Raw genomic sequence first — 115,343 nt, 5'->3', positions numbered from 1 at the left:
GGCGGTGATGGCCGACCTGGTAGTGAAGACCGTGTTCGCCACCCTGCCCGAACTTATCGACAGCCCGGAAGCAGGTTACCCACAGGCGCTGACGCCGCAGGAAAAGATCACCCAGCAGTTGCGCTTCATCTTCGTCGGGGCGCGGCATTGGCAGGGCTTGGGCAACCCTCAACCCTAGTTCTGCTAACATGGCGCCCTGCCCGACAGCGACGAGCGCCGACATGTCCGACCCCCGCCCCACCCTGCCCGAACTGGCCCGTTTCAACCAGCACTTCGCCGAACGCATCGTGCCAATGTGGCAAGGCCCAGGCTGGAACGCCGACATGGCCCTGCCCTACGAGGCGCTGGACGCCCAGCACCAACCCTTGCCGGTGCAGCGCTACCGGGCCATGGCCTGCGCACGCCAGCTGTATCTGTTCAGCAGCCGTATCGGGCAACCGGGCGCCGCCGAGCGCGCATCAGCCCTGTTCCGTTCGCTGCAAAAGCACTTCCACGATGCCGAGCACGGTGGCTGGTTCTACAGCATCGACGCCCAGGGCAAGCCGCTGGACCGGCGCAAAGACCTGTACACCCATGCCTTCATCGTGTTCGCCTGCGCGCACTACTGGGGCAAGGTGCGTGAAAGCCTGGTGGAATCCACCCTCAACGCCGCGCTCGACATCATCGACCAGCAGTTCGCCCGTGACGACGGCCTGTACGAAGCCAGCCTGGGCGAAGACTGGGCCGACCTGGGCAGCGGCCCACTGCAGAACCCGCAGATGCACTTGGCCGAGGCGTTTCTGCAGGTACTGGCAGTACGTGACGATGAACATGTCCGCCAGTCACTGCTGCAACTGTGCGAGGCGCTTGAGGCGCACTTCATCGAACCGGCCCACGGCCTGATGCTGGAAAAGCCACGCGGGGCTGTGGATAACTGGTTCGAACCGGGGCACCAGTTCGAATGGTTCTACTTGCTGCACACCTCGCCGCTGCTACGTGACACGCCGCTTTATGCGTCCATCGACCGGGCTTTCGGCTTTGCCGAACAGTTCGGAGTGAACGATGCGGCGGTGTTGGCGATGCTGAATGTGGACGGTCAGGTGCTTGATGCCACCCAGCGCATCTGGGCACAGGCGGAATACCTGCGAGCGCTTGTGTTGCGCGCGGGGGGCGAGGCAAAGCTGTCGGGGCAGTTGCAGGCGCTGCAAACGCGGTTCCTGCGGGAAGCGGGCTGGTATGAGTGCCGCGATGGTGAGGGGGCGGTGAGTCGGCATGATATGCCCTCTACTACGCCCTATCATTTGGCGACCTGCCTGGAAGGGTTGCAGCGCCTGAACTGACGCATTCGCGGGTAAACCCGCTCCCACAGTGATCGCGCCAGCTTTTAGGTTTTGTGCAAGACCGGTGCTCCCACAAGGATTGCACAGTACCTGTGGGAGCGGGTTTACCTGCGAAAAGGCCCTTGGATCAGCCCTTGGCCGACCGGTCGATCGAGAAGCCTGCCCAGTCCTGACTCACCGGCATCAGCTCCAGGCTGTTGATGTTGATGTGCGCCGGCTGGTTAAGGATCCAGAAGATGGTCTCGGCAATGTCCTGCGGCTGGATCGGCTCGGCACCTGCGTAGGTGGCGTCGTACTTGGCCTGGTCACCGCCGAAACGCACCAGCGAGAACTCGCTCTCGCACAGGCCCGGCTCGATGTTGCTCACGCGCACGCCGGTGCCGCGCAGGTCGCAGCGCAGGCTCAACGAGAACTGGCCGACGAAGGCCTTGGTGCCACCGTAGACGTTGCTGCCCGGGTACGGGTAGTTGCCCGCCACGGAACCTACGTTGAGGATCGAAGCGCCGCGGCCATGGGCGATCAGCCGTGGCAGCAGCAGCCGGGTGGTGTACATCAGGCCCTTGATGTTGGTATCGACCATGGTTTCCCAGTCGTCCAGGCTACAGTTCTGCGCCGCATCCACACCCAATGCAAGGCCGGCGTTGTTGACCAGGCCGCGAATCTTTTCGAACCCGGCCGGCAGATTGGCGATGGCCTGCTCCATGGCCTTGCGGTCACGTACGTCGAGCACCAGGCCATGCACTTCGGTCTTTGCCGACAGCTCGGCGCACAGGGCGTCCAGGCGCTCCTTGCGGCGGCCAGTGAGCACCAGCTTCCAGCCAGCCTCAGCGAAGCGGCGGGCGGTGGCCTCACCGAAACCGGAAGTGGCACCAGTGATGAATACGGTGGACGTCATGCTCTGTTCCTCAAGGTAGGTTCTCATGGCAGCTTTGCAGCATGCCCTCGCCAAGCGCCGGCAGCAAGCCGTTCAAGGCACTGATCATTTTTTGTTCATATTCGGCAAACCCTTGTGGCAGAGGGCTCGCCGACAGGTATGCGCATGTTATCCACAAGGCTTTCCCCACGGATTGGGGGCAACTTTTCCACCGTGCGGAACCCATTCAGCGCTCCGTGGTCGGTGGATATCTTTCAGGTGATGGCGCAAGGCTTTCAAGCATGCCGCCTGCAGCGGTCTGTCCAAGGTTTTTGCACAGAGTTATGCACAGGTTCGGCGCTAATTCCGGGGTGCTTTCAGGGCTGTGGGAAACCTTGGAAAATCATCCACAACGGGGATGTGATCAAAAAATGATCGCATTGCTGCAGAGCCTGGTATCAGTGGGCTGGAGCGAGATGCCACCATGTTTTCCACAGGCGGTTCCACATTATCCGTGGACAAGATCAACTTTGTGGAAACAAGGGTTTGTGAGGGAGTATTGGTGTGTGTCGAGAGCAAGACGCGGCAAGTTGTCCACATTGAGAATGGGGCTGCATTGCAGCCCCCGAATACAACTCAGTGCCCGCCAAGGTAGGCGTTACGCACCTCCTCGTTGACCAACAGCTCCTGCCCGGTCCCGGTCATGCGAATCTGCCCGTTGACCATCACATACGCCCGGTCCGACAGTTTCAGCGCATGGTTGGCGTTCTGCTCCACCAGGAAGATGGTCATCCCGGTCTTGGCCAGCTCTCGCAAGGTCGAGAAGATCTGCTTGACCACGATCGGCGCCAGCCCCAGCGAGGGCTCGTCCAGCAACAACAACTTCGGCCGGCTCATCAGCGCCCGGGCAATCGCCAACATCTGCTGCTCGCCACCGGACATGGTCATGGCCCGCTGGTTACGCCGCTCCTTCAAGCGTGGGAACAACTCGTACATGCGCTGCATGTCTTCGTCGGCATGTTTGTCGCCGATGGGGATGGTACCCATCATCAGGTTTTCCTCGACGGTCATGTCAGGGAACACCCGGCGCCCTTCCGGCGACTGGGCAATACCGTTGGAGGCGATGTAGTGCGACGACTTGCGGGTAATGTCGGTGCCGCGATAGACGATATGCCCAGACGCTGCCCGCGGCTGGCCGAAAATCGACATCAGCAGGGTCGACTTACCGGCACCGTTGGCACCAATCAGGCTGACCGTCTCACCTTCGTTGATGTACATCGAGACCTTTTTCAACGCCTGGATCGGCCCATAGAACACGTCCAGGTCCTTCAGCTCCAGAATGGGTGCACTCATACCAGTTCCTCTTCGTCTGCACCCAGGTAGGCGGCGATCACCGTCGGGTTGTGGCGGATGTCCTGCGGCGCGCCTTCGGCAATCACGTTGCCATGGTCCAGCACCACGATATGGTCGGAAATGCTCATGACCATGCCCATGTCATGCTCGATCAGCACCACGGTGATGTCGTGCTCGTCACGCAGTACGCGGATCATGCGGCTGAGGGCTTCGGTTTCCTGGGGGTTCAGGCCCGCCGCCGGTTCATCCAGGCAGATGATTTTCGGCCGTGTGCACATGGCTCGGGCAATTTCCAGGCGCCGCTGCTGGCCGTACGACAACTCGCCGGCCAGGCGGTTGGCGCAGTCGACCAGGTCGACCACTTCAAGCCAGTAGAACGCGTGGTCCAACGCATCGCTTTCGGCCTTGCGGTAGGCCTTGGTGTTGAGCACCCCGGCCAGCAGGTTGCGATTGACCCACATGTGCTGGGCCACCAGCAGGTTCTCCACCACCGACATTTCCTTGAACAGGCGAATGTTCTGGAAGGTGCGCGCCAGGCCCGCGCGGTTGACCAGGTGGGTGCCGCCGAACATCTTGTAGTACATGCGGTTGGCAAAGCGCGCAGGCGACACGAAATCGGCCGCCTGGAAGCGTTCGCCAAGCAGCTGGATGACGTTGGTGTGACTGCCGCGCACGTTCAGCTCGATACGCCCGCCACTGGCCTTGTAGAAGCCGGTCAGGCAGTTGAATACCGTGGTCTTGCCGGCGCCGTTGGGGCCGATCAAGGCAAAGATCTGATTGCGCCGGACCTTGAGGCTGACGTCGCTGAGCGCCTTGATGCCACCGAACTGCATCATCAGGTTGTCGACCGAGAGAATGATATCGTCGCTCATGGCGCCACTCCTTTACGCGGGGTCACACCGGTACGGCTGATGCGGATCAGCCCACGCGGTCGCCAGATCATCATCAGCACCATCAACACGCCGAACAGCAACACCCGGTACTCGGAGAAGCTGCGCAGCAGCTCCGGCGCCACTGTAAGCACGAACGCCGCGATGACCACGCCCACGGTCGACCCCATGCCACCCAGTACGACGATGGCCAAGATCAGCGCCGACTCGAAGAAGGTGAATGACGACGGGTTGACGAAGCCCTGGTAGGTGGCGAAGAACACCCCGGCCAAGCCGGCGGTGGAGGCACCCAAGGTAAACGCCGAAAGCTTGACCAGCACGTGGTTCAAGCCCATCGAACGGCAGGCGATTTCGTCTTCGCGCAGCGCTTCCCAGGCCCGGCCGACCGGCATGCGAGTCAGGCGGTGCTTGATGTACAGCACGGCCAGCACAACCAGGAACAGCACGGCGTAGATGAACACGAACTTGAGGTTGGCGTTGTACTCGAAGCCGAAGAACTCGTGGATCGGCACCCCGCCATCCTTGGCCCGGCGGCCGAACTCCAGGCCGAAGAAGGTTGGCGAAGGCGCCGGCATGCCGTTGGGGCCACCGGTGAACGACAGCCAGTTGTTCAGCACCAGGCGGATAATCTCGCCAAAGCCCAGGGTCACGATCGCCAGGTAGTCACCGTGCATTCGTAGCACCGGGAAACCAAGGATGCAGCCCGCCAGCGCCGCAGCGATGGCCGCCAGCGGCAGCACGCTCCAGAAGCCCAGGCCGAGGTACTGGTAACCCAGCGCCAGGCCGTAGGCACCGATGGCGTAGAACGCCACGTAGCCCAGGTCGAGCAGGCCGGCCAAGCCGACCACGATGTTCAGGCCAAGGCCCAGCAGCACGTAGATCAGGCCGAGGATGACCACGGTCAGCAGGTACTTGTTGGCGAAGATCGGGAAGACGATGGCAATCACGATCAGTGCAGGGATGATGTAGCGCAGGCGCGACTTGTAGTCCGGGGCATTCACATGCACGCCCGAGCCACCGCTGTCGAAGCTCTGGAGCATGCGCTGCCCAGGGGCGGTCTGCAGGAACAGGCTGAGCAGGAAGCGCCCGACCATCACACCACCGACCAGCCACGCCACGCGGCGCGGCTCGGCATTGAAGGTGTAGCCGTCGAGCACCACGCCAACGACCGGGCCAAACACGATGAGTGCCAGCAGGCCAGCGACGAGGGTCTCCAGCAGGCTGCGTTTAATGTCGAAACCCTTGGTTTCGCTAACAGAGGCAGTTTTGGCAACGGACATGTTCATCACACCTTAGCCACGAGCGGGCGACCCAGCAGGCCTTGTGGGCGGAAGATAAGGATCATCACCAGCAGCGAGAAGCTGAACACATCCTTGTAGTCGGAGTTGATCAAGCCAGAGAACAGCGACTCGGAAATACCCAGGATGATGCCGCCGAGCATGGCGCCAGGCAGTGAGCCGATACCCCCGAGCACCGCGGCGGTGAATGCCTTGATACCGATGATGAAGCCGGCGTAGAAGTCGAACGTGCCGTAGTTCATGGTGATCAGCACGCCGGCCAGGGCGGCCATCACGGCGCCGATGACGAACACGTAGGAGATTACCCGGTCGGTGTTGATGCCCAGGATCGAGGCCATCTTGCGGTCTTGCTGGGTGGCACGGCACATGCGGCCGAGCTTGGTGTACTTGATCACGTAGGTCAGCAGGCCCATGCCGACGAAGGCTGCCACCAGAATGAAGATCTTGGTATAGGTCAGTTGCACGAAGCCGGTGCCGACTTCGACACGCATGGCACCTTCCAGCAAGGTTGGCACGCCTTGCTGGCGGGCGCCCTGGCTGATCTGTGCGTAGTTTTGCAGGATCAGCGAAATGCCGATGGCACTGATCAGCGGCGCCAGGCGGGTGGAGTTACGCAGGGGTTTGTAGGCGATGCGCTCGATGGTGAAGCCATAGACGCCCGTGACGACGACGGTGAACAACAGCGTGCCCAACATCAGTAGCGGGAACGACTCGACGCCGAAGTAAGCCAGCAATGCCAGGCTGATTGCCGCGAGGTACGCGGAAATCATATACACCTCGCCGTGCGCGAAGTTGATCATGCCGATGATGCCATAGACCATTGTGTAGCCGATGGCGATCAGGCCATAGACCGACCCGAGGGTCAGGCCGTTGACCAGTTGCTGCAGGAAAATACCATCCATAACGCAATCTCACCTGATTGAGATTGCACGAGCGCCGACCACGGCGCGGGCCACCTGAGCGGGGCCCTCGCAGCGCAGAACTGTGCAGATCTACGAATAAAGACTGGTACCGCGGGGCTTGGGCCCGAGCATCAGCCCGGGCCGTGGGCCGTTTTTATTTTTGTTTTTCCAGCTGGTGGTATTTACCGTCTTTGTCCCACTGGTAGACCACATAGTCGGAGACGGTCAGGTCACCTTTGCTGTCCCACTTTTTCTCGCCCATGACGGTCTGCACCGGGTTGGCCTTGAGCCACTTGGCAGCGTCTTCGCCTTTGTTCGACTTGGCGCCATTGAACGCGGCGGCCAGGGCCTGCAGCGAGGCATAGGCGTACAGGGTGTAGCCTTCAGGTTCGGTACCGGCCTTACGGAACTCCTCCACCACCGCCTTGCTGTCTGGCAGCAGGCGCGGGTCGGCACCGAAGGTCATGTACACGCCATCGACGTACTGCGCACCGCCAGCGGTGGACACCAGTTCGTCGGTGACGATGCCGTCATCGGACATGAACTTGACGTCCTTCAGGCCCTGCTCGCGCAGCTGGCGTACCAGCGGGCCGGCTTCCGGGTGCAGACCACCGAAGTAGACAACGTCGGCGCCGGTGGAGCGGATCTTGGTCACCACGGCGCTGAAGTCTTTCTCGCCACGGGTCAGGCCTTCGTACAACACTGGCTTCACGCCGCGTTTTTCCAGCTGCGCCTTGGTCGCGTCCGCCAGGCCCTGGCCATAGGTGTCCTTGTCGTGCAGTACCGCGACTTTCTTGCCCTTGAGCACGTCGACGATGTAGTCGCCAGCGACGATACCCTGCTGGTCGTCACGGCCGCACATGCGGAACATGGCGCTCAGGCCGCGCTCGGTAACCTGTGGGTTGGTGGAGCCCGGAGTAATGGCGATGACACCCGCCTCGTCATACACCTCGGACGCCGGGATGGTGTTGGAGGAACAGAAGTGGCCGACCACGCCGATCACCTTGTCCTGATCCACCAGGCGGTTGGCCACGGCCACGGCCTGCTTCGGTTCACAGGCGTCATCGCCTTTGACCAGGACGATTTTCTCGCCGTTCACGCCACCGGCGGCGTTGATCTTGTCGGCCGCTGCCTGCGCACCTTTCATGTACTGCTCGCCAAACGCTGCGTTTGCCCCGGTCATGGGGCCCGCTACACCGATCTTGACGTCGGCCTGAACATACGAAGAAACACCCAGTGCCGTAGCTACGGCCAGAGCCAGGAAACCTTTCTTGTAAAACGTCTGCGACATGAGGTGGTGCTCCTAGAGTTTTTTTTGGTTGGCACTACAACTTCTCAGCCCTGTGCTCTGAGCAAGGGCCGTGCCATAGGTTTTGTCTTCCGGGAAAACACACTGTGCAGGGTGCCAGCAGGCGACCGGCGGCCTTTTCTTTATTGAGCGTGCAACCGTCTGCCGTGCGGCGGGCGCCACCACACGTACAGACAAGGAGCAACCGCCTGGTGCCATCATTGCAACCTCGGCAAGTGTTTACGTGCAACCGCCCTGTAACAGCGGACGTCACCGAAGTGCACACCGCTGGTGCGCGACTGCTACAGGCGGCACCGTTTGAAGGCTAGCCGGTGCACGGAAAAACACCTCTGTTTTGGCTGTTCTGGCTTCTTCGCGGGCCGGAACAGGCACAACAAGGCGCAAAAGGCTGGCACAATGTCGGCCATTCGCCGCTTCCGGAGCCCCCTTGATGAGCGAAAGCGCATTCGCCGAGCGCATCGTGCACAACCTGCTCGACACCGACTTCTACAAACTCACCATGATGCAGGGTGTGCTGCACAACTACCCGGACGCCGACGTCGAATGGGAATTCCGCTGCCGCAACGGCGAGGACTTGCGCCCTTACCTCGGCGAGATCCGCAACCAGCTGGAACGGCTCAACGACCTTACCCTGGACGATGGCCAACTGCCTTTCCTGGAACGCATCAGCTTCCTCAAGCCCGACTTCCTGCGCTTTCTGCGCCTGTTTCGCTTCAACTTGCGCTATGTGCGCGTCGGCATCGAGAACGACCAGCTGTTCCTGCGCCTGAAAGGCCCATGGCTGCATGTAATCCTGTTCGAAGTGCCGCTGCTGGCCATCATCAGCGAAGTGCGCAACCGCCAGCTGCACCCGCACATGCGCCTGGCCGAGGCGCGCGACCAGCTGTACCGCAAGTTCGACTGGCTGCGCGCGCATGCCAGCGACGAAGAACTGGCCGAACTGCAGGTAGCCGACTTCGGTACCCGTAGACGCTTCTCCAGCCGCGTGCAGGAAGAAGTGGTTCGCGTGTTGCGCGATGATTTTCCGGCCCGCTTCGTCGGCACCAGCAATGTCGACCTGGCATGGAAACTGGATATCAAGCCGCTAGGCACCATGGCCCATGAATGGATCATGGCCCACCAGCAGCTCGGCCCACGGCTGATCGACAGCCAGATTGCCGCGCTGGACTGCTGGGTGCGCGAGTACCGCGGCCTGCTCGGCATCGCACTGACCGACTGCATCACCATGGATGCCTTCCTCGGCGACTTCGATCTGTACTTCGCCAAGCTGTTCGACGGCCTGCGCCACGACTCGGGCGAGCCGGTGGCCTGGGCAGAAAAGGCCATCGCCCATTACCAGAAACTGGGTATCGACCCGATGACCAAGACCCTGGTGTTTTCCGATGGCCTCAACCTGACCCGCTCGCTGGAGATCTTCCGTGCCCTGCGCGGTCGCATCAACGTCAGTTTTGGCATCGGCACCAACCTGACCTGCGACATCCCGGGTGTGGCGCCAATGAGCATCGTGCTTAAAATGACCGACTGCAACGGCGCGCCGGTGGCCAAGATCTCGGACGAAGCCGCCAAGACCCAGTGCCGCGACGAGAACTTCGTCGCCTACATGCGCCACGTATTCAAAGTCCCCAGCAAGGAGTAACCCATGCAAGCGGTTCAGCAAGAGATTGCCCAGGCGCTGAAGGTACAGCCGCCGTTCGCCGACGCTGCAGCGCTTGAGGCCGAAGTTGCCCGGCGCGTGACGTTCATCAAGGGCTGCCTGGCCAACGCCCGGCTCAAGACCCTGGTGCTGGGCATCAGCGGTGGCGTCGACTCGCTGACTGCCGCCCTGCTCGCCCAGCGCGCCATCAACGAGTTGCGCGCCGAGACCGGCGACAAGGCCTACACCTTCATAGCCGTGCGCCTGCCGTACCAGGTGCAGCATGACGAGCATGACGCCCAGGCCTGCCTGGACGTGATCAAGGCCGATGAAGTGCACACCGTGGACATTGCCCCGGCGGTACGGGCTTTGGCGGCTGAAGTGGTGGAGTTGAAGAACGGCTCGCCGACGTTGGTGGACTTCGTGGTCGGCAACGTCAAGGCGCGTACGCGCATGGTCGCCCAATACACCATCGCTGGCGCCCGCGCAGGCCTGGTGATCGGTACCGACCACGCTGCCGAGGCGGTGATGGGCTTCTTCACCAAGTTTGGTGATGGTGCCTGCGACCTGGCGCCGCTGAGCGGGCTGGTGAAGAACCAGGTGCGAGCGATTGCACGCAGCTTCGGCGCACCGGAGTCACTGGTGGAGAAAGTGCCGACGGCGGACCTGGAAGACCTGGAGCCGGGCAAGCCGGACGAAGCGTCGCATGGCGTGACCTACCAGCAGATCGATGCCTTCCTGCATGGGCAGCCGGTTGACCAGGCAGCGTTCGACATCATCGTCGCCACCTACCGCAAGACCCAGCACAAGCGCGAACTGCCGTTCGCCCCATGAAAGCTTCGCGGGCACGCCCGCTCCCACAGATACACCACGCAAGCTGAACCTTGTGGTGTACCTGTGGGAGCGGGCGTGCCCGCGAATAGGCCCGAAAGCCCTGCAGCACTATCGTTACTTGACGATGACCTTGCCTTTCATCATCGAGATGTGGCCCGGGAAGGTGCAGAAGAAGCTGTAGTCACCACCGGCTTCCAGCTTGGAAGTGTCGAACTTCACTTCGGTTTCTTTTTCTGGCGCACCGATCATCGCGGTGTGGGCGATGATGTTGGCGTTATCTTCCTTCAGGTAGCCCTTTTCAATGCCCTGGCTCATGCCTTCGGTAGCAATGCCCTGCATGTCGGCAGTCTTGCTGATCACCAGGTTGTGGCCCATGACGTTCTTCGGCAGGTTGCCGGAGTGGGTCAGTTTGACGGTGAATTCCTTGCAGCTCTTGTCGACGGTGAATTCCTTGGTGGTATAGGACATTTGGTCCGTCGATTCGACAGTTACCGAGCACTCGGCGGCGAAGACAGAGGCGCTGGCGAGGGTCAGCAGGGATACCGCTACAGCTTTCGCAAACATCATGAATCTCCTTGGCAGGGTTTTATCAATTGCGAGACTGCCTGAACCCGTTCAGCCCCTTGCTGATATGGGTCAAGGGGGTGTCAAGTGGCCAGCCAGTAGAATTGTTCAATGGATTGTATACAACCAATCTAAGGGCACATCATGCCCTTTTATTGGACGATGGGACAACCTCTCATTTAGGAGCAATACCAAATGCCCATCTCCAACTTCCTGAATAGCCTGCTCGCTGCCTACGCCCATGGAGCCACCGGCGCCATCTGCGAATTCTCCCGGCCGGAGTGAAAGCGGCCTTGGAAGCGACGGACATGCACCGTACCCTGTGCACCTGAGTGACAGGAGATGAGCAATGCCCGTACGTTCCGTTTGTGTGTTCTGCGGCGCCAGCATCGGCGCCAACCCCGCCTACCGTGAAGCGGCCGTCGCGCTTGGCCAGGCCATTGCGCGTCGTGGGCTGACGCTGGTGTATGGCGGCGGCGCCGTTGGCCTGATGGGTGTGGTGGCTGACGCTGCCATGGCAGCAGGTGGCGAAGTGGTGGGAATCATCCCGCAGAGCCTGCTGGACGCTGAAGTCGGCCACAAGGGCCTGACTCGCCTGGAAGTGGTTGATGGCATGCACGCGCGCAAGGCCCGCATGGCCGAGCTGAGCGATGCCTTCATTGCCTTGCCGGGCGGGCTCGGTACGCTGGAGGAGTTGTTCGAAGTGTGGACCTGGGGGCAGCTGGGCTATCACGCCAAGCCGCTGGGGCTGCTCGATGTGAATGGCTTCTACGACAAGCTGGGCGGCTTCCTCGACCATATCGTCGAAGAAGGCTTTGTGCGGCCGCAGCACCGGGCGATGTTGCTGCTGGCGCAGCAGCCAGATGAGCTGCTAAATGACATGGACAGCTTCGTAGCGCCGGTGGCGCCGAAGTGGGTCGACAAGAAGCCTGATTGACCTCGAGATGTTGGGACCGCTTTGCGGTCCCAACATGGATCGATCAGCGCGGGATAACAGGCTGACGTGGCTTCTTGTTGCCCTTGCCACCCTTGGCCGCTTCCTTGCGCTCCTTGGCCGCCTTCTCGTTTCGGGCAAACGCTTCGGCCTTGGCCTTCTCACGCTTGTCCCAAGGCTTGCTGCCATCGCTGGCACGCGGCGGCAGACCGGTGTGCTGGGTCAGGATCTTCTGGTCCTTGCCCACCTTGTAGCTACCCGCCGGCGTCGAGTTCTTGCGGCGCGCGCTCTGGTAGGTATCGCTCTGCGGCTGGTGCAGCGGGATCAGTTGGTGCTTACCCGGCCCGATCAGGTCGGCGCGGCCCATGCGCTCCAGCGCTTCACGCAGCATTGGCCAGCCTTTCGGGTCGTGGTAGCGCAAGAACGCCTTGTGCAGGCGGCGTTGCTCGTCGCTCTTGACGATCTCCACCCCTTCGCTCTTGTAGGTCACCTTGCGCAGCGGGTTCTTGCCCGAGTGGTACATGGCCGTGGCCGACGCCATCGGTGACGGGTAGAACGCCTGCACCTGGTCGGCGCGGAAGCCGTTGCCCTTCAGCCACAGGGCCAGGTTCATCATGTCTTCGTCGGTGGTGCCTGGGTGGGCGGCGATGAAGTACGGGATCAGGTACTGCTCCTTGCCCGCTTCCTTCGAGAACTTCTCGAACATGCGCTTGAAGCGGTCGTAGGTGCCGATACCCGGCTTCATCATCTTGTCCAACGGGCCACGCTCGGTGTGCTCCGGGGCAATCTTCAGGTAACCACCAACGTGGTGGGTCACCAGCTCCTTGACGTACTCCGGTGATTCCACCGCCAGGTCGTAGCGCAGGCCGGAGGCGATCAGGATCTTCTTCACACCCGGCAAGGCACGGGCCTTGCGGTACAGCTCGATCAGCGAGCTGTGGTCGGTGTTGAGGTTTTCGCAGATGCCCGGGAACACGCACGACGGCTTGCGGCAGTGCTTCTCGATGTCGTGGCTCTTGCAGGCGATGCGGTACATGTTGGCAGTCGGGCCGCCAAGGTCGGAGACCACGCCGGTGAAGCCCGGCACCTTGTCGCGCATCTCTTCGATCTCGTTCAGGATCGATTCGTGCGAGCGGTTCTGGATGATGCGGCCTTCGTGCTCGGTGATCGAGCAGAAGGTGCAGCCACCAAAGCAGCCACGCATGATGTTCACCGAGAAACGGATCATTTCGTAGGCCGGGATGCGCTCCTTGCCATAGGCCGGGTGCGGCACACGGGCGTAAGGCATGCCGAACACGTAGTCCATTTCTTCGGTGCTCATGGGGATGGGTGGCGGGTTGAACCACACATCCACTTCGCCATGCTTCTGCACCAGTGCGCGGGCGTTGCCTGGGTTGGTCTCCAGGTGCAGCACGCGGTTGGCGTGGGCGTAGAGTACCGGGTCGTTACGCACCTTTTCGAACGACGGCAGGCGGATCACCGACTTTTCCCGGGTCACGCTCGGGCTGTCGAGAATCTGCACCACCTTGGCTTCGTTCGGGTCTTCCTGGTCGCCCTTGGCCTGCTCGATGGCGCAGGCCTGGGTGTCCTGGGTGTTCACGTACGGGTTGATGATCTTGTCGACGCGGCCCGGGCGGTCGATACGGGTGGAGTCGATTTCGTACCAGCCTTGTGGTGTATCACGGCGCACGAAGGCGGTGCCACGCACGTCGGTGATGGTCTCGATCTTCTCGCCGTTGGACAGGCGCTGGGCCACTTCGACCACCGCGCGCTCGGCGTTGCCGAACAGCAGGATATCGGCGCTGGCGTCGATCAGGATCGAATGGCGAACCTTGTCCTGCCAGTAGTCGTAGTGGGCAATGCGGCGCAGCGAAGCCTCGATGCCGCCGAGCACGATCGGCACATGCTTGTAGGCTTCCTTGCAGCGCTGGCTGTACACCAGGCTGGCGCGGTCCGGACGGCTGCCGGCCAGGCCACCTGGGGTGTAGGCGTCGTCGGAACGGATCTTCTTGTCTGCGGTGTAACGGTTGATCATCGAGTCCATGTTGCCGGCGGCCACGCCGAAGAACAGGTTCGGCTCGCCGAGCTTCATGAAGTCGTCTTTCGACTGCCAGTTCGGCTGGGCGATGATGCCCACGCGGAAGCCCTGGGCCTCCAGCAGACGGCCGATGATGGCCATGCCGAACGATGGGTGGTCGACGTAGGCATCACCGGTCACGATGATGATGTCGCAGGAATCCCAGCCGAGCAGATCCATCTCCTCCCTGCTCATCGGCAGGAAAGGTGCTGGCCCGAAGCATTCGGCCCAGTACTTGGGATAGTCGTAGAGTGGTTTGGCTGCTTGCATGTCAGTGACCGGTTCTGGTGTGCAGGGAAATCGCGGGCGCGGAATATAGCACAAATTTTGACCAAATCCGACTGGATTCGTGGGGATTGGTGAGCTGGGACGACAGTTGGGGGCGCGGGGTGTCGGCGATCACCGGCGCAGGCGGTGCCATCCTCCGCGCTGGATTCTTCGCGACTGAAGCCGCTCCCAGAGGTGTCCCTGCTAACCCAGTGAATTACGCGCTGCTACACGAAAACAGGCTTTATTCATCATCGAAGTTATACATACCCGGCGCCAAGTTATTGAAGCGGGTGTACTAACAGATAACCGGCTCTGATGTAATAGGAACTAGCAGGTGCGGGATATAGCACAAATTTTGACCTAATCCGACTGCAATGGCCGGCTGATCTCCCTCGAATGATCTGGCAATGTTGCCAGTTTCATCAACTTCCTGGCCCACCTAGCATTTAGGAAACACCCAACCCAGGAAGCAAGTGATGAAAATATTCTACGCGTCTCATCGCCCAACCCTATTGCTGGATGGCCGTGGATTCACCCGTATCTTCAATGCAGGGCCAGGCACCCTTACCACGCACCAGGAAAATCACAGCCGCTTGATCGGCAGTGAAATGTCCAATTCACCCTCTTGCACACTTGACCAAAACGGCCGCACCCAGCTGACCTTCAGTGCATACGGCGCTAGGGTCGACCACGGACAAATACCTGCCTTCAAAGGCGAGCTTGAGGATCTGGTCACCGGCCATTACCTGCTGGGAAATGGCTACCGCGCTTACAACCCTCATCTCATGCGTTTCAACAGTCCAGACAGCGACAGCCCATTCGCAAAAGGAGGGTTGAATACCTACTCATTTGCTCTTTGCGACCCGATCAACCGCCGTGATCCGACGGGGCACGCTTTCGAGTTCATTCGTAAGCTATTCGTCAACAAGACCTATCGCGGACCTATCGTGGCGGAGTTCGACGGAATTGTTGTTTTTACTGGGCAAGAACGACCGGACGGAAAATTACCCACCCTGTATATCAGCGCCCATGGCGCTCCAGGCGTGATAGGTGCTGACGGCACCAATACTTACGATGCAACACGCACTTTCAAGGCACTGACAAGCCGCAATATCCAGCTGCACAACAGGCAAATTCATGTACTTGCATGTGACACAGCTTTCCCCCACCCGCTTACCGGCAGCTCATATATCAGCGACCTAAGCGCCCTTACAAAGTTTCAAGTTTCTGGCTACGCGACCACAGTTGCAGTCGTGGAGCGCCGTCAAGGCAACGAATACATTGTAGAGAAACAAAGGGTGCTGCCGCACCATGGAATGACATCGACAAAGACCCGAGCGGGTAAAGGTAGAAAGCAGCAAGACGCCACTGACGACATTCAGGCTGAGATATCCAAGCGGATCAGGACTGCCTGAACATTGAGTCGCTCTAACGAGGCGAGCCTCTACCGACTCTTCTCATTCGTCGTCGTCGAAGTTGTACATGCCCGGTGCGAGGTTCTCGAAGCGGGTGTACTTGCCGATAAACGCCAGGCGCACAAAGCCAATAGGGCCGTTACGCTGTTTACCGATGATGATTTCCGCCACACCCTTGTGCTCGGTCTCGGGGTGGTACACCTCGTCGCGGTACACGAACATGATCACGTCGGCGTCCTGCTCGATTGCACCGGATTCACGCAAGTCGGAGTTCACCGGGCGTTTGTTCGGGCGCTGTTCCAGGGAGCGGTTCAGCTGCGACAGGGCGATGACCGGGCAGTTGAATTCCTTGGCCAGGGCCTTGAGCGAGCGGGAAATTTCGGAAATCTCGTTGGTGCGGTTATCACCGGAAGAGCCCGGGATCTGCATCAGCTGCAGGTAGTCGACCATGATCATGCCGATTTCACCGTGCTCACGCGCCAAGCGCCGCGTACGCGCACGCATTTCAGACGGGCTGATGCCGGCGGTATCGTCGATGAACAGCTTGCGGTCGTTGAGCAGGTTGACTGCCGAGGTCAGGCGTGGCCAGTCGTCGTCGTCCAGCTGGCCGGAACGAACCTTGGTCTGATCGATACGGCCAAGGGAGGAAAGCATACGCATGATCAGCGATTCACCTGGCATTTCGAGGGAGAACACCAGCACCGCCTTTTCGCTGCGTAGGACGGCGTTCTCAACCAGGTTCATGGCAAAGGTGGTTTTACCCATCGACGGACGGCCGGCGACGATGATCAAGTCGGCAGCCTGCAGGCCGCTGGTTTTTTCGTCCAGGTCGGTGTACCCGGTAGAGATACCGGTGATATCACTGTCGGAGTTGAACAGCGTATCGATACGGTCGATGGCCATGGTCAACAGCTCGTTGACGCCTACCGGGCCACCGGTTTTTGGCCGAGCCTCGGCAATCTGGAAGATTTGCCGCTCGGCATCGTCGAGAATCTCTGCAGCGTTGCGCCCCTGGGGGTTGAACGCGTTGTCGGCGATGTCGGTACTGATACTGATCAACTGGCGCAGCGTAGCCCGTTCGCGAATGATCGCGGCGTAGGCCTTGATGTTGGCCACCGACGGGGTGTTCTTGGCCAGCTCGGCCAGGTACGCCAGGCCTCCTACCTGCGAGGACAGGCCTTCCTTGTCCAACTGCTCGTGCAGGGTCACCACGTCGAATGGCTGGTTGGCATCGACCAACTTGTGCACGGCGCGGAAGATCAGCCGGTGGTCATGCCGGTAGAAGTCACCATCCGACACCTGGTCCAGCACCCGCTCCCAGGCATCGTTGTCCAGCATCAGGCCACCGAGCACGGCCTGTTCGGCCTCGATGGAATGCGGCGGTACCTTCAGGGCTGCGGTTTGCAGGTCTAGCTGTTCGGAGGTGGTGATCTCGTTCATGGCCACGAAAGAATTCTAGAGGATGAAAAAGACAAAGGGCACGGCCTGTAAAAAACAGGACCGTGCCCGATGTTAACCGCCTGACTCGCAAGGAGCCAGCCAGTTAGCGCAGCTTAGGCAGCTACGACGACCACACGTACGGTGGCTTCAACGTCGCTGTGCAGGTGCACGGCTACGTCGTATTCGCCAACCTGACGGATGGTGCCGTTCGGCAGACGAACTTCAGCTTTGGCCACTTCTACGCCGGAGGCGGTCAGGGCGTCAGCGATGTCGTGGGTGCCGATCGAACCGAACAGCTTGCCTTCGTCGCCAGCGGTGGCAGTGATGGTCACTTCCAGCTCGGCCAGTTGGGCAGCACGGCTTTCAGCCGACGATTTCTTGTCAGCAGCTGCTTTTTCCAGCTCGGCGCGACGTTCTTCGAACGCAGCCAGGTTGGCGGCGTTGGCAACGGTGGCCTTGCCGAATGGCAGCAGGAAGTTACGGCCGTAACCAGCCTTAACTTTTACTTTGTCGCCCAGGTTGCCCAGGTTAGCGACTTTTTCCAGCAGGATCAGTTCCATTTGGTAAAACCTCTTAACTTTTAACCTTCACCGTTCGCGGAGTCATTCCCCTTGGGGGACTTGCGACCGCGAAAATCAATCAGGCTGTCGACAATGGCCAAAACCATCAGCAAGGGGTAAATCAGCTGCATGATCAGCGGCAGCGTCACGTACATGCCCACCAGCCAGAAACCAGCCAGTCGGCCCTGTGCCACCAGCCCATGCATCAAAGCGATGCCGGCCAGCACCAGAACCAGGCTTGAGGCCGATGCCAGGATGATGAACTGCGGCCCGATGAACGGGGCCACCACCATCACTGCCACCAAGACCGCCATGGTCTGTTTCGGCAACTTCAGCGCGCGAAACTCGCGACCGAAGCCTCCAGGGTTGTACAACGCTGCCTGCCAGTAGCGCGCCAGCACCAAGGCCAGCACACTGAACAACTGCACCGTCACTGCTGTGGAAGCGACCAGCACAGGGCGGATCAGCTCACCGGAGAGCACCGGCTGCCCCTCGATTTTCGGCATGGCTTCGGCAAACGCCTTGGCCAGCACATCGAAGGTTTGCGCCAGCGCCAGATCGAGCACGAGGCTGAAAGCCACGGCGAACACGGCACTGACCAGCAACACACGGCTCCAGGGATGCTCGGCACGCAACAGGGCGGCCAAGGCCACAGCACCCGCAATCACCAAAAAGGTGATGGGATCGCCCATGACCCATACGGCCAGCCCGGCCAGCAGGCCGCCGGCGATGACCGTTGTAGCATCCTTGAACCCACGCCGCAGCAGCACAAGGCTGCAGGCAGCGGCACTCAACCAGAACAGCAGCGGCAGTACCGCGCTGATGACCACCACCAGGGTGGCCTGCACACGACCGCGCATGATGAAACTTGCTAACGCTCGCATGCTAATCCCTTACTGCTTGTCGACGACCCGGTCTCAGCGGCCGTGGCTGTCGGTGTAGGGCAGCAGGGCCAGGAAGCGGGCGCGCTTGATAGCGGTAGCCAGCTGACGCTGATAACGAGCTTTGGTACCGGTGATACGGCTTGGAACGATCTTGCCGGTTTCGGATACGTAAGCTTTCAGGGTGTTGAGATCTTTGAAGTCGATCTCTTTCACGTCTTCAGCAGTGAAGCGGCAGAATTTACGACGACGGAAGAAACGTGCCATTTAATAGGCTCCTCTAAAGGTCCGTGGATTACTCGTCAGCGTTATCGCTGGAGTCGCTGTCATTGCTGTCGTCGCCTTCGGCGGAGTCAGCATGCTCAGGACGCTCACGACGCTCACGGCGCTCGCTGCGGTTTTCTTCAGCCTTCAGCATCTCGGACTGGCCGGTAACGGCTTCGTCGCGACGGATGACCAGGTTACGGATAACGGCATCGTTGTAGCGGAAGTTGTCTTCCAGCTCGGCCAGGGCCTTGCCGGTGCACTCAACGTTCAGCATCACGTAGTGAGCCTTGTGAACATTGTTGATTGCGTAGGCCAGTTGACGACGGCCCCAGTCTTCCAGGCGGTGGATCTTGCCACCGTCTTCTTCGATCAGCTTGGTGTAACGCTCAACCATGCCGCCGACTTGCTCGCTCTGGTCCGGGTGAACCAGGAAGATGATTTCGTAATGACGCATGAATGCTCCTTACGGGTTAGTAGTCTGCCAGCGAATCTGGTCAGACAAGGAGTGAATGACACTGTATGTCTTGCACGGAGGGGAGGCACATAAGCGCCTGCCAGCTCGGCAAGGGGCGCAATTGTAGAGAAGGCGGGGCGCACAAGCAAGGCAATTGGTGAATATTTGAACAGCCTGAAACATATTCAGAATGTGCCCGCCCCCACAAGCAATCCGCATTGCCAAAGGCAACAGTGAACCTGTGGGAGCGGGCGCGCTCGCGAAGACGGTGGAACTGGCTGAAGATCAGCGCTTGGCTTGACGCTGACGCACCGCTTCGAACAGGCAAACCCCGGTCGCAACCGACACGTTCAGGCTGCTGACGCTGCCAGCCATCGGCAATTTCACCAGAAAATCGCAATGCTCGCGGGTGAGACGGCGCATGCCCTTGCCTTCTGCGCCCATGATCACCACCAGGGGGCCGGTCAGGTCCTGCTGGTAGATCTCCTGCTCGGCCTCGCCAGCGGTACCCACTACCCACAAGCCACGCTGCTGCAGCTTTTCCAGGGTACGCGCCAGGTTGGTCACGGCCACCAGCGGGATCACTTCCGCCGCACCGCATGCCACCTTGCGCACAACCGGCGTCAGCGTTGCAGATTTGTCCTTGGGCACGATCACTGCCGTGGCACCCGCCGCATCGGCCGTGCGCAGGCAAGCGCCAAGGTTGTGCGGATCGGTGACACCGTCCAGCACCAGGATCAGCGGCGGCGTTTCAGTGCGCTCGAGCAACTCCTCGAGCATCAACTCGCCCCATACCTGGCTCGGGCTCACCTCGGCGACCACGCCCTGATGCACGCCCTCTACCCAGGCATCCAACTCACGGCGCTCGGCCTGGCCGACCGGCACGCGGTTCTCCGCGGCCAGCGCCAGCAAGGTTTCGAGGCGTGGCTCGCTGCGCCCTTCCGACAGCCAGATCTGCTTGACCCGCTTTGGATGGTGCTGCAGCAATGCCTGCACGGCGTGCACGCCGTAGATCTTTTCCAGCTGACTCATGACTTGCTCTTGCTCTTGCGTGGCGCGCCGGACTTCGGCGGGCCTTTACGGTGCTTGGTCGGTTTGCCGGACGGCTTGCCACCTTTTTCCGACTTGCTGCCAGCACTGCTGCGCGCGTCGGTCATCAGGGCTTTTTTCATCTCGCGGCTTTTACGCACTTCAGCATTGCGCTGCACGGCATCCTTGGGGAAATACGCTTCGGACGCTTCGCTTTTGCGGCTGCGCGGCTTGGGCGTGGCTTTCGCTTCGGCAACCGGCGGCTGCTCGGCCTTTTCGGTAGCCTGTGCGGCGCCGCGCTGCTTGCGGCCGATCGGTGCGGCGAGGGTCTTGTCCGACACTTCGAAGTCGATCTTGCGCTCGTCCAGATCGACGCGCATGACCTTGACTTCGATGGTGTCGCCCAGGCGGAAGCTGCGCCCTGTGCGCTCGCCGGACAGGCGGTGATGCACCGGGTCGAAGTGGTAATAGTCGCCCGGCAGCGCACTGACGTGCACCAGGCCTTCCACATAGATATCGGTCAGCTCGACGAACAGGCCAAAACCGGTCACCGCAGTGATCACACCCGGGAACGTCTCGCCCACACGGTCCTTCATGAACTCGCACTTGAGCCAGTTGACCACGTCACGGGTGGCCTCGTCGGCCCGGCGCTCGGTCATCGAGCACTGTTCGCCGAGTTGCTCCAGGGTGTTTTCGTCGTACGGGTAGATACGCGCCTTGGGGATGCTCATGGCACCGGCACGCTTGACGTGCGGGGTATCTACCTTGGAACGGATGATGCTGCGGATGGCGCGGTGCACCAGCAGGTCCGGGTAACGGCGGATCGGCGAGGTAAAGTGGGTGTACGCCTCGTAGTTCAAGCCAAAGTGGCCGTTGTTCTCGGTGCTGTACACCGCCTGGCTCAGCGAGCGCAGCATGACGGTCTGAATCAGGTGGAAGTCCGGGCGCCCGGCGATGCTCGCCAGCAGAGCCTGGTAGTCCTTCGGCGACGGGTCCTTGCCCTTGTGCAGGCTCAGGCCCAGCTCACCCAGGAAGGCGCGCAGCTTTTCCAGGCGCTCCGGCGGCGGGCCGTCGTGCACGCGGTACAGGGCTGGCACGCCATGCTTCTGCAGGAACTCGGCGGTGGCCACGTTGGCCGCCAGCATGCATTCCTCGATCAGCTTGTGGGCATCATTGCGTACGGTCGGGCGAATTTCCGCGATCTTGCGCTGGTCACCGAAGATGATGCGGGTTTCCTGGGTTTCGAAGTCGATGGCACCACGCGTGTGACGCGCATCCACCAGCACCTTGTACAGGTTGTACAGGTTCTTCAGGTCCGGCACGACTTCCTTGTACTCTTCGCGCAGCGCTTTACCCTCACGGGTACGGGCGTGCTCGAGCATGCTGCTGACCTTGTTGTAGGTCAGGCGGGCGTGAGAGTGGATCACGCCTTCGTAGAACTGATAGTCGACCATCTGGCCGGCTTTGTTCATGGTCATTTCACAAACCATGGCCAACCGGTCGACATGCGGGTTCAGCGAGCACAGGCCGTTGGACAGCTCTTCGGGGAGCATCGGCACCACACGCTCGGGGAAGTACACCGAGTTGCCGCGCTGCTGGGCTTCGACATCCAGGGCCGAGCCCAGGCGCACGTAGCTGGAAACGTCGGCAATGGCCACGTACAGACGCCAGCCACCGGAGAACAGGCGCAGCTTGCCCAGGGGCTCGCAATAAACGGCATCGTCGAAGTCGCGGGCGTCTTCACCATCAATGGTGACGAACGGCAGATGGCGCAGGTCGACGCGCTTCTCTTTATCCTTCTCCTCGACTTCGGAGCGGAACTTGCGTGCTTCCTTGACCACATCAGCAGGCCAGACGTGCGGGATGTCGTAGCTGCGCAGGGCTACGTCGATTTCCATGCCTGGGGCCATGTAGTTGCCGATGACCTCGACCACATCGCCTTGCGGCTGGAAGCGCGGGGTTGGCCAGTGGGTGATCTTGATTTCGACGAACTGACCGATCTTGGCACCGCCGTTACGCCCGGCGGTCACCAGCACTTCCTGCTGGATCTTCGGGTTGTCCGGCGTCACGTAGCCAATGCCGCCTTCTTCGAAATAGCGACCGACCACGCTCTCATGGGCGCGGGAAATGACCTCGACGATCACCCCTTCACGGCGCCCACGGCGGTCTGTGCCGGAAACCCGCGCCAACGCGCGGTCGCCATCGAAGGCCAGACGCATCTGCGACGGGCCAAGGAACAGGTCATCACTGCCATCATCGGGGATGAGGAAACCAAAACCGTCGCGGTGGCCGGAGATACGGCCGCAGATCAGGTCCAGCTTGTCCACCGGGGCATAAGTGCCGCGCCGGGTATAGATAAGCTGGCCATCGCGCTCCATGGCACGCAGGCGGCGGCGCAGGGCTTCGATCTGGTCTTCCTCATACAGACCAAACTCTTTCGCCAGCTCCTCGCGGGCAGCGGGTTCGCCACGGTCGGCGAGGCGCTGCAGGATCAGCTCACGGCTGGGAATGGGGTTGTCGTATTTTTCCGCTTCGCGAGCGGCCTCGGGATCGAGGGATTGCCAATCGGCCATCAGAAGGGGTTCACCTTGGGGTATATAGATAGGAATTCTGGCATAGGCGTATTGAAACCGGAAATGTCTGCCTTGGACAGCCCCCGCTGCAGTGCATAGACAGCCGTAATAGGCCTGTGGAATCAACAAGTTGAATTTTTTGAATTTTTTTTTGATTGGGGGCTTTACAGCCTTGGGGAGCGTCCGTATAGTGCGCACCACAACGACGGACAACCCCGAAGTTGTAGTAGAGATGAACGGCGCTGTAAAGCATCTTGTAATCTCGAATGTGTGCCCAGGTGGCGGAATTGGTAGACGCGCTGGTTTCAGGTATCAGTGACCGCAAGGTCGTGGAAGTTCGAGTCTTCTCCTGGGCACCAAATATTTTCAAGTAACAGATGACCAAGGATCTGTTACTACTGTGTGAAAGCGAACGATAGTCGCCTTCTGCAGATGATGTAAAGCTTTGCCCAGGTGGCGGAATTGGTAGACGCGCTGGTTTCAGGTATCAGTGACCGCAAGGTCGTGGAAGTTCGAGTCTTCTCCTGGGCACCATACAAAAACCCACTAGCTTGCTAGTGGGTTTTTTCTTGCCTGCGTTTTGTGCATCCCTCCCCTTTCGGCCATTGGTGCAAACCCATTTCGACGGTTACACCATCGTCTGACCATGAATTTCTCGTCACCCGGCCACTTGAGAAACGATTTCGTTTACCATTGTTTCCAAATATGTAGCCGTAAGCGAGGAAGTACCCGCATGACGATCCGCCCGCAACCGCTGATGCGCACCTTGGCCGCCGCCGTGCTGAGCCTGGTCATCGGCGCTCCGGCCGCCATGGCAGACGCACCGGTCAGCCTGACCATGTACAACGGTCAGCACAAGGAAATCGGCGAAGCCATCGCCAAGGCCTACGAGGCCAAGACCGGTATTCATATCGACATCCGCAAGGGCAGCAGCAACCAGCTGGCCAGCCAGATCATCGAGGAAGGCGACCGTTCGCCGGCCGACATCATCTACACCGAAGAGTCCCCACCCCTGAACAACCTGGGCGAACTGGGCCTGCTGGCGAAGATCGACGACGCCACCGCGAACATGATGCCCAAGGAGTACGTTGGCGCCAACGGCACCTGGATGGGTATCACGGCCCGTACGCGCATCGTGGTGTACAACCCGAAGAAGGTCGACGAAAAAGACCTGCCAACCACGGTGATGGACTTCGCCAACCCTGAGTGGGAAGGCCGCGTCGGCTACGTGCCCACCAGTGGTGCGTTCCAGGAGCAGGCCGTGGCCATTCTGAAGATGCATGGCCGCGAAGCCACCGAAGAATGGCTGACCGGCCTGAAAGCTTTCGGCAAGACCTACACCAACAACATGGTCGCCCTCAAAGCCGTGGAAAAAGGCGAAGTGGCGGCGGTCCTGGTGAACAATTACTACTGGTACGCGCTTGAACGCGAGCGCGGCAAGCTGGACACCAAGCTCTACTACCTGGCCGACGGCGATGCCGGCAACCTGGTCACCATCTCTGGCGCGGCCGTGGTCAAGGCCAGCAAGCACCCGAAAGAAGCCCAGGCTCTGCTCAACTGGATGGCCAGCGAAGAGGGCCAACGCGTGATTACCCAGACTACCGCCGAGTACCCGCTGCACAAGGGCATGGTTTCGGACCGTGGCCTGAAGCCGTTCAACGAGCTGCGCCCGCCGAACATCTCGCCAGCCGACCTGGGTAATGCCGAAGAAGCCATCGAGCTCGAGCGCGAGGTCGGTCTGCTCTGATGACTGCCGCCCTGTCCGAACCGGCGCCGGTACGCTTCGTTCCGCGCCGCAAGCGCCCGTCCATCTGGGTGGTGCTGCCTGTGCTGTTCCTGGTGGCGATGAGCTTGCTGCCACTGGCTTACGTCGCCATCAAAGCCTGGGAAGCAGGCTGGCGCGAAGCCTTGCACCTGCTGTGGCGCCCCTTTGTCTGGGGGCTGATGCGCAACACCCTGATGCTGATGGTCGGGGTGACGCTGACCTGCATGGTGGTCGGCCTGGCGCTGGCCTGGTTGCTGGAGCGCAGCAACCTGGCCGGCCGTCGGCTGTGGGGCGTGGTGTTGTGCCTGCCGTTCGCCGTGCCATCGTTCGTCAGCAGCTTCACCTGGGTGTCGCTGAGCTCGGACTTCGAAGGCCTTGGTGGGGCGATCATGGTCATGGCCCTGTCCAAGTACCCGCTGGTGTTCCTGCCCGTTGCCGCGACCCTGCGCAACCTCGACACCTCGCTTGAGGAATCGGCGCGCACCCTGGGCTGCAGCCGCTGGGGCGTGTTCAGCAAGGTCACCCTGCCGCTGCTGTGGCCGTCGATGCTCGGTGGTGCGCTACTGATTGCCCTGCATATGCTGGTGGAGTTTGGCGCGCTGTCGATCCTAGGCCTGCAGACGTTCACCACGGCCATCTACCAGCAGTTCGAACTGGAGTTCAGCAATGCCAACGCGGCCATGCTGTCTGCTGTGCTGCTGGCGATGTGCCTGGTGATGCTTTGGTTGGAACTGCGCGTACGCGGCAAAGCCCGCCATGTGCGCATCGGCCAAGGCGTAGCGCGGCGCGCGCAACCCGTGCGGCTGCGGGGCTGGGCGGTGCTGGCGCAGCTGTTCTGCATTGGCCTGGCAGTGCTGGGCAGCGGTATTCCGCTGGCCATGCTCGGCTACTGGCTTAGCGTCGGTTCATCGGCAGCGTTCCCGGTGGCAGCCATTTCCAAGGCGCTGTTCACTTCGCTGTCGGTGTCACTTGGCGGTGCAGGTTTCTGTGTGTTGCTGGCCCTGCCGATCAGCTTCCTGGTGGTACGTTACAAAGGTCGCCTGGCGATCTGGGCCGAGCGCCTGCCGTACCTGTTGCACGCCCTCCCCGGCCTAGTGATTGCCCTGACCTTGGTGTTCTTCGCCCTGCACTACGTGCCGGCGCTGTACCAGACCACGGCATTGCTGCTGCTGGCTTATGCGCTGCTCTTCTTGCCATTGGCCCAGTCGCCAGTGCGCACCGCGCTGAACAAGGCCTCGCCGACGCTGGAGGAAGCCGCGCGCACGCTGGGTGCCAACAGCTTCGCGGCGTTCTGCCGGGTGACCTTGCCAATCATCTTCCCAGCCATGGCGGCAGCGTTTGCGCTGGTGTTCCTGGATGCCATGAAAGAGCTGACCGCTACCCTGCTACTGAGCCCGACCGGGATGACCACCCTGGCGACCGAGGTATGGGCACACACCGCCAACGTCGAATTCGCCGCAGCGGCGCCTTATGCGGCATTGCTGATCGTGGTGTCGGGGTTGCCGGTTTATCTGCTGACCACGCGGATGTACCTGAACAAGGCATGAGTCGCGTAGCCCTCATCGCCTGCAAGGCAGCGATGAGGGCACCCCAGCCATCACGCGATATTGCGCAGCATGCGCCGCACGATTGGCCCGTGAGCCATGCCGACAGGCAGCATGTAGTAGCGACCGAAACGATTGAAGCACTGCACCGAGGTGGTGACGCTAAGGCGCTGCCGACCTTGCTCTGCTTCATCCAGGTCCATGCTCACCATGACCGCCAAGTGCGTGTCACGTGAAGTCAGGACCAGTTGCTGGTCGCTGATCGCCTCGACGGTGAAGAAATCCAGAAGCCCACCCACTACCGGAGCCCGCTCGGGGTTAAGTGACGAGAAGCCGTGGATAGCAGCGACGTTGAACCGGCGCGAGATGAAGTCGCGCAGGCGGAAGGCTGCAGCCAACCAGCCCGGCACGTCCGAGGTCATGGCGTAATAGGCCTTGATGGCAGTCATTGGCGCAGTGACGTTTATGCCATCGCTATGAAGAAAATCCAGCTCCGCCGGAGCGGCGACCAGTTGGGCGGACATGAACAACTCCTTTTGTCACGTGTCGCCGCCATCATAGCAATGCCGCCCACGGAGTAACGGCCCTGTGTGCCGCTCCCACAACGCTCACCTTATGCCCTGAATTGTCCCAGGCTTGCCCGCAATTGCGCCGCCAAGTCATCCAGCACCTTGCTGCTGGCCGTGGTCTGCATCACCACCTCAGCCGAGCGCTCAGCCTGGGCATGGATGGTTTCCACCCGGCCACGCACCGCCTGCGCGCCATTCGCCTGCTGCTCAGCAGCGCGGGTAGCAAGGCCAATGGCCGCATGCACCTGCTCGACCGCCGCCTGCACCGACTGTTGCCGGCGTTCGTTGTCACGCAGCACCAGCAACCCTTCGCTGGCCTTGAGCCCGGCCTGGCTGATAGTCGCCACTGCTTCCTTGGCGCCCTTCTGCAACGCGGCAATATGCGCCTGGATATCCCCGGTGGAGCTTTGCGTCTTGCTCGCCAGCGCCCGCACTTCGTCGGCTACCACGGCAAAACCGCGCCCGGTTTCACCAGCTCGGGCCGCCTCGATGGCAGCATTCAAGGCCAACAGATTGGTCTGCTCGGCGATGCCATGGATCACTGTCAGCACCACTTCGATCTGCTCACTCTGCTTGGCCAGCCGCTCGATCACCTGGGAGCCGGTATTCACTTGCCCGGCCAGGTTCTCGATCAAGCCGGCGAGCTGGGTCGAGGTGCGACTGTTCTCGTCAGTGGCCTGGCGGATATCCACCACCTGCTGCAAGGCCGCCTGCATCGCATGGCTTTCGGCCTGAGCCTCATCGGCCATGCTCGACAGGTCACGCAGGCTAGCCGCCACTTCATCGCGCTGCAGCGCAGCAGCGGCATCGGCACCCGCATTGCGCTGGGCCATTGCACCAATTTCCACGCCGGTGCGCTGCGCCACTTCACCCGCCTCGCGCACGATCGGTTGCAGCTTGTCGACAAAGCGGTTCACCGCCGAGGCCATGTCGCCAATTTCATCGCGGCTGTCGAGCGGCACGCGCTTGGTCAGGTCACCTTCACCGGCCGCCAGATCGTCCAAGGCGCCAATTAACAAACGCAGCTTGCTCAACACTCGACGACCCAGCACTAAAGCCACCACCAACAGTACGCCCAGGCCAACCAGCACCAGGCCCAGACCGATGCGCCAGCGCAGCTCGGCGGCGGCTTCGCGCACGGTCTGCGCGGTATTGGCCTGCATTGCGGCCGCGCTGCCTTGGGCTTTCTCCAGGCGTTCGCGCAGGGTCTTGCCACTGTCGGCAGCAGCGCCGACCAGGCTGTCACCAACCAGCTGTTCACCACTGGCGATCAGTGCCGCAAAGCGTTGATCCAGGGCTTTGAGCTCCTGATCGATACCGGCCGTGGAAACCCCCATCACCACCTTGCCGATTTCTGCGCCATTGGGGTTGATCGAGGCTTCGACAAAGTACACCGCCGGGTCGCGCCGGGCGGCATCGATCACCTTGTCCAGCGCACGCTCGCCTTGGCCCTTTTCCATCAGCGCCTGATTGATCGGGTTTTGCCGGTTGAGGTAGCGGGTCAGGTGCTGGCCCTGGGCGTCGTCGTACACCACGAACAGCACGTTAGGGTTGCGCTGGGCGCGCCGGGCGAAGTCGGAGAGTACCGGCACATCGTTGTCCCAGATCGCCCTAGGCGCAACCGAAGCCAGTAGCTCGGCCATGTCGTTGGCGGAGTCCTTGAGGTTCTTTTCCAGGGTGTTGCGCAGTTGCTGCTGTTCGCTTTGCAGGCGTTCCGACAACCCTGCACTCAGGCGCTGACGGGTGCTGCTGGACAGGCCGTCGAGCCCCGTGCGCACATCTTGCCCAGCTTGCTCCAGGTCGCTGGCGAGCTGGCGGCTGTCATTGCCCAGGCGCTCGCCAAGGTCGGCCTCCAGAGCAGTGACTGTGCTTCGGGTAAGCGCAACGGCCACCAGCACCTGCACCAAAAGAGCGATACCAAGGGCAACAAACACAGGCCGCAAGAGGCGGCTTCGTAACAGTGAGAGGATGGCAGACACGGTGTAACCCTCGTGTTTTCTGGCGCCACTATTTTGATGGCATCTACAGAAACTTCTTACAGCAAGGGTTGTGCCGGAGGCAGCAGGGATAAACGCCAAGGTTCAGCAAGGCGGTTACCTGCCCCACAAATGAAAACGCCGCAGCCCCTTTCAGGGCCACGGCGTCAGATCAGCCTGGAGGGCAGATCAGGCGAACGGGTGACGCAGCACGATGGTCTCGTTGCGGTCCGGGCCGGTCGAAATGATGTCGATCGGTGCGCCGACCAGCTCTTCAATGCGCTTGATGTAGTCACGCGCAGCTTGCGGCAGCTCTTCCAGGGTTTTCACGCCCAGGGTCGACTCGCTCCAGCCTGGCATCTCTTCGTACACCGGCTCCAGGCCAATGTAGCTGTCGGCGTCGGAAGGCGCGTCGATGACAGCACCGTTCTCGTTCTTGTAGCCCACGCAGATGTTGATGGTTTCCAGGCCGTCCAGTACGTCCAGCTTGGTCAGGCAGATGCCCGAGATGCTGTTGACGTCGATGGCGCGACGCAGGATCACGGCATCGAACCAGCCGCAACGACGGGCACGGCCAGTGGTGGAACCGAACTCGTGGCCACGCTTGGCCAGGGTAGCGCCGGTCTCGTCGAACAGCTCGGTCGGGAACGGACCGGAACCTACGCGAGTGGTGTAGGCCTTGGTGATACCCAGGATGTAGTCCAGGTACATAGGACCAACGCCGGAACCGGTGGAGATACCGCCAGCAGTGGTGTTGGAGCTGGTGACGTACGGGTAGGTACCGTGGTCGATGTCCAGCAGCGAGCCCTGGGCGCCTTCGAACATGATGTCCTTGCCGGCGCGACGCAGGTTGTGCAGCTCGGCGGTGACATCGAGCATCATCGGCTTGAGCTGTTCGGCGTAGGCCATGCACTCATCCAGGGTTTGCTGGAAGTCGATGGCCGGCTCTTTGTAGTAGTTCACCAGCTGGAAGTTGTGGTAGTCCAGCAGTTCACCCAGCTTGGCAGCGAAACGCTCGCGGTGGAACAGGTCACCCACGCGCAGGCCGCGGCGCGCGACCTTGTCTTCGTAGGCTGGGCCGATGCCACGGCCGGTGGTGCCGATCTTGGCTTCGCCACGGGCTTTTTCACGGGCCTGGTCCAGGGCCACGTGGTACGACAGGATCAGCGGCGCAGCCGGGGAGATGCGCAGGCGCTCGCGCACCGGTACGCCCTTCTCTTCCAGCTTGGTGATTTCACGCATCAGTGCGTCCGGGGCAACGACCACGCCGTTGCCGATCAGGCACTGTACGCCTTCACGCAGGATGCCGGACGGAATCAGGTGCAGAACGGTCTTCTCACCGTTGATCACCAGGGTGTGGCCCGCGTTGTGGCCACCTTGGTAGCGCACTACGGCGGCAGCATGTTCGGTCAGCAGATCGACGATCTTGCCTTTGCCCTCATCACCCCACTGGGTGCCCAGGACGACGACATTCTTACCCATTACATTGGTCCTCATTCACGCAAACTTGGTTGCCGGCCTGTTGCCGACGCAGAAACTCACTGGGCCAGCAGCAGAACCTGCCAGCGCCCGTCTTGCTGAATCAATTGCCGATCACAATCCGCCTCGAGAGCAGCACTCAACGGCTGGCCAGGCAAAGCCTGGACCACACGCTGGCCCTCGTTGCGCAACTGGCAGACTTGCTGCCAGAGGGCCGCGTCGCCACTGTCCGGCATCCAGATGCCGCCCGTAGGCAATACGACCTCCGCTCGCCCCAGTGTGACCAGGGTCTTCAAATCCGTGGAGAAACCGGTGGCCGGGCGTGCCCGGCCAAAGTCGGCGCCGATGTCGTCGTAGCGCCCGCCCTGGGCGATCGATTGACCCTCGCCCGGCACGAACACGGCGAACACCACGCCAGTGTGATAGTTGTAACCGCGCAGTTCGCCGAGGTCGAAGTACAGCGGCAGGTCGGGGTAGCGCGACGCCAGGCGATCAGCGATCGCCAGCAGGTCGTCCAGCGCCGCCAGCACGCTGGCCGGGGCACGGCCCAGGCGCACGCGGGCGTCGGCCAGCACTTCACGGCCACCGCACAGCTCGACCAGTGCGCGCAGCATGTTGCCCAGATCCTTCGGCAGGTCAGCGGTCAGCGCCTGCACTTCATCGACGGCCTTGCGCTGCAGGGCGTCGAACAGCTGCTGCTCGACCGCGCCGGACAGGCCGGCAGCACGGGCCAGGCCGCGGTAGATACCGACGTGGCCCAGGTCCATGTGCACGTCCGGCACATCGGTCAGTTGCAGCGTGGCAAGCATCAGGCTGATGACTTCGACGTCGCTGGTCGGGCTGGCATCGCCATACAGTTCAGCGCCCAACTGTATCGGGCTGCGCGAGGTGGACAGTGCACGCGGCTGAGCGTGCAGCACGCTGCCGGCATAGCACAGGCGGCTCGGGCCTTCACGGCGCAGGGTATGGGCGTCGATACGCGCCACCTGCGGAGTGAAGTCGGCGCGGAAGCCCATCAGGCGGCCGGACTGCGGGTCCACTACCTTGAAGGTGCGCTGATCCAGGTCCTGGCCGGCGCCGGTGAGCAGCGACTCCAGGTACTCGATATGCGGGGTGACGACCAGTTCGTAGCCCCAACTCTGGAACAGGTCCAACACCTGGCGACGCGCGATCTCGATGCGCGCAGCCTCAGGTGGCAGTACTTCCTCGATGCCATCTGGCAGCAGCCAGCGGTCTACCGTTGCCATTACGCCATTTCCCCTCTGGTCCGGGCGGCTTGCCAGCAGGCGAGCCGTCAGTAAAGCCGGTATCGCGCACAGCAGCGGGCAGCACTGATCCCAGCGCAGCCACCGTACCCGACACCCTCGAATTGCCTTGCGACCTGACCAAACCGTCAACTGGCGCGGTGCCAATCAACCTTGCAGACGCAAAAAAGCCGGGAAATTTCCCGGCTGCCTCATCATACACCCCTTTTCATTCAGGATGCACCCCGCCTGGTGTTTTAGCTGCCAGGCGGGGCGCCGCTGCATGAAAATCAGGGCCTGAGCATCACGGCTTGCTCTTGTCCAGGTAACGGAAGAACTCGTTCTTCGGGTCCAGGACCAGCACGTCGCTCTTGCTCGAGAAGCTTTCGCGGTATGCCTGCAGGCTACGGTGGAACGCATAGAAATCAGCGTCCTGGCTGTAGGCCTTGGCATAGATGGCGGCCGCCTGGGCGTCACCATCACCGCGGGTTTCTTCTGCTTCGCGATAGGCCTCGGCCAGCAGCACACGGCGCTGACGGTCGGCATCGGCACGGATACCTTCAGCCAGCTCGTTACCTTTGGCACGGTGCTCGCGGGCTTCACGCTCACGCTCGGTGCTCATGCGATCGAACACGCTGCGGTTGACTTCCTTCGGCAGGTCGATGGCCTTGACGCGCACGTCGACCACCTCGATACCCAGCTCCTTGTTGGCCATGCGGTTCAGCGATGCAGTGATGTCAGCCATCAGTGCGTCACGTTCACCGGAAACCACCTCGTGCAAGGTACGTTTACCGAACTGGTCACGCAGGCCGCTTTCCAGACGACGCGACAGACGCTCGTCGGCGATCTGCTTCATACCGGACGTGGCAGTGTAGAAGCGCTCGGCATCCTTGACGCGCCACTTGGCGTAGGCGTCGACCATCACGGCTTTCTTCTCCAGGGTCAGGAACCGCTGGGTCGGGGCGTCGAGGGTCATGAGGCGGGCGTCGAACTTGCGCACCTGGTTCACGTACGGAATCTTCACGTGCAGGCCAGGCTGAACGTCCGCCTGGACCACCTTACCAAAACGCAGCAGTACCGCACGTTCGGTCTGGGACACGATGTAGAAGCTGTTCCAGGCCACGATGGCCAGGACCACGGCGGCGATCAGGGCGATCAGCGATCTATTGCTCATCAGCGGCTCTCCCTAGTACGCAGCGGCTGCTGTTGCTGTTGCATGTCCTGCGCCGCACGGGCGGCCGCATCGTTGACCGATGGCGACACAGTGCTGCTTGGCGTGGACGGGTTGCGGCTGCCTTCGACCATCTTGTCCAGTGGCAGGTAGAGCAGGTTGTTCTGCCCGTCCTTGGTCGCCACCATGACCTTGCTCGAATTGCTGTAGACCTCTTGCATGGTCTCCAGGTACAGACGCTGACGGGTCACGTCAGGTGCCTTGTGGTACTCGGCAACCAGCTTGGTGAATCGGTCGGCCTCACCCTTGGCGCGGGCGATGACTTCGTCGCGGTAACCGTTGGCGTCCTCGATGATGCGCTGGGCCTGACCACGGGCTTCCGGCACCACGCCATTGGCGTAGGATTCGGCCTGGTTGCGGGCACGCTGCTCGTCTTCGCGGGCACGGATCACGTCATCGAAGGCTTCCTGCACTTCACGCGGGGCTGCCGCGCTCTGTACGTTGACCTGGGTAACGGTGATACCGGTACGGTAGTTGTCGAGGAAGCGCTGCAGACGTTCGCGGATATCCACGGCCATCTGTTCACGGCCTTCGGTCAGCACCTGGTCCATCGAGGTGGAACCCACCACGTGGCGCAAGGCACTGTCGGTCGCGTGCTGCAGGCTCACCTCAGGCTGGTCGACGTTGAGCACGAAGTCCTGAAGGTTGCTGATCTTGTACTGGACGGTCAGCGGCACCTCGACGATGTTCTCGTCTTCGGTCAGCATCTGGCCCTGCTTGGTATAGGCACGCTCGCGCGTGACGTTTTCCATGTACTTGCGATCGATCGGCGGGAAGTAGATGTTCAGGCCGGGACCGACCGTCTCGTAGTACTTGCCGAAGCGCAGCACCACGGCCTGCTCCTGCTCGTCGACCACGTACACGGCGCTGTACAGCCAGATGGCCGCCAGTACCGCCAGGCCAATGCCCAGCAGGCCCAGGCCACCGCCCTTGCCGACATTGCGGTCACCGCCGCCACGTTTTTTGCTACCGCCGAACATGCCGTTGAGGCTGTCCTGCAGTTTGCGGAAGGCCTCGTCCAGATCCGGCGGACCTTTTTTGTCACCACCACCGCCACCGCCACCACGGCGGCCGCCCCAGGGATCCTGATTGTTCGAGTTGCCACCCGGCTCGTTCCAAGCCATAGCGCTCTCCATCTGATAAAGCAAAGACGCGCCCACGGCGCGCCGTCCAATGCTACAGAATGCCTGTCACTGCTGCCCGGCGACCTCGACGAGCATTTATTGCAAAGTGTGTTGCTCGACAAACACTTGCGGCTCCATGCCTTCGCGGCTGACCAGGCGATTCAGTTCGACCATGGGCAGTCGCACGCTCAGCAGGCTGCGCCCTTCTTCATCATGCTCTTCACTCTGCACGGCACCCAGGGCAAAGAATTGCGCGCGCAAGCGGGCAAAACGCTGCTCCAGGCACAGGGTACCGACAAACAGATCATCCCCCAGCAACTCGGCAACCGCCTGGCCAACCAGCTCCAGGCCACGACCATCGCGTGCCGATACCCAGACCCGTTCCGGCTTGCCATCGGCGTTGCGCTGGATCTGTGGCTCGACATCTTCGAGCAGGTCGAGTTTGTTATACACCTCGAGGATCGGCAAGCCTTCAGCGCCAATCTCGCCCAACACGGCCAGCACCTGCTCGATCTGCTCCATGCGCTCTGGCTCATGGGCGTCGATCACATGCAGCAACAGGTCGGAGTTGCTCGACTCTTCGAGCGTAGCCCGAAATGCCTCGACCAGCTTGTGCGGCAGATGGCGAATGAAGCCCACGGTGTCGGCCAGCACGATTGGCCCCAGGTCATTGAGCTCGAGCCGGCGCAGGGTCGGGTCGAGGGTGGCGAACAGCTGGTCCGCAGCGTACACCTCGGACTCGGTCAGGGCGTTGAACAGTGTGGACTTGCCGGCGTTGGTGTAACCCACCAGCGACACGGACGGAATATCCGCACGCTTGCGCCCACGCCGCGCCTGCTCGCGCTGGCTGCGCACTTTCTCCAGGCGTGACTTGATCTGGCGTATGCGCACCCGCAACAGTCGGCGGTCGGTTTCGAGCTGCGTTTCACCCGGGCCGCGCAGGCCGATACCACCTTTCTGTCGCTCAAGGTGAGTCCAGCCGCGCACCAGCCGCGTGCTCATGTGCTCCAGCTGGGCCAGTTCGACCTGCAGCTTGCCTTCATGGGTACGCGCCCGTTGGGCGAAGATATCGAGGATCAGCCCGGTACGGTCGAGCACACGACACTCGAACACACGTTCAAGGTTGCGCTCCTGACTGGGCGTGAGGGTGTGATTGAAAATCACCAGGTCTACCTGCTCGGCATGGACCAGGTCGTGCAATTCCTCGACCTTGCCACTGCCAATCAGGTATTTGGCGGAAGGCTGATGCCTTGTCACCGTGACCAGCGAGACGATGTCGGCACCGGCCGACAATGCCAACTCCTGAAACTCCTGCGGGTCTTCGCGCGCCTCAGGGTTCTGACCTTCCAAGTGAACGAGCAACGCTCGCTCACCACCACCGTGGCGCTCAAAGAACAATGCAGGCTCCTATCAGGCGTTGCCTGGCTCGCTGTCGCCGTGCTCGCCATCGGTCGGGCTTGGCAGGCGGACCGGACGGGCCGGAACCACGGTCGAAATGGCGTGCTTGTAGACCATCTGGCTGACGGTGTTCTTCAGCAGAACCACGAACTGGTCGAACGATTCGATCGAACCCTGCAGCTTGATACCGTTGACCAGGTAGATGGATACCGGGACCTTTTCTTTTCTCAAGGTGTTCAAGTAAGGGTCTTGTAGCGAATGCCCTTTTGACATATGCCGCACTCCTGTAAGGATAAATAATAGAAAATCAATAAAATCGATAAATTAGGCCGCCCCTTCGCAAGAATAGACGGCAATCAGCAGGGACTCAGCTCAATATGGAGATGGCCCCAAGGTATTTCAAGGTGCGGGACAGATTGTCGCAGGCCAGGCTGTCAAGCCAGTGCACTTCAGGCCAGCCACGCAACCAGGTGAACTGCCGTTTGGCCAGCTGCCGAGTAGCAATGATACCGCGTTCACGCATCTCATTCTCAGTCAGCTTGCCGTCCAGGTAATCCCAGACTTGCCGATAACCCACTGCCCGTATAGACGGCAGCCCGGCGTGCAAGTCACTTCTGGCTCGCAGCGATCGGACCTCCTCAACGAAGCCCTGTTCCAGCATCTGCGAAAATCGTAACGCAATTCGCTGATGCAAAATGTGACGATCTGTAGGAGCAATCGCCAAACTGGCGACAGTATAGGGCAAATGTCCGCCAGCGCCTGCGTCTGCGCCGCGACTTTCCGCGAATTGACGTTGACGATGGGCCGTCATGCTCTCGCCGCTCACCCGGTATACCTCCAGCGCCCGGATCAGCCGCTGCGGGTCGTTGGGGTGGATGCGCGCCGCCGACACCGGGTCGACCTCGGCCAGTTGACGGTGCAACTCGGCCAGCCCCAAGGCTTCGGCCTGGGCTTCCAGCTCGGCGCGCACTGCGGCATCGGCCGCCGGCATGTCGGCCAGGCCATCGATCAACGCCTTGTAATAGAGCATGGTGCCGCCGACCAGCAACGGGATCTTGCCGCGCGCAGTGATCTCGGCCATGGCCTCCAAGGCATCGGCACGGAACTGTGCGGCCGAATAGCTCTCGGCCGGGTCACGAATGTCGATCAGCCGGTGCGGGTGGGCGGCGAGGATTTCTTTCGAGGGTTTGGCCGAGCCGATGTCCATGCCCCGGTAGACCAGTGCCGAATCGACGCTGATCAGTTCACAGGGCAGCACTTTGGTCAGCTCGATGGCCAGGTCGGTCTTGCCGGCCGCCGTCGGGCCCATCAGGAATATTGCAGGGGGCTTGCTGCTCATTTCATCGACCGCGCAGGAAGAGTTTGTCCAGGTCGTCCAGGCCCATCTGGGTCCAGGTGGGACGGCCATGGTTGCACTGGCCGCTGCGCTCGGTGTTTTCCATGTCGCGCAGCAGGGCGTTCATCTCGGGAATTGCCAGGCGCCGGTTGGCGCGCACGGCGCCATGGCAGGCCATGGTACCGAGCAGTTCGTTGAGGTGCGCCTGAATACGGTCGCTGGTGCCGTATTCCATCAAGTCGGCCAGCACGTCCTGCACCAGGCGGTTGGCCTCGGCCTGCTTGAGCAAGGCCGGGATCTGGCGAACCGCCAAGGTCTCGGGGCCCAGGCGTTGCAATTCGAAGCCCAGGCGCTGGAACCACTGAGCATGCTCTTCGGCACAGTCGGCCTCACGCTGGCTCAGGGCCAGGGTTTCCGGCACCAGCAGCGGCTGGCCACTGAGGCCCTCGCTGGCCATGGCCACCTTGAGCCGCTCGTACATGATCCGCTCATGGGCGGCGTGCATGTCCACCAGCACCAGGCCGACGGCATTCTCGGCCAGGATGTAGATACCCTTGAGCTGCGCCAGCGCGTAGCCAAGCGGGGGAATGTCACCTTGGCTTTCGGGCAAGGCCGTCGCAGCTGCGGCACCGTTGTCCAACGGCTTGTAGAACTCGCGATACACCGCCTGCGCCTCGGCGGCCGGCAGCGGCTGCGAAGGACGCGGGGTGTACTGGTACTGGTAACCGGCGCCACTGCCGCCATTGGAAAATGACTGTTGCGGGGCTCGCGGCTGTTCGAGCACCGGCGAGGCCAGGCGCATTTCACCCTGGGGGCCGAACTCACCAGCCTGCTGGCCAGTGGGGCGAGCCAGCTCGGGCACGGCGGCAGGCGCGGCCAGTTGGTCTTCCGGGCGAACATCAGCCAGGGCTCGGTGCAAAGTGCCATACAGGAAATCGTGCACCGAGCGCCCTTCGCGGAAGCGCACTTCATGCTTGGTCGGGTGCACGTTCACATCGACGCCGTTGGGCTCCAGCTCCAGGAACAGCACGAACGTGGGGTGACGACCATTGAACAACACATCGCGGTAGGCCTGGCGCACGGCGTGGGCGACCAGCTTGTCGCGCACCGCGCGGCCGTTGACGAAGAAGTACTGCAAGTCGGCCTGGCTGCGCGAGAACGTCGGCAGGCCAACCCAGCCCCACAGGCGCAGGCCGTTGCGCTCGACGTCGATCGGCAGCGCCTGCTCCATGAAGCCAGGGCCGCAGATGGCACCCACCCGCCGTGCACGGGCGGTTTCGTCGTGAGCCTCGTGCAGGCTGAGGATGCTCTTGCCGTTGTGGCGCAGGTGGAAGCCGACATCGAAACGCGCCAGCGCCAGCCGGCGGATCACTTCCTGCAGGTGGTCGAATTCGGTTTTTTCGGCCTTGAGGAACTTGCGCCGGGCCGGGGTATTGAAGAACAGGTCGCGCACTTCCACCGAGGTCCCGACCGGGTGCGCCGCTGGCTGCACCCGTGGGGTCATGTCGCGGCCTTCGGTTTCCACCTGCCAGGCCTCGCTGGCACTGGCAGTACGGGAGGTCATGGTCAAACGCGCCACCGAGCTGATCGAGGCCAGCGCCTCGCCACGGAAGCCCAGGCTCATGACGCCTTCCAGGTCCTCAAGCTCACGAATCTTGCTGGTGGCGTGACGCGCCAGGGCCAGCGGCAGGTCATCGGCAGAAATACCGCTGCCATCGTCCCGTACCTTCAGCAGCTTGACGCCGCCCTGCTCCACTTCCACATCGATGCGCCGGGCACCGGAGTCCAGGCTGTTTTCCAGCAATTCCTTGGCGACAGAAGCCGGCCGCTCGACAACCTCGCCGGCGGCAATCTGGTTGGCCAGCCGCGGGCTAAGCAGCTGAATGCGCGAACCGCCGCTCATTATTGCGCCGCCAGGGTCGTGGCGGGTACATCAAGGCGTTGGCCGACCTTCAGCTCATCGGTCTTGAGGCTGTTGGTGCTGCGCAGGCTGGCCACGCTGACCTGGTAGCGTACAGCCAGCATCGCCAGGGTTTCGCCAGGCCGGACGGTGTGCTCACGCGGCCCAGCCGCAATCTTGCCGGTGTCGCGCAGCCAGGCGATATAAGTGCCTGGCGGCGGGTTCTGCTGGAAGTACTGGCGTACACCGGTGTGGATCGAGCGGGCCAGGGCTTGCTGGTGGCTCGCAGTGGCCAGCTTGGCGGCTTCGTTGTTGTTCGAAATGAACCCGGTTTCAACCAGGATCGACGGAATATCCGGCGACTTCAGCACCATGAAGCCGGCCTGTTCCACGCGCTGTTTGTGCAGCGAGGTGACACGCCCCATGTTGCCCAGCACTTTCTGCCCCACATTGAGGCTGGAGCTGAGCGTGGCGGTCATGGAGAGGTCGAGCAGCACCCCCGCGAGCATACGGTCCTTGTCGTCGAGGCTGACGTTACCCGCACCACCGATCAGGTCGGAGCGGTTTTCCGTGTCGGCCAGCCAGCGCGCAGTCTCGGAAGTGGCGCCGCGGTCGGACAGGGCAAATACCGAGGCGCCAAAGGCCGCACGCGACGGCGCGGCGTCGGCGTGGATCGAAATGAACAGGTCGGCGCCCTTCTTGCGGGCGATTTCCGTGCGTTTACGCAGTGGAATGAAGTAGTCGCCAGTGCGGGTCAGCTCCGCCCGGAAGCCGCGTTCGCTGTTGATCTGGCGCTGCAGTTCCTTGGCGATCTGCAGCACGATGTCTTTTTCATGCTGGCCACGCGAACCGGATGCACCGGGGTCTTCGCCACCGTGACCGGCATCGATGGCCACAACGATTTCACGCTTGCCGCTCGGCACCGGTGGCAGCTTGATGGCAGGCTGGGCCGGGCTTACCGGCACCGCAGGCGTGGTCGCAGGTGTTTGTACCGGGGTCGGGGTAGGAGGTGGCGCGCTGGCTGCAATGGCGTCGGCTTCCTGGTCGTACAGGTCGACCACCAGGCGATTGCCGTACTGGGCATTGGGCGCCAAGGTGAAGCTTTTTGGGGTAACCGACTTTTTCAGGTCGACCACCACGCGCAGGTCGGTCGGGGTACGTTGTGCCGAACGCACGCTGCTGATCGGCGTATTGGAGGTGGCCACGTTCAATGGCGCGGCCAGGGTCGCACCATTGATGTCGATAACCAGACGATCCGGTGCGCTCAAGGTGAAGACGCTGTGCTGCACGGGGCCAGACAGGTCGAAGACCAGCCGCGTGTTGTCTGGCGCGCGCCACAGGCGCATGCTCTTGACTTGTGTGACGGCCAGAGCGTCAACGGTCACCGTTGTCAGCAGCAGCCCAACGATGGCGACCAGTGCGCGTATGCGCATACCTACCCCACTTACTGTTTATAGTGTTCGGCCAGTGCCACGCACCAGGCCTCGCCGCGAGCCCCCTGCGGCGAAAGGATCAGCGAGCGTCCGCCCGCTTGGGGGCTTATGGTAATGGTCAGGTCAGGCTTTGGCAAAACGCCCGCACCCTTTTGTGGCCACTCGAACAGGCACAGCGGGTCGCCCTCGAAATAATCACGAATACCCATGAACTCAAGCTCCTCCGGGTCGACCAGGCGATACAGGTCGAAGTGAAAGGCTCGGACCTCGCCGATTTCGTAGGGTTCGACCACGGTAAAGGTCGGGCTTTTCACTGCACCAGTATGGCCCAGGCCACGGATCAGCCCCCGGGAAAGCGTAGTCTTGCCCGCCCCCAGGTCGCCTTCAAGAAAGATCACGCCGCGACCACCGGTCACCTCGGCCATTTTTGCACCGAAGTCGACCGTGGCCGCTTCATCGGCCAGAAACAGATTTAAGCCAGACACGCAGAATGCTCCTCCAACAACTCACGAATGACCGGCGCCAGATCACTGGCCGCCAGGCCTCTACCTTTTACCCCCAGACGCTCGCCCGCACAGGCGTGCAGCCATGTTCCCAAGCAACCCGCGCTCCAGGCGTCCAGGCCTTGGGCCAACAGTGCCGCCAGCACGCCGGTCAGCACGTCGCCCAGCCCGGCGCCAGCCATCGCCGGGTGGCCGCGCTCGCATAGCGCCAGTTGCCCGGCCGGTGCGGCCACCAGGGTGCCGGCACCTTTGAGTACGCAGACGCTGTTGTAACGGCGCGCCAACTTGCGCGCAGCCCCTGGGCGGTCGGCCTGCACGGCCTCGGTGGAAATGCCCAGCAGCCGCGCCGCCTCCCCCGGGTGAGGGGTGAGGATACTGCCACTGGGCAAGGCCAGCGGGGTGCGCGCCAGCAAATTCAGGGCATCGGCATCCCACACCTGCGGCCGCTCGGCGTTGGCCACCGCCGACAACAGGCTGCGGCCCCACGCCGCCTGCCCGAGGCCCGGACCGACCACCAGCACCGAGGCGCGCTCCAGCACGCCCATCAGCTGGTTGGCCGAACTGGCGCCAAGGCACATGACTTCGGGCAGGCGCGCCAGGCTGGCCGCTACATGCTCCGGCCGGGTTGCCACGCTGACCAGCCCGGCCCCGCAACGCAGGGCGGCTTCGGCACTGAGCAATACGGCGCCACCCGTGCCGAGGTCGCCACCGACCACCAGCACATGGCCAAAGTCACCTTTATGGGCAAGCGCGTGGCGTGCCGGCAGGTGCGCCACGGTCACGCTGCTGAGCAATTGAGGGGCATTGCTGGGGTGTTTGGTCTGCGGCATGGGGTCAAAGGCTCCAATGTCTGGCAGAATTATACGCACCTGAGCCCGTATTGCCTTGCCCATCCATGTCCGCCTCTACACCTGACCTCGCCCAACTGGCCCAATCGATCAAGATTTGGGGCCAGGAACTCGGTTTTGCCCATGTTGGCATCGCCGGGGTTGACCTTGGCGAACACGAACACCACCTGCAGCGCTGGCTCGACGCCGGCTACCAGGGCGAAATGGAATACCTGGGCGCCCACGGCAGCAAAAGGTCACACCCCGACCAGCTGATCCCCGGCACGGTACGCGTGGTCTCGCTGCGCATGGACTACCTGCCTGGCGACACACAAATGGCGCAGCGCCTGGCACAACCAGAAAAGGCCTACATTTCGCGCTATGCGCTGGGCCGGGACTACCACAAACTGGTGCGCAAGCGCGTGCAGTTCCTTGCCGATCGTATTCAGGAAGCCATCGGCCCGTTCGGGTACCGCGCCTTCGTCGACAGCGCCCCGGTGCTGGAAAAGGCCTTGGCCGAACAGGCCGGGCTGGGCTGGATCGGCAAGAACACGCTGTTGCTCAACCGCAAGGCCGGTAGCTATTTCTTCCTTGCCGAACTGTTTGTCGACCTGCCGTTGCCGGTGGACGAAGCCACCACCAGCGAGCACTGCGGGCGGTGCCAGGCCTGCCTGGACATCTGCCCGACCCAGGCGTTTGTCGGGCCCTATGTGCTGGATGCACGGCGCTGCATCTCGTACCTGACCATCGAGCTGAGGGGCGCGATCCCTGTCGAGCTGCGCGCGAAGATGGGCAACCGGGTGTTCGGTTGCGACGACTGCCAGATCGTCTGCCCCTGGAACCGCTTCGCCAAGCACAGCCAGGAGCAGGATTTCCAGCCACGGCACGGGCTGGAGAATGCCGAGTTGGCGGAAATGTTCCTGTGGGATGAACGCACCTTCCTGCGCAAGACCGAAGGTGGGCCGTTGCGGCGGGCGGGGTATGAACGGTTCTTGCGCAACCTGGCGGTGGGGTTGGGCAATGCGCCGTCCACGATTCCAGTGATAGAGGCACTGAAGGCGCGGCGTGAAGATGCATCTGAGCTGGTACGCGAGCACGTTGAATGGGCGCTGGCCCGACACGACATTCAGTAGCTGGGGCCGCGGCGCGGCCCAGAATTCACTGCTGGTCGTTGTAGTGGAACTTGGGCATTTCCCAGTGGAAGCGAATCGCCAACAGGCGCAGCAGGAAACCGCCAAACAAGGTCAGCAGCATCGCCTGCTCCGCCGGCACCTTGAAATACACGCAGCCCAGATAGAACCACGCCGCCGCGAACGACACGCTGGCATACAGTTCGCGACGGAACACCAGCGGGATGTCGTTGCAGAAGATATCCCGCAGGATGCCGCCAAACACCCCGGTGATCACCCCGCTGATGGACGCCACCAGCATGCCCTGCCCCATTTCCAGCGCCGTCATGCAGCCAATCAGGGTAAACGCCACCAGCCCCAGGGCATCGAGCACCAGAAACAGCGAGCGCAGGCGGCGCATCATCGGCGCAATGAAAATAGTCAGCAGCGCCGCAAAGCTGGTCAACACCAGGTACTCGGGGTGCTTCACCCAGGTCAGCGGGTAGTGCCCGAGCAGCACATCACGCACCGAGCCGCCCCCCAGGGCGGTGACGCAGGCAATCAGCACCACGCCGAACCAGTCCATGCCGCGACGCCCGGCAGACAGCGCGCCAGTCATGGCTTCGGCGGTGATGGCAACGAGATAGAGCATCAACAACATGGTGCGGGTCCGTGCAGGAAAGGCGCGCAGTCTAACCAGTTGCCCAAGGCACCAAAAGGGGGCGCAGACACAATATCTGCGCCGTTTCGGATCACAGCTTGATGAAGTGCTCGCGGTAGTGACGCAGTTCGGCGATCGACTCGCGAATATCGTCCAGCGCCAGGTGGGTATTGCCCTTCTTGAAGCTGTCACGCACATTCGGCGCCCAGCGCGCGGCCAGCTCCTTCAGAGTGGAAACATCCAGGTTGCGATAGTGGAAGTAGTTTTCCAGGTTGCGCATGTGACGGTAGAGGAAACGGCGGTCCTGGCAGATGCTGTTGCCGCAGATCGGCGACTTGCCTTTGGGTACCCACTGTTCAAGGAAGGCGATGGTCTGCGCCTCGGCTTCAGCCATGCTGACCTTGCTCTCGCGCACGCGCTGGGTCAGGCCCGAAGCGCCATGGGTGCGGGTGTTCCACTCATCCATACGCGCCAGCACGTCGTCACTGTGGTGGATGGCGATCACCGGCCCTTCGGCCAGGGTGTTCAGCTCGCTGTCGGTGACGATGGTTGCCATTTCGATGATGACGTCGCTGTCTGGATCCAGGCCGGTCATTTCCAGGTCGATCCAGATCAGGTTCTGTGGGTTTTGCATGCAGGGGCTCCTCGTATAGCCCGTCATAGTAGCCTAGTGGCCCAGGCACGCCCATTCACCGCTCAAAGGTTAGCGGAATAGTCCAGCGCCTGGCGTGCTAAACTGCCTGCCGTTTTCAATGCCCCACCCCGGGCCTTTCTCACGGTACCTTCATGGCCAAACGCCAGCTCAATCGCCGCCAGAACTGGCGGATCGAAAAAATCCAGGGCGAGCGCGCCGCTCGTGCAGCCAAACGCGAGCAGCATGCGCTGCAGGAACTGGAGGGAGGCGACCTGGGGCCGGAGCAACTGGGCCTGGTGATCGCGCACTTCGGCGTGCAGGTAGAAGTAGAAGCCCAGGATGGCGAAGGCGCAGGCCAGGTATTCCGCTGCCACCTGCGCGCCAACCTGCCGGCGCTGGTTACCGGCGACCGCGTCGTGTGGCGGGCGGGCAACCAGGGCATTGGTGTGATCGTGGCGCAGATGCCTCGCAGCACCGAGCTTTGCCGGCCGAACAACCACGGCCAGCTGAAACCGGTGGCGGCCAACGTCGACCTGATCGTGATTGTCTTTGCCCCGGCCCCGGAGCCACACCCGAACCTGATCGACCGCTACCTGGTAGCTGCCGAGCACGCCGGCCTGCGCCCGCTGCTGCTGCTGAACAAAGCCGACCTGATCAACGACGAGAACGGCCCCGGCCTGCATGCACTGCTGGAGGTCTACCGCGAACTGGGCTACCCGCTGCTGGAAGTATCGGCACACCAGGGTGACGGCATGCAGCGCCTGCAACAGCAACTCGACGGTCACATCAGCGTGTTCGTCGGCCAGTCGGGGGTGGGCAAGTCATCGCTGGTCAACAGCCTGCTGCCAGACGCTGGCACTCGCGTCGGCGACCTGTCGGAATGGTCGGGCCAAGGCACTCACACCACCACCACGGCGCGGCTGTACCACTTCCCGAACGGCGGCGACCTGATCGACTCGCCGGGTATTCGTGAGTTCGGCCTTGGCCACGTCAGCCGCGACGACGTGGAAGATGGCTTCATCGAGTTCCGTGACCTGTTCGGTACATGCCGTTTCCGCGACTGCAAGCATGACCGAGAACCGGGCTGTGCGTTGCTCAAGGCCCTGGACGAGGGGCGTATCAAGCCGCAGCGCATGAACAGCTACCGCTCGATCATCGCCAGCCTCACAGAAGACAGCTACTGACTGGGCGGCGGGCCAGAGCAATCTGTAGGATTTATTACCGAGCCGTGTAGGACGGCTCTGGTTTCGCCGTCATCTATTGCCCACACGTCCGCTTTCCCTGATGGTCATGGCTTCTATCAGGGAGGGTAACCGCCATGCCGGTTCTTATCAGCTACCGCCACGAAGTGCGGCTCGACGCCTTTATTCTCAACGAGCGCCTGCTGCTCGAAGGCATCCCCACCCAAGTGGTGCAGTTGGACTGCGACGGGCAAACCCATGACGACCTGTATGGCAGTTTCTGCCAGCAGATGAACGATGCCACCCACTGGATCGGAGTATTGCCGACCGATACCAACGACGCCTGGTGGACCGCCTGGCTGCTGGGGGCGGCAGCGATTACCTGCCGGCGAGTGAGTTTCTTCCGCAAAGGTTCAGGCGCACTGCCGGTTTGCCTGAGCAAATGGCCGGCCATGCGCGAACGTACGCATATCGACCTGTTCGTGCGGGCTTATCATGACGAACGCATGTTCGAGCGAGCCATGACACTGCCGCCGGGGCGCGGCTCTTGCACTGACAGGGATAATGCAGCCTTCTTTCATGCTGATCTCAAGGCCAAGATCAGGCGGGGGTTCTGACGGAGATGCAGCCGCAAACACCGGCTACGCCGGTGATCGCGAACCCCCTGGATGTTGAGCAAGACAGTTGTGCCCGCGAAATGCCGGGCTTACTGGTCCTTGGCCTCATCCATCTTCAACGTACCATCCTCGAAGATGTTCAGTTTCTGGCGCAGTTCGCGCGGCTGCATCGGTGCCTGTTCGGCCTCGCCACCCGTCCCCGATGCAGCTGGCGCGGCCGGTGCCGAAGCCCCTGGCGCAGCGTCATTGGCTGGCGGTGCGGCAGGCGGGGCGGCCGGTGCCTCCGGCGCTCCCTGCTCACCCTCGATGTTGCGCTGGGCCTTCTTGGTCAGCACGATGATGTCGATGCGGCGGTTGACCGGGTTGAACGGGTCCTTGCGGTCGAACAGCGACGACGAGGCGTAGCCCACCACCCGCGCCACCTGGCCGTCCGGGTAACCACCGGCCACCAGCGCACGACGTGCGGCGTTGGCGCGGTTGGCCGACAGCTCCCAGTTACCGAACTCGCCGGTGCCGGCATACGGCTTGGCATCGGTGTGGCCGCTGATGCTGATCTTGTTCGGCACCGCCTTGATGGTGTCGGCCATGGCCAGCAGGATGTCTTCGAAGTACGGCTGCAGGCGCGCACTGCCAATGTCGAACATTGGCCGGTTCTCGGCGTCCATGATCTGGATACGCAGGCCGTCCTGGGTGATCTCGAACAGAATCTGGTCCTTGAACTTCTGCAACTGCGGGTTCTCTTCCACCTTGTTCTGCAGTTCTTGCAGCAGCAGTTCCAGGCGCTCACGCTCCACCTGCTCGGCCATGGTCTCGACCTGGTCCTTGCTCAGTTGGGTGGTGGACTCTTGCGTCGGTTCGGCCTTCACTTCCGGGTTGATGGTCTTTTCCGGTGCCAGCTCAGGCGAGCCGCCCAGGTCGATGACGTAGGGCGTGCCGCTTTCCGAAAAGCCGATCGGGTCTTTGAAGTAGCCGGCAATAGCGATCTTCTGTTCTGGCGTGGCCGTGGACATCAGCCACAGCACCAGGAAGAACGCCATCATCGCCGTGGCGAAGTCGGCGAAGGCGATTTTCCAGGCGCCGCCGTGGTGGCCGCCGCCAAAGCGCTTGACGCGCTTGACGATAATGGGCTGGTTGTTTTCCATGACTCAGCGACCGCGAACCGCTTGTTCCAGTTCGGCGAAGCTTGGGCGGTGCTTGGGGTACAGCACCTTGCGCCCGAACTCGACCGCCAACGAAGGCGGCATGCCCGAGGCAGAGGCCACCAGCGAAGCCTTGATCGATTCGTACAGGTTCAGCTCTTCCTTGGCGTCGTGCTCCAGGCACTTGGCCAACGGGCCGAAGAAGCCGTAGGCCGCCAGAATACCGAAGAAGGTACCGACCAGCGCCGCACCCACGTGCATGCCGATGGCCGCCTGGTCACCTTCGCCCAGCGAGGCCATGGTCACCACGATACCCAGTACCGCCGCGACGATGCCGAAGCCCGGCATGCCGTCGGCGATGCCGGTCACCGCGTGCGACGGGTGCTCCAGCTCTTCTTTCATGCTCAGCAGTTCCATGTCGAACAGGCCCTCGAGCTCGTGCGGGGCCATGTTGCCGGTAGACATGATGCGCAGGTAGTCGCAGACGAACGCAGTCATGCGTTCATCGGCCAGTACCGTCGGGTACTTGGCGAAAATCGGGCTGGCGGCGGCGTCCTCGATGTCGGCCTCGATGGCCATCATGCCTTCGCGACGGCTCTTGTTGAGGATCTCGTACACCAGGCCCAACACCTCCAGATAGAAGGCATGACTGAAGCGCGAGCCGAACATTTTCATCGACTTCTTGATGACGTGCATGGTCATGTGGCCAGGGTTGGCCTGCAGGAACGCACCAAAGGCCGCACCGCCAATGATCAGTACTTCGAACGGCTGGATCAGCGCTGCGATTTTGCCGTGGGAGAGCACGTAGCCGCCGAGCACGCTCGCGAATACGACGATGATGCCGATAATTTTAGCCATAGGTTCAAAGCACTTGCTGTCGTGGTCAGGGGAAGAGACGGGAGCTTTAAAACTCTTCTTCTACTTATCGGCAGAACTGCGCCAGACTATAGCCACTCAATGCGAAAAGCCAGTTCGGACTGATGTCAAAATGCCAATTGAAACCAAGGTGCCCGCTCAGGCCCCGCGTACGTTAGAGGCCTGGGTAAAGCTGCTCGAGAGTGTTCGCATCCCCGTGCCGAAGCACAGCTACGACCGGGTCATGGCCGCCATAAACGATAGCCGCCGCTCGCTGCGCGATATCGCCGAACTGATGCAGGACAGCCCGGCACTGGTGCTGTCGGTGATGCGCGAAGCCAATCACCCCACCAATGCCAGCCTGGCCGAGCCCGCCGAAAGCCTGGAAGTCGCACTCAACCGTCTGGGCCTGGAGCGCAGCGAACAGCTGCTCAGACGCCTGCCAGCGTTGCCTGTGGAAGAAATCCCGCCGGTACTGTGCCAGTTCCAGATGATCAGCCAGCACGCCGCACAGCAGGCCAGCGGTCTGTTCGCCAGCCGCCTGGCACGGCTCTGGCAAGAAATTCACTGGGGCAGCCTGCTGTTCCTTTCGCCACTGTGGCCGCTGGCGCTGGCCTACCCCAAGTTGCTCGATACCTGGGAGTTGCGGGTAATCCACAAGGGGGAGGACGCAGCAGGGGTGGAGGAAGAACTGTTTGGCGTGCGCATCATGGCGCTGTGCCAGACCATGGCCGAGTACTGGCGCCTGCCACAATGGGTCACCCAGGGTTACCGCCTGCTGCTGGAAGAACGCGATCAACTGGCCCAGGTGCTGAACATCGCCCGCGACGAAGACCTGCTCAGCCAGCAGCACCGCCTGGACGCCGAGCCCGGCCTGCGGCGCTGGTTCAACCAGCCGGCCAATACCGTGTTGCTGGCCAACAACCTGGCCCTGGCAGCACAGGTCGGCTGGGACAACCCACACTTGCTGCGCTGGCAACTGCTGACTGCGTTGTACCTGCAGACCTCGCTGGAAGACGTGCAGCAGCAGGTGCACCAGCAGGCCGCTGCCAGCGCCCGCCGCCACGCCCGACATGCCTTGTTCCATCCGGCAGAAGCGTTGATCTGGCCGTGGCACCAACGCCGCCCGCACCCGGACATGCTGGCCCCGCCACCGCCCAGCAGCGACGACCTGGCACGCTGGCGCACACTGTGCCAGGACCTGCTGGCCCAACCCAGCCCGTTCACCAACACCGTGCACCTGGCCACCCAGGCCCGCGAGGCCCTGCTGGCCTGCGGCATGCAACGCATCATGCTGTTGAGCCTGGACAAGGCCAGTGACTACCTGCGCGTACAGCAGATTGCCGGCCTGCCCAAGGAAGCCGGGGCTTTGGCCCTGCAGGTGTCGCAGAACAAGCTGCTGCAAAAGCTGATGAGCCAGGCTGGGCAACTGCGCATAACCCCGGAAAACCACAGCCAGTTTTCGGCCCTGCTGCCCGCCCCGCTGCGTGCCTTGTTCCGCAGCGAGCATGTACTGCTGCGTTCATTGGCGGTGAACGACCAGGTGCTGATGCTGCTGGTGGCCGACCAGGGCTGTCGGCCCTTGGCCGATATCAGCGTGCAAGCTGTCGGCAAGACCGCGCAATGCATCGAGCGCGCCCTGTCGGTGTTTGCCAACCGCAAGGGCTGAGCCTTGCGCTACAATCGCCCCTCTTTCCACACTGGAGACCGTGGATGACTGACTTTTCCGGCCTGCCCCTGGTGATCGAAGCTGCAGACCTGCTGCCACGCCTGGATTCGCCGCAGCTGATCCTGGTCGACCTGAGCAGCGCCAACCGCTATGTCAGCGGGCATATCCCCGGCGCACGCTTTGTCGAAGGCAAGCGCACCCAGCTTGGCCAGCCACCCGCGCCCGGCCTGCTGCCGGCCCTGGGCGAACTGGAAAAACTGTTCAGCGAACTCGGCCATCGCGACGACGCCGTGTATGTGGTGTACGACGATGAAGGCGGCGGCTGGGCGGGGCGTTTCATCTGGCTGCTCGATGTGATCGGGCACAAGGGCTACCACTACCTCAATGGCGGTATCCAGGCCTGGCCGGCAGATACGCTGTCCACTGAAGTGCCCGCCAGCGGCAACACCCCGGTACGCCTGCGTATCGACAGCGCCCCCACGGCCACGCGCGAGTACCTGCAAAGCCGCCTGGGCGCCGATGACCTGGTCATCTGGGACGCGCGCGGCCCGCAGGAATTCAGTGGCGAGAAAGTGCTGGCAGCCAAGGGCGGCCACATCCCCGGTGCGATCAACTTCGAGTGGACCGCCGGCATGGACCTCAACGACCACCTGCGCATTCGCCAGGACATCGCCGACGTCCTGCTGGAGCTGGGCATCACACCGGACAAGGAAGTGATCACCCATTGCCAGACCCACCGCCGCTCCGGCTTCACTTATCTGGTGGCCAAGGCCCTCGGCTACCCACGCGTCAAGGCTTACGCCGGCTCGTGGAGCGAATGGGGCAACCACCCGGACACGCCTGTAGAAGTTTAAGGAACCTGCATGAAATCCCGTTTGTTCATCATCAGCCAGTACCTGCTGCCGCACCACCTGCTGTCGCGACTGGCCGGCTGCGTCGCCGAGTGCCGCGCACGCTGGTTCAAAAATGCCTTCACTGCCTGGTTCGCCAAGCGCTATCAGGTCAACATGAGCGAAGCGCTGGTCGAAGACCTGAGCGCGTACGAGCATTTCAACGCGTTCTTCACCCGCGCCCTGAAGCCAGGCGCCCGCCCGCTGGACGAAACCCCGGGCGCCATCCTGTGCCCGGCCGACGGTGCTGTCAGCCAGCTCGGCCCGATCGAGCACGGCCGCATCTTCCAGGCCAAAGGCCACGGTTTCAGCGCGCAAGAGCTGCTGGGCGGTGACCCGGCCATGGCCGCGCCGTTCATGGGCGGCGAGTTCGCCACCATTTACCTGTCGCCCAAGGACTACCACCGCGTGCACATGCCGCTGGCCGGCACCCTGCGTGAAATGGTCTATGTGCCGGGCCGCCTGTTCTCGGTCAACCAGACCACCGCAGAGAACGTTCCCGAGCTGTTCGCTCGCAACGAGCGTGTGGTCTGCCTGTTCGATACCGAACGTGGGCCAATGGCTGTGGTGCTGGTTGGCGCGATGATCGTTGCCTCGATCGAAACCGTATGGGCCGGGCTGGTCACGCCGCCAAAGCGTGAGCTGAAAACCTTCCGTTACGACGAAGCCAGCCGCGCGCCGATCCATCTGGAAAAGGGCGCCGAGCTGGGCCGCTTCAAGCTGGGCTCGACCGCCATCGTGCTGTTCGGGCCGGAGCAGGTGAGGTGGGCTGAAAGCCTGGGTGCTGGTTCTGCAGTGCGCATGGGGCAACTGCTGGCAGAGCCTGTACAGGCTTGACTGCGGTTTTTGCTTTGAAGTGGCTGGCGCGGTTTATTTAGCGCCTGTGAGATCGAGCGCCACCCGCGCGGCGCTCGATCTCACAGGCACTGAAGATACAACGACAAACTAGCCGCGCGCGTCGCGGTCGCGTAGGCCCAGCAGGTACAGCACGCCATCCAACCCCAGGGTAGAAATAGCCTGCTTGGCCGATTGGCGCACCAGCGGCTTGGCACGGAACGCGACACCCAGCCCAGCCAGCGACAGCATCGGCAGGTCGTTGGCACCATCCCCCACGGCAATGGTCTGCTCCAGCTGCAAGCCTTCTTCGTTGGCCAGCTTTTGCAACAGCTCGGCTTTGCGCTGGGCGTCGACGATCGGCTCTACCGCCACCCCGGTCACCTTGCCATCGACCACTTCCAGCTCGTTGGCGAACACATAGTCGATACCCAGGCGCGCCTGCACCTGGCGGGCGAAGTAGGTAAAGCCACCGGACAGGATCGCAGTCTTGTAACCCAGGCGCTTGAGCTCGGCGAACAGGTTTTCGGCACCCTCGGTCAGGCGCAGCGAGGCACCGATTTCGTCCAGCACCCCCACATCCAGGCCCTTGAGCAGCGCCATGCGCTCCTTGAAACTGGCGCGGAAATCCAGCTCCCCGCGCATGGCACGCTCGGTGATCGCCGCGACCTGCTCGCCCACACCGGCCGCCTTGGCCAGCTCGTCGATGACTTCAGCCTCAATCAGCGTGGAATCCATGTCGAACACCGCCAGGCGGCGGTTGCGGCGGAACAGGTCGTCTTTCTGGAAGGCGATGTCGATGCTCAGCGCTTCAGCCAAGGCAAAGAAATCGGCACGCAGGGCCTGGGCATCGCTCGGTACGCCGCGCACGGAAATCTCGACGGCTGCCTTGCCCTTGTCGGTTTCGGCATCCAGCGCCACACGGGCCGACAGGCGCTCGATGCGCTCGATGGTCAGGCCGTACTGGCTGATCACCGCACTCACCCGCTGCAACTGCTCGGGGGTGATCTTGCGGCTGAGCAGCGTAACGATGTGGCGCGCTTCGCCATGGCCATCGGCCCAGTGCTGGTAATCCGCCTCGGAAATAGGGGTGTAGCGGGCCTGCAGGTTCAGCTCGTGGGCCTTGGCCTGCACGCTTTGCAGCAGGGCAGTCGCCACTTCGTTGTCCGGGATATCGACCAGGATGCCAAACGACAAGGTGCCGTGCATGACCGCCAGGCCGATGTCGAGGATACTCACACCGCCCTGCAGCAGGACGCCGGTGATAGCCGCAGTGAGACCGGGACGGTCCTCACCGGTGATGTTGATCAGGACGATTTCGCGCACAACCTGGCTCCGACTTCGATGAAAAATGCGCATTCTACCGATTTTCCATGACCATCGGGCGCCAACGATACTTTGCCGACAAAACCCGGCTCGCTATACTCCCCCCACTTTCATGCCATTAAGAGCCGAGCTCAGTGAACCGGCCAACGCCAGTCAAACCAGATAACTTCTTCCTGATGATCTATCGTGCCCTGAGTCAACGTCGCGTGCCGCTGGCACTGCGCATCGCCTGCACCAACATCTTCCTGGTGGCGCTGGCGCTGGTGATCTACGCCTGCGTGATGGGCCTGCAGTTCAAGCAGGCCATGCATGAGCAGGCCGATGCCCTGGGGCAGAGCCTGACCACCCAGACTGCCACGTCGGCAACCGAGCTGCTGGTGTCGAACGACATCCTCAGCCTCAATGTGCTGCTCGGCAACCTGGTGAAAAACCCGCTGGTGGCCCATGCGGCGATCTACAGCGTGGACAACCGTATCCTCGCCGAAGCTGGCCAGCGCCCGCGCAACAGCCTGTTGGGCGAAGCCGAAGGCCTGTACCAGACCAAGATCACCTTCCAGGACGTGACAGCCGGGCAGTTGCGCATCAGCCTGGACATGAGCCAGTTCCAGCAGCCGATGTTGATCAGCCTGCAGAGCATGGGCATTCTGGCCGCGATTCTGCTGGCCCTGGCCTTGGCCCTGAGCTTGCGTCAAGGCCGCTACATCACCCTGCCGCTGCTGCAACTGCGGGTATGGCTGCGCGACCCACAGCCCTATACCCCGGCCACCGACCGCCAGGACGAGATTGGCGACATCGCCCGCCAGCTGCATGCACGCCTGGCTCCACCGCCGCCGCCAGAACCAGAGCTCGAGGAAGACGACGACGAGTCGTTTGACGACCTGCACGAAGCTGCCCCCCCCGCCAAGGCCGCGCCGCGCGCCAAGGTTGTCGCCGTGGAAGACGAGCATGACGACGAAGCCTTCGCCGGCCTGCTGGACGACGACCCTGCGCCCAAAGCCGCCGCGCTGGTCGAGTCCGATGAGCCGCAGTACAGCGCCGTACTGGCCGTGCAGCTGGGCTCGCAGGAGCAACTGCGCCGCCTGCCACGCACACGCCTGACCGAGCTGACCGAGCGCTACCGCGACTGCCTGGAGCACGCGGCCTCACTCTACGACGGCGAAACCCACACGCTCGACGATGGCAGCACCCTGGTGCTGTTCCACAGCCGCGAGTGTGGCGAAGACTATCTGACCAACGCCATTTGTTGCGGCGAGCTGTTGCGCGCCCTGGGCCATGCTCTGCAGATCGAAGTGGCCGACAGCGGCATCACCTTGCAGCTGCAACTGGGCCTGGTGCTGGGCAACGACCTGCATGGGCTGGAACTGGTTGATCTGCTGATGGCCGAGAAGGTTCAGGATGCTTTGGCACTGTCGCAGCACAGCCGCAACCTGTTGTTGGTGGAGCGGCAGATCAGCGATGACGCGCTGATTCGTCAGCGCGCCCGCATTCGTCCGATTGCCAGCCCAGAAGGCGCCTGCTGCGTAGAGCGCCTGATGGAGCCCTACCCGTCGATGCTGGAACGGCAGCTGGCGCGGATGCACGAGCGCAGGGCCTGACAGCTATGGAAGCGGCCTCTCTGTAGAGGCAAAAAAAAGCCCGCATGATCGCGGGCTTTTTCGTACCTGGCAGTTCGATCAGAACCGATAAACTTCCATATCGGTACGAATCGGGGAGGCCATCGGGATCTTGGATTTCTCCGGTGCCTTCTTCACCTGTACCGGCGCAGCGGGCTTTTTAGGCGACTCTTCGGCAATCGCCGGCTGGTTGGCCAGCGGCTTCAGCGCTGTGCTCAGCTGTTCGGCCAGCTTCTGCAGCAGTTGGCCCTGAGCCTGAACCTGCGACGATTCGCTGCCCTCGTGCGGCTGTTCGAGGTGAACGATACGGTTGTCACGCACATGGCCACGGCGGTCGAGCAGACGCCACTGGGCATCCAGTATGGCCGGCTGATCCTTGCCCGAGTCCAGGCGAGTGATCGACAACAACACCTGCACGTCCGGGCTGAAGCCCGTGGTCGCCGGTGCCAGCACAACGCGTTGGCTGTCCAGACGCCAGGCCAGTTGGCGCACCAGCAGTTGGTCGATATCCGACGAAAGGCTGCCAGCCCAACGGCCGTCGGTCGCCGCACTCAGGCTGCCATCGGCTTGACGCTGCAGAAAGGTTTCACGCTGCAGGTAATCGGCCACCGATACCGGGCCGAGCACCACGGCCATGCCCGCACTCTGCGAAGGCTGGCCAGGATCACCACTGTCGAGCTGGTACAGGGCAACCGGCTGATGCATGGTGCACCCGCCAAGGCCCAGCAGGCCAGTCATCAACAGCGCAAATGGAAGGCGCAGAAATTTCATCATCCCATCCAGGCGGCCGCCACAAGGCACACCGCAGTGATACATGTAGATTCAAACGGGCACACGACTACGTCGGCACCGCAAGGGCCATATCATCCGCGAAATAACCGTCCGACTCCAGCATTTCTGCCCGGAACGGCGCTGAAATTGCCGTTCCAGACATTTCTGGCCGTTACGCCGGCACTTCCACCTGCAACCCATCGACGCGCTGGAACCCGCGTGGCAGCTTGCTGCCGCGCCGCCCACGCTCGCCCTTGTAATGCTCCAGATCGTCCCCTTTCAAAGACAGGGTACGCTTGCCGGCCTGCAATACAAGGGTTGCACCTTCAGGAATCACGGCCAGATCGGTGACAAATTCTTCACGGCTGGCCACCCGGTCGCCGGGCACGCCAATGATCTTGTTGCCCTTGCCTTTACCCAGCTGTGGCAGGTCGCTGACCTTGAACACCAACAGGCGACCTTCGGTGGTCACCGCCGCCAGCCAGTCCTGCTCGCGGTCCGCCACCGGGCGTGGGGTCATGACCTTGGCGCCGTTGGGCAGGCTGAGCAAACCTTTGCCGGCCTTGTTCTTGGCCTGCAGGTCTTCACCTTTGACCACGAAGCCGTAGCCGGCATCCGAAGCCACCACGTACAGCGCATCGTCATCAGGCAGCAGTACGCATTCGAAAGTGGCCCCCGGTGGCGGTGTCAGGCGGCCTGTCAGCGGCTCGCCCTGGCCACGCGCCGATGGCAGGCTGTGGGCGGGCAGCGAGTAGCTGCGCCCGGTGGAATCGATCAGCACGGCAAACTGGTTGGAGCGCCCGGCCGCAGCGGCCTTGAAGCCGTCGCCAGCCTTGTAGGAAAGGCCGGTGGCGTCGATGTCATGGCCCTTGGCGCAGCGCACCCAGCCCTTCTCGGAGAGCACCACGGTGACCGGCTCGGTCGGCATCAGCTCGTTTTCCGACAGGGCCTTGGCTTCGGCGCGCTCGACAATTGGCGAACGGCGATCGTCGCCATAGGTTTCGGCATCCTTGATCAGCTCGCTGCGCACCAACTTGCGCAGTTTGGCCTCGCTGCCCAGCAGGGCCTGCAGCTTGGCTTGCTCCTTCAGCAACTCGTCCTGTTCGCCGCGGATCTTCATTTCTTCCAGGCGCGCCAACTGCCGCAGGCGGGTCTCGAGGATGTAGTCGGCCTGGATTTCGGTGAGTTCGAAGCGGGCGATCAACGCCTGCTTGGGGTGCTCCTCGGTACGGATGATGTGGATCACTTCATCCAGGTTGAGGAACGCGGTGAGCAAACCGTCCAACAGGTGCAAGCGCTTCTCGACCTTATCCAGACGGTGCTGCAAGCGGCGACGAACGGTATTGGTACGGAACTCCAGCCACTCCACCAGGATGGTTCGCAGGTTTTTCAACTGCGGCCGGCCGTCGAGGCCGATGATATTCACGTTGACCCGGTAGGTGCTCTCCAGGTCGGTGGTGGCAAACAGGTGCTGCATCAGCTCGTCGGCATCCACGCGATTGGACCGAGGGATGATGACGATACGGCACGGGTTTTCGTGGTCCGACTCGTCGCGCAGGTCGGCGACCATCGGCAGCTTCTTGGCCTGCATCTGTGCGGCGATCTGCTCCAGCACCTTGGCCCCGGAGACCTGGTGCGGCAGCGCGGTGACAACGACGTCGCCATCCTCGACGCGGTACACGGCGCGCATGCGGATCGAGCCACGGCCACTTTCGTACATTTTGAGGATTTCGGCCCGTGGCGTGACGATTTCGGCCTCGGTCGGGTAATCCGGCCCCTGGATATGCTCGCACAGCTGCTCGATGGTGGCCTTGGGCTCGTCGAGCAGGCGCACGCACGCGCTGGCTACTTCACGCAGGTTGTGCGGCGGCACGTCGGTGGCCATGCCCACGGCGATACCGGTGGTGCCATTGAGCAGGATATTGGGCAGGCGCGCCGGTAACACGGCCGGCTCCTGCAAGGTGCCGTCGAAGTTCGGCACCCAGTCCACGGTGCCCTGGCCGACTTCGCTAAGCAGCACTTCGGCGTAGCGCGACAACCGCGCTTCGGTGTAACGCATGGCGGCGAATGACTTCGGATCGTCCGGCGCACCCCAGTTGCCCTGGCCATCGACCAGGGTATAGCGGTAGCTGAACGGCTGCGCCATCAGCACCATGGCCTCGTAGCAGGCCAAGTCGCCGTGGGGATGGAACTTGCCGAGCACGTCACCGACGGTACGCGCCGACTTCTTGTGCTTGGAATCGGCATCGAGCCCCAACTCGCTCATGGCGTAGACGATGCGTCGCTGCACCGGCTTCAGGCCGTCGCCGATGTGCGGCAAGGCGCGGTCCATGATCACGTACATGGAGTAGTTGAGGTAGGCCTGTTCGGTGAAGTCAGCCAGCGAGCGGCGTTCGACACCGTCCAGGCTGAGTTCCAGTGAGTCGCTCATGCGGGCCTCGTCATTTCAGGTTCTGGCGCAACAGCATGGTGCCGCCGCGCTGGGTAAATTCAAGTTGCTGCAGGGCACTCATGCCCAGCAATACGGTGGGCCCGTCCAGGCCCGGTACCACGATGGCGCGTACGTCCTGCAGGCGGATATCGCCCAATTGCAGGCTGGCCAGACGCGTGCGGTAACCCTCGGTACGGCCGTTGGCAGTGCTGAGCAGCACCGGGCTGCCGCGTTCGAGGTTCAACTCGCGGGCCAGCGCTTCAGGGATCGCCACGTCGGTGGCACCGGTGTCGAGCATGAAGTGCACCACCTGGCCGTTGATCGCACCGTCGAGCACGAAGTGCCCTTGGCCGTTGCCCAACAGGCGCACTTCGATAAAACCTTCGCCATGCTCGGACTGCACCTGGCTATTGGGGTTGCGCTGACTGTCTTCCCATTGGCCGAAAAAGCGCGTGGCAAGGAACAGCGCCGCCGCCCAAGCGACGACCATCAGCACCCTGCCCGCGCGCTTGCCCGGCGCCTGGCTCATGGCTTGGCGCTCCAGCCGCCTTGCGGCGCATCAAAACGCCAGACGATCGGGCGGGTTTCGCCATCGGCGCGGGCGCCGTTGTTGTTGTCCAGGCCGATCCAGGCGCCCTTGGCATCGATCACCAGTGCTTCGGCAAGGCCAAACGGCTGCGAATAGCGGCGTGATTCCACCAGCGCATCGGCAGCGAACGACCAGCAACGCTCGACCTTGCCACTGTCGGCATCCCGCCGGCACACCCGGTAGGCGTTACGTTCGAGGGTAAACAGCTTGCCCTCGTACCAGGCCAGGTCGGCGAAATCGCGCGACAAGGCCCGGGCATCGGGCATTTGCGCCGGCTGCATCTCGACCCCGGCCTCGCTCAGCAGCACGCAACTACGCCCGCAGGTCCATACCGATTGCTGGCGCTCGATAGCCACCAGGCCGCGGCGTTCACGCTCGGCGGCCAGCCACAGACGGTCCCCCGCCGGGTTGATCGCCAAGCCTTCGAACAGGGCATTGAAGTTCAGCAACATGCCACTGGCCCGGGCCTGACGCACCATGGCCGGGTCGATCTTCAACCAGTCCGGCTCGCCTTGCAGCGGCAATTGCAGCACCGCGGCATGGGCTTCACTGACCAGGTACAGGTTACCCGCCTGGTCACAGGTGATGCCTTCGAAATCCAGCTCGCCACCGCGAATGTACGACGCTGCCCAGTTGCGCGACTTCAGCCCCCACGGCAGGCCGCTTTCCGGCGGCGTTGGCGGGGTGAAGGTAAGCGGTTGTGCGCGCCAGGTGGTGTTCTGCTGGTCGAAGCGGTAAATGCGGTCGTCGTCGCGATCGGAAACACCCCACAGCCCGCCCCGACATTGCGCCAGGCCAGACAGGTTGCCACCGCGCATGCCATCGATCGGGTGCTCGCCACTGAGCTTCAGCTCTGGCCAGTTGCCCGCCAGGCAAGGCAGGGCAACCAGCGCAAGGCAAACGGCAAGTACTTGCCGAATCAAACCATGACCTCGGCCAGGTTGCCTTTGGTTTCCAGCCAACTCTTGCGGTCACCGGCGCGCTTCTTGGCCAACAGCTTGTCCATCAGCTCGCAGGTGGCCTCCACGTCATCCAGGGTCAACTGCACCAGGCGCCGGGTGTTCGGGTCCATGGTGGTTTCGCGCAGCTGTGGCGGGTTCATCTCGCCCAGGCCCTTGAAGCGGGTGACCTGCGGCTTGCCGCGCTTCTTCTCGGCCACCAGGCGGTCGAGAATGCCGTCACGCTCGGCTTCGTCGAGGGCGTAGTAGATTTCCTTGCCAAGGTCGATGCGGTACAGCGGCGGCATGGCCACGTACACATGCCCGGCCTCGACCAGCGCACGGAAGTGCTGGACGAACAGCGCGCACAGCAGCGTGGCGATGTGCAGCCCGTCGGAGTCGGCGTCGGCGAGGATGCAGATCTTGCCGTAGCGCAGCTGCGCAAGGTCGGTGGCACCCGGATCTACGCCGATGGCCACGGCAATGTTATGCACTTCCTGGCTGGCCAGGACTTCGCCACCGTCCACTTCCCAGGTGTTGAGGATCTTGCCGCGCAGCGGCAGGATGGCCTGGAACTCCTTGTCCCGCGCCTGCTTGGCCGAGCCACCTGCCGAGTCACCCTCGACCAGGAACAGTTCGGCACGCATCGGGTCCTGGCCGGCGCAATCGGCCAGCTTGCCAGGCAGTGCCGGGCCCTGGGTGATGCGCTTGCGTTCGACCTTTTTACTGGCCTTAAGGCGGCGCCCGGCGTTGCTGATGGCCAGCTCTGCCAGTTGCATGCCCAGCTCGGGGTGGGCGTTGAGCCAAAGGCTGAAGGCGTCCTTGACCACGCCGGAAACGAACGCGGCCGCCTCGCGCGATGACAGGCGCTCTTTGGTCTGCCCAGAGAACTGCGGCTCCTGCATTTTCATCGAGAGCACGAAAGAAATGCGCTCCCAGATGTCCTCTGGCGCAAGCTTCACGCCACGCGGCAGCAAATTGCGGAACTCGCAGAACTCACGCATGGCATCCAGCAGGCCCTGACGCAAGCCGTTGACATGGGTGCCGCCCTGAGCGGTGGGGATCAGGTTGACGTAGCTTTCCTGGATGCTGTCGCCACCTTCTGGCAACCACAGCAACGCCCAGTCCACGGCTTCCTTGTTGCCAGCCAGGCTGCCGCAGAACGGCTCGTCGGGCAGACGCAGGAATTCGCTGACCGAATCGACCAGGTAAGAACGCAGGCCATCTTCATAATGCCACTCGACTTTCTCGCCGCTGGCCTTGTCCTCGAAGGTGACCAGCAGGCCCGGGCACAGTACTGCCTTGGCCTTGAGCACGTGCTTGAGGCGGCTGATGGAAAACTTGGCCGAGTCGAAGTACTTGGGGTCGGGGCTGAAGTACACGCTGGTGCCGGTGTTGCGCTTGCCGACCGAGCCGACCACTTCCAGCTCGCTGGCCTTGAAGCCGTCGGCGAACGTCATCTGGTATTCGTTGCCGTCACGTTTGACACGCACGCGCACCTGGGTCGACAGGGCGTTGACCACCGAAATGCCCACACCATGCAGGCCGCCAGAAAACTGGTAGTTCTTGTTGGAGAACTTGCCGCCAGCGTGCAGCTTGGTGAGGATCAGCTCGACCCCGGACACGCCCTCTTCCGGGTGGATGTCCACCGGCATGCCACGGCCGTCGTCGCTGACTTCCAGCGAGTGGTCGGCATGCAGGATGACCTGCACCGAACGCGCGTGGCCGGCCAGGGCTTCGTCGACACTGTTGTCGATGACTTCCTGGGCCAGGTGGTTGGGGCGGCTGGTATCGGTGTACATGCCCGGCCGCTTGCGGACCGGGTCAAGGCCCGAGAGGACTTCGATGGCGTCTGCGTTATAGGCGCTAGCGCTGGGATTGGCCATAGGGTCTCGTCGTCAGTCTGGTGAGTGCAAAAAGTCAAAATACAGAAAAATCGAGCGCAGCATACTGCCCACGGGCAATGCCGGCGAACGCCAACAGTGCCGGCAGGCGCTCGGCGAAGCCTTGGAAGCTGTGGTCGCCACCGGCCTGAATGCGCAGGGCACAAGCACGGTAATAGCGCTCGGCGTGGCGATAGTCCAGGGTTTCATCGGCGGTCTGCAGCCACACTTGATAGCGGCTGGCATCTACCGGGGCCGGCACTTCCAGCTCGGCCAGTGCCTGCACGTGGTCGTGGGTCAGCTCCCAGGTTTCACCGCTGTAGTGATTGCGCTGGGTGCCCAGGTAACCGTCGAAATGCTTGTGCGGGGTTACCGCCGGGTTGACCAGCAACGCCTTGAGGCCATGGCGCTCGGCCAGATGGGTGGCATAGTAGCCGCCGAGCGAACTGCCCACCAACAGTGGCGCACCAAGTTCGGCGATGGCCGCTTCGAGCTGGGCGATGGCCTGGCGTGGGTGGTGGTGCAAGGCGGGCACACGTAGCTGGGCCGACAAGCCCAGTTGCTGCATCACGGCTTCGAGCTGGCGCGCCTTGGTCGAAAGCGGCGAGCTGTTGAAGCCATGGATATAGAGGATGGAACCCGACATGCTGCCCCCGGAATCTGTGGCTTCGCGCCTGATGGTGCGGGCGCAGGGACGCGCAGTGTAGCGCGTTCGCCGGGTTTTGACGCAGTGTCACGGGTTTCGCAACAATTTCTTCAATACCCTGGGCTATCGAAGTCGAGTTTCACAGCGAAGTCCAGCGCCCGCTCCACCCCGGTTTCCAGCCGCCCGTCGGCATGCAGACGCAACCAGCGGTAGCCCGGCTGTTCTTCGCTCACTTTGAAGTCTTCGCTGCGTGCGGCGAACTGGATACAGGTCGACGGAGTAGCCAGCAAACGCCGCCCCCCGCGTACTTCATCCCACTCCTGATGCACATGCCCCCACAGCAAGGCCCGCACCTGTGGATAACCCTCGACAATGTCGAACAGCGCCTGGGCATTGCGCAAGCCGATCGGCGCGATCCAGGCGCAGCCAATGTCCACCGGCTGATGGTGGAAACACACCAGGCAATGCCGCTCGCCCGCATCTTTCAAGGCTTCTTTCAACACGGCCAACTGGCCATCTTCGAGAAACCCGTGGGTAGCGCCGTGCACGGCGGTGTTGAGCATGATGACGCGCCACGTACCCATATCGGTGACCGCTTGTACCAGCTCTGGCGCCACGTGCGCCATCACCTGGGCCTCGTCATGGTTGCCCGGCAACCAGCGGGTGGGCGCGGCAAACGTTGCGGTCAGTTCACGAAACGCTTCATAGGATGCAACGCTGGCGTCCTGGGACAGGTCGCCCGTACACAGCAACAAATCGACAAGCGGCTGCTCGCGCCGCACCTGGGCCACCACATGGCGCAGGCTGTCACGGGTTTTCAGGCCCAGCATGCTGCCGGCCGGGTCGGCGAACAGGTGGGCATCAGTCAGTTGCACCACATGCACGGGGCGGGATTGGTCTGGCGGCGACAACGGCCATCTCCTCGAACGATTTCAGCACGAATTATGGCTGCGCGAAGGTCACGAGCAAACACCCGCAACCGACCCACGTCACAATTCAGCGAACACTTGCCAGTTCATGGCCACAGGCCAGGCAGTGGCTGAGCCATTCACCGAGGAACAGGTTGAGCTGGGCCTTTTCGTCCGGCTGATGCATGGCCGCGTTCGGGTAGGGGTAAATACTGCGCAGGCGCCGGGTGTGTTCGGCGCTGACCACTTCGGCCATGCGTGCATCGTGGTACACCTGCACCTCCAGGTGCGGCACGGGCAACCACGGCAGGCTGTGTTCCTGGCGCACATGCAGGGTGGTGGTATACGGGCAGGCCAGGACCACGTCGAGTACCAGCACGCCAAGCATCTGGTCGCCCTGGGTCATACCGATACGGCGCGAGCTTTGAGTGGTGCGCATGTCAGGCAACAGACGCATCAGCCGGGCGTAGTTGGCCTCGCAGGCTGCCTGCAGCCCGACCAGGTCGACTCGATAGCGCTCACGCAGCAGGTTCACTTCCACATACCTCGTACTTCGTCACGGTTCAGCGCCAGCCATTGCAGGCCAATGATGGTCGCTGCGTTGCAGATGCGCCCGTCGCGCACCGCCTGCAAGGCATCCTCGAACGACCACACACGCACACGGATGTCTTCACCCTCTTCTTCCAGGCCATGCAGGCCGCCCGCGCCCTGGCTGCTGCAACGGCCAAGGAACAGGTGAACATATTCGTCACTACCGCCAGGCGACGGGAAGTAACGCGTCATAGGCCACAGGGCGCTGAATGTCAGGCCAGCTTCTTCCTCAGCTTCGCGGTGAGCGACTTCCTCGGGTTGCTCGTCCTTGTCGATCAGCCCGGCAACCATTTCGATCAGCCAGGGGTTATCGACCTTGTCCAGTGCACCCACACGGAACTGTTCGATCAGCACCACTTCATCGCGCAACGGGTCGTACGGCAGCACGCACACGGCATCATGGCGCACGAACAGTTCACGGCTGATCTCGCGGCCCATGCCCCCGGCAAACAACTCATGGCGCAGGCGTAGCTTGTCGAGCTTGTAAAAGCCCTGGAAGCAATTGGCCCGCTCGATGATTTCGAAGCCCTTGGGCACTGAGTTCAACGCGTCTGACATGGAAATCCTCATTACCTCGAATACTGCTTCGCGCCATCCTACTCTGCACGCCTGCCGGTTTCATCCCTTTCTGGCAACCGCTGGCGCACTCGGGACAGCAGGTCTTCACTCTGTTAGCTTAGTGGCGAACTGAAGGCCGCGCAGACGGTCAAAGGCCGACTTTTCCCTGTTCTGCAAGGATCATCATGACACTTGTCAAACTGACTTCCGTGGCCGTGCTGGCACTCGCTCTAGGCGCCTGCCAGAGCCTGTTCACGCCCAACTACCGGGCTCCGCTCGAGGTCAAGCGCGACGCCTGGGAGCATGTCAAACCCGGCTGCAGCGAGCGTGACTGCCCGCTGGTGAATATCGACATGGTCCACTTCCCGGCCCTGCCCAAGCTCGATGGCATCGTTGAAAAACGCCTGCTGCAATTGACCGAAGACAATCAGCATGGCACCGCGCCAAGCACCCTGCAGGCCTACGAACAGCAATACCTGGCCAATGCCGACAAACGTAACAGCAGCTACTTGCAGGCCAAGGTACGCGAGCAGCATGACGGGCTGGTGATCATCGAGTTGTCCAGCTACCTGGACAGCGGTGGCGCCCACGGCATGCCGGGGCGTGGCTTCATCAACTACTCGCGCAAGCTGGACAAGGTACTGACCCTGCAGGACATGTTGGTGCCGGGCCAGGAGGACACCTTCTGGAAAACCGTCGAGGAGTCACACCGCGCCTGGTTGATGAGCGTGGGCATGGACAAGGACGCCGAGTTCGTCAAAACCTGGCCGTTCAAGAAGTCGCCGCACATCGCCCTGACGTACGGCGCGGTAGTGGTCAAGTACGAGGTCTATGCCATCGCGCCCTACTCCATGGGCCACGTGGAATTGAAGATCCCCTACCCACGCCTCAATGGCGTGCTCAAGCCTGAGCTGTTTCCCGGCCGCGGCTGAGGCTTAGCAGCCCATGCAGCACACCTGCCAGCAGCAATGCTGGCAGGGTAGCGCCCAGTTCCGGTGCATTAGCGGCAATCAGGTGATAGGCCGCCACACCCGCAAACCAGGCCACCAGCGCTTGCCAGTGCAAGCCATCGATTTGCGCAGGCAGGCGACGACGACGGATCACGTAATGGTCCATCAGCACCACACCGAACAGCGGCGCGAATACCGAACCGATCAGCAACAGGAAGTTCTCATACTGGGCCAAGGGGGCCAGCAGGGCGATCAAGGTGCACAGCACGCCGATCGCAAGTGCCAGGTGCTCGACCTTCAGCGGCAGCAGCACACCGGTTGAAACTGCCGCCGAGTGGATGTCGGCGAAGGCTTTTTCCGACTCATCCAGCAGAATCAGCAGCAACGGGATACCCATGCCGGCCCCCGCCAGCGCCAGCAGCAGCGCATTGACTTCGCCACTGGCGGCGAAAGCCAGGGTGTAGGCCACGCCCAGGCTCATCAGCCAGGTGTTGCCGATGAAATAGCCCACGACCGTGCCACCGAACACATGCTTGCCGTTGCGGGCGAAACGCGAGTAGTCGGCAATCAGTGGCAACCAGGACAGCGGCATGGCGATGACGATATCAAAGCCCACCGCCAGGGACATCGAACCGTCACCCGCGCGGCTCCACAGATCAGCCAGGTCGGCCTTGGCGAACAGGTTCCAGGTGAGCCAGACGCAAGCGCCCAGCAGCAACCAGATCCCCCAGGCGCGCAGCACCTTGCGCACGAAGGCCAGTGGCCCGCTGACGGCCAGCAAGGTGGCTAGCGCACCGAAACACAGGGTCCACAGCATCGGGCTGTTCCAGGCACTCTCCTCACCGAAGGCTCGCGCGCCCAACAGGCTGGCAGCATCGCGCATGACGATGATTTCGAACGCGCCCCAGCCCACCAGTTGCAGCAGGTTGAGCAACGCCGGCAAACGCGCGCCATGGCTGCCCAGGCTGAGTTTCAACGTGCCCATGGCGGACAGGCCGGTGTCGCTGCCGATCACCCCGGCGGCGCCCAGCAACAGCACACCGACACCGGTGCCCAGGGCGATGGCCAGCACCGCGCCGGCAAGGCCCAGGCCTGGCGCCAGCATGGCACCGACTTGCAGCACCATCAGGCCGATGCCTAGGGAGAACCACAGCGAAAACAGGTCGCGGGCACCGAAGATACGCTGGTGGGTGGGGACCGGGTGGTCGGGGGAGAATTGGCTGGGTGATGTCATGGTTGGCGCTCGCCGGCAATGTTGTTGGTGTTCTTGGCAAGGACTTCGTCCTCGAATCGCGACGCAAGGCCGCTCCCACAGTGGCCGCGCAGGCCTTGAGCCTTGTGCGGTCCCTGTGGGAGCGGCCTTGTGTCGCGAAAGGGCCGCTAAGCGGCCCCAGCGTTCTTACACTTTGTGGTACAGCTGGCTGCCTTCCTGGCGGAACCGCTCGGCCTGCTCACGCATGCCTTCTTCGACCGTCACATCCACGGCCTCGATCTTGGCGGCGTACTCACGCACTTCCTGGGTGATCTTCATCGAGCAGAACTTCGGCCCGCACATCGAGCAGAAGTGCGCGACCTTGGCCGATTCCTTCGGCAGCGTCTCGTCGTGGAAGGCACGGGCCGTGTCCGGGTCAAGGCCAAGGTTGAACTGGTCTTCCCAACGGAACTCGAAACGCGCCTTCGACAGGGCGTTGTCGCGAATCTGCGCACCTGGGTGGCCCTTGGCAAGGTCGGCGGCATGCGCGGCGATCTTGTAGGTGATGATGCCGGTCTTGACGTCGTCTTTGTTCGGCAGGCCCAAATGTTCCTTGGGCGTGACGTAGCACAGCATGGCGCAACCGAACCAGCCGATCATCGCCGCACCAATACCCGAAGTGATGTGGTCGTAGCCCGGAGCAATGTCGGTGGTCAGTGGGCCGAGGGTGTAGAACGGCGCTTCGTCGCAGCACTCCAGCTGCTTGTCCATGTTCTCTTTGATCAACTGCATCGGCACGTGGCCAGGGCCTTCGATCATGCATTGCACGTCGTGCTTCCAGGCAATCTTGGTCAGTTCGCCGAGGGTTTCCAGCTCACCGAACTGCGCGGCGTCGTTGGCGTCGGCAATCGAGCCAGGGCGCAGGCCGTCGCCCAGCGAGAAGCTGACGTCGTAGGCCTTCATGATTTCGCAGATTTCGTCGAAGTGGGTGTACAGGAAGTTTTCCTTGTGATGCGCCAGGCACCACTTGGCCATGATCGAGCCCCCACGGCTGACGATACCGGTGACACGCTTGGCGGTCAGCGGCACATAACGCAGCAGCACACCGGCGTGGATAGTGAAGTAGTCCACCCCCTGCTCGGCCTGCTCGATCAGTGTGTCGCGGAACAGCTCCCAGATCAGGTCCTCGGCCACGCCGTTGACCTTTTCCAGGGCCTGATAGATCGGCACGGTGCCGATCGGCACCGGCGAGTTGCGGATGATCCACTCGCGGGTTTCGTGAATGTGCTTGCCGGTGGACAGGTCCATGACCGTGTCCGAGCCCCAGCGGATGCCCCAGGTCAGCTTGGCCACTTCTTCCTCGATCGAGGACCCCAAGGCGCTGTTGCCGATGTTGCCGTTGATCTTCACCAGGAAATTGCGGCCGATGATCATCGGCTCAACTTCCGGGTGGTTGATGTTGGCCGGAATGATCGCGCGGCCACGGGCGATTTCCTGGCGGACGAATTCGGGGGTGATTTCTTTCGGGATGTTGGCACCGAAGCTGTGGCCAGCATGCTGCTCTTTGAGCAGGCCAGCTGCGCGGGCCTCCTGCAGCTTCATGTTTTCGCGGATGGCCACGTATTCCATCTCGGCGGTGATGATGCCCCGGCGGGCATAGTGCATCTGCGAGACGTTGGCACCCGCCTTGGCACGACGCGGGTTGCGCACATGGGCGAAACGCAGCTTGGCCAGCTCGGCGTCGTTCAGGCGCTGCTGGCCGAAGTCGGAGCTCAGGCCGTCCAGGCGCTCGGTGTCACCACGGGCGTCGATCCACGCTGAACGCACGTCGGCCAGGCCTTTGCGCACGTCGATGATCACGTTGGGGTCGGTGTATGGGCCGGAGGTGTCGTACACCAGCACCGGGGCATTGGTCTCGCCACCAAAATCGGTAGGGGTGTCATCCAGGCTGATTTCACGCATGGGTACACGGATGTCCGGGCGCGAGCCTTCGACATAGACCTTGCGCGAACGCGGGAACGGTTGCACGGACTGCTGATCGACTTGTGCCGATTCGCTGAGGTTGATCGCTTTTTCTTGTTTGGTCATCACAGGCTCTCCAGACGGCTTCCTAGCAGTGGAATGTCGGGGTGAACCTGAAACGCGCGGACGCACCCTCTTTGGAGTGCAGTGCCGGGTATGGGGGTGCCTGAAGCTGCATGCAGCTGTGACAATCCCGGACCTGGCACAAGAGGCTCCCCGGGAAGGCGAGCAATCTTGTTCCCTACGCAGGCGCTAACCTGATCAGGTTCAACGGGATCCGCACCTCTGCGATCTCAGCCTTTGCTTCAAGGCACCCCGACAAGAACCTGCGCAGTCTAGACTGGAGTGGTCGGCAAAGCCAAGCGGGTAAATGCGCGGATGATGAAAGGCACACCAAGCGATTGTTGCCGGGTGCGCATGGCACTACACTGGCCCGTCGCGCGATACTCAACAGTTCAGTAATTAAATTTCGTACAAGGATTGCCTCTATGCTGCGCAAACTCTCACTGGCGATAGCCGTGTCTTGTGCGTCCAACGGAGTGGTCTGGGCAGCGGACGTGCCCCAATCAGTAAAGACCGACCTGGTCAGCGTCTATCAGGAAGCGGTCGACAACAACGCCGACCTGGCGGCGGCACGCGCCGATTACGGCGCCCGCAAAGAGGTGGTGCCCCAAGCCCGTGCCGGGTTGCTGCCAAACCTGTCGGCCGGCGCAGAAATGCTGAACACGCGCACCAAGCTGGACGAACCATCGACCACCAGCAACCGCAGCGGCAACACCTGGAGCGCCACCCTGGCTCAGCCGATCTTCCGCGCTGACCGCTGGTTCCAGCTGCAAGCGGCCGAAGCGGTCAACGAACAGGCAGCGCTGGAGCTGTCGGCGACCGAGCAGAACCTGATCCTGCAAACCGCGCAGAACTACTTCGCCGTACTTCGCGCACAGGACAACCTGGCCGCGACCAAGGCCGAGGAAGCGGCCTTCAAACGCCAGCTGGACCAGTCCAACGAACGCTTCGACGTCGGCCTTTCCGACAAGACCGACGTGCTGCAGTCCCAAGCCAGCTACGACACCGCCCGGGCCAACCGGATCATCGCCGAACGCCAGGTGCAAGACGCCTTCGAGGCCCTGGTGACCCTGACCAACCGCGAATACACCTCGATCCAGGGGGTGGTGCACACCCTGCCGGTGCAGGTGCCTACACCTAACGACGCCAAGGCCTGGGTAGAAACCGCTGGTCGCCAGAACCTCAACCTGTTGGCGACCAACTACGCGGTTTCCGCCGCCGAAGAAACCCTGCGCCAGCGCAAGGCCGGCCATGCGCCGACCCTTGACGCAGTGGCCAAGTACCAGAAAGGTGACAACGACAACTTCGGTTTCACCAACCCCGCACCAGCCCCCGTCACGCGCTACGGCGGCGATGTCGAGCAGACCAGCATCGGCCTGCAACTGAACATCCCGATCTACAGCGGCGGCCTGACCAGCTCGCAGGTGCGCGAGGCCTACCAGCGCCTGAGCCAGAGCGAGCAGCAACGCGAAAGCCTGCGCCGCCAGGTGGTGGAAAACACCCGCAACCTGCACCGCGCGGTGAACACCGATGTAGAGCAGGTACAGGCGCGCAAGCAGTCGATCATCTCCAACCAGAGTGCGCTGGAAGCCACCGAAATCGGTTACCAGGTCGGTACACGCAACATCGTCGACGTGCTCGATGCCCAGCGCCAGCTGTACACCTCGGTGCGCGACTACAACAACAGCCGCTATGACTACATTCTCGACAACCTGAGCCTGAAGCAGGCAGCCGGCACCCTGAGCCCGCAAGACCTGCAGGACCTCAAGCGTTACCTGAAAGCGGACTACAACCCGGACAAGGACTTCCTGCCACCGGACCTGGCGGCTGCCGCGGCGAAGAACTTCGAGCGCCGCCCTTGAGATAGATGTTGGCTTTTTCGCGGGCTCGCCCGCTCCCACAATTCAAATCCTGTGGGAGCGGGCAAGCCCGCGAAGAAGGCGATGCAATAATCAGCGGATAAGCGCACTCAGCCCATCGAGCAAGCGCTGCAGCGCCCCCTGATTGGCCTGCATCACCGCCCTGCCCGCCTCACCCATGCGTTGGGCATCCTGCGGCAGCTCGACCAGACGCCGCACAGCACCGGCCAGTCCATCGGTATCATCCACCTGCTGCAACGCCCCCGCCTCGCGCAGCATCGCGCTGATTTCGAGGAAGTTGAACACATGCGGCCCCATGAGCACCGGCAAGGCAAGCGCCGCAGGCTCCAACGGGTTGTGCCCGCCGGTCGCTACCAGGCTGCCACCGACGAAGGCAATGTCGGCCAAGGCATACAGGAACAGCAGTTCGCCCATGGTGTCGCCCAGCAATACCCGGGTTTGCCCATCGACCAGCGTGCCAGCAGAACGGCGCACGGTGGCGAATTGCTCGCTGCACAACGCGTGTACCGCATTGAATCGCTCGGGATGGCGCGGCACCAGGATCAGCAAGGCATCGCCATGCACCTGCAACAACTGCCGGTGCGCCTGCAAAATCAGCGCATCCTCGCCTTCATGGGTGCTGGCAGCAATCCACACTGGGCGCTGCTCGGCACCCCACTGCTCACGCAGTGCCTTTGCACGTGGTAGCAGTTGCTCATCAATCTTCAGGTCGAACTTGATCGAACCGGTGACCTGCACGCACTCAGTGCGCGCACCCAGGTCACGGAAACGCTGCGCCTCGGTTTCGGTCTGCACGGCAATCAGGCTCATTTCGGCCAGCATCGGCCGGGTCAGCTTGGCAAAGCGCCCATAACCACGGGCCGAGCGCTCGGATAACCGCGCATTGGCCAGCGCTACCGGAATCCCGCGTTTGGCGCACTGGTGGATGTGGTTGGGCCACAGCTCGGTTTCCATGATGATGCCCAGCTTCGGCCGCACATGATCGAGAAAACGCCCCGCCGCCCATGGCAGGTCGTAGGGCAGGTAGCAGTGCTGCACGCGCGGTTCGTCGGCGAACATGGCGCGAATACGCTCGGAACCGGTGGGAGTCATGCAGGTAAGGGTGATGGGCAGTTCGGGGTAGGCCTTGAGCAGGGCACGCACCATGGGCGCGGCAGCAATGCTCTCACCCACCGACACCGCATGCACCCAGATGCCGCCCTGGCGCATGGTCGGCAGCTTGAAGGCAAAGCGCTCACCGATACGCTGGCCATAGGCCGGCGCCTTGCGTGCGCGCAGGTACAGGCGCAGCGCAACCAGCGGCAGGCCCAGGTGAAACAGCAAGGTATAGAGTGTTCTGTTCATGGCGGCGAAGTTTACCCGATCGCACGCAGGTGTACTGCAAAGCGCTCGGCCAGCCACTGCGCAGCGGGCCCCAGTGGCTCATCGCGGCGCCAGGCCAGCTCCGCCACCAGCGCCGGCGGGCGCCACTCACTGTCCAGTTCGACCATGTGCGCCTGGTAGGTCGGGTACTGCACCACGTGCCGCGGCAGCCAGGCCCAGCCCAGGCCGCGCATCAGCAGTTCAGCCATGGCGTAGAAGCTGTCGGCACGCCATACCTGCGGGCTGATTGCCTCGCCGCCAGGGTAACCACTTTGCTGTGGGGTGATGAGTAATTGCCGGTGGCGCGCCAGTTGCTGGCGGGTTGCCCGGCCTTGCCCCGCGAGCGGGTGGCCGACTGCGCACACCGTGACCATTTCGACGCTGCCCAGGACGCGACGCTCCAGCGAAGACGGGATGCTTTCATGGTGGAAGAACAGCCCAAGATCGGCTCGGCGCTCAACCAGCTTGCGCGCTACATCGCCCTGGGCGCCGCTGGCCAGTTGTACCTCCAGGTACGGGAAGCGGCTGGCCAGTTCGTCGAGGCTGTCGATCACCGGTTGATAAGGCATGGCCTCATCCTGAGCAACCCGCAGCAAGGCCTCCTGCCCACGCATCAGGGCCAGGGCGCGACCATCCAGGTGTTCGCACTGGCGTAGCAGTTCGCGGGCGTCTTCCAGCAACGCGCTGCCACTTTCGGTCAGTTTTGGTTGCCGGCCGCTGCTGCGCTCGAACAACGTGACACCCAAGTCTGCTTCCAGCAGGGCGATGGCATTGCTGATGGCCGATTGGGCCTTGCGTTGTTCGCGGGCCACGGCAGAAAACGAGCGCAATTCGGCGACGCGCAAAAAAATACGCAACTGCTCCAGACTCCATTGCTCAGCCATCATCCTATCCCCATATCAGATAGGTAATGACTTTACCGCATCTGGCCAAGGTCTAGAATGCCCAACCAGTTACCGGAGGATCCCGCCATGAATGCCTACACCTACCTCGCCATTGCCATCTGCGCAGAAGTCATCGCCACCGCTTCGATGAAAGCGGTGAAGGGCCTGAGCACGCCGTTGCCACTGCTGCTGATGGTGGTGGGGTATGGCGTTGCCTTCTGGATGCTGACCTTGGTGGTGCGCAGCATTCCTGTAGGGATTGCCTATGCCATCTGGTCGGGGCTGGGGATTGTGCTGATCAGTGTGGCGGCATTGGTGATCTACGGGCAGAAGCTCGATGTGCCGGCGATGCTGGGCATGGCCATGATTGTGGGGGGCGTGGTGGTGATACAGCTGTTTTCGAAAGCGGCTGGGCACTGAGGCTGGCTTGCCGACGATAGGGCCCTCTCAGGTATAGCCTGTATACTTGCCAGCTGTCCCAGTCTTCGAGGTACCGCCATGCCATCTGCCATTTCCACTGACGTGCTGATCGTCGGCGCCGGGGTCGCAGGCCTCTGGCTCAATGCCCGCCTGCGCCGCCAGGGCTACTCGACAGTGCTGGTGGAGCGCGCCAGCCTTGGCGGCGAGCAGACCATCAAGTCGCAGGGCATCATCCACGGCGGCACCAAGTACGCCCTCCACGGTGCCCTGACCGGCGCCTCGGAAGCCATTGCCGACATGCCGCGCCGCTGGCGCGAAGCCTTGAGCGGCAGCGGCGAACTGGACCTGAGCGGCACTCGCCTGCTGTCCGATGCGCACTACCTGTGGTCGCCAGGCACCCTGGCCGGCAACCTCACCAGCTTCTTCGCCAGCAAGGCCGTACGTGGGCGAGTCGACCAAGTAAAAGGTGAGCAACTGCCGCCGGCCCTGCAAGACCGCGCCTTCAAGGGCAAGGTTTACCGCCTGGCCGAACTGGTCATCGACGTGCCCAGCCTGCTGGCCAACCTGGCCGAACTGGCGGGCGACAGCCTGCTGGCTGGGGAGCGCATTGAGCCGCTGCGCGAAAACGACGAGCTGGTCGGCCTGCGCGTTGACGGTCGCGACATCCGTGCCCAACGCGTCGTGCTCAGCGCCGGCGCCGGCACCGAGGAACTGCTGCACGCCCTGGGCCTGAACCAACCGGCCATGCAAACACGGCCGCTGCACATGGTCATGGCCAAAGGCGCCAACCTGAAACCCCTTTACGCTCACTGCCTGGGTGGCGGGCCCAAGCCGCGCGTTACGGTGACCACCCATCCGGCAGCCGATGGCCAGTGGGTCTGGTACCTGGGCGGCGACCTGGCCGAAGCCGATGGCGTGGCGCGCGAGCCAGCCGCACAAATCGCCGCAGCGCAAAAGGAAATCGCCAACCTGCTGCCATGGGTCGACCAAAGCTTGGTGCGCTGGGCCGCCCTGCGCGTCGACCGCGCCGAACCTGCGCAATCGGGCCTGGTACGCCCGGACAATGCCTTCCTTGCCGACCAGCAGCGCCTGCTGGTGGGCTGGCCGACCAAGCTGGCGCTGGCACCTGACTTCAGCGACCGGGTCATCAGCCACCTGGAGCGCGACGGCATCCGTCCACAAGCACAAGCCGACCTGGCCGACCTGCCACGCCCACCGCTGGGCGTACCGGCTTGGGAGCAACTGCTGCCATGACCTTGCCAACCCTGCACGACTTCCATCGCCCGCTGGGCAGCACCGGCTTCAAGGTTTCACCGCTGGGCCTGGGCACGGTAAAACTGGGCCGCGACCAAGGTGTGAAATACCCCACCGGCTTCACCATCCCCGGCGATGACGAAGCCCGCTTGCTGCTGGCCCAGGCCCGCGAGCTTGGCATCAATCTGATCGACACCGCCCCGGCTTATGGCCGCAGTGAAGAACGCCTCGGCCCGCTGCTGCGCGGCCAGCGCGATGAATGGGTGATCGTCAGCAAGGTCGGCGAAGAATTCGATCAAGGCCAATCGCATTTCGATTTCAGTGCCGCCCACACCCGCCGCTCGGTGGAGCGCAGCCTGCGACGCCTGGAAACCGACCGCATCGAACTGGTACTGGTACATTCCGACGGTAACGACCTGGCCATCCTCGAACAGCAGGAGGTCTACCAGACCCTGGCAGCGCTCAAGCAGGAGGGCAAGATCCTTGGCTTCGGCCTGTCGGGCAAGACCGTCGCCGGCGGCCTGAAGGCGCTGGAGCAAGGCGACTGCGCCATGGTCACCTACAACCTCAACGAGCAGGCAGAACGCCCGGTGCTGGACTACGCTGCCGAACACGGCAAGGCCATCCTGGTAAAAAAGGCCCTGGCCAGCGGGCATATCTGCCTGGCCCCGGGCGTTGACCCGGTGCAGGCCAGCTTCGAGCTGCTGTTCGCCCACCCCGGCGTCAGCAGTGCTATCGTCGGCACCATCAACCCGTTGCACCTGGCCCATAACGTGGCCACCGTCGCCCGTATCCTGGGCCAGCATTGAGTTACCCCTGGCCCAAGGGCCAGGAGACTGACCCGACGCAAGGAGTAGCCTCGTGGCGCGAACGCTGATCCGCAAGAACCCGAGCAACTTCAAGACACTGCCACTGCATGTCGAGGCCACGGCTGAAGGCCTGATCTACCAAAGCATCGGCATGCCGCTGAACTTTGCCCAGACCCAGCAGCGGCGCAAGGCGATCCAGTTACCCGACGTGCAGCGTTTTGTGGTCGAACTGGCAAACCTGGGCGTGTCGGTGCGCCTTACCCTGCATTGGCAAAACCGCGATTACTGGGTGCTGGTGCGCCAGCGCCGGCAAGACCGTGGCGACGTGGTGCTGAAACTGATTTCCGGTTATGTACCGGCGCAGGAGTTGAACCTGCCGCTGCACACGGCTGTGCAGGAAGTGGCCGAGGAGTGCCTGCTGGAAACCCCAGAGGGCTGGCTTGGCGGGCGTTTCAACGATACCTGGCTGCCCGTCCCTTACGCTGCCGCCCTGCACTACCGTGAAACGCCGCACTTCGTGCTGGCCCCGCAGTCCGGCGCAGCACGCCCGGTACACTGCGGCCAGCTGATGCTGCTGGAGCGCCCACGGGCCTATGTGCACTTGCCCACCGCCTCGCTGCAACTGATCTACGATATGCGCCTGCAGGTACCCCGTGAGGCCAAGAAACTCAGCCTGTTCCACGTCGATGAACGGCTGGAGGGCGGCCAGCTGGTGGCGCGACTCAACCGCAAACGGCCAGACCTGTATCTGATGCCGTTAAAGGACGGCCAGCCGCTGGCGGAGCTGTATACGCTTAAAAAGGATGAGCTGGTGCCGGCGAGCACACGCGGGCTGTACCTGGCCGAGAGTTTTGCCCGGCAGGAAGGCTGGGTGGTGGCGGATGAGCGGGTACGCTGGAAGGACTGGGTGAAGCAGCAGGGGCTGGTGGAAAACAAGCCGGTGAAGGCATCGCACCTGCAGCGCTTTGGCGACAAGGCGCGGGCACTGCTGGAGCGGGCTCGTACTAGCCTGAACAAGTGATAGCGGGGCTGCTCTGCAGCCCCAGCTGTATCAGTTCTTGCGAATTTTCTCGACAATCGCCGTGGTCGAGCTGTTCTCGACCAGCCCCAGCACCTTCACGGTGCCGCCATAGGCCTTGACGATATCGGCACCCACCACCTGGTCGATGCCGTAGTCGCCACCCTTGACCAGCACATCCGGCTTGACCTGGCTCAGCAGGTTTTCCGGGGTGCCTTCCGGGAAGCTGATCACCCAATCCACCGCGCCCAAGCCGGCCAGTACGGCCATGCGCCGGTCGACACTGTTGATTGGCCGGCCCGGCCCTTTCAGGCGGCTGACCGAAGCATCGTCGTTGACCGCGACGATCAGGCGATCGCCTTGGGCCCGTGCCTGTTCCAGGTAGGTGACATGCCCGGCATGCAGGATGTCGAAGCAGCCGTTGGTGAAGACGATCTTCTCTTTGTGTGCCCGCGCGTCATCGATGGCCAGCAGCAGTTGCTCCAGGCCCAGCACACCGCGCTCGGAGCCTTCCTCACGCTGGATGGCGCGGCGCAGTTCAGGGGCGCTGATGGCCGCCGTACCCAGCTTGCCGACCACGATGCCTGCCGCCAGGTTGGCCAGGGCCACAGCATGGGGCAGGTCCTCGCCAGCGGCAATGGCTGCGGCGAGGGTGGAGATGACGGTATCACCGGCACCGGTCACGTCGAACACTTCACGTGCCCGCGCCGGCAGGTGCAGCGCCGGCTGGCCCACGCGCAGCAGGGTCATGCCGTGCTCGCCACGGGTTACCAGCAAGGCGCCGAGGTCCAGGTCCTGCAGCAGTTGCAAACCCTTGGCAACCAGGTCGGCCTCATCGGTGCAACGGCCAACGATGGTCTCGAACTCGCTGAGGTTCGGGGTGATTAGGCTGGCACCACGGTAAATGGAAAAGTCCTTGCCCTTGGGGTCGGCCAGCACCGGAATGCCTTTGGCCCGCGCCGCCTGGATCAGGCTTTGGTGATTCTTCAGCGCGCCCTTGCCGTAGTCGGACAGAACCAGCACCTTGACGCCCTCGAGCAGGCTGTCGACCTCGGTGGCCAGCGACAATGGGTCGGTGGCGAACGGCTCTTCGAAATCGATACGCAGCAGTTGCTGGTGACGGCTCATGACCCGCAGCTTGACGATGGTCGGCTGGTGCGCGATGCGCTGGAACACCGAACGCACACCGGCAGCCTGCAGGCTGTTGGCCAGGCTGTCGGCAGCTTCGTCCTGGCCGGTGACGCCGATCAGCGAAGCCGGCGCGCCCAGCGCGGCAATGTTCAAGGCAACGTTGGCCGCGCCGCCGGGGCGATCCTCGATTTGATCGACCTTGACCACCGGGACTGGCGCTTCAGGCGAAATACGCGAAGTACCGCCATGCCAGTAGCGGTCGAGCATGACATCGCCGACCACCAGTACCGGGGCTTGATCGAAACGCGGCATGGACAACTTCATGGGCAACCCATATGGAAATAATGAACAGGGGCAGGATATTAGCACAGGGTAGTCGACGGCTTTATGGCCAGATCGTACCCAGAAAATTCCCGTGACAATCGGGGCCATGACGGCCCCGATCAAGGAGGGTTCAGGTGATATCGGCCTTGGCCGGCTCATCCAGGCCCATGGCATGCAAGCGGGCATAATGGCCATTGGCCGCAAGCAGCTCGGCATGCGTGCCACGCTCGACCAGGCGGCCCTGGTCCATGACCAGGATCTGGTCGGCCTTCTCGATCGTCGACAGGCGGTGAGCGATCACCAGCGTGGTACGGCCTTGCATCACGTGATCCAGGGCAGCCTGGATATGCCGCTCGGACTCGGTATCCAACGCAGAAGTAGCCTCGTCGAGGATCAGCAGCGGCGCGTTTTTCAGCAGCGCCCGTGCAATTGCCAGGCGCTGGCGCTGGCCACCGGACAGCAGTACACCGTTCTCTCCCACTTCGGTATCGAAGCCCTTCGGCAGCCGGTCGACGAACTCCTTGGCGTAGGCATCGGCTGCGGCGGCTTCGATGTCTGCGCGTGGGGCACCGGCCAAGTCACCGTAGGCGATGTTGTTGGCCACGGTGTCGTTGAACAGGGTGACGTGCTGGGTTACCTGCGAAACATGGCGACGCAGGTTGCGCAGGCGATAGTTTTCGATTTCCACGCCATCGAGCAGAATCTGCCCCTGGTCGTGGTGATAGAAGCGTGGGATAAGCGCCGCCAAGGTCGACTTGCCACTGCCGGAACGGCCGACCAGGGCGATCATCTGCCCAGGTTCGGCGACAAAACTGATGTCGCTCAGCACTTCACGCTCGGTACCCGGGTAGGTGAAGCTCAGGTTGCGCACTTCCAGGCGCCCTTCCACACGCTCCTTCTCGACAGTACCGGTGTCCAGCTCAGGCTCTTCGTCCAACTGCTCGAAGATGCTCTCGGCACCTGCCAGGCCCTTCTGGATGGTCGAGCTGACTTCCGACAGCTGGCGAATCGGCTTGGGCAGCAGGCCAGCAGCAGTGATATAGGCTACCAGGTCACCGGCGGTGGACTCGCCCCGCAGGAACAGCACCAGGAACATCAGCGCGGCCATGGCGCTGTAGATCACCAGTTGCAGCATCGGCGTGTACAGCGAGCCGGTCTTGGTCATGCGCAGTTGCTTGTCGGTGTTGCTCTGGCTGGCTTTGCCGAAACGCTGCTCCTCGTAGGCCTCGCCGCCGAAGCTGCGGACCACGCGGTAGCCCTGGATGGTTTCCGACGCCACGTGGGTAACGTCGCCCATTGCCACCTGGATCTTCTTGCTCTGCTTGCGGAATTTCTTGCTGGCGATGCTGACCATGACCGCGATCACCGGCAGGATGGCGACCATCACCAGGGTCAGGTGCCAGTTCATCCACAGCAGGTAGGCAAACAGGAACACCACGGTCAGGCCTTCGCGGATCACCACCTTGATGGCATCGGTGGCCGCGCCGGTGACCATGGTCACGTTGAAGGTGATGCGCGAAATCAGGTGACCGGAGTTGTGGTTGTCGAAGTAGCGGTTAGGCAGCACCAGCAGCTTGTTGAACAACTCCACACGCAGGTCGTGCACCAGGCACAGGGACACCTTGGCCAGGAAGTAGTTGCCGAGGAACGAGCCCAGGCCCTGCCAGGCGGCGATCAGGATGATCAGCAGCGGCACCGCCTGCAGCAATTGCAGGTCACGCAGGTAGGGCACGTTGGGGAACAACACCGCTTCGGGGTTGCTCAGGCCATCGACGAAATACTTGAGAATGCCGGCCAGCATCGGCTGGGTCGAGGCAAAGATCACGAAACCGACAATGCTCAGCAGGAAAATGCCGACATAGGGTTTCACATAGCTCAGCAGCCGGAAGTAGATCTTCAGGCTGGAGGTGTGCTCCGCCGGTCGCGGGGTTTCGGCCATTATCGAGCTCGCTGTTCAGGTTGAACCGGAAATTTTACCACAGGCGTCATTTTCGGCACGCCCCCATGGCAGCATCATGGCAAGGCCCACCGGCAGCCAGCTGATGAACCATTCGGCACGCGGCGTACCAGTGAGGCTGGCAGCATCGAACTGCATGGCCAGGGTCGAATACACCCAGAACCCCAGCAGGACCTTGCCGAACAGGGTGCCGCGCGCGCGCACGATTTCACCCAGCGTGAACAGCCATACCATGGTCCACAGCAGCATACCGGGCAGCCCCATCTCGACCGCGATGTGGGTGAACATGTTGTGGGTATGGTCAAAATGCTTGCCAACCGCACTCACCTCGTAGGCCGAGCCCAGGCCCAGGCCAGTCCAGGGATGCGCGGCAATCATGTCCACCACAGCATGGAAGATTTCCGGCCGGTACGACGAGCCACGCTTGGCGATCAGATCGTACACCAAGTAGAAAGCAAGGCCCGTGGCAATGACTGCGAGGATGGAAAACACTCGGCTGTGGCGGTCGCGGAACCACAGCGGCGCCATCACCACGGTGATCACCAGCGCCAGAAGCGCCCCACGGCTCTGGCTGAGCATGGCGAAGGCCCCCAGGCAAGCCAGTGCCGCCAGCCACAACAGCTGCAAGCCTCGTTGCCGAGGTGGCTCGTAGAGCAGGAAGAGCACGGCCGAGCCAATGACATAGGCGCCCAGGATGGGGTGGGATATCTCACCGATACCCGCCAGCCTCATCAGCAAAGGCATGCGCTGCAACCCATAGAACTTGATGATCGAGACCAGTGCCGCAATGGCCAGTAGCGCGCTGCCAAGCAGCAACAGCTGGCGAATACGGCCCAGGCCAAGCTGGGCGAGCAACGGGAAAGCCAACAGGAACACCAGGATGTAGAGCAGCCGTTTGATCTCGCGCCCGTCATCTTCCGCAGATGACCACACCAGGCTCAGCCCGCTCCAGGCCAACAGCAGCAGCACGCTCCCCCACAGCGCCGGCTGGCGCTTCCAGGCCTGCACCAGCACGTCACGCGCCGACCAGGCCAAGACCAGCGTCGGCAGCCACAGGAACAACACCAGCCCCTGCTGATAAACCTTGTTGCTCGGTGCCAGGGCAATCGCCGCCAGGAACCAGACCAGACCCAAACCTAACCAGGCCCGTGCCCAGCTTTTTTGATACAACATCCTTTCCCCCGATGAATCAAAGACACCATCCATGGTGCTACAGCATTATTTTCGGCATTATTGCCGGTCATTTTGCTCGCCAGACGACAAGGCTCTATTCATGCAATGCTCCCGGCTCACCCAGGTCGACTTCGATCAGCTGACACAAGGCGCACAGGTGCTTGAGGCAGACAGCCATGGTGCCAAAGTCTACCTGCTCGCGAATGGAAATTTCCTTAAGGTTTTTCGTAGGAAGCGGCTGATTTCATCTGCGCTTTTGCGCCCTTACTCCCAGCGCTTTGTCGATAACGCCGCGCAGCTGGCGCAACTGGGCATCCCCACCCTCGAGGTGATCAGCCAGCACAAGCTCGACCTGCCTGGCCGCACCGCCGTGCTGTATCGCCCGCTGCCCGGGCGCACGCTGCTGCAGATGTCGCGCGATGAAGGCTTCAGCTGGGACGTTTACCTGCCACGCCTGATCGAACTGATTCGCCAGCTGCACCGCAGCGGTGTGTACTTTCGCTCGCTGCACCTGGGCAACGTGGTGGTCACCCCCGACCAGCGCCTGGGCCTGATCGACGTGGCCGATATGCGTTTCCTGCGCCCGCCGCTGTCGGCACGCATGATTCGGCGCAATGTGCAGCATATGGTGCGCTATATCGAGCGGGAGAACCTGGGCGACCGGTTCCCCCTCGCCGCCTTCGAGGCAGCCCTGCTGGCGCGCTGAGCGTCAGCTGCGCAACAGGCTCTGCGAGCCGTTGCAGAACGCCTGCCAGGCCTGCTCCGGCGCCAACGCCTGGCGCTGCTGCGCGGCAACCGCCGAAGCGCTCAACGCCGAACAACGCTCGATCGCCTCGGCCCAGGCGCTCTCGTCGGCAATGGGCAGGTAGCCCCCGGTGTCGCGTAACTGCTCGCGGAACACTTGCAGGTCGCTGCACACCACCGGCACATCGGCCATCACGGCCTCTTGCACTACCAGCCCCAGCCCTTCGGAACGCGAAGGCACCAATAGCCAGTCGAAGGCCCGATACAACTGCTGCAGGTCTTCGCGGTGGCCACATAGATGAACCCGCCCAGCCAGGCCCAGCGCGTCGATACGTGCCTGGAGCGCGGCGTGCTGCGGCCCCTCGCCAATGATCGCCAGTTGCAGGCACGGTTGCCGAGCACATGCTTTGGCGAATGCCTCGATCAGCATTTCAAAGCCCTTGCTCTCTACCAAACGCCCTACCGCACCCAACATCACCCCGCCGGCCTGAGGCAATCGCAGCGCCTGCCTGGCCTGGTCCCGGCTCAGCAACGGCTCGACGAACGCCAGTGGGTCGAGCGCCATGCGTAGCGTCTGCACCGGCCTGCCCAGATCGCGTTCCAGCGACTCGGCCAAGGTCTGCGACACCGCTGCGATACTCAGGCGCTCGGCCGGGAGCCTGCGCAACAGGCGAATATCGCTGGCGTGCAGACGCGTCTTGCCATGGAACAGCACCTTGGCGCGCACCTCGGGAATGTTCTGCAGCAACGGCAGCACCAGCCGCGCGACGCCAATACCGTCGAGCAGCACGATTTCTGCCCTGGCTTCGGCCAGCGCCTTGCGCAAGCGCATGCGCAGCCACGGGCGAAGCAAGCGCCACAAGTGCCGCCCTTTGAGCGCACGTGACGGCATGTGCCACTCCCGGGTAGAACCGAGCCCACAGCAGAGCCCGCTGCCCAGCAGCAGCCAGTTACTGATCCGGGCATCGGCACCCGCGTTCGACAACACCTGCCGATGCACCTTGTGGATGGACATGTACGGCGTTCCACCCGCCCACATCATATTGACGATGTTCATGGGCCCTCTCCCGCTCATGTCAGGTGGGACAGCGACTTCATTGAACAAAAATGGTGATACCCATGCCGATCAAGGCACCCGTCACCAGCGTCAATGCCAGCTTTATCCGATCACGTTGACGACGCTTGGCCTTACGCTCCACTTCAATGGGCAAGGTCACGTGATTACCGAATCCTGTGTGCAAGACTGCATCACCCTCCAAGGTGACCGCTGTCAGATTTAACTCAGCGTAGCGTCGGGAAAGCGCCTTCTCTCCAGCATAGGCGGCAAATGGCGCGCAGCGCTGGTAATCGCTCAAGCGACGCAGGCCAGGATTGAGCGAGAATGCCTGCCATTCGGCTTTTTCGGAAAGCAGCGGATAACACGGCACGCCGGCGATCACCTGGCGATCACCCAGGTGGATGTACGGGCTGTGGATAGCCAGGTCGTGGGCATGGCTGCGCAGCCACACCTGCAACAGGTTGGGGCTGACCTCCAGAATGGCCCGCGAGTCTTCGACGAAGCCTTGGCGGTAGAAATGCCAGTCGTCTTCGCAGTGAAAGATGTACGGCGTCTTGACGTGGCTGTAAGCCAGGTCGATAGACGGCAATTGGCCAAGCTTGGGGCGATTGACGAACACCTTGCAGTACGGCTTCCAGTGCTCCGGCACAGCGGCATGCACGGCATCGTCACCGGAATCTTCGGTGATGAATACCTCGCGAATGGGCGCGGTGTTGTAGCGATCGAAACTCTCAAGGGTGTCTTTGAGCAGATCGAACCGCCCACAACTGGTCACGACGAGCGTGACGTCACTCTCATTTGAAAAGCGCACCGGACTCCCTCCGCATTGCGACTGTCGGCTTTCAACAACCCGCTCCTGGGCGTGAAAGCTCTTATTTAGATGCCCAGCTTCAGGCGCAGCCGCTGCCATGCAGACAATGGCGGGTGGGGCCTGAGCGCCGGGCGCATTTGGTCGACGATGCTACGTCCAACTGCGCCGAAACTGAAACGGGAAACCGCCAAATGGCGGCCGTTTTCTGCAATCTGCCGGGCCAGATCAGGGTCCGCGCGCAAGCGGCGGAGCTTTTCCTGAAGGGTCGGGATGTTGTCATAGAACACCACGTTGTGCATGTCCTGCAGGCCCAATGCGCGGTTTTCTTCCTCGCCCTGGTCGTACGCCAGCAACACACAGCCACAGGCCATGGCTTCGAAGTTCTTGATCATGTATTCGCCCATACCGACGTCGGCACTGACGAAAAAACGGATACGGTTGAGCGTGTTGCAGTAGTCCTCACCCGACTTGGTGCGGGTTACCAGCAGGTTCTCGACCTGCCCCAACTCGTCCAGCAACGCCTTGCGACCGCTGTAGGCCACGCTGTTGACACTGCCGACGAAGGCCAGTTCGATATCGCGCTCACGCCCCTGGTCCGTCAGCAACTGCTCGTCGTAGCCCTTGGGCACGAACACCGCGTCAAAACCCTCCTGGCGCAGGCGTTCGCTGACCATGTAGCCAGAGCTGATCACCCGGGCCCATGGCAGTTGCCGGTAATGGGCGCTGAACTTGCCGGTGTACTTGCACGGGATGTAGTTCTGGTAGGCGTCGTGCTCGAGGATGACCAGGTTCGGCACGGTACGGATGAAGGCCACCTGGCGGATCTCCTGCTTGAAGCGCAGGAAGAACACGATGCGGTCATAGCGTTCGACCTGCACTTCACGCTTGAAATAGCGACGCAGGTTGCGTTGGTCTTCGCTGGTCAGCCAGCGCAGGTCGCATTCGCAGTTGGCCGCGACGCCGTCGTACAGGCGGTCGAGAATCGCCCGCTGTTCCTTCTGTACCAGAAATAGGACTTTCATTGCTTTCCTTGGGCGCTCTGCGCCATCGCGGTCAACCATGGGGCGTGCTTACAGCTCGCGCCGCCAGAACAGTTCGTGTCGGCGCACGGCCTTGCGGAAGAACTCGTTCTCTCCATAAGGCGACGGCCGACGCGCGGCCAGCCAGCGTTGCAACCAGCGGCGCAGGCGGCGCTTGAACGGCGCGGGCGGCTGCAGGTCGTGCATCATGCCCAGGGCCATGGCCTTGTCGTGCTGGGTAGCCCGGTCCAGGACCAGGCTGCAAGGTGCCCAGGCCTGCGCAGCGCTCAACTGCGGAGGCAGGGCCACGCCATCGCCGCTGTCGCCCATAGGCCAGCGGTCGTTGTCATGCAGGTGGTTGGCATAGCACAGCAGGGTTTGTGGCTGCCAGGCCAGGCCTTGCAGGGCTTCCAGCACTGCCGCCTGAGCGCAGATGTGGTCGGGATGCGGGTCGAGTTGCGGGTGCGGCATCACCAACACCTCTGGCCTTGCCAGTTCCAGCAAGGCACGCAGGTCGGCCAGCAGGTTGTGCCAGGTTGGCGCGCCATCGCGGTCGCCTGGCAATGGGAACGGGTTGAACTGGCGGAACAGGCGAATATCGGCGAGTTCGGCGTCACGAGAGACGGCCGGCTGATCGGGCGCGGCCTGCATGGCAGGCAGTTGCAGGCAGAAGTAACCCAGTTGCACGCAACGCGACTCCGGCACACCGGCCCAACGCGGCACGGCGATGCTGTCCCAGGCACGCAGGCGGCCCTTCAGACGCGCGGCCTCAGCTTTTGCCAGGCCCATCTGTTGATAATGCTCGGCCTCGATCTCACCGGCGGTCAGGGTCACCACCCAGGTTTCGTCGGCCTGACTGTACAGGCCATACGCGGCCAGCTCGGCGTCGTCGGCATGTGGCGCGATTACCATCACCCGACGCCGCTGCAGCTCGACCGCCGGGGTTATCCACAGCCGAGCCTGGCCCAGCAGCCGGCAATGCCGACCGCGCAGGCGCAACGTGCCGGCTTGCAGCGGCGCAGCCAGGCCAGTCAGGTTGAGGAACCGCACGCCATCGACACCACGCTCGAACGTTTGCCGATCGGACTGATCGGCAGCGGTCAGCTCGACCCGAGGGTCGAGAAACCGCCCCAGCCAGCTGCTTTTTACGTGCAGCTCAAGCACCAGGGTTTCGTCGCCCTGCAGCGCGCACTCGGCCTTGAGCAGACCGTCCTGCAGGCTGGCTGGTACCGGTTGCGCCTGGTCGCCAAAGTCGTAGGCATAGTCCTCACCTGGCGCATAGAACAGGTGGTCGGCAAACCAGGCTTCATGGGCAGCCCAGAGCAGCGGCAACAGCAGCAGTGGCAGCCACCACCAGCTGATAACACCGAGGGCGACAAGCGCGACTAGGCCCACCAGCAGGCCCAGGCGCTTGTTGCGCCGGTGGCGCTTGAGCAACTGCTGCTTGCGGCTCACGCCTGATACACCGGCACGGGGTTGCACCAACGGTCCTTGTACTCGCGGTCGGCACGGCCGAACGAGAACCGCAGTGGCTTGTTGCGCGCGCGGGCATCTTCCCAAGCGGCCTGGGTATTGAGGAAGCTCAGCACACTGCCGGGGCTGAAGGCCTTGGTTTCAGGGTCGACGCCGCCATTGATGTATTCGACGCTGATCCACTCTGGCGCTTCGACGCGGTACACCAACTGGATGGCAATCGGCTTGCCGTCCAGCAGCAGCACCGAGCCGATCAGCAGCTCGCGCAGGCGCTCCAGCACATCGGCCATGCGCTCGGCGCCTGTGGCTGGAAAGCCCCAGCGGCGCAGGAACAGGTCGCAGTACATGCTGGCGATGTCCTGGGCAGCGAAGTCACTGATCGGGCGTACCACGCCGCCCGCCTCTTCCAGCAGGCGCAGTTCGCGGCGCTGGTTGTAGCGGAACTTCTTCGACAGATCTTCGGGCGCCCGGGCCATCGCCAACTGCTCCTTCTGCGCCTTCAGGCCGCTGAAGCGCCCTTGGTTCAGCTCGGACAGGTAACGCACGGTATGACGCAACGGCGCCGCGGCATCGACCGCCGCCGGCAGGATGATTTCGGCATTGCCAAGGTCGAACAGGGCTTTCTTGCCGGCACGCTTGAGCACGTCCTTGGCCAGCGCCAGGTGGTGCCCCCAGGTGGGAATGGCGGCCTTGAGCTCACCGGCCTGATACCAACCCAGGTATCGCACCGGGATCTGCGCCAGATCAGCCAGTTGCTCGACCACCAGCGGATGGGTGGCGACACTGCCACCAAAGCGCGCCCATGCCTCGGCATAGGCCTTGGCGTCGACAGTTTGCCAACCGCGTTCGCGGAAGGCCTGGATACGATTGAGCATCAGGCCTGCCCCACCAGCGCACGCACCTGCGGCAGCTGCCAGAAGGCCTCGCGCACTGCCTGGTCGGAGAAACGCTCACGCAGGCGCTGCAGCATGTGCTCGGCACAAGCCTGGCGCTGCTCGGCGTCCAGCGTGGCCATGTGCTTCAGGCCTTGAGCCAGCTGGGCAGCATCGCCCAACGGGAACAGCACGCCAACACCCTCGACGACTTCGCGGGCACCGCCACAGGCCGTGGCCAGCACCGGCACGCCGGCGACCATGGCTTCGAGCAGGACCATGCCGAACGGCTCATGGTCGGAGCTCAGGGCGAACACATCGAAGGCCTGGAAGTAACGCCGCGCATCCGGCACCTGACCCAGGAAGTCCACCTGCCCGGCAATACCGAGCTCGGCAGCCAAGGCCTTGAGTTCGTCCGCCAGGCGGCCCTTGCCGAGGATAGCCAAGCGAGCACCCGCCGGCAGCCCCGGCAGCGCTTGGGCAAAGCCACGCAACAAAGTGGCCTGGTCCTTGTCCGGGTGCAAGCGCCCGACGTTGCCGACGATCCACGCCTGCGCATCCAGGCCCAGGGCCTGGCGCGCCTCGGCATGCGGCACCAGGGCCATTTGCAGGGCGTCGATGTCGATGCGGTTGTACAGGGTCTGGATGCGTTCGGCCGGCCACTGTGGCAGGCACCGACGCATGTCGTCACGCACCGCGTCCGACACACCCAGCAGGCTCAGGCGCTTGCTGAACAGGTTGGCGAACAGCCGGCGGCCCTTGCGCTCATAGTCACCAAAGGCATGGTGCACGCCAATCACCGGCAGGCCGGTACCCAGCAGGGCGACGTAGATGGGCTTGAAGCGGTGGGCGATGCAGAAGGCGAAGTTGCGCTCGGCCGCGATCCGCCGCAACGCGCGGATCGCCCCGAGCTTCAAACCGCGCACGGCCTTGGAGCTGAACTCCAGGAACAACACCTCGTCCGACGCACAGCCGGCCGCTACCTGCGGGTCGGCTGCCCCGGTGAGGAACACCGTGGTGACCTGGTAGCCACGCCCCTGGAACAGGCTGGCGTACTGACGGGCGCAGTCGAGGAAAGGCCCGTCATAACCATGGCAGAACTGCAGGATGCGCGGTTCAGAGCGGCTGGTCATAGGCGGCGGCGCCGTCCTTCACGACCAGGATGTCTTCCATGATCAGGTACTGCAGGTCCGAGCCGAAGAACATGTTCAGGGCATCGGTCGGTGAGCAGATCATCGGTTCGCCACGGCGGTTCAGCGAGGTGTTCAGCGACACGCCGTTGCCGGTCAGGTCTTCCAGCGCCTTCATCATGTCGTAGTAGCGCGGGTTGTACTCGCGCTTGAGCACCTGGGCACGCGAAGTGCCGTCCTCGTGCACCACTTCCGGTACGCGCGTCTTCCACTCCTCAGCCACTTCGAAGGTGAAGGTCATGAATGGCGCCGGGTGGTCGACCTTGATCATCTGCGGGGCAACGGTGTCGAGCATCGACGGGCAGAAAGGTCTCCAGCGTTCACGGAACTTGATCTGGTGGTTGATGCGGTCGGCCACGCCTTCGACGCTCGGGCAGCCAATGATCGAACGGCCACCCAGGGCACGCGGACCGAACTCCATGCGGCCTTGGAACCAGGCCACCGGATTGCCATCCACCATGATCTTGGCGATCTGCTGGGGCATGTTCTCAAGCTTGCGCCACTTCGGCTGGTTCGGATGACGGGCGCAGGCGGCAATCACGTCCTCGTTGGAGTACGAAGGGCCGAGGTAGACGTGTTCCATCTTCTCGACCGGTACGCCACGGGCGTGGGAAACGTAGGCTGCGGCGCCAACGGCAGTGCCGGCGTCGCCGGAGGCCGGCTGGACGAACAGTTCCTTCACGTCCGGGCGGGCGATGATCTTCTGGTTGAGCTTGACGTTCAGCGCGCAGCCGCCGGCGAAGGCCAGCTTGCCGGTTTCACGCAGGGTGTCGCCCAGGTAGTGGTCGATCATCTGCAGCGCCAGCTTCTCGAACAGCGCCTGCATGCTGGCCGCGTAGTGGATGTACGGCTCGTCGGCGATGTCGCCTTCGCGCTTGGGGCCCAGCCATTCGATCAGTTTCGGCGAGAAGTAGAAACCCTTGCCCTTCTCTTTATAGCGGCGCAGGCCGATGACGTTGGCGTACTCGGTGTTGATCACCAGCTCGCCGTTTTCGAAGCTGGCCAGGCGCGAGAAATCGTACTTGCTGGCGTCGCCGTAAGGCGCCATGCCCATGACCTTGAACTCGCCATCGAGCATCTCGAAGCCGAGGAACTCGGTGATCGCGCCGTACAGGCCGCCCAACGAGTCCGGGTCGAAGAATTCCTTGATCTTGTGGATCTTGCCGTTTTCGCCGTAGCCAAAGAAGGTGGTGGCGTACTCGCCTTTACCGTCAATGCCGAGAATCGCGGTTTTTTCCTTGAAGCCCGAGCAGTGGTACGCACTGGAAGCGTGGGCCAGGTGGTGCTCGACCGGCTCGATCTTGACCTTTTTCGGGTCGAAGCCCAGTTGCTCCAGGCACCAGACGATCTTCTTGCGGTAGCGCTTGTAGCGACGGTTGCCCATCAGGATGGCGTCGAGGGCGCGATCCGGGGCGTACCAGTAGCGCTTGGCATAGTGCCAGCGCGCCTTGCCGAACAGGCTGATCGGGGCGAACGGGATGGCTACCACGTCGACATCGGACGGCTTGATGCCTGCCTGTTCCAGGCAGAACTTCGCCGACTCGTAGGGCATGCGGTTCTTCGCATGCTTGTCACGCACGAAGCGCTCTTCTTCGGCGGCGGCAATCAGCTTGCCGTCAATGTACAGGGCCGCGGAAGGGTCATGGCTAAGGGCGCCGGACAGGCCAAGAATCGTCAATGCCAAGGGATTAGCCTCTTCATTCGGTAAAAATGCGCCAGCTGCCTCTTGGGCGGGTGGCGGCTAAAGGGCGGAATTATAACGCAAACATGTGCGCAACGCGGCAACCTGTATTATTCGGCGATCAGCCAATCCATGCGGTAGCTACCGTCCGTCTGCGCCAGCTCTTTGGCCAGCCAAGGCAACAACTCCTTGAGCTCTTCTTCCAGGCCCCACGGCGGGTTGGCGATGGCCAGGCCCGAACCATTAAGGCCCTGCGGGCTGTCCTGGTGGTGCACGTATAGCTCGACCCGCAGCAATTTCGGCGCGCCGGTGCTGGTCAGGTCCTGGTAATAGCGGGTCAGCGAGCGCTGGTCCTTGATCGGGTACCAGATGGCCACAACCGTCTGACGCATGCGGCCAATCGCCTCTTTCATGGCATTGGTGCAACGCTTGAGCTCATCGGCCTGTTCGAACGGCGGGTCGATCAGCATGATCGCGCGCTTTTCCTGCACAGGCAGCAAGGCACGCGGCACATGCCAGCCTTCGCCCAGATGCACGACCACGCGCGGGTCTTTCTTCATGTTCTCTTTGAGCAGCGGGCCGTCTTCGGGGTGCTTCTCGTTGAGCAGGGCACGGTCCTGCTGGCGCATCAGGCGGCGGGCCAGTTCGGGCGAACCTGGGTAGTAGCGCAGCTCGCCGTCGGCGTTCAGGCGCTTGATGACGCGCAGGTAGTCGTCGGCCATGGCCGGCAGGTCATCGCGGTTCCACAGACGAGCGACGCCTTCCAGGTACTCGCCGGTGCGAGTTGCCTGGTCGCCTTGCAGGTCGTACAGGCCAAGGCCTGCGTGGGTATCGATGTAGGCGAACGGCTGCTCCTTGCGCGACATCAGGGCGATGAGGCGGGTCAGCACGATGTGTTTGAGGACGTCGGCGTGGTTGCCGGCGTGGAAGGCGTGACGATAGTTCATGGCAACTCCTGCGGGGAGTGCAAGTTTACCTTGCCTTGCAGGCGGAGTCAGGCCTGGCTGCTGATTGGCGGCGCCCGCTGAGCAGGCGCCGCCAATTCAACGGCTGTTACTTGTCAGCGTGGTACGCCGCATCGGCAGTCTCGAAGCGCTGCACCATCGCCTTCGAAGGGCTGCCCATCTTGCTCACCAGCACGATGGCGATGCTCGCCAGCAGGAAGCCTGGGATGATTTCGTACAGGCCCCAGGTATCGATCTGCTTCCACACGATCACGGTCACTGCGCCCACCACGATACCGGCCAGTGCGCCGTTGCGGGTCATGCCTTTCCACAGTACCGAAATCAGCACCACCGGGCCGAATGCAGCGCCGAAGCCGGCCCAGGCGTAGGCCACCAGGCCCAGCACGCGGTTTTCCGGGTTGGCAGCCATGGCAATGGCGATCAGGGCTACGGCCAGCACCATCAGACGACCGACCCACACCAGCTCGAGCTGCGAAGCGTTCTTGCGCAGGAACGACTTGTAGAAGTCTTCGGTCAGGGCACTGGAGCACACCAGCAGTTGGCAGCTCAGGGTGCTCATCACCGCCGCCAGAATGGCCGACAGCAATACACCGGCGATCCATGGGCTGAACAGGATCTTCGCCAGCTCGATGAACACGCGCTCGTGGTTTTCGGTCACCGGGCCCGCCAGATCAGGGTTGGCCGAGAAGTAGGCGATACCGAAGAAGCCCACGGCACAGGTACCGGCCAGGCACAGAATCATCCAGGTCATGGAGATGCGACGGGCTTTGGCAATCGATTTCACCGAATCGGCGGCCATGAAACGCGCCAGGATGTGCGGCTGACCGAAATAGCCCAGGCCCCAACCCATCAGCGAGATGATGCCAATGAAGGTAGCGCCCTTGAACATGTCGAAGTTGGCCGGGTTGACCGCCTCGATGGCAGCGAAGGTGGTGTCGAAGCCACCCGTGGAGATCAGCACGATCACCGGGGTCAGGATCAGCGCGAAGATCATCAGCGAAGCCTGCACGGTGTCGGTCCAACTTACCGCCAGGAAGCCACCCACGAAGGTGTAGGCGATGGTCGCCGCGGCGCCGGCCCACAGGGCTGTCTCGTACGACATGCCGAAGGTGCTTTCGAACAGACGGGCACCGGCAACGATGCCGGAAGCGCAGTAGATGGTGAAGAACACCAGGATGACGATCGCCGAAATGATCCGCAGCAGGCCGCTTTGGTCTTCGAAACGGCTGGAGAAGTAGTCCGGCAGGGTCAGTGCGTCACCGTTGTGTTCGGTCTGCACACGCAGACGGCCGGCCACGAACAGCCAGTTCAGGTAGGCACCAACGGTCAGGCCGATGGCGATCCAGGCCTCGGACAGGCCCGAGAAGTAGATGGCGCCCGGCAGGCCCATCAGCAGCCAGCCGCTCATGTCGGATGCGCCGGCAGACAGCGCGGTAACCACGCTACCCAGGCTGCGACCGCCCAGAATGTAATCGGAAAGGTTGTTGGTGGCGCGATAGGCGGCGAAGCCGATCAGCACCATTGCCGCGATGTAGACCACGAAAGTGATCGTTAGTGGATTGCCCATGCGTGTGCCCTGGCGTTTGTTTTTATCTCATGCACAACCGCAGCCATGGCGGTTGCACCCAGGCGGCGAATCCTATGCAACAACGCAAAGCAGGTGCAACCATTTTTCATTTGCAAGTTGCACCTTGCCGAGCATTTTTCGTAACAGCAGCCTTTTTGCTCCTTTTTGGAGCAAAAAGGCGGTTTTTCAGAATAAAACGCACCGAAAGCACCCCTTTTCAAGGTGTGGAAATGCCTGTCGGACGAGTTGCACCTTCTTCAGAAAAAATTCGGGTTGCACCTGGTTGCACCCGAATTGTCCTACAGCTACTCTTGGCGCCAGCTTAGGCCACAGCCGTGGCAATAACGAGGATAAGAAATGGCGACGACCACCCTTGGGGTCAAACTCGACGACCCGACCCGTGAGCGACTCAAAGCAGCTGCGCAGTCCATTGACCGCACGCCGCACTGGTTGATCAAGCAAGCGATCTTCAACTATCTGGAGAAGCTCGAGGGTGGTGCCACCCTGACCGAACTCAACGGTCATGTCAGCAACCTGGCCGATGATGCCGGTGAAGTCCAGGCCGACCACAGCCACCAGTGCTTCCTCGAATTCGCCGAGAGCATCCTGCCGCAGTCGGTACTGCGCTCGGCGATCACTGCCGCCTACCGCCGCCCCGAGCAGGAAGTGGTGCCGATGCTGCTGGAGCAGGCACGCCTGAGCGCGCCATTGGCCGAAGCCACCAACAAGCTGGCAGCCGGCATCGCCGAAAAACTGCGCAACCAGAAGAGCGCTGGCGGCCGTGCCGGCATCGTCCAGGGCCTGTTGCAGGAGTTCTCGCTGTCGTCCCAGGAAGGCGTGGCACTGATGTGCCTGGCCGAAGCGCTGCTGCGCATCCCTGACAAGGGCACCCGCGACGCGCTGATCCGCGACAAGATCAGCACCGGCAACTGGCAGCCGCACCTGGGCAACAGCCCGTCGCTGTTCGTCAACGCCGCTACCTGGGGCCTGCTGCTGACCGGCAAGCTGGTCAGCACCCATAACGAATCCGGCCTCACCTCCTCGCTCACCCGCATCATCGGCAAGAGCGGCGAGCCGATGATCCGCAAGGGCGTCGACATGGCCATGCGCCTGATGGGCGAGCAGTTCGTCACCGGTGAAACCATCGCCGAAGCCCTGGCCAACGCCAGCCGCTTCGAGGCCAAGGGTTTCCGCTATTCCTACGACATGCTCGGCGAAGCCGCGCTGACCGAACACGACGCGCAGAAGTACCTGGCGTCCTACGAGCAGGCCATCCACTCGATTGGCAAGGCCTCCCATGGCCGCGGCATCTATGAAGGCCCAGGTATCTCGATCAAGCTGTCGGCACTGCACCCACGCTACAGCCGTGCCCAGTACGAGCGCGTGATGGAAGAGCTGTACCCGCGCCTGCTGTCGCTGACCCTGCTGGCCAAGCAGTACGACATCGGCCTGAACATCGACGCCGAAGAGGCCGACCGCCTGGAGCTGTCGCTCGACCTGCTCGAGCGCCTGTGCTTCGAACCTTCGCTGGCGGGCTGGAACGGCATCGGTTTCGTCATCCAGGCCTACCAGAAGCGCTGCCCGTACGTGATCGACTACGTCATCGACCTGGCCAAGCGCAGCCGCCACCGCCTGATGATCCGCCTGGTTAAAGGCGCCTACTGGGACAGCGAGATCAAGCGTGCCCAGGTCGAAGGCCTGGAAGGCTACCCGGTGTACACCCGCAAGGTGTACACCGACGTGTCCTACGTTGCCTGCGCCCGCAAGCTGCTGGCCGTACCAGAAGCCATCTACCCACAGTTCGCCACCCACAACGCCCACACCCTGTCGGCCATCTACCACATCGCCGGGCAGAACTATTACCCGGGGCAGTACGAGTTCCAGTGCCTGCACGGCATGGGTGAGCCGCTGTATGAGCAAGTGGTCGGCAAGATTGCCGATGGCAAGCTGAACCGCCCGTGCCGCGTCTATGCGCCGGTCGGCACCCACGAAACACTGCTGGCCTACCTGGTACGCCGCCTGCTGGAAAACGGCGCCAACACCTCGTTCGTCAACCGCATCGCCGACCACTCCATCTCCATCCAGGAACTGGTCGCCGACCCGGTCGCCAGCATCGAGCGCATGGGCACCCAGGAAGGCAGCATCGGCCTGCCGCACCCACGCATCCCGCTGCCGCGCGACTTGTATGGCAACGAGCGGGCCAACTCGGCCGGCATCGACATGGCCAACGAACACCGCCTGGCGTCGCTGTCCTGCGCCATGCTGGCCACCGCTCACAACGACTGGAAAGCCGCCCCGCTGCTGGCCTGCGCCGCCAGCGATAGCGCTGCCGTGCCGGTGCTGAACCCGGCCGACCTTCGCGATGTGGTGGGCCATGTGCAGGAGGCCACCGTCGCCGATGTCGACAACGCCATCCAGTGTGCACTGAACGCCGCACCGATCTGGCAGGCCACCCCACCCGCCGAACGTGCCGCCATTCTGGAGCGCACCGCCGACCTGATGGAGGCCGAGATCCAACCGCTGATGGGCCTGCTCATCCGCGAAGCCGGCAAAACCTTCGCCAACGCCATCGCAGAGGTGCGTGAAGCCGTGGACTTCCTGCGCTACTACGCGGTGCAGGCACGCAACGACTTCAGCAACGACGCCCACCGCCCGCTGGGCCCGGTGGTGTGCATCAGCCCATGGAACTTCCCGCTGGCGATCTTCACCGGCCAGGTGGCCGCAGCCCTGGCTGCCGGCAACCCGGTACTGGCCAAGCCCGCCGAGCAAACCCCGCTGATCGCCGCCCAGGCCGTGCGCCTGCTGCTGGAAGCCGGCATCCCCGAGGGCGTGCTGCAGTTGCTGCCAGGCCGCGGTGAAACCGTCGGTGCTGGCCTGGTCGGTGACGAGCGCGTCAAAGGCGTGATGTTCACCGGCTCCACCGAAGTCGCCCGCCTGCTGCAGCGCAACGTCGCCGGTCGCCTGGACAACCAGGGCCGCCCGATCCCGCTGATCGCCGAAACCGGTGGCCAGAACGCGATGATCGTCGACTCCTCGGCACTGACCGAGCAGGTGGTGATCGACGTGGTTTCCTCGGCCTTCGACAGCGCTGGCCAGCGTTGCTCGGCCCTGCGCGTACTGTGCCTGCAGGAAGACTCCGCCGACCGCGTGATCGAAATGCTCAAGGGCGCCATGGCCGAAAGCCGCCTGGGCTGCCCGGACCGCCTGGCCGTGGACATTGGCCCGGTGATCGACGCCGAAGCCAAGGCCGGCATCGAGAAGCACATCCAGGGCATGCGTGAAAAAGGCCGCTCGGTCTATCAGGTTGCCATTGCCGATGCTGCCGAGATCAAGCGCGGCACCTTCGTCATGCCAACCCTGATCGAGCTGGACAGCTTCGACGAGCTCAAGCGTGAAATCTTCGGCCCGGTACTGCACGTGGTGCGCTACAACCGCCGCAACCTGGACCAGCTGATCGAGCAGATCAACAACTCTGGCTATGGCCTGACCCTCGGCGTGCACACCCGCATCGACGAGACCATCGCCAAGGTGGTGGAAACCGCCAATGCCGGCAACATGTACGTAAACCGCAATATTGTCGGTGCGGTGGTGGGCGTGCAGCCGTTCGGCGGTGAAGGCCTATCCGGCACCGGCCCGAAAGCAGGCGGCCCGCTGTACCTGTACCGCCTGCTGTCGACCCGCCCGGCCGACGCGATTGGCCGCCACTTCCAGCAGCAGGACGGCGAAGGCAAGCCAGACCGCACCCTGCACGAACAGCTGATCAAGCCGCTGCATGGTCTGAAGGCCTGGGCCGAGAGCAACCAGCTGGCTGACCTGGCTGCGCTGTGCGACCAGTTCGCCAGCCAGTCGCAAAGCGGTATCGCCCGCCTGCTGCCAGGCCCGACCGGCGAGCGCAACAGCTACACCATCCTGCCGCGCGAGCACGTGCTGTGCCTGGCGGACAACGAAGCCGACCTGCTGGCGCAACTGGCTGCGGTACTGGCCGTTGGCAGCTCGGCGGTGTGGGCTGACAGCGAACCGGGCAAGGCCCTGCGTGCCCGCCTGCCGCGTGAGCTGCAGGCCAAGGTCAAGCTGGTGGCGGACTGGAACAAGGATGACGTGGCGTTCGACGCCGTGATCCACCATGGCGACTCGGACCAGCTGCGCAGCGTGTGCCAGCAGGTGGCCAAGCGCGCCGGGGCGATCGTCGGTGTGCACGGGCTGTCCAGCGGGGATCACCAGATTGCGCTGGAGCGGTTGGTGATTGAGCGGGCGGTGAGTGTGAATACTGCGGCGGCGGGTGGTAACGCCAGCCTGATGACCATTGGCTGAGGCTGAGGGTTGTTGAAGAAAAGGGAGGGCTTAGGCTCTCCCTTTTTTATGGGCGGTTGTCTTGAGATAGGGTTGGGCTGACAGGTGCTCGCCACAGCATTTTCTGCGCCTGTGAGACCGAGCGCCGCCCGCGCGGCGCATCGCGACGCAAGGCCGCTCCTACATTTGTTTCGGGCCAGTTCATCCTGTTAGGCCACCGCTGTCCGCCTTGTTTGTTCCATGCGGTATTGAAGGGGGCGCAGTCGCTCTTATCGATCTCCAGCCATGCCTCCAGGGTACGCGCGCCATAGGCACAGGAGAGACTGGCCCGAAACAAATGTAGGAGCGGCCTTGCGTCGCGATGCGCCGCGCGGGCGGCGCTCGGTCTCACAGGCGCAGAAAGCATCAAGGCAAGCACCTGTATGCCCCAACCGTTCTAAACCCATATCACCCAAACCTATTAACCTCCCCCCACACCACCCGGTTCCCTACACTCGCAGCATCCCGCCTCAGGACCGCACCCATGCCCGAGACCCTGCTCAGCCCTCGTAACCTGGCCTTCGAGCTCTACGAAGTACTCGACGCCGAAGCCCTCACCCAGCGCCCGCGTTTCGCCGAGCACAGCCGTGAAACCTTCGACGCGGCACTGACCACCGCCCGCACCATCGCCGAAAAGTACTTCGCCCCGCACAACCGCAAGGCCGACGAGAACGAGCCGCGCTACGTGGATGGTCGCGCGGAGCTGATCACCGAGGTGAAGCCTGCCGTCGACGCCTTCCTCGAAGCCGGCTTTCTCAACACCAACCGGGACTTCGAGGTGGGTGGCATGCAGCTGCCCAGCCTGGTGTCGCAGGCCTGCTTCGCCCACTTCCAGGCCGCCAACGCCGGCACCACGGCCTACCCATTCCTGACCATGGGCGCAGCCAACCTGATCGAGAGTTTCGGCACAGAGGAACAGAAGCGCCTGTTCCTGCAACCGATGATCGAGGGCCGCTACTTCGGTACCATGGCGCTGACCGAGCCCCACGCCGGCTCGTCTCTGGCCGACATCCGCACCCGCGCCGAACCTGCAGCCGACGGCAGCTACCGGCTCAAAGGCAACAAGATCTTCATCTCCGGTGGCGACCACGAACTGTCGGAAAACATCGTGCACATGGTGCTGGCCAAGCTGCCGGACGCCCCGCCCGGGGTGAAAGGCATCTCGCTGTTCATCGTGCCCAAGTTCAACGTCAACCCGGACGGCAGCCGTGGCCCGCGTAACGGCGTGCTGCTGGCCGGCTTGTTCCACAAGATGGGCTGGCGTGGCACCACCTCCACCGCGCTGAACTTCGGCGACAACGGCGAGTGCGTCGGCTACCTGGTGGGCCAGCCGCACCAGGGCCTGGCCTGCATGTTCCAGATGATGAACGAGGCGCGTATCGGCGTCGGCATGGGTGCAGTGATGCTAGGTTACGCCGGCTACCTTTACTCGTTGGAATACGCCCGACAGCGTCCGCAGGGCCGGCTACCGGACAACAAAGACCCACACAGCCAAGCGGTGCCGATCATCGAACATAGCGATGTAAAGCGCATGCTGCTGGCCCAGAAGGCTTACGTGGAAGGTGCCTTTGACCTGGGCCTGTATGCCGCCCGTCTATTCGACGATACTCACACCGCCAGCGAAGAAAGCACCCGCCAGCAGACCCAGGAACTGCTCGACCTGCTGACTCCGATCGTCAAGTCGTGGCCGTCGACGTTCTGCCTCAAGGCCAACGAACTGGCGATCCAGATTCTCGGCGGCCACGGCTACACCCGCGAATATCCGGTGGAACAGTATTACCGCGACAACCGCCTGAACCCGATTCACGAAGGCACCGAGGGCATTCAGTCGCTCGACTTGCTTGGCCGCAAGCTGGCGCAAAACAATGGCGCCGGGCTCAAACAACTCATCCGCCTGATCGCCAACACCGGCGAGCGCGCCAGCCACCACCCCAACCTCGACCCTCTGCGCCAGCCGCTGGAGCAACTAGTCAACCGCCTGCAAAGCGTAACGCTGGCCCTGCTCGGCGACCTGGCACAAGGCAAAGTCGCTGGTGCCTTGGCCAACTCGGCCCTGTACCTCAAGGCCTTCGGCCACTGCGTTATCGGCTGGCGCTGGCTGGAGCAGGCGATTCACGCCGAGCTTGGTTTGCTAAAGGGCAACGCTGCCGACCGCGACTTCTACCTCGGCAAGCTCCAGGCCGCACGTTATTTCCTGACCTGGGAAGTACCGGGCTGCCATAATGAGCTGGCATTGCTAGAGGCGCGCGACGATACCTGCCTCGCCATGCAAGACGGGTGGTTCTAGGGGGAGCCACCGTGTACACGGAGGCTTTTGCATGTTCGATTCCAGCGCCCTGCTGCGCCAGCGCTTTGCCGCGCTGCGCAGTACGGCCGAGTTGTTTTCCCTGCGCCATGTGAAACAGTCGCACCAGGCGCTGTCGGTTCGGCGCAACGTTGCCGAACCACCGTTCTTCAGCCAGGACGAAGGCGCCATGCTCACCGTGCGGGTCAACGGCGTGGAGGCCTATGCGGCCACCGCCGACATGTCCCAGGCCGGCCTGCAACGCGCACTGGAACAAGCCGAGGCACTTGCCCGGCAGATCGCTCCGCACAGCCTGCTGGACCTGCGCGAGCAGCCAGTGACCAGTGCTCGTCACGACCATCTCTCACCCCATTTCGACCAGCCCGTGCCTAGCCTCGCCGACTGCCTTGGCCTGCTGGCTGCCGAATCGGCCAGCGTGCCCAAGGACAGCCGCCTAGTGGACTGGCAGGCCAGCCTGGGCCTGAGCCTGGTCGAGCAAACCTACCTGAACTCGGCCGGCGCCGAGCTACGCCATGCCCAGCGTTTCCTGTTCCCAGGCCTGGGTGTGACCGCCAGCGACGGCCAGGATAGCCAAAGCCGCAGCCTGGGCCGCGACAACTTCGGCCAACAGGGCGGTTTCGAGATCATCGAGCGTTGCGGGCTGGTCGGCGCCGCCCGGCAGGTCGCCGACGAGGCACTGCAACTGCTGATGGCCCCCAACACCCCCAGCGGCCCGCGCGACCTGCTGCTGATGCCGGACCAGATGATGCTGCAGATCCACGAGTCCATCGGCCACCCGCTGGAGATGGACCGCATCCTCGGCGACGAGCGCAACTACGCCGGCACCAGCTTCGTCAAAGCCAGCGACTTCGGCCACCTGCAGTACGGTTCCAGCCTGTTGAACGTGACCTTCGACCCGACCATCGGCGAAGAGCTGGCCAGCTACAGCTTTGATGATGACGGCACCCCGGCCAGCAAGCAGTTCCTGATCCGCGACGGCCTGCTGCTGCGCCCACTGGGCGGCGCGCTGTCGCAGTTCCGCTCTGGCCTGGACGGCGTGGCCAACAGCCGCGCCTGTGGCTGGAACCGTGCCCCGATCGACCGCATGGCCAACCTCAACATCGAACCGGGCGACCAAAGCCTGCATCAGCTGATCCAGGACATCGAGCACGGCATCCTGATGCGTACCAACCGTTCCTGGTCCATCGACGATGCGCGCAACAAGTTCCAGTTCGGCTGCGAATGGGGCCAACTGATCGAAAATGGCGAGCTGAAGGGCATCGTCAAGAACCCCAACTACCGTGGCATCTCCGCGCAGTTCTGGCTCAACCTGTCGGCCGTCGGCGACCGCAGCACCTTCCAGGTACTGGGCACGCCCAACTGCGGCAAGGGCGAACCCAACCAGGTGGTGCGGGTCGGCCATGCCTCGCCGGCCTGCGTGTTCCGCCAGATCGACGTATTCGGAGGAGACGCCTGATGCAACATGCTTTCGAAACCCTGGTCGGGGATGTGCGCGCCGCCCTGCAAGCAGGCGAACAGTTCACCCTCGGCTACAGCGCCGAACAGTCGCAATTCGTGCGTTTCAACCACGCCAAGGTGCGCCAGGCCGGTGAAGTGAGCCAGGCCAGCGCTCAACTGCGGCTGGTGCACGATGGCCGCCAGGCGGAACAGCAAGTGACCTTGAGTGGCGAGGTGCAGGTGGACCGCCAGCGCCTGGCCGATGCTCTGGCGCAATTGCGCCAGACCCTGCCGCTGTTGGCCCTCGACCCCTACCTGCGCCTGGACGAAAGCGCCTGGCACAGCCACAGCCTGCAAGAACAACCACTGCCCGAGCTGGACGAAGTGCTGGCCTTGCTCGACAGCGAGGCAGGTGACCTGGACCTGGTCGGCATCTACGCCGCAGGCCCTATCTGCCGAGGCTTTGCCAGTTCGTTCGGGGCCTTTGGCTGGCACCAGGCCAACAGTTTCAACTTCGACTGGAGCCTTTTCCACGAAAACGGCCAGGCGGTGAAGGCCAACTATGCCGGCCAGCTGTGGAGCGCAGACGACTTCATCGCACGCCTGCGCCAGGCACGTGAACAACTGGGCTTCCTCGGTCGCCCGGCGATCACCCTCAAACCGGGAAGCTACCGCGCCTACCTGGCTCCGGCAGCCATGGACGAGATCGCCGGCATGCTCTGCTGGGGCGGTTTTTCCGCGCAGGCCCTGGCCACTGGCAACAGCGCCCTGCAGCGCTTGTACAACGGCGATGCACGGCTGAGCCCGCTGGTGAGTTTCACCGAGCAGGTCAGCGGGTCGCTAAGCCCGGCGTTTTCCGACGAAGGTGCGCCGCGTCTGGATGTGCCATTGATCCAGCACGGTGAGGCGCTGCAACGCTTGATCAGTGCGCGCAGTGCAGCCGAGTTCGCGTTGCTGGCCAATGGTGCCGACAGTTACGAATCGCCGTGTGCGCTGAGCCTGGCGCCGGGTAATCTGGCCAGCGAGCAGGTGCTTGAGCGGCTGGGCACCGGGCTGTACATCAGCAACCTGTGGTACCTGAACTACTCTGACCTGCCGGCAGCACGCATGACCGGGCTGACCCGCTTCGCCACGTTCTGGGTGGAAAACGGGCAGATCCAGGGGCCGGTAAGTACCATGCGCTTCGATGATAGCCTGTACAGCTTGCTGGGTAGCCAACTGGAGGACCTGACCCGGGAGCGCGAGATGATCTTGTCGACCAGTACCTATGGACAGCGCAGTACCGGGTCGAGTCATTTGCCCGGGGCACTGGTCAAAGGCCTGACCCTGACACTGTGACTGGACTTGCCGGCCCTTTCGCGGCTAAAGCCGCTCCCACAGGATCTCCACTGCCCTCAAATGTGGTGATATTCCTGTGGGAGCGGATTCATCCGCGAAGAGGCCGGCACTGACAAACGAGGAAGTCATGCCCGAACGCACCCCGCTGGACCCCGTCACCGCCCGCTGGATCCCCTGGGTGGTAGCCATCGCCTTCTTCATGCAGTCCCTGGACGGCACTATCCTCAACACCGCGCTGCCGGCCATGGCCCGCTCGCTGGCCGAAGACCCGCTGCGCATGCAGGGCGTGATCATCGCCTACATGCTCACCGTGGCCCTGCTGATCCCTGCTTCGGGCTGGATCGCCGACCGCTTTGGCACCAAACGCATCTTCTTCAGCGCCATCCTGCTGTTCAGCTTCGGCTCGCTGCTGTGCGCCGCCGCCAACAGCCTCGGTTTCCTGATCTTCGCCCGCGTCGTGCAGGGCCTGGGCGGTGCGCTGATGCTGCCGGTTGGGCGGCTGGTGGTGCTGCGTGCTTACCCGCGCAGCGAACTGGTGCGGATCATGAGCTTCATCACCATCCCCGGCCTGCTGGGGCCATTGCTGGGCCCCACGGTCGGTGGCTGGCTGGTGGAAATCCTCAGCTGGCACTGGATCTTCCTGCTCAACCTGCCGGTTGGCCTGATCGGCTGCATTGCAGTATGGAAGTTCATCCCGGACCTGCGCGGGGCGGAGCGAACCTCGTTCGACGGCCCCGGCTTCCTGCTGTTCGGCGCGGCGATGGTGCTGATCACCATCGCCATGGAAGGCCTGGGCGAGTTGCACCTGCCGCACTTGCGGGTCATGTTGCTGCTGTTCGCCGGTATGGCCTGCCTTGCCGCCTACTGGCTGCGCGCCGGGCGCGACCCGGAGCCACTGTTCTCGCCCAGCCTGTTCCGCGTGCGTACCTTCGCCATCGGCATCCTCGGCAACCTGTTCGCCCGCCTGGGCAGCGGCGCCCTGCCCTTCCTGGTGCCATTACTGCTGCAGGTGGCGCTGGGCTACTCTCCGGCGCAGGCTGGCATGAGCATGATCCCGCTGGCGGCGGCGGCCATGCTTGCCAAGTCCATCGCCAGGCCGCTGATCGAGCGGTTCGGCTACCGCATCATCCTCACCGGCAACACGTTGCTGCTGGGCCTGCTGCTGGCCAGCCTCGGCCTGGTCGACGAGCAAACGCCCTACGCCGTGCTGTTGATCCAGCTGGGCCTGCTCGGCGCTGTCAACTCGATGCAGTTCACGGCCATGAACACAGTAACCCTGATCGACCTGGACGACGCCAGCGCCAGCAGCGGCAACAGCCTGCTGTCGGTGGTCGCGCAACTGGCGTTGAGCCTGGGCGTGGCCTGCGCCGGCGCACTGCTCGGCGGCTTTACCGCAGCGGGCAGTGCCGAGGGCGTGGAAAGCACCCTGGGCGCCTTCCAGCTGACCTTCGTCACCATCGGCATCATGGCCATGCTGGCGGCGGCGATCTTCCTGCAACTGGCGCCGACGGACGGAAGGCGTGCCCGTCGTCCGGAACAACACATGGAATCATAGGGCGAATGGCCACGAGGCTGGTAGACTGTGCGGCATTTTTCGCTTCGCAACGCAGGCCCGCCTCGTGACCACCGAATCCACCGCCTTTGCCACTCTGCCGTTGTCCACCGCCATGCTGGCGAACCTGGACGCCCTCGGCTATGCCTCGATGACGCCGATCCAGGCCCAGAGCCTGCCAGTCATCCTCAAAGGCCAGGACCTGATCGCCCAGGCCAAGACCGGCAGTGGCAAGACCGCCGCCTTCGGCATCGGCCTGCTCAACCCGATCAACCCGCGCTACTTCGGCTGCCAGGCACTGGTGCTGTGCCCTACCCGCGAGCTTGCCGACCAGGTGGCCAAGGAACTGCGCCGCCTGGCCCGCGCTGAGGACAACATCAAGATCCTCACCCTGTGCGGCGGCGTTTCGCTGGGCCCGCAAATCGCTTCGCTGGAGCACGGTGCGCACATCATCGTCGGCACCCCAGGGCGCATCCAGCAACACCTGGACAAAGGCACCCTGGTGCTCGATGGCCTCAACACCCTGGTACTCGACGAAGCCGACCGCATGCTCGACATGGGCTTCTTCGATGCCATCGCCAGCATCATCGGCAAGACCCCGGCGCGCCGCCAGACCCTGCTGTTCTCGGCCACTTACCCGGCTGGCATCAAGCAGCTGGCCGCCGACTTCATGCGCAACCCGCAGCAAGTCAAGGTCGAGAGCCTGCACACCGACAACCAGATCGAGCAGCGCTTCATCGAGATCGACCCGCAGCACCGCCTGGAGGCCGTCACCCGCGTGCTCGGCCACTACCGCCCGCAGTCCTGCGTGGCGTTCTGCTTCACCAAGCAGCAGTGCGAGGATGTGGTTGCCCACCTGACCGCCAAGGGCATCGTCGCCCAGGCCCTGCACGGCGACCTGGAGCAACGTGACCGCGACCAGGTGCTGACCATGTTCGCCAACCGCAGCAGCTCGGTGCTGGTGGCGACCGACGTGGCCGCGCGTGGCCTGGACATCGATGGCCTGGACATGGTCATCAACGTGGAACTGGCACGTGATGCGGAAATCCACGTGCACCGTGTGGGTCGTACTGGCCGTGCTGGCGAGAAAGGGATCGCGGTCAGCCTGGTGGCACCGGCCGAAGGCCACCGTGCCCAAGCCATCGAAGACCTGCAGAAAAGCCCGCTGCGCTGGGACTCGCTGGACAGCCTGAAGAACAAGGGCGGCGAACCACTGCTGCCGGTGATGACCACGCTGTGCATTGCCGCTGGCCGCAAGGACAAGCTGCGCCCTGGCGACATTCTCGGTGCGCTGACCGGTGATGCCGGGATCCCAGGCAAGCAGGTGGGCAAGATCGCCATCTTCGACTTCCAGGCGTTCGTGGCCGTGGAGCGGGCGTTGGCCAAACAGGCCATGCAGCGGCTGAACAGCGGCAAGATCAAGGGTCGCGCCCTGAAAGTCCGCATTATCTAAAGCCAGGCAAGGTCCCTGTGGGAGCGGGTTTACCCGCGAATTCGATGGTGCGTGCACCGCCCTATTCGCGGGTAAACCCGCTCCCACAGGTTCGGCGTAGCCATTACGAATCCAGATAGGTTTATACCGTGCACTCCACCGACGTGATCATCCTCGGCGCCGGCGCCGCCGGCCTGATGTGCGCCCAGCTCAGCGCCCGCCGTGGCCGCCGGGTACTGCTGCTCGACCACGCCAACAAGCCAGGCAAGAAGATCCTCATGTCCGGCGGCGGGCGCTGCAACTTCACCAACATGTACACCGAGCCAGCCAACTTCCTGTCGCAGAATGCGCACTTCTGTAAGTCGGCCCTGGCCCGCTACACCCAGTGGGACTTCATCGAGCTGGTGTGCAAACACGGCGTGGCGTACCACGAGAAGAAACTTGGCCAGCTGTTCTGCGACAACAAGGCCAGCGACATCCTCGACATGCTGCTGGCCGAATGCGACGAGGCCGGCGCCGAGATCCGCATGCACACCAGCATCGAACAGATCGAGAAGACCGAAAACGGCTACCTGCTGCAGACCAACGGCGGCCAGTTCGCCTGCCAGTCGCTGGTGATCGCCACGGGCGGCCTGTCGATTCCCACCCTGGGCGCCACCGGCTTCGGCTACCAAGTGGCGCGCCAGTTCGGCCACACGCTGCTGCCGACCCGCGCCGGGCTGGTGCCGTTCACCATCACCGAGCCCCAACTCAAGGCACTGTGCACCGAGTTGTCCGGCACCTCACTGGATTGCACCGCCAGCTGCAACGGCACCAGCTTCCGCGAGAACCTGCTGTTCACCCACCGCGGCCTGAGCGGCCCGGCAATCCTGCAGATCTCGTCGTTCTGGGAAGCCGGCGACACGGTCGAGATCAACCTGCTGCCCGACCGCGATGCGCTGACCTGGCTGCAGCAAATGCAGGCCGAACGCGCCAACGCCGAACTGAAGACCGTGCTGGGCGAAGTGTTCACCCGCAAGCTGGCCAACCTGCTGGCCGAGCAGTGGTTCGAGTCCAAGCCGATGAAGCAGTACACCCCAGCAGAGCTGGCGCAAATCGCCGAAAAGCTGGCGAACTGGCAAGTGGTGCCGGCCGGCACCGAAGGCTATCGCACCGCCGAAGTGACCTTGGGCGGCGTCGATACCCGCGAAGTGTCGTCCAAGACCATGGAGTCGCTGAAAAGCCCTGGGCTGTACTTCATCGGCGAAGTGCTGGACGTCACCGGCCACCTGGGCGGTTTCAACTTCCAGTGGGCCTGGGCATCGGCCAACGCCGCAGCGCAGTTCGTGTAGAGTAGAATCCATTCAGCAGCACGGAACGCTTCTTGCTGGCCCGTGCTGCATTGCATTCTTCGCTCACTGCCTAGCAGGCCATCATGTCATCGAGCTCGTTCCGTCAGTCACTGCGTCGCCTGTGGGGCCAAGACAAGTTCAGCTACAGCATCCGGGTCACCATCGCCCTCACCGGCAGCCTGGCCCTGTGCTGGTACCAGAACGAGATGGCCCTGCTGATTCCGCTGTTCCTCGGCATCATCGCCAGCGCCCTGGCCGAAACCGACGACAGCTGGCAAGGCCGCCTTAGCGCCTTGGCCGTTACCCTGGTGTGTTTCGCCATCGCTGCGCTGGCGGTCGAACTACTGTTCCCCTACCCCTGGGTCTTTGCCATCGCCCTGGCCCTGGCGGCGTTTGGTCTGACCATGCTTGGCGCCTTGGGCGAGCGCTATGGTGCGATTGCCTCGGCGACACTGATCACGGCGGTTTACACCATGATCGGTGTGGACCAGCGCGGCGGCCAAGTGACGGACTTCTGGCACGAGCCGCTGCTGCTGGTGGCGGGTGCGGCCTGGTACGGGCTGCTTTCAGTACTTTGGCAGGCGCTGTTTTCCAACCAGCCGGTGCAGCAGAGCCTGGCCAAGCTGTTCTACGAACTGGGCAGCTACCTCAAGCTGAAGGCCAGCCTGTTCGAACCGATCCGCACCCTCGACGTCGAGGCCCGGCGCCTGGAGCTGGCCCAACAGAATGGCAAGGTGGTGGCCGCGCTGAACGCAGCCAAGGAAATCATCCTGCACCGGGTGGGCAACAGCCAACCGAACTCGAAGGTCAGCCGTTACCTCAAGCTGTACTTCCTGGCCCAGGACATTCACGAACGGGTCAGTGCCTCGCACTACCCCTACAACGCACTGACCGAGGCGTTTTTCCACAGTGACGTGATGTTCCGCTGCCAGCGCCTGCTGCGTAAGCAGGGTTCATCCTGCCAGGAGCTGGCCCGCTCGATCCGCCTGCGCCAGCCATTCGTGCTGGCAAGCGGTTATCCCGAAGCCCTCGAGGACCTCAACGCTTCACTTGAGCACCTGCGTATCCAGAGCAACCCGGCCTGGCGTGGCCTGTTGCGCTCGCTGCGGGCGCTGGCCGCCAACCTGGCAACGCTGGACCGCCAGCTCAGTGCCGCCAGCAACCCTGACAGCCTGGCCGACGCCAGCGACAGCAGCCTGCTCGACCGCTCGCCACGCTCGCTGAAGGATGTGTGGACGCGCCTGCGCACCCAGCTCACACCGACCTCGTTGCTGTTCCGCCACGCCTTGCGCCTGCCGCTGGCGCTGTCGATCGGCTACGGCATGGTGCACCTGATTCACCCGACCCAGGGCTACTGGATCATCCTCACCACGCTGTTCGTGTGCCAGCCCAACTACGGTGCAACCCGGCGCAAGCTGGTGCAGCGCATCTTCGGCACCGCTGTCGGCCTGACGGTGGGCTGGGCCTTGTTCGACCTGTTCCCCAACCCGGTCATCCAGTCGCTGTTCGCCGTGGTCGCCGGGGTGGTGTTCTTCGTCAACCGCACCACCCGCTACACCTTGGCCACGGCCGCGATCACCCTGATGGTGCTGTTCTGCTTCAACCAGATCGGCGATGGCTACGGCCTGTTCCTGCCACGCCTGTTCGATACCCTGGTGGGCAGCCTGATCGCCATCCTTGCGGTGTTCCTGTTCTTGCCTGACTGGCAAGGGCGACGGCTGAACAAGGCGCTGGCCAATACCCTGGCCTGCGCCAGCGTGTACCTGCGCCAGATCATGCAGCAGTATGCCCATGGCAAGCGTGACGACCTGGCTTACCGCCTGGCCCGGCGCAATGCTCACAACGCCGACGCGGCACTGTCCACCACCTTGGCCAACATGCTGATGGAGCCGGGACATTTCCGTAAGGAGGCCGACGTTGGCTTCCGCTTCCTGGTGCTGTCGCACACCTTGCTCAGCTACCTCTCGGGGCTGGGCGCGCACCGCGACACGGCGTTGCCGGCGCAGGTGCAGGAGCAGTTGATCGAAGGTGCCGGGCAAAGCCTGGCCAGCAGCCTGGACGAGATCGCCAACGGTTTGGCGGCGCGGCTGCCGATCGCGATTCACAGTGATGCCGAAGAAGCACTGGCCAATGCCCTGGAGCAAATGCCGGAAGAACTGGATGAGCATCAGCGGCTGGTGCAGACGCAGTTGGCATTGATCTGCCGGCAGTTGGGGCCATTGAGGACCTTGGCGGCGCACCTGATCAAGGAAGGTGCGCCGGCCTGATTTTGCTCGATAAGCCGGTGCGGGCCTCAGAAGTCAAAAGCCATGTTGGCGCAGCAGCCGGGCATAGCTGCCATCGGCCTTCATCGCCGCAATCGCCTGCTCGAAACGCTCGACGATTCGCTGATGCTCCGGGTGCTTCAGGCTGACCAGGATGTGCAGGGTGTTTTCCCCCAACGGCGGCTCCACCAGCATCACCCCATCACGCACGTCCTGCGGCTCGCGCTGCAGGTTGTAACGCGCCACGTACTCGTCCTCCACCGCCAGGTTCACCCGCCCTGCCGCCAGCATGCGCACCGCGGAAGAGAAGTTGCGCACCGGCACCTTGTGCAGGCGAGTATCGCCGTCGAATTCTGGTGAGTAGGCGTAATCACGCACCACGGCGATGCTGTAGGGGTACAAGTCAGACTGGTGCTTGTAGTGGAACGCTTCGCCCTTGCGCTGCAGCAGGCGAATGCGGTTACTCAGATAGGCTTTGGAAAATTGCCCGATGTTGGCGCGTGAGTCGTTGTACCAGGCATTGATCAGCACGTCGTAGCGCCCTTCACCAACCCCCAGCAACGCCCGCGCCCACGGCACTTCTTCATAGCCGCTGGCGTAGCCGGCACGGGCCAATGCCGTGGTGACGATGCTGGTCGCCAGGCCGCCACCCGCCATGTTGGCATCGGTGAACGGTGGCCAGTTGTCGGCCACCAGGCGTAGCCTGTCGTGACCCGGGGCGGGTGTTGCCAGCATCATTGCCAGTAATCCCAGAACACAAAGCAGTGGCCGCATGCTCACGTCCTTTCGCAATGGGGGGCGCACACTGCCGATGAGATTACACAAAGCCGTTGCCGAGGGCAGCGGCCAATAGTGTCATTTAGCCTCTATTTTGGCCGAAGCACAGATGACGTGCGATGATCGACAGCCCATTCAAGGAGTTCGCCAATGTCCATCGACTGGCTCTGCAAGCACCACACCGACCTCGGCAAGGACCAGCTCTATGCCATTTTGCAATTGCGCACCGAAGTGTTCGTGGTCGAGCAGCGTTGCGCGTACCAGGAAGTCGATGGCCAGGACCTGAGCGGCGATACCTTGCACCTGATGGCCTGGCAGGAAGACAAGCTGGTGGCCTACCTGCGGCTGCTCGACCCGCAGTCACAGGGCGGGGACGTGGTGATCGGGCGCGTGGTGACCGCACCCGAGGCACGTGGGCAAAAGCTGGGGCACCCGTTGCTGCTCAAAGGCCTGGAAGCGGCTGAACATTGCTGGCCGGGAGTACCGGTATACCTGTCAGCGCAGGCTCATTTGCAGGGGTTTTATGCACGCCATGGGTTTGCGGTGGTGGGCGAGGAATACCTGGAAGACGACATTCCGCATATCGGGATGCGCAAGGGTTGAGCCAACCGTGTGGGAGCGGCCCTTTCGCGACACAAGGCCGCGCCCACAGGGCACTGCGGCCACCCGCTTGATCAGGGGTAACCCAGCACTTCGCGGATCTGCCGCAGGTGTCGGATGATCCACTGCTTGTCGATCGCCCCCCACTCATGGATGCGGTAATGCCCGGCGTGGTTGCGTGCGCCTTCCAGCTGCTCGAACTCGCAGACGATGTCCAGGTCGGCCAGGGCGGCGATGGTGTCCTGGGCTGTGCGCCGGGGCATGCCGGTGGCCTCCATCAGGGCGGGCACGCTGGTCGCGGTCTGGCTGTCGATCAGCCAGGCCACGTATAGGCGCCGGTAGAAGCTGCTCTTGGTCTTGCTCACTTCCATGCTGCATGTTCCTTAGAGGTTGCCCGGCAGCTCCCGGTAGGTCAGGTAGACGCGCAGGTCGAATTCCAGTTGGTGATAGTCCGGCTCCATGTGCTGGCAGAGCTGGTAGAACGCCTTGTTGTGATCGCGCTCGCGCAGGTGCGCCAGCTCGTGCACCACGATCATGCGCAAGAACTGTGGCGCGGCCTCCTTGAACAAGGAAGCAATGCGGATTTCCTTCTTCGCCTTGAGCTTGCCGCCCTGCACCCGGGACACTGCCGTGTTCAGGCCCAGGGCACGGTGGGTCAGGTCGAGGCGGCTGTCGAACAGCACCTTGTCCAGGCCCGGCGCGCTGCGCAGGTACTGCTGGCGCAGATCCTGGGCATAGCCGTACAGCGCCTTGTCGCTTTGCACGTCATGGCGGTCGGGATAGCGGCGCTGCAGGTACTCACCCAGGCGGTCACTGTCGATCATCTGCCGCACCTGCTGCTGCAGGTGCGGCGGGTAGGCTTGCAAGTAACGTAATACGGTCATGGCGCTGTAGTCGGCGTAACGAATGCCGATTCTAGCCAATCATGGCCCTGGCCAGGAGAAAATCGCCGGGAAGCCGCTGGCGTCCGCGGCAGTCATCGGATAAGCCACCAGGAAACCCTGAACGTATTCACAACCATTGGCTTTGAGCCAGGCCACCTGTGCCGGGGTTTCCACACCCTCGGCGATCACCGTGATGCTGTAGTCGGCACACAGCCCGATAACGCTGCGCACCAGGGCGGCATCCACTGCCGAGTCGGGCAAGCGCGCTACCAGGTGACGGTCGAGTTTCAAGGTGTCGATCGGCAAGTCACGCAGCATGCGCAGCGAACAGTCGCCCGCACCAAAGTCATCCAGGGCCACCCGCACGCCAAGCTCGCGCAAGCGGTGTATCTGTTTGACGGCCGCATCGATGTTGTACATCAGCGAGGTTTCCGCCACCTCCACCTCCAGCTGCGCCGGGACAAGCTGGTAAAGCTGGATGACCCGCTGCAGCTCTTCGACCAGGCCTGGCATCACGAACTGCGCGCGGCTCAGGCTGATGCCAAGCACAAGGTCTGCCGGAAAGCGTTCGTACCAGGCCTGCCGCTGGGCCGCGCCCTGGCGGTAGATCCAGCTGGCCAGGCGGTTGATCAACCGCGCCTCCTCCAGCAACGGGATGAACAGCCCCGGCGGCACATCGCCAACACTGGGGTGCTGCCAGCGCAGCAAGGCTTCGAACCCTCGCAGACGGCCATCGTTGAAGGAGACCTGCGGCTGGTACACCAAGGTGAAGTCTTGCTGCTCGATGGCCGTGCGCACACCGTCCTCAAGCATCAACCGCGAGCGCGCCCTGCCATTGAGTTCCTGATCGTAGAAGCGATATTGCTGGCGGCCGGCCCGCTTGGCCGCGTACATCGCGGCATCGGCTGCGCGTAGCAGGCCTTCTACATTGGCGCCGCAGTCCGGGTAGGTGGCGATGCCGATGCTCACCCCAAGGCATACGTCGAGCCCGTCTACCTCATGGCTGATGGAAACACGCTCGAGCAGCCGTTCGGCATAACGCCCGGCCTGCTCCGGGTAAGGCAAGCTGTCGAACAGTGCGGTGAACTCATCCCCGCCCATGCGCGCCAGCAAAGCCTCACTGCCCAGGCAGTCCTTGAGCTGCTCGGCCACCCAGCGCAACACCCGGTCGCCCGCATCATGGCCAAGCGAGTCGTTGATACGCTTGAAGCCGTCCAGGTCCATGTACATCAGCGCCTGCGCCTTGTCCGAGCGCTCGTTGCGCAACAGCGCACCTTCGGCGGCCTGATAGAAACCGCGACGGTTGAGCAGTCCGGTGAGCGGGTCGGTAATGGCTTGGTACTCCAGTTGCTGGTGCAGGTTGCGCACCACCGACATGTCCAGCACGGTCACCACCATGGCCTGCTGGTCGACGGGCAACGGTGCGCAGGACAGCGCCACCGGCACCAGTTCGCCCCCCTGTGTGCGTAGTTGGGCATCGTGTACACGGAAAATCTGGCGCCCCAGATAGGCCTGGTAGAAGTCCGATTCGCGCCACAGGCTGGCACTGGCCAGTTGCATCAGGTCGAGCAGGTGGGCGCCCTGCAGCTGCTGCACCGGGGACGACAGCAAGCGCGAGATGGCCGGGTTGGCAAAACTGATGGTGCCTTCGGCATCTACCACCAGGATGCCTTCGGCGGCATTTTCCAGGATCGACGCGTTGAAGGCCCTGGCCGCTTCCAGCTCACGGCTCAGCCGCTGCAGCATGCGACGGTTGCGCTGCTGGTCGAGCAGCGCCTGAACCTTGGGTTTGAGAATCTGCGGGTCGAACGGTTTGAACATGTAGTCCACGGCGCCGCTGGCGTAGCCTTTGAGCACGGCCGCTTCGGACTGTTCGTTGGCGGTGAGGAAAATGATCGGGGTCAGCCGGGTGCGTTGGCTGCCGCGCATCAGCCGGGCAACCTCAAAACCGTCCATTTCCGGCATCTGTACATCCAGCAGCACCAGGTCGACTTCGTGTTCAAGCAACGCACTCAAGGCTTCCATCCCCGAGCTTGCCGTCAACACTTGCCAATCCTGCCGGGCCAGCAAGGCCCGCATGCTGATCAGGTTCTCGGGGTAGTCGTCTACTACCAGAAGAACCGAGCTGCCATCCAGTGGCTGTGGTTGAGGGTGAGCGCCATCCATGCTGCTTCTCTGTTATGTGACCGACTTCAAAATACGGTTGGATCCATCAATACTCTAGACCCGAGGCTGTAACGCGCAATGCAATCAGAACGCTATCAGTGGCTCAACTGTACGGTAGCCGACTAACGGTCGGTCTGCCGAAATTATGCGCAGGCTTTCTTTGCCCATAAAAAAACCCGCATCGCTGCGGGTTTTTCAGGGCTGCCTGTCGATCAGTTGACCTTGGCGGCCAGCTCACCTTTCAGGTAACGCTGATACATGCCTTCCAGGGAGATCGGCTTGATCTTCGAGGCATTGCCAGCGGTGCCGAAGGCTTCGTAACGGGCGATGCACACGTCACGCATGGCCTTGACGGTTTCACCGAAGAACTTGCGCGGGTCAAACTCGCTCGGGTTGGTCGCCATCAGGCGGCGCATGGCACCGGTAGAGGCCAGACGCAGGTCGGTATCGATGTTGACCTTGCGCACGCCGTACTTGATGCCTTCGACGATCTCTTCGACCGGTACACCGTAGGTTTCCTTGATGTCGCCGCCGTACTGGTTGATGATCGCCAGCCACTCTTGCGGTACCGAGGACGAACCGTGCATCACCAGGTGGGTGTTGGGGATGCGCTTGTGAATTTCCTTGATGCGGTCGATGGCCAGCACGTCACCGGTAGGTGGCTTGGTGAACTTGTAGGCACCGTGACTGGTACCGATGGCAATCGCCAGGGCGTCGACCTGGGTCTTCTTGACGAAGTCGGCGGCCTCTTCCGGGTCGGTTAGCATCTGGCTGTGGTCCAGCACGCCTTCGGCGCCGATACCGTCTTCTTCACCGGCCATGCCGGTTTCCAGCGAACCCAGGCAGCCCAGCTCGCCTTCTACCGAAACGCCGCAGGCGTGCGCCATGGCAACGGTCTGCTGGGTAACGCGGACGTTGTACTCGTAGTCGGTCGGGGTCTTGCCGTCTTCACCCAGCGAGCCGTCCATCATCACCGAGCTGAAGCCCAGCTGGATCGAACGTTGGCAGACGTCAGGGCTGGTGCCGTGGTCCTGGTGCATGCACACCGGGATATGCGGGAACTCTTCGATGGCAGCCAGGATCAGGTGGCGCAGGAACGGGGCGCCGGCGTATTTGCGGGCACCGGCCGAAGCCTGGACGATCACGGGGGAATCGGTCTTGTCGGCCGCTTCCATGATGGCGCGCATCTGCTCGAGGTTGTTGACGTTGAAAGCTGGTACGCCGTAACCGAACTCGGCGGCGTGGTCCAGCATCTGGCGCATGCTAATGAGTGCCATTGTGTATCTCTCTCCCGACAAGCGTCGTTTGTTTCGTGCAAGCCTGCCGCAGGGGCGGTTGCTGTTCAAGTAGTGTGGGCCACCCTCGCGGCCCGGCCAGTCACGGTGCCTTGCAGCCCCGCCCAATCAGATCGTTGGTTGCCACCCAGTACACCAGGCCTTCTTCGCCCTTGGTGTGGAAGGCCAGCATGCCATCGCTGTACAGCGCACCCGAAGCACCCGGCTCGGACTTGAGCCGGTAGACCTGGTCACCGCCGCCAAGGCGCACGTCGACCTGGTCGCGTTGTGCATCGGCGAAGCGCCACAGCACTTCGGCCTGGGTGTCGCAGACCCAACGGGTCCAGTTGTCTGCCGGGGCGGGTTGCGCCGGCTGCAGCAGTGAGCATCCTGCCAGTGTCGCCAGGGCCGTCACGGCCAAAAGCGCTTTCATTGCATATCCTCTAGCTGACCACACAGCGGCCGCTTGGTTGCCTGAGCCGACGAAACGCCGGGTTCAAGGGCAGCCTGGCGCCTTGCGCTGGTGGTCTTCGTCGTACTTTTCCAGGCCTTCCGGGCCCACGCGCTTGCTGATGACCGGCACGGTTTCGGCCTGCCACTCGGACTGGTAGCACCCGCCCTTGGGCGGGTGCGCCGGGTCGCCATCGGAGGCCGGGCTACCCGAGCAGGCGCTCAGCAGGCCAGCCAGCATCATCACAGGCAACTGCTTGACCATCAGGCCACTCCCTTTGCCAAGCGCCGACGTCATCAGGCCTTGGCCCGCTCTTCCAGGATTGCCACCGCTGGCAGAACCTTGCCTTCGACGAATTCGAGGAAGGCACCACCCCCGGTAGAAATGTAGGAGATTTCCTTGCTGACGCCATATTTGTCGATGGCTGCCAGGGTGTCACCGCCACCGGCGATGGAAAACGCGGCGCTGTCGGCAATGGCTTTGGCCAGCACCTTGGTGCCGTTGCCGAACTGGTCGAACTCGAACACGCCGACCGGGCCGTTCCACAGGATGGTCTTCGACGACTTCAGCAGTTCGGCGAAGTTGGCTGCGGTTTGCGGGCCGATGTCCAGGATCATGTCGTCGGCGGCAACGTCGGCGATGGCCTTGACGGTGGCTTCGGCGGTTTCAGCGAATTCCTTGGCGACCACCACGTCGACTGGCAGCGGTACGCTGACCTTGGCAGCGATGGCTTTTGCAGTATCGACCAGGTCCGGCTCGTACAGCGACTTGCCCACCGGGTGCCCAGCAGCGGCCAGGAAGGTGTTGGCAATACCGCCGCCGACGATCAGCTGGTCGCAGACGTTGCTCAGGCTGTTCAGCACGTCCAGCTTGGTGGAAACCTTGGAGCCGGCAACGATGGCCGCCATCGGTTTGGCCGGGGCCTTCAGGGCCTTGCCCAGGGCATCCAGCTCGGCCGCCAGCAGCGGGCCGGCAGCAGCGACTTTGGCGAACTTGGCTACGCCATGGGTCGAACCTTCGGCGCGGTGCGCGGTGCCGAAAGCGTCCATGACGAACACATCGCACAGGGCGGCGTATTTCTGCGCCAGCTCGTCGGCGTTCTTTTTCTCGCCCTTGTTGAAGCGCACGTTCTCGAACAGCACCAGCTCACCGGCCTGTACCGAGACACCGTCCAGGTAGTCGGCAACCAGCGGCACATCACGGCCCAGGGCCTTGCTCAGGTAGTCGGCAACCGGCTTGAGGCTGTTCTCGGCAGAGAATTCGCCTTCAGTCGGGCGGCCCAGGTGCGAGCAGACCATTACCGCCGCGCCCTTCTCCAGGGCCAGCTTGATGGTCGGCAGCGCTGCCAGGATACGCGCGTCGCTGGCTACCACACCGTCCTTCACAGGCACGTTGAGGTCTTCGCGGATCAGTACGCGCTTACCTTGCAGGTCGAGGTCGGTCATCTTCAACACGGTCATGAATGCAGTCCTTCAGGGCTGTTTGTTGCGGGTTGGGTGGACGACGTGCAGAAAGTGTTCTGCAACGTCGAGCATACGGTTGGCAAAACCCCATTCGTTGTCGAACCAGGCCAGCAGGTTCACCAGGCGCGGGCCGGAAACACGAGTCTGGCTGGCATCGACGATCGCCGAATGCGGGTCATGGTTGAAATCACAGCTGGCGTGCGGCAGCTCGGTGTAGGCCAGCAGGCCTTTCAGCGGGCCTTCCAGCGCGGCCTCGCGCAGCACCCGGTTGACCTCGGCCGCGCTGGTGTCGCGGGCGGTCTGCAGGGTGATGTCCAGGCACGAGACGTTGACGGTCGGTACCCGTACCGCTTTGGCCTGGATTCGCCCGGCAAGTTCCGGGAGCAGGCGTTCGATGCCACGCGCCAGACCAGTGGACACCGGGATCACCGACTGGAAGGCCGAGCGCGTGCGGCGCAGGTCTTCGTGGTGGTAGGCGTCGATCACCGGCTGGTCGTTCATGGCCGAGTGGATGGTGGTGATCTGCACATATTCGATGCCGAACGCCTGGTCCAGCACCCGCAGCAGTGGCACGCCGCAGTTGGTGGTGCACGAGGCGTTGGACACCAGGCGCTCGCTGCCGGTCAGGCAGGCCTGGTTGATGCCATAGACCACCGTGGCGTCAACGTCGGCCTCGCTGGCCATCGGCTGCGAGAACAGCACCCGGGGCGCACCGGCATCGAGGAAGCGCTGGCCATCGGCACGGGTGTTGTAGGCACCGGAGCACTCCAGCACCAGGTCGATGCCCAGCGCGGCCCAGTCGATGCCTTCGGGGGTGGCACTGCGCATCACCTTCACGCAGTCGCCATTGATATGCAGACAGTCGCCGTCGACCTTCACCTCGCCGGGGAAACGC

At 62.9% G+C, this 115,343-nt stretch carries 99 protein-coding genes, 2 tRNA genes and 1 riboswitch (2 of these 102 running past the window's edge); of the genes, 34 read left to right on the top strand and 67 right to left on the bottom strand.

What is annotated here, in order from left to right; translation table 11 throughout:
* Both Q9451_RS05215 and Q9451_RS05210 read left to right on the top strand, forming a co-directional pair.
* Positions 1-178: the 3' portion of a TetR family transcriptional regulator gene (locus Q9451_RS05215; RefSeq protein ID WP_012274431.1), read on the top strand. 458 nt of this gene lie to the left of the window's left edge; 178 of the gene's 636 nt are visible here — the last part of the coding sequence; the start codon falls outside the window, past its left edge; it ends in the stop codon at positions 176-178.
* Between the two features lie 43 nt (positions 179-221).
* Positions 222-1,319, top strand: a complete 1,098-nt coding sequence (locus tag Q9451_RS05210; protein ID WP_041166604.1) for an AGE family epimerase/isomerase — start codon at positions 222-224, stop codon at positions 1,317-1,319.
* A 127-nt stretch (positions 1,320-1,446) separates the two neighbouring features.
* Here the strand turns inward: Q9451_RS05210 and Q9451_RS05205 are convergent, their stop codons facing one another.
* The 6 genes from Q9451_RS05205 to Q9451_RS05180 all read right to left on the bottom strand — a co-directional run bounded on the left by Q9451_RS05205 (position 1,447) and on the right by Q9451_RS05180 (position 7,906).
* Positions 1,447-2,214 carry an SDR family oxidoreductase gene (locus Q9451_RS05205; protein ID WP_012274433.1) on the bottom strand — a complete coding sequence of 256 codons (768 nt, stop codon included), beginning with the start codon at positions 2,212-2,214 and terminating at the stop codon, positions 1,447-1,449.
* A gap of 594 nt (positions 2,215-2,808) precedes the next feature.
* Positions 2,809-3,525, bottom strand: coding sequence for an ABC transporter ATP-binding protein (locus Q9451_RS05200; protein WP_060514282.1), 717 nt, complete (start codon positions 3,523-3,525; stop codon positions 2,809-2,811).
* Positions 3,522-4,397, bottom strand: coding sequence for an ATP-binding cassette domain-containing protein (locus Q9451_RS05195; RefSeq protein WP_010955466.1), 876 nt, complete (start codon positions 4,395-4,397; stop codon positions 3,522-3,524). The genes Q9451_RS05200 and Q9451_RS05195 overlap by 4 nt, the downstream gene beginning before the upstream one ends.
* Complete coding sequence (gene livM, locus Q9451_RS05190; RefSeq protein WP_012274435.1) at positions 4,394-5,695, bottom strand: high-affinity branched-chain amino acid ABC transporter permease LivM; 1,302 nt, start codon at positions 5,693-5,695, stop codon at positions 4,394-4,396. The genes Q9451_RS05195 and livM overlap by 4 nt, the downstream gene beginning before the upstream one ends.
* A 5-nt stretch (positions 5,696-5,700) precedes the next feature.
* Positions 5,701-6,615, bottom strand: a complete 915-nt coding sequence (locus Q9451_RS05185; RefSeq protein ID WP_012274436.1) for a branched-chain amino acid ABC transporter permease — start codon at positions 6,613-6,615, stop codon at positions 5,701-5,703.
* Positions 6,616-6,769: 154 nt separating this feature from the next.
* The gene (locus Q9451_RS05180) at positions 6,770-7,906 is read right to left on the bottom strand and encodes a branched-chain amino acid ABC transporter substrate-binding protein (protein WP_012274437.1); all 1,137 of its coding nucleotides are present in this window, start codon (positions 7,904-7,906) and stop codon (positions 6,770-6,772) included.
* Positions 7,907-8,354: 448 nt separating this feature from the next.
* Between Q9451_RS05180 and pncB the strand changes: the two genes are divergently transcribed.
* Positions 8,355-9,560: a nicotinate phosphoribosyltransferase gene (gene pncB, locus Q9451_RS05175; RefSeq protein ID WP_012274438.1), complete on the top strand. Its 1,206-nt coding sequence runs from the start codon at positions 8,355-8,357 to the stop codon at positions 9,558-9,560.
* 3 nt (positions 9,561-9,563) lie between these two features.
* Positions 9,564-10,391, top strand: coding sequence for an ammonia-dependent NAD(+) synthetase (nadE, locus tag Q9451_RS05170; RefSeq protein ID WP_012274439.1), 828 nt, complete (start codon positions 9,564-9,566; stop codon positions 10,389-10,391).
* A 114-nt stretch (positions 10,392-10,505) separates the two neighbouring features.
* Here the strand turns inward: nadE and azu are convergent, their stop codons facing one another.
* Positions 10,506-10,955, bottom strand: coding sequence for an azurin (gene azu / locus Q9451_RS05165; RefSeq protein ID WP_008099951.1), 450 nt, complete (start codon positions 10,953-10,955; stop codon positions 10,506-10,508).
* Positions 10,956-11,304: 349 nt separating this feature from the next.
* On the opposite strand from azu, the gene Q9451_RS05160 reads away from it, so the two are divergent.
* The gene (locus Q9451_RS05160; RefSeq protein ID WP_012274441.1) at positions 11,305-11,892 is read left to right on the top strand and encodes a TIGR00730 family Rossman fold protein; all 588 of its coding nucleotides are present in this window, start codon (positions 11,305-11,307) and stop codon (positions 11,890-11,892) included.
* Positions 11,893-11,935: 43 nt separating this feature from the next.
* Here Q9451_RS05160 and Q9451_RS05155 read toward each other — a convergent pair whose 3' ends face one another.
* Complete coding sequence (locus Q9451_RS05155; RefSeq protein ID WP_345960888.1) at positions 11,936-14,236, bottom strand: YgiQ family radical SAM protein; 2,301 nt, start codon at positions 14,234-14,236, stop codon at positions 11,936-11,938.
* Positions 14,237-14,712: 476 nt separating this feature from the next.
* Here Q9451_RS05155 and Q9451_RS05150 point away from each other — a divergent pair, with 476 nt between their 5' ends.
* On the top strand, positions 14,713-15,651 hold the full coding sequence (locus tag Q9451_RS05150; protein ID WP_012274443.1) for an RHS repeat-associated core domain-containing protein: 939 nt from the start codon (positions 14,713-14,715) through the stop codon (positions 15,649-15,651).
* A gap of 42 nt (positions 15,652-15,693) precedes the next feature.
* On the opposite strand, the gene dnaB is transcribed toward Q9451_RS05150, so the two are convergent.
* From dnaB to rnr, 7 genes are all read right to left on the bottom strand, one after another.
* The gene (gene dnaB, locus Q9451_RS05145; protein ID WP_012274444.1) at positions 15,694-17,091 is read right to left on the bottom strand and encodes a replicative DNA helicase; all 1,398 of its coding nucleotides are present in this window, start codon (positions 17,089-17,091) and stop codon (positions 15,694-15,696) included.
* 113 nt (positions 17,092-17,204) lie between these two features.
* Positions 17,205-17,651, bottom strand: a complete 447-nt coding sequence (gene rplI / locus Q9451_RS05140) for a 50S ribosomal protein L9 (protein ID WP_012274445.1) — start codon at positions 17,649-17,651, stop codon at positions 17,205-17,207.
* Between the two features lie 20 nt (positions 17,652-17,671).
* Positions 17,672-18,535 carry a hypothetical protein gene (locus tag Q9451_RS05135; RefSeq protein ID WP_012274446.1) on the bottom strand — a complete coding sequence of 288 codons (864 nt, stop codon included), beginning with the start codon at positions 18,533-18,535 and terminating at the stop codon, positions 17,672-17,674.
* 33 nt (positions 18,536-18,568) lie between these two features.
* Entirely contained in the window at positions 18,569-18,799 is a 231-nt protein-coding gene (rpsR, locus tag Q9451_RS05130; protein WP_003249563.1) for a 30S ribosomal protein S18, read from the bottom strand.
* 28 nt (positions 18,800-18,827) lie between these two features.
* Positions 18,828-19,253, bottom strand: coding sequence for a 30S ribosomal protein S6 (rpsF, locus tag Q9451_RS05125; protein ID WP_003249557.1), 426 nt, complete (start codon positions 19,251-19,253; stop codon positions 18,828-18,830).
* A gap of 285 nt (positions 19,254-19,538) precedes the next feature.
* Positions 19,539-20,285 (bottom strand): 23S rRNA (guanosine(2251)-2'-O)-methyltransferase RlmB, encoded by a 747-nt coding sequence (gene rlmB / locus Q9451_RS05120; protein ID WP_012274447.1) that lies wholly within the window; start codon positions 20,283-20,285, stop codon positions 19,539-19,541.
* The gene (gene rnr, locus Q9451_RS05115; protein ID WP_012274448.1) at positions 20,282-22,855 is read right to left on the bottom strand and encodes a ribonuclease R; all 2,574 of its coding nucleotides are present in this window, start codon (positions 22,853-22,855) and stop codon (positions 20,282-20,284) included. The genes rlmB and rnr overlap by 4 nt, the downstream gene beginning before the upstream one ends.
* Positions 22,856-23,127: 272 nt before the next feature.
* Between rnr and Q9451_RS05110 the strand changes: the two genes are divergently transcribed.
* The 4 genes from Q9451_RS05110 (at position 23,128) to Q9451_RS05095 (ending at position 26,167) form a co-directional block, all read left to right on the top strand.
* A tRNA-Leu gene (locus Q9451_RS05110) sits at positions 23,128-23,214 on the top strand.
* Between the two features lie 88 nt (positions 23,215-23,302).
* Positions 23,303-23,389, top strand: a tRNA-Leu gene (locus Q9451_RS05105).
* 199 nt (positions 23,390-23,588) lie between these two features.
* Entirely contained in the window at positions 23,589-24,602 is a 1,014-nt protein-coding gene (locus tag Q9451_RS05100; RefSeq protein WP_012274449.1) for an extracellular solute-binding protein, read from the top strand.
* Entirely contained in the window at positions 24,602-26,167 is a 1,566-nt protein-coding gene (locus Q9451_RS05095; protein WP_012274450.1) for an iron ABC transporter permease, read from the top strand. Before Q9451_RS05100 ends, Q9451_RS05095 begins: the two co-directional genes overlap by 1 nt.
* A 50-nt stretch (positions 26,168-26,217) precedes the next feature.
* Here Q9451_RS05095 and Q9451_RS05090 read toward each other — a convergent pair whose 3' ends face one another.
* The 13 genes from Q9451_RS05090 to Q9451_RS05030 all read right to left on the bottom strand — a co-directional run bounded on the left by Q9451_RS05090 (position 26,218) and on the right by Q9451_RS05030 (position 41,187).
* Positions 26,218-26,688 carry a DUF2867 domain-containing protein gene (locus tag Q9451_RS05090; protein WP_012274451.1) on the bottom strand — a complete coding sequence of 157 codons (471 nt, stop codon included), beginning with the start codon at positions 26,686-26,688 and terminating at the stop codon, positions 26,218-26,220.
* An 89-nt stretch (positions 26,689-26,777) separates the two neighbouring features.
* On the bottom strand, positions 26,778-28,712 hold the full coding sequence (locus Q9451_RS05085; protein WP_012274452.1) for a methyl-accepting chemotaxis protein: 1,935 nt from the start codon (positions 28,710-28,712) through the stop codon (positions 26,778-26,780).
* A 186-nt stretch (positions 28,713-28,898) separates the two neighbouring features.
* Positions 28,899-30,191: an adenylosuccinate synthase gene (locus Q9451_RS05080; RefSeq protein WP_003249542.1), complete on the bottom strand. Its 1,293-nt coding sequence runs from the start codon at positions 30,189-30,191 to the stop codon at positions 28,899-28,901.
* A gap of 56 nt (positions 30,192-30,247) precedes the next feature.
* Positions 30,248-31,435: an ATP phosphoribosyltransferase regulatory subunit gene (locus Q9451_RS05075; protein WP_012274453.1), complete on the bottom strand. Its 1,188-nt coding sequence runs from the start codon at positions 31,433-31,435 to the stop codon at positions 30,248-30,250.
* Between the two features lie 301 nt (positions 31,436-31,736).
* Positions 31,737-32,606 (bottom strand): protease modulator HflC, encoded by an 870-nt coding sequence (hflC, locus tag Q9451_RS05070; RefSeq protein ID WP_012274454.1) that lies wholly within the window; start codon positions 32,604-32,606, stop codon positions 31,737-31,739.
* On the bottom strand, positions 32,606-33,787 hold the full coding sequence (gene hflK, locus Q9451_RS05065) for an FtsH protease activity modulator HflK (protein ID WP_012274455.1): 1,182 nt from the start codon (positions 33,785-33,787) through the stop codon (positions 32,606-32,608). Before hflK ends, hflC begins: the two co-directional genes overlap by 1 nt.
* 96 nt (positions 33,788-33,883) lie before the next feature.
* Entirely contained in the window at positions 33,884-35,185 is a 1,302-nt protein-coding gene (hflX, locus tag Q9451_RS05060; RefSeq protein WP_012274456.1) for a ribosome rescue GTPase HflX, read from the bottom strand.
* 12 nt (positions 35,186-35,197) lie between these two features.
* On the bottom strand, positions 35,198-35,458 hold the full coding sequence (hfq, locus tag Q9451_RS05055) for an RNA chaperone Hfq (protein WP_012274457.1): 261 nt from the start codon (positions 35,456-35,458) through the stop codon (positions 35,198-35,200).
* A 94-nt stretch (positions 35,459-35,552) separates the two neighbouring features.
* Complete coding sequence (miaA, locus tag Q9451_RS05050; RefSeq protein WP_012274458.1) at positions 35,553-36,524, bottom strand: tRNA (adenosine(37)-N6)-dimethylallyltransferase MiaA; 972 nt, start codon at positions 36,522-36,524, stop codon at positions 35,553-35,555.
* A 1-nt stretch (position 36,525) separates the two neighbouring features.
* On the bottom strand, positions 36,526-38,424 hold the full coding sequence (gene mutL / locus Q9451_RS05045; protein ID WP_012274459.1) for a DNA mismatch repair endonuclease MutL: 1,899 nt from the start codon (positions 38,422-38,424) through the stop codon (positions 36,526-36,528).
* Positions 38,424-39,854, bottom strand: coding sequence for an N-acetylmuramoyl-L-alanine amidase (locus Q9451_RS05040; RefSeq protein WP_012274460.1), 1,431 nt, complete (start codon positions 39,852-39,854; stop codon positions 38,424-38,426). Before Q9451_RS05040 ends, mutL begins: the two co-directional genes overlap by 1 nt.
* Before the next feature lie 11 nt (positions 39,855-39,865).
* Positions 39,866-40,339 carry a tRNA (adenosine(37)-N6)-threonylcarbamoyltransferase complex ATPase subunit type 1 TsaE gene (tsaE, locus tag Q9451_RS05035; protein ID WP_012274461.1) on the bottom strand — a complete coding sequence of 158 codons (474 nt, stop codon included), beginning with the start codon at positions 40,337-40,339 and terminating at the stop codon, positions 39,866-39,868.
* Positions 40,327-41,187: an NAD(P)H-hydrate dehydratase gene (locus Q9451_RS05030; RefSeq protein WP_041166606.1), complete on the bottom strand. Its 861-nt coding sequence runs from the start codon at positions 41,185-41,187 to the stop codon at positions 40,327-40,329. Before Q9451_RS05030 ends, tsaE begins: the two co-directional genes overlap by 13 nt.
* Before the next feature lie 65 nt (positions 41,188-41,252).
* Between Q9451_RS05030 and queG the strand changes: the two genes are divergently transcribed.
* Positions 41,253-42,317 (top strand): tRNA epoxyqueuosine(34) reductase QueG, encoded by a 1,065-nt coding sequence (gene queG, locus Q9451_RS05025; protein WP_012274463.1) that lies wholly within the window; start codon positions 41,253-41,255, stop codon positions 42,315-42,317.
* Positions 42,318-42,342: 25 nt separating this feature from the next.
* On the opposite strand, the gene Q9451_RS05020 is transcribed toward queG, so the two are convergent.
* Positions 42,343-42,954, bottom strand: a complete 612-nt coding sequence (locus tag Q9451_RS05020; protein WP_012274464.1) for a trimeric intracellular cation channel family protein — start codon at positions 42,952-42,954, stop codon at positions 42,343-42,345.
* A gap of 91 nt (positions 42,955-43,045) precedes the next feature.
* The gene (orn, locus tag Q9451_RS05015; RefSeq protein ID WP_012274465.1) at positions 43,046-43,588 is read right to left on the bottom strand and encodes an oligoribonuclease; all 543 of its coding nucleotides are present in this window, start codon (positions 43,586-43,588) and stop codon (positions 43,046-43,048) included.
* A 152-nt stretch (positions 43,589-43,740) separates the two neighbouring features.
* Between orn and rsgA the strand changes: the two genes are divergently transcribed.
* Positions 43,741-44,772, top strand: coding sequence for a small ribosomal subunit biogenesis GTPase RsgA (gene rsgA / locus Q9451_RS05010; protein WP_012274466.1), 1,032 nt, complete (start codon positions 43,741-43,743; stop codon positions 44,770-44,772).
* A gap of 134 nt (positions 44,773-44,906) precedes the next feature.
* The gene (locus tag Q9451_RS05005) at positions 44,907-45,386 is read left to right on the top strand and encodes a hypothetical protein (protein ID WP_012274467.1); all 480 of its coding nucleotides are present in this window, start codon (positions 44,907-44,909) and stop codon (positions 45,384-45,386) included.
* An 89-nt stretch (positions 45,387-45,475) separates the two neighbouring features.
* Here the strand turns inward: Q9451_RS05005 and motB are convergent, their stop codons facing one another.
* Positions 45,476-46,528: a flagellar motor protein MotB gene (gene motB, locus Q9451_RS05000; RefSeq protein ID WP_012274468.1), complete on the bottom strand. Its 1,053-nt coding sequence runs from the start codon at positions 46,526-46,528 to the stop codon at positions 45,476-45,478.
* Between the two features lie 3 nt (positions 46,529-46,531).
* Complete coding sequence (motA, locus tag Q9451_RS04995; RefSeq protein WP_012274469.1) at positions 46,532-47,383, bottom strand: flagellar motor stator protein MotA; 852 nt, start codon at positions 47,381-47,383, stop codon at positions 46,532-46,534.
* Positions 47,384-47,513: 130 nt separating this feature from the next.
* Here motA and Q9451_RS04990 point away from each other — a divergent pair, with 130 nt between their 5' ends.
* The 3 genes from Q9451_RS04990 to asd are packed head-to-tail and all read left to right on the top strand — an operon-like array spanning position 47,514 to position 50,776.
* Complete coding sequence (locus Q9451_RS04990) at positions 47,514-49,049, top strand: HDOD domain-containing protein (protein ID WP_012274470.1); 1,536 nt, start codon at positions 47,514-47,516, stop codon at positions 49,047-49,049.
* A 44-nt stretch (positions 49,050-49,093) separates the two neighbouring features.
* Positions 49,094-49,903, top strand: coding sequence for a rhodanese-like domain-containing protein (locus Q9451_RS04985; protein WP_012274471.1), 810 nt, complete (start codon positions 49,094-49,096; stop codon positions 49,901-49,903).
* Positions 49,904-49,912: 9 nt separating this feature from the next.
* Complete coding sequence (gene asd, locus Q9451_RS04980) at positions 49,913-50,776, top strand: archaetidylserine decarboxylase (protein ID WP_012274472.1); 864 nt, start codon at positions 49,913-49,915, stop codon at positions 50,774-50,776.
* Between the two features lie 108 nt (positions 50,777-50,884).
* Here asd and serB read toward each other — a convergent pair whose 3' ends face one another.
* On the bottom strand, positions 50,885-52,099 hold the full coding sequence (gene serB, locus Q9451_RS04975; protein ID WP_012274473.1) for a phosphoserine phosphatase SerB: 1,215 nt from the start codon (positions 52,097-52,099) through the stop codon (positions 50,885-50,887).
* Positions 52,100-52,233: 134 nt separating this feature from the next.
* On the opposite strand from serB, the gene Q9451_RS04970 reads away from it, so the two are divergent.
* Positions 52,234-53,694 carry an AhpA/YtjB family protein gene (locus Q9451_RS04970; protein ID WP_041166607.1) on the top strand — a complete coding sequence of 487 codons (1,461 nt, stop codon included), beginning with the start codon at positions 52,234-52,236 and terminating at the stop codon, positions 53,692-53,694.
* 78 nt (positions 53,695-53,772) lie between these two features.
* Here Q9451_RS04970 and Q9451_RS04965 read toward each other — a convergent pair whose 3' ends face one another.
* From Q9451_RS04965 to Q9451_RS04925, 9 genes are all read right to left on the bottom strand, one after another.
* Positions 53,773-54,483, bottom strand: coding sequence for a PqiC family protein (locus Q9451_RS04965; protein WP_041166608.1), 711 nt, complete (start codon positions 54,481-54,483; stop codon positions 53,773-53,775).
* Positions 54,484-54,655: 172 nt separating this feature from the next.
* On the bottom strand, positions 54,656-56,914 hold the full coding sequence (gene parC, locus Q9451_RS04960; RefSeq protein ID WP_123109070.1) for a DNA topoisomerase IV subunit A: 2,259 nt from the start codon (positions 56,912-56,914) through the stop codon (positions 54,656-54,658).
* A 10-nt stretch (positions 56,915-56,924) separates the two neighbouring features.
* A complete protein-coding gene (locus Q9451_RS04955) occupies positions 56,925-57,443 on the bottom strand; it encodes a TIGR02281 family clan AA aspartic protease (protein ID WP_012274477.1) in 519 nt (172 codons plus the stop codon).
* The gene (locus tag Q9451_RS04950) at positions 57,440-58,426 is read right to left on the bottom strand and encodes an esterase-like activity of phytase family protein (RefSeq protein WP_012274478.1); all 987 of its coding nucleotides are present in this window, start codon (positions 58,424-58,426) and stop codon (positions 57,440-57,442) included. Before Q9451_RS04950 ends, Q9451_RS04955 begins: the two co-directional genes overlap by 4 nt.
* Positions 58,423-60,327, bottom strand: a complete 1,905-nt coding sequence (parE, locus tag Q9451_RS04945; RefSeq protein WP_012274479.1) for a DNA topoisomerase IV subunit B — start codon at positions 60,325-60,327, stop codon at positions 58,423-58,425. Before parE ends, Q9451_RS04950 begins: the two co-directional genes overlap by 4 nt.
* Before the next feature lie 34 nt (positions 60,328-60,361).
* Positions 60,362-60,970, bottom strand: a complete 609-nt coding sequence (locus Q9451_RS04940) for a YqiA/YcfP family alpha/beta fold hydrolase (protein WP_012274480.1) — start codon at positions 60,968-60,970, stop codon at positions 60,362-60,364.
* A gap of 110 nt (positions 60,971-61,080) precedes the next feature.
* Complete coding sequence (gene cpdA, locus Q9451_RS04935) at positions 61,081-61,881, bottom strand: 3',5'-cyclic-AMP phosphodiesterase (protein WP_012274481.1); 801 nt, start codon at positions 61,879-61,881, stop codon at positions 61,081-61,083.
* 85 nt (positions 61,882-61,966) lie between these two features.
* Positions 61,967-62,419 (bottom strand): DUF1249 domain-containing protein, encoded by a 453-nt coding sequence (locus Q9451_RS04930; RefSeq protein ID WP_041166609.1) that lies wholly within the window; start codon positions 62,417-62,419, stop codon positions 61,967-61,969.
* Complete coding sequence (locus Q9451_RS04925; RefSeq protein ID WP_012274483.1) at positions 62,410-63,027, bottom strand: NUDIX domain-containing protein; 618 nt, start codon at positions 63,025-63,027, stop codon at positions 62,410-62,412. The genes Q9451_RS04930 and Q9451_RS04925 overlap by 10 nt, the downstream gene beginning before the upstream one ends.
* Positions 63,028-63,212: 185 nt before the next feature.
* Here Q9451_RS04925 and Q9451_RS04920 point away from each other — a divergent pair, with 185 nt between their 5' ends.
* Complete coding sequence (locus Q9451_RS04920; protein ID WP_012274484.1) at positions 63,213-63,959, top strand: RsiV family protein; 747 nt, start codon at positions 63,213-63,215, stop codon at positions 63,957-63,959.
* On the opposite strand, the gene cytX is transcribed toward Q9451_RS04920, so the two are convergent.
* Positions 63,928-65,211 (bottom strand): putative hydroxymethylpyrimidine transporter CytX, encoded by a 1,284-nt coding sequence (cytX, locus tag Q9451_RS04915; RefSeq protein ID WP_012274485.1) that lies wholly within the window; start codon positions 65,209-65,211, stop codon positions 63,928-63,930. The two genes, Q9451_RS04920 and cytX, sit on opposite strands and share 32 nt — an antisense overlap.
* 165 nt (positions 65,212-65,376) lie before the next feature.
* A complete protein-coding gene (gene thiC, locus Q9451_RS04910) occupies positions 65,377-67,257 on the bottom strand; it encodes a phosphomethylpyrimidine synthase ThiC (protein ID WP_012274486.1) in 1,881 nt (626 codons plus the stop codon).
* A 155-nt stretch (positions 67,258-67,412) separates the two neighbouring features.
* Positions 67,413-67,519, bottom strand: a riboswitch (TPP riboswitch).
* 160 nt (positions 67,520-67,679) lie between these two features.
* Between thiC and Q9451_RS04905 the strand changes: the two genes are divergently transcribed.
* Positions 67,680-69,116 carry a TolC family outer membrane protein gene (locus Q9451_RS04905; protein ID WP_012274487.1) on the top strand — a complete coding sequence of 479 codons (1,437 nt, stop codon included), beginning with the start codon at positions 67,680-67,682 and terminating at the stop codon, positions 69,114-69,116.
* Positions 69,117-69,206: 90 nt separating this feature from the next.
* Here Q9451_RS04905 and waaA read toward each other — a convergent pair whose 3' ends face one another.
* Complete coding sequence (gene waaA, locus Q9451_RS04900; protein ID WP_012274488.1) at positions 69,207-70,478, bottom strand: lipid IV(A) 3-deoxy-D-manno-octulosonic acid transferase; 1,272 nt, start codon at positions 70,476-70,478, stop codon at positions 69,207-69,209.
* Positions 70,479-70,489: 11 nt separating this feature from the next.
* Entirely contained in the window at positions 70,490-71,380 is an 891-nt protein-coding gene (locus Q9451_RS04895) for a LysR family transcriptional regulator (protein ID WP_041166801.1), read from the bottom strand.
* An 87-nt stretch (positions 71,381-71,467) separates the two neighbouring features.
* Here Q9451_RS04895 and Q9451_RS04890 point away from each other — a divergent pair, with 87 nt between their 5' ends.
* The 4 genes from Q9451_RS04890 to Q9451_RS04875 all read left to right on the top strand — a co-directional run bounded on the left by Q9451_RS04890 (position 71,468) and on the right by Q9451_RS04875 (position 74,884).
* Positions 71,468-71,800, top strand: coding sequence for a multidrug efflux SMR transporter (locus Q9451_RS04890; protein WP_012274490.1), 333 nt, complete (start codon positions 71,468-71,470; stop codon positions 71,798-71,800).
* A gap of 78 nt (positions 71,801-71,878) precedes the next feature.
* Positions 71,879-73,054 (top strand): FAD-dependent oxidoreductase, encoded by a 1,176-nt coding sequence (locus Q9451_RS04885; RefSeq protein ID WP_012274491.1) that lies wholly within the window; start codon positions 71,879-71,881, stop codon positions 73,052-73,054.
* Entirely contained in the window at positions 73,051-73,863 is an 813-nt protein-coding gene (locus Q9451_RS04880) for an aldo/keto reductase (RefSeq protein ID WP_012274492.1), read from the top strand. The genes Q9451_RS04885 and Q9451_RS04880 overlap by 4 nt, the downstream gene beginning before the upstream one ends.
* Before the next feature lie 52 nt (positions 73,864-73,915).
* The gene (locus Q9451_RS04875; RefSeq protein ID WP_012274493.1) at positions 73,916-74,884 is read left to right on the top strand and encodes a hypothetical protein; all 969 of its coding nucleotides are present in this window, start codon (positions 73,916-73,918) and stop codon (positions 74,882-74,884) included.
* Positions 74,885-74,914: 30 nt separating this feature from the next.
* Here the strand turns inward: Q9451_RS04875 and hldE are convergent, their stop codons facing one another.
* The 3 genes from hldE to Q9451_RS04860 form a co-directional block, all read right to left on the bottom strand.
* Positions 74,915-76,336, bottom strand: coding sequence for a bifunctional D-glycero-beta-D-manno-heptose-7-phosphate kinase/D-glycero-beta-D-manno-heptose 1-phosphate adenylyltransferase HldE (gene hldE / locus Q9451_RS04870; protein ID WP_012274494.1), 1,422 nt, complete (start codon positions 76,334-76,336; stop codon positions 74,915-74,917).
* 130 nt (positions 76,337-76,466) lie between these two features.
* Positions 76,467-78,275, bottom strand: a complete 1,809-nt coding sequence (msbA, locus tag Q9451_RS04865) for a lipid A export permease/ATP-binding protein MsbA (RefSeq protein ID WP_012274495.1) — start codon at positions 78,273-78,275, stop codon at positions 76,467-76,469.
* Between the two features lie 15 nt (positions 78,276-78,290).
* Complete coding sequence (locus Q9451_RS04860) at positions 78,291-79,466, bottom strand: O-antigen ligase family protein (protein WP_012274496.1); 1,176 nt, start codon at positions 79,464-79,466, stop codon at positions 78,291-78,293.
* Positions 79,467-79,566: 100 nt separating this feature from the next.
* Here Q9451_RS04860 and Q9451_RS04855 point away from each other — a divergent pair, with 100 nt between their 5' ends.
* On the top strand, positions 79,567-80,172 hold the full coding sequence (locus Q9451_RS04855) for a hypothetical protein (protein ID WP_012274497.1): 606 nt from the start codon (positions 79,567-79,569) through the stop codon (positions 80,170-80,172).
* 3 nt (positions 80,173-80,175) lie between these two features.
* On the opposite strand, the gene Q9451_RS04850 is transcribed toward Q9451_RS04855, so the two are convergent.
* The 9 genes from Q9451_RS04850 to putP all read right to left on the bottom strand — a co-directional run bounded on the left by Q9451_RS04850 (position 80,176) and on the right by putP (position 90,845).
* The gene (locus Q9451_RS04850) at positions 80,176-81,267 is read right to left on the bottom strand and encodes a glycosyltransferase (protein WP_012274498.1); all 1,092 of its coding nucleotides are present in this window, start codon (positions 81,265-81,267) and stop codon (positions 80,176-80,178) included.
* 37 nt (positions 81,268-81,304) lie between these two features.
* A complete protein-coding gene (locus tag Q9451_RS04845) occupies positions 81,305-82,078 on the bottom strand; it encodes a hypothetical protein (protein WP_012274499.1) in 774 nt (257 codons plus the stop codon).
* Between the two features lie 65 nt (positions 82,079-82,143).
* Positions 82,144-83,100, bottom strand: a complete 957-nt coding sequence (locus Q9451_RS04840; protein WP_012274500.1) for a glycosyltransferase — start codon at positions 83,098-83,100, stop codon at positions 82,144-82,146.
* A gap of 48 nt (positions 83,101-83,148) precedes the next feature.
* Positions 83,149-84,552: a PIG-L family deacetylase gene (locus Q9451_RS04835; protein WP_012274501.1), complete on the bottom strand. Its 1,404-nt coding sequence runs from the start codon at positions 84,550-84,552 to the stop codon at positions 83,149-83,151.
* Complete coding sequence (locus Q9451_RS04830) at positions 84,549-85,445, bottom strand: antimicrobial resistance protein Mig-14 (protein WP_012274502.1); 897 nt, start codon at positions 85,443-85,445, stop codon at positions 84,549-84,551. Before Q9451_RS04830 ends, Q9451_RS04835 begins: the two co-directional genes overlap by 4 nt.
* Positions 85,445-86,575, bottom strand: coding sequence for a glycosyltransferase (locus Q9451_RS04825; protein WP_012274503.1), 1,131 nt, complete (start codon positions 86,573-86,575; stop codon positions 85,445-85,447). The genes Q9451_RS04830 and Q9451_RS04825 overlap by 1 nt, the downstream gene beginning before the upstream one ends.
* The gene (locus Q9451_RS04820; RefSeq protein WP_012274504.1) at positions 86,559-88,316 is read right to left on the bottom strand and encodes a carbamoyltransferase; all 1,758 of its coding nucleotides are present in this window, start codon (positions 88,314-88,316) and stop codon (positions 86,559-86,561) included. Before Q9451_RS04820 ends, Q9451_RS04825 begins: the two co-directional genes overlap by 17 nt.
* A 107-nt stretch (positions 88,317-88,423) precedes the next feature.
* Positions 88,424-89,260, bottom strand: coding sequence for a 23S rRNA (adenine(2030)-N(6))-methyltransferase RlmJ (gene rlmJ / locus Q9451_RS04815; protein ID WP_012274505.1), 837 nt, complete (start codon positions 89,258-89,260; stop codon positions 88,424-88,426).
* Between the two features lie 106 nt (positions 89,261-89,366).
* The gene (gene putP, locus Q9451_RS04810; protein WP_012274506.1) at positions 89,367-90,845 is read right to left on the bottom strand and encodes a sodium/proline symporter PutP; all 1,479 of its coding nucleotides are present in this window, start codon (positions 90,843-90,845) and stop codon (positions 89,367-89,369) included.
* A 74-nt stretch (positions 90,846-90,919) separates the two neighbouring features.
* On the opposite strand from putP, the gene Q9451_RS04805 reads away from it, so the two are divergent.
* From Q9451_RS04805 to yccS, 9 genes are all read left to right on the top strand, one after another.
* A complete protein-coding gene (locus Q9451_RS04805; RefSeq protein ID WP_345960887.1) occupies positions 90,920-91,171 on the top strand; it encodes a hypothetical protein in 252 nt (83 codons plus the stop codon).
* A gap of 31 nt (positions 91,172-91,202) precedes the next feature.
* Positions 91,203-95,156 (top strand): trifunctional transcriptional regulator/proline dehydrogenase/L-glutamate gamma-semialdehyde dehydrogenase, encoded by a 3,954-nt coding sequence (gene putA / locus Q9451_RS04800; protein ID WP_012274507.1) that lies wholly within the window; start codon positions 91,203-91,205, stop codon positions 95,154-95,156.
* Positions 95,157-95,658: 502 nt separating this feature from the next.
* Entirely contained in the window at positions 95,659-97,461 is a 1,803-nt protein-coding gene (locus tag Q9451_RS04795) for an acyl-CoA dehydrogenase (RefSeq protein WP_012274508.1), read from the top strand.
* Positions 97,462-97,492: 31 nt separating this feature from the next.
* On the top strand, positions 97,493-98,935 hold the full coding sequence (locus Q9451_RS04790; protein ID WP_012274509.1) for a TldD/PmbA family protein: 1,443 nt from the start codon (positions 97,493-97,495) through the stop codon (positions 98,933-98,935).
* Positions 98,935-100,254, top strand: coding sequence for a TldD/PmbA family protein (locus Q9451_RS04785; RefSeq protein WP_012274510.1), 1,320 nt, complete (start codon positions 98,935-98,937; stop codon positions 100,252-100,254). Before Q9451_RS04790 ends, Q9451_RS04785 begins: the two co-directional genes overlap by 1 nt.
* A 127-nt stretch (positions 100,255-100,381) precedes the next feature.
* Complete coding sequence (mdtD, locus tag Q9451_RS04780) at positions 100,382-101,809, top strand: multidrug transporter subunit MdtD (protein WP_012274511.1); 1,428 nt, start codon at positions 100,382-100,384, stop codon at positions 101,807-101,809.
* Positions 101,810-101,921: 112 nt separating this feature from the next.
* The gene (gene dbpA / locus Q9451_RS04775; RefSeq protein ID WP_238045876.1) at positions 101,922-103,259 is read left to right on the top strand and encodes an ATP-dependent RNA helicase DbpA; all 1,338 of its coding nucleotides are present in this window, start codon (positions 101,922-101,924) and stop codon (positions 103,257-103,259) included.
* Between the two features lie 128 nt (positions 103,260-103,387).
* Positions 103,388-104,569: an NAD(P)/FAD-dependent oxidoreductase gene (locus tag Q9451_RS04770; RefSeq protein ID WP_012274513.1), complete on the top strand. Its 1,182-nt coding sequence runs from the start codon at positions 103,388-103,390 to the stop codon at positions 104,567-104,569.
* Positions 104,570-104,652: 83 nt separating this feature from the next.
* A complete protein-coding gene (gene yccS / locus Q9451_RS04765) occupies positions 104,653-106,836 on the top strand; it encodes a YccS family putative transporter (RefSeq protein ID WP_012274514.1) in 2,184 nt (727 codons plus the stop codon).
* A 33-nt stretch (positions 106,837-106,869) separates the two neighbouring features.
* Here yccS and Q9451_RS04760 read toward each other — a convergent pair whose 3' ends face one another.
* On the bottom strand, positions 106,870-107,607 hold the full coding sequence (locus Q9451_RS04760; RefSeq protein WP_012274515.1) for a transporter substrate-binding domain-containing protein: 738 nt from the start codon (positions 107,605-107,607) through the stop codon (positions 106,870-106,872).
* Between the two features lie 153 nt (positions 107,608-107,760).
* Here Q9451_RS04760 and Q9451_RS04755 point away from each other — a divergent pair, with 153 nt between their 5' ends.
* On the top strand, positions 107,761-108,213 hold the full coding sequence (locus Q9451_RS04755) for a GNAT family N-acetyltransferase (RefSeq protein WP_012274516.1): 453 nt from the start codon (positions 107,761-107,763) through the stop codon (positions 108,211-108,213).
* Positions 108,214-108,284: 71 nt separating this feature from the next.
* Here Q9451_RS04755 and Q9451_RS04750 read toward each other — a convergent pair whose 3' ends face one another.
* From Q9451_RS04750 to epd, 8 genes are all read right to left on the bottom strand, one after another.
* The gene (locus Q9451_RS04750; protein ID WP_012274517.1) at positions 108,285-108,581 is read right to left on the bottom strand and encodes a winged helix-turn-helix domain-containing protein; all 297 of its coding nucleotides are present in this window, start codon (positions 108,579-108,581) and stop codon (positions 108,285-108,287) included.
* 12 nt (positions 108,582-108,593) lie between these two features.
* On the bottom strand, positions 108,594-109,094 hold the full coding sequence (locus Q9451_RS04745) for a M48 family metallopeptidase (RefSeq protein WP_041166610.1): 501 nt from the start codon (positions 109,092-109,094) through the stop codon (positions 108,594-108,596).
* Positions 109,095-109,133: 39 nt separating this feature from the next.
* Positions 109,134-111,260: an EAL domain-containing protein gene (locus Q9451_RS04740; protein ID WP_012274519.1), complete on the bottom strand. Its 2,127-nt coding sequence runs from the start codon at positions 111,258-111,260 to the stop codon at positions 109,134-109,136.
* 212 nt (positions 111,261-111,472) lie between these two features.
* A complete protein-coding gene (gene fba, locus Q9451_RS04735) occupies positions 111,473-112,537 on the bottom strand; it encodes a class II fructose-bisphosphate aldolase (RefSeq protein ID WP_012274520.1) in 1,065 nt (354 codons plus the stop codon).
* A gap of 100 nt (positions 112,538-112,637) precedes the next feature.
* Complete coding sequence (locus Q9451_RS04730; RefSeq protein WP_012274521.1) at positions 112,638-112,967, bottom strand: MliC family protein; 330 nt, start codon at positions 112,965-112,967, stop codon at positions 112,638-112,640.
* 63 nt (positions 112,968-113,030) lie between these two features.
* Positions 113,031-113,282, bottom strand: a complete 252-nt coding sequence (locus tag Q9451_RS04725) for a hypothetical protein (protein ID WP_016489511.1) — start codon at positions 113,280-113,282, stop codon at positions 113,031-113,033.
* Positions 113,282-114,445: a phosphoglycerate kinase gene (locus Q9451_RS04720; RefSeq protein WP_345960886.1), complete on the bottom strand. Its 1,164-nt coding sequence runs from the start codon at positions 114,443-114,445 to the stop codon at positions 113,282-113,284. The genes Q9451_RS04725 and Q9451_RS04720 overlap by 1 nt, the downstream gene beginning before the upstream one ends.
* Positions 114,446-114,457: 12 nt before the next feature.
* A protein-coding gene (epd, locus tag Q9451_RS04715; RefSeq protein WP_012274524.1) for an erythrose-4-phosphate dehydrogenase crosses the window boundary here: on the bottom strand, positions 114,458-115,343 show its 3' portion. Its footprint extends 176 nt past the window's final position; 886 of the gene's 1,062 nt are visible here — the last part of the coding sequence; its start codon lies beyond the right edge, outside the window; its stop codon occupies positions 114,458-114,460.

The sequence above is a fragment of the Pseudomonas sp. NY8896 genome, assembly GCF_039634505.1.
The sequence above is the reverse complement of the archived record's forward strand: the minus strand, read 5'-3'. Positions and strand labels throughout refer to the sequence as shown.

What these genes read in the sequence shown, in the direction of transcription:
- Q9451_RS05210 (WP_041166604.1), top strand. Translation starts at nt 222, where the DNA reads ATGTCCGACCCCCGCCCCACCCTGCCCGAACTGGCCCGTTTCAACCAG.
- Q9451_RS05205 (WP_012274433.1), bottom strand. Translation starts at nt 2,214, where the DNA reads ATGACGTCCACCGTATTCATCACTGGTGCCACTTCCGGTTTCGGTGAG.
- Q9451_RS05200 (WP_060514282.1), bottom strand. Translation starts at nt 3,525, where the DNA reads ATGAGTGCACCCATTCTGGAGCTGAAGGACCTGGACGTGTTCTATGGG.
- Q9451_RS05195 (WP_010955466.1), bottom strand. Translation starts at nt 4,397, where the DNA reads ATGAGCGACGATATCATTCTCTCGGTCGACAACCTGATGATGCAGTTC.
- livM (WP_012274435.1), bottom strand. Translation starts at nt 5,695, where the DNA reads ATGTCCGTTGCCAAAACTGCCTCTGTTAGCGAAACCAAGGGTTTCGAC.
- Q9451_RS05185 (WP_012274436.1), bottom strand. Translation starts at nt 6,615, where the DNA reads ATGGATGGTATTTTCCTGCAGCAACTGGTCAACGGCCTGACCCTCGGG.
- Q9451_RS05180 (WP_012274437.1), bottom strand. Translation starts at nt 7,906, where the DNA reads ATGTCGCAGACGTTTTACAAGAAAGGTTTCCTGGCTCTGGCCGTAGCT.
- pncB (WP_012274438.1), top strand. Translation starts at nt 8,355, where the DNA reads ATGAGCGAAAGCGCATTCGCCGAGCGCATCGTGCACAACCTGCTCGAC.
- nadE (WP_012274439.1), top strand. Translation starts at nt 9,564, where the DNA reads ATGCAAGCGGTTCAGCAAGAGATTGCCCAGGCGCTGAAGGTACAGCCG.
- azu (WP_008099951.1), bottom strand. Translation starts at nt 10,955, where the DNA reads ATGTTTGCGAAAGCTGTAGCGGTATCCCTGCTGACCCTCGCCAGCGCC.
- Q9451_RS05160 (WP_012274441.1), top strand. Translation starts at nt 11,305, where the DNA reads ATGCCCGTACGTTCCGTTTGTGTGTTCTGCGGCGCCAGCATCGGCGCC.
- Q9451_RS05155 (WP_345960888.1), bottom strand. Translation starts at nt 14,236, where the DNA reads ATGCAAGCAGCCAAACCACTCTACGACTATCCCAAGTACTGGGCCGAA.
- Q9451_RS05150 (WP_012274443.1), top strand. Translation starts at nt 14,713, where the DNA reads ATGAAAATATTCTACGCGTCTCATCGCCCAACCCTATTGCTGGATGGC.
- dnaB (WP_012274444.1), bottom strand. Translation starts at nt 17,091, where the DNA reads ATGAACGAGATCACCACCTCCGAACAGCTAGACCTGCAAACCGCAGCC.
- rplI (WP_012274445.1), bottom strand. Translation starts at nt 17,651, where the DNA reads ATGGAACTGATCCTGCTGGAAAAAGTCGCTAACCTGGGCAACCTGGGC.
- Q9451_RS05135 (WP_012274446.1), bottom strand. Translation starts at nt 18,535, where the DNA reads ATGCGAGCGTTAGCAAGTTTCATCATGCGCGGTCGTGTGCAGGCCACC.
- rpsR (WP_003249563.1), bottom strand. Translation starts at nt 18,799, where the DNA reads ATGGCACGTTTCTTCCGTCGTCGTAAATTCTGCCGCTTCACTGCTGAA.
- rpsF (WP_003249557.1), bottom strand. Translation starts at nt 19,253, where the DNA reads ATGCGTCATTACGAAATCATCTTCCTGGTTCACCCGGACCAGAGCGAG.
- rlmB (WP_012274447.1), bottom strand. Translation starts at nt 20,285, where the DNA reads ATGAGTCAGCTGGAAAAGATCTACGGCGTGCACGCCGTGCAGGCATTG.
- rnr (WP_012274448.1), bottom strand. Translation starts at nt 22,855, where the DNA reads ATGGCCGATTGGCAATCCCTCGATCCCGAGGCCGCTCGCGAAGCGGAA.
- Q9451_RS05100 (WP_012274449.1), top strand. Translation starts at nt 23,589, where the DNA reads ATGACGATCCGCCCGCAACCGCTGATGCGCACCTTGGCCGCCGCCGTG.
- Q9451_RS05095 (WP_012274450.1), top strand. Translation starts at nt 24,602, where the DNA reads ATGACTGCCGCCCTGTCCGAACCGGCGCCGGTACGCTTCGTTCCGCGC.
- Q9451_RS05090 (WP_012274451.1), bottom strand. Translation starts at nt 26,688, where the DNA reads ATGTCCGCCCAACTGGTCGCCGCTCCGGCGGAGCTGGATTTTCTTCAT.
- Q9451_RS05080 (WP_003249542.1), bottom strand. Translation starts at nt 30,191, where the DNA reads ATGGGTAAGAATGTCGTCGTCCTGGGCACCCAGTGGGGTGATGAGGGC.
- Q9451_RS05075 (WP_012274453.1), bottom strand. Translation starts at nt 31,435, where the DNA reads ATGGCAACGGTAGACCGCTGGCTGCTGCCAGATGGCATCGAGGAAGTA.
- hflC (WP_012274454.1), bottom strand. Translation starts at nt 32,606, where the DNA reads ATGAGCAATAGATCGCTGATCGCCCTGATCGCCGCCGTGGTCCTGGCC.
- hflK (WP_012274455.1), bottom strand. Translation starts at nt 33,787, where the DNA reads ATGGCTTGGAACGAGCCGGGTGGCAACTCGAACAATCAGGATCCCTGG.
- hfq (WP_012274457.1), bottom strand. Translation starts at nt 35,458, where the DNA reads ATGTCAAAAGGGCATTCGCTACAAGACCCTTACTTGAACACCTTGAGA.
- miaA (WP_012274458.1), bottom strand. Translation starts at nt 36,524, where the DNA reads ATGAGCAGCAAGCCCCCTGCAATATTCCTGATGGGCCCGACGGCGGCC.
- mutL (WP_012274459.1), bottom strand. Translation starts at nt 38,424, where the DNA reads ATGAGCGGCGGTTCGCGCATTCAGCTGCTTAGCCCGCGGCTGGCCAAC.
- Q9451_RS05040 (WP_012274460.1), bottom strand. Translation starts at nt 39,854, where the DNA reads ATGCGCATACGCGCACTGGTCGCCATCGTTGGGCTGCTGCTGACAACG.
- Q9451_RS05030 (WP_041166606.1), bottom strand. Translation starts at nt 41,187, where the DNA reads ATGCCGCAGACCAAACACCCCAGCAATGCCCCTCAATTGCTCAGCAGC.
- queG (WP_012274463.1), top strand. Translation starts at nt 41,253, where the DNA reads ATGTCCGCCTCTACACCTGACCTCGCCCAACTGGCCCAATCGATCAAG.
- Q9451_RS05020 (WP_012274464.1), bottom strand. Translation starts at nt 42,954, where the DNA reads ATGTTGTTGATGCTCTATCTCGTTGCCATCACCGCCGAAGCCATGACT.
- orn (WP_012274465.1), bottom strand. Translation starts at nt 43,588, where the DNA reads ATGCAAAACCCACAGAACCTGATCTGGATCGACCTGGAAATGACCGGC.
- rsgA (WP_012274466.1), top strand. Translation starts at nt 43,741, where the DNA reads ATGGCCAAACGCCAGCTCAATCGCCGCCAGAACTGGCGGATCGAAAAA.
- Q9451_RS05005 (WP_012274467.1), top strand. Translation starts at nt 44,907, where the DNA reads ATGCCGGTTCTTATCAGCTACCGCCACGAAGTGCGGCTCGACGCCTTT.
- motB (WP_012274468.1), bottom strand. Translation starts at nt 46,528, where the DNA reads ATGGAAAACAACCAGCCCATTATCGTCAAGCGCGTCAAGCGCTTTGGC.
- motA (WP_012274469.1), bottom strand. Translation starts at nt 47,383, where the DNA reads ATGGCTAAAATTATCGGCATCATCGTCGTATTCGCGAGCGTGCTCGGC.
- Q9451_RS04990 (WP_012274470.1), top strand. Translation starts at nt 47,514, where the DNA reads ATGCCAATTGAAACCAAGGTGCCCGCTCAGGCCCCGCGTACGTTAGAG.
- Q9451_RS04985 (WP_012274471.1), top strand. Translation starts at nt 49,094, where the DNA reads ATGACTGACTTTTCCGGCCTGCCCCTGGTGATCGAAGCTGCAGACCTG.
- asd (WP_012274472.1), top strand. Translation starts at nt 49,913, where the DNA reads ATGAAATCCCGTTTGTTCATCATCAGCCAGTACCTGCTGCCGCACCAC.
- Q9451_RS04965 (WP_041166608.1), bottom strand. Translation starts at nt 54,483, where the DNA reads ATGAAATTTCTGCGCCTTCCATTTGCGCTGTTGATGACTGGCCTGCTG.
- parC (WP_123109070.1), bottom strand. Translation starts at nt 56,914, where the DNA reads ATGAGCGACTCACTGGAACTCAGCCTGGACGGTGTCGAACGCCGCTCG.
- Q9451_RS04955 (WP_012274477.1), bottom strand. Translation starts at nt 57,443, where the DNA reads ATGAGCCAGGCGCCGGGCAAGCGCGCGGGCAGGGTGCTGATGGTCGTC.
- parE (WP_012274479.1), bottom strand. Translation starts at nt 60,327, where the DNA reads ATGGCCAATCCCAGCGCTAGCGCCTATAACGCAGACGCCATCGAAGTC.
- Q9451_RS04940 (WP_012274480.1), bottom strand. Translation starts at nt 60,970, where the DNA reads ATGTCGGGTTCCATCCTCTATATCCATGGCTTCAACAGCTCGCCGCTT.
- Q9451_RS04925 (WP_012274483.1), bottom strand. Translation starts at nt 63,027, where the DNA reads ATGTCAGACGCGTTGAACTCAGTGCCCAAGGGCTTCGAAATCATCGAG.
- Q9451_RS04920 (WP_012274484.1), top strand. Translation starts at nt 63,213, where the DNA reads ATGACACTTGTCAAACTGACTTCCGTGGCCGTGCTGGCACTCGCTCTA.
- cytX (WP_012274485.1), bottom strand. Translation starts at nt 65,211, where the DNA reads ATGACATCACCCAGCCAATTCTCCCCCGACCACCCGGTCCCCACCCAC.
- thiC (WP_012274486.1), bottom strand. Translation starts at nt 67,257, where the DNA reads ATGACCAAACAAGAAAAAGCGATCAACCTCAGCGAATCGGCACAAGTC.
- Q9451_RS04905 (WP_012274487.1), top strand. Translation starts at nt 67,680, where the DNA reads ATGCTGCGCAAACTCTCACTGGCGATAGCCGTGTCTTGTGCGTCCAAC.
- waaA (WP_012274488.1), bottom strand. Translation starts at nt 70,478, where the DNA reads ATGAACAGAACACTCTATACCTTGCTGTTTCACCTGGGCCTGCCGCTG.
- Q9451_RS04895 (WP_041166801.1), bottom strand. Translation starts at nt 71,380, where the DNA reads ATGGCTGAGCAATGGAGTCTGGAGCAGTTGCGTATTTTTTTGCGCGTC.
- Q9451_RS04890 (WP_012274490.1), top strand. Translation starts at nt 71,468, where the DNA reads ATGAATGCCTACACCTACCTCGCCATTGCCATCTGCGCAGAAGTCATC.
- Q9451_RS04885 (WP_012274491.1), top strand. Translation starts at nt 71,879, where the DNA reads ATGCCATCTGCCATTTCCACTGACGTGCTGATCGTCGGCGCCGGGGTC.
- Q9451_RS04880 (WP_012274492.1), top strand. Translation starts at nt 73,051, where the DNA reads ATGACCTTGCCAACCCTGCACGACTTCCATCGCCCGCTGGGCAGCACC.
- hldE (WP_012274494.1), bottom strand. Translation starts at nt 76,336, where the DNA reads ATGAAGTTGTCCATGCCGCGTTTCGATCAAGCCCCGGTACTGGTGGTC.
- msbA (WP_012274495.1), bottom strand. Translation starts at nt 78,275, where the DNA reads ATGGCCGAAACCCCGCGACCGGCGGAGCACACCTCCAGCCTGAAGATC.
- Q9451_RS04860 (WP_012274496.1), bottom strand. Translation starts at nt 79,466, where the DNA reads ATGTTGTATCAAAAAAGCTGGGCACGGGCCTGGTTAGGTTTGGGTCTG.
- Q9451_RS04855 (WP_012274497.1), top strand. Translation starts at nt 79,567, where the DNA reads ATGCAATGCTCCCGGCTCACCCAGGTCGACTTCGATCAGCTGACACAA.
- Q9451_RS04850 (WP_012274498.1), bottom strand. Translation starts at nt 81,267, where the DNA reads ATGAACATCGTCAATATGATGTGGGCGGGTGGAACGCCGTACATGTCC.
- Q9451_RS04840 (WP_012274500.1), bottom strand. Translation starts at nt 83,100, where the DNA reads ATGAAAGTCCTATTTCTGGTACAGAAGGAACAGCGGGCGATTCTCGAC.
- Q9451_RS04830 (WP_012274502.1), bottom strand. Translation starts at nt 85,445, where the DNA reads ATGCTCAATCGTATCCAGGCCTTCCGCGAACGCGGTTGGCAAACTGTC.
- Q9451_RS04825 (WP_012274503.1), bottom strand. Translation starts at nt 86,575, where the DNA reads ATGACCAGCCGCTCTGAACCGCGCATCCTGCAGTTCTGCCATGGTTAT.
- rlmJ (WP_012274505.1), bottom strand. Translation starts at nt 89,260, where the DNA reads ATGAACTATCGTCACGCCTTCCACGCCGGCAACCACGCCGACGTCCTC.
- putP (WP_012274506.1), bottom strand. Translation starts at nt 90,845, where the DNA reads ATGGGCAATCCACTAACGATCACTTTCGTGGTCTACATCGCGGCAATG.
- Q9451_RS04805 (WP_345960887.1), top strand. Translation starts at nt 90,920, where the DNA reads ATGCAACAACGCAAAGCAGGTGCAACCATTTTTCATTTGCAAGTTGCA.
- putA (WP_012274507.1), top strand. Translation starts at nt 91,203, where the DNA reads ATGGCGACGACCACCCTTGGGGTCAAACTCGACGACCCGACCCGTGAG.
- Q9451_RS04795 (WP_012274508.1), top strand. Translation starts at nt 95,659, where the DNA reads ATGCCCGAGACCCTGCTCAGCCCTCGTAACCTGGCCTTCGAGCTCTAC.
- Q9451_RS04790 (WP_012274509.1), top strand. Translation starts at nt 97,493, where the DNA reads ATGTTCGATTCCAGCGCCCTGCTGCGCCAGCGCTTTGCCGCGCTGCGC.
- Q9451_RS04785 (WP_012274510.1), top strand. Translation starts at nt 98,935, where the DNA reads ATGCAACATGCTTTCGAAACCCTGGTCGGGGATGTGCGCGCCGCCCTG.
- mdtD (WP_012274511.1), top strand. Translation starts at nt 100,382, where the DNA reads ATGCCCGAACGCACCCCGCTGGACCCCGTCACCGCCCGCTGGATCCCC.
- dbpA (WP_238045876.1), top strand. Translation starts at nt 101,922, where the DNA reads ATGCTGGCGAACCTGGACGCCCTCGGCTATGCCTCGATGACGCCGATC.
- yccS (WP_012274514.1), top strand. Translation starts at nt 104,653, where the DNA reads ATGTCATCGAGCTCGTTCCGTCAGTCACTGCGTCGCCTGTGGGGCCAA.
- Q9451_RS04760 (WP_012274515.1), bottom strand. Translation starts at nt 107,607, where the DNA reads ATGCGGCCACTGCTTTGTGTTCTGGGATTACTGGCAATGATGCTGGCA.
- Q9451_RS04755 (WP_012274516.1), top strand. Translation starts at nt 107,761, where the DNA reads ATGTCCATCGACTGGCTCTGCAAGCACCACACCGACCTCGGCAAGGAC.
- Q9451_RS04750 (WP_012274517.1), bottom strand. Translation starts at nt 108,581, where the DNA reads ATGGAAGTGAGCAAGACCAAGAGCAGCTTCTACCGGCGCCTATACGTG.
- Q9451_RS04745 (WP_041166610.1), bottom strand. Translation starts at nt 109,094, where the DNA reads ATGACCGTATTACGTTACTTGCAAGCCTACCCGCCGCACCTGCAGCAG.
- Q9451_RS04740 (WP_012274519.1), bottom strand. Translation starts at nt 111,260, where the DNA reads ATGGATGGCGCTCACCCTCAACCACAGCCACTGGATGGCAGCTCGGTT.
- fba (WP_012274520.1), bottom strand. Translation starts at nt 112,537, where the DNA reads ATGGCACTCATTAGCATGCGCCAGATGCTGGACCACGCCGCCGAGTTC.
- Q9451_RS04730 (WP_012274521.1), bottom strand. Translation starts at nt 112,967, where the DNA reads ATGAAAGCGCTTTTGGCCGTGACGGCCCTGGCGACACTGGCAGGATGC.
- Q9451_RS04725 (WP_016489511.1), bottom strand. Translation starts at nt 113,282, where the DNA reads ATGACGTCGGCGCTTGGCAAAGGGAGTGGCCTGATGGTCAAGCAGTTG.
- Q9451_RS04720 (WP_345960886.1), bottom strand. Translation starts at nt 114,445, where the DNA reads ATGACCGTGTTGAAGATGACCGACCTCGACCTGCAAGGTAAGCGCGTA.